The organism is Lysobacter sp. CFH 32150 (assembly GCF_022758295.1).
GTDB lineage: Bacteria > Pseudomonadota > Gammaproteobacteria > Xanthomonadales > Xanthomonadaceae > CFH-32150.
The window spans coordinates 1-107,787 of the sequence record NZ_JALDWJ010000011.1; the positions used below are offsets into that span (position 1 = coordinate 1).

The 107,787-nt window shown below is 64.3% G+C and carries 121 protein-coding genes and 1 pseudogene (1 of these 122 only partly in view); 77 read left to right on the forward strand and 45 right to left on the reverse strand.

Annotation, left to right across the window (positions count from 1 at the left end; genetic code table 11):
- From tuf to MO486_RS15055, 31 genes and pseudogenes are all read left to right on the forward strand, one after another.
- Positions 1-127 (forward strand): annotated as a pseudogene (tuf, locus tag MO486_RS14905) (elongation factor Tu); the annotation flags it as partial.
- A 465-nt stretch (positions 128-592) separates the two neighbouring features.
- Positions 593-904 (forward strand): 30S ribosomal protein S10, encoded by a 312-nt coding sequence (rpsJ, locus tag MO486_RS14910; protein ID WP_140908250.1) that lies wholly within the window; start codon positions 593-595, stop codon positions 902-904.
- An 11-nt stretch (positions 905-915) separates the two neighbouring features.
- Entirely contained in the window at positions 916-1,572 is a 657-nt protein-coding gene (rplC, locus tag MO486_RS14915; protein ID WP_242909528.1) for a 50S ribosomal protein L3, read from the forward strand.
- Positions 1,573-1,574: 2 nt separating this feature from the next.
- On the forward strand, positions 1,575-2,180 hold the full coding sequence (gene rplD, locus MO486_RS14920; RefSeq protein ID WP_242909537.1) for a 50S ribosomal protein L4: 606 nt from the start codon (positions 1,575-1,577) through the stop codon (positions 2,178-2,180).
- A complete protein-coding gene (gene rplW, locus MO486_RS14925) occupies positions 2,177-2,476 on the forward strand; it encodes a 50S ribosomal protein L23 (RefSeq protein ID WP_242909539.1) in 300 nt (99 codons plus the stop codon). The genes rplD and rplW overlap by 4 nt, the downstream gene beginning before the upstream one ends.
- An 11-nt stretch (positions 2,477-2,487) precedes the next feature.
- The gene (gene rplB / locus MO486_RS14930) at positions 2,488-3,315 is read left to right on the forward strand and encodes a 50S ribosomal protein L2 (protein ID WP_242909542.1); all 828 of its coding nucleotides are present in this window, start codon (positions 2,488-2,490) and stop codon (positions 3,313-3,315) included.
- 6 nt (positions 3,316-3,321) lie between these two features.
- Positions 3,322-3,591: a 30S ribosomal protein S19 gene (rpsS, locus tag MO486_RS14935; RefSeq protein WP_242909544.1), complete on the forward strand. Its 270-nt coding sequence runs from the start codon at positions 3,322-3,324 to the stop codon at positions 3,589-3,591.
- A gap of 10 nt (positions 3,592-3,601) precedes the next feature.
- Complete coding sequence (gene rplV, locus MO486_RS14940; protein ID WP_242909550.1) at positions 3,602-3,937, forward strand: 50S ribosomal protein L22; 336 nt, start codon at positions 3,602-3,604, stop codon at positions 3,935-3,937.
- A 12-nt stretch (positions 3,938-3,949) separates the two neighbouring features.
- Positions 3,950-4,684, forward strand: a complete 735-nt coding sequence (gene rpsC, locus MO486_RS14945; RefSeq protein ID WP_242909556.1) for a 30S ribosomal protein S3 — start codon at positions 3,950-3,952, stop codon at positions 4,682-4,684.
- A gap of 2 nt (positions 4,685-4,686) precedes the next feature.
- Complete coding sequence (rplP, locus tag MO486_RS14950) at positions 4,687-5,100, forward strand: 50S ribosomal protein L16 (protein WP_242909562.1); 414 nt, start codon at positions 4,687-4,689, stop codon at positions 5,098-5,100.
- On the forward strand, positions 5,100-5,285 hold the full coding sequence (gene rpmC / locus MO486_RS14955) for a 50S ribosomal protein L29 (RefSeq protein ID WP_242909564.1): 186 nt from the start codon (positions 5,100-5,102) through the stop codon (positions 5,283-5,285). The genes rplP and rpmC overlap by 1 nt, the downstream gene beginning before the upstream one ends.
- 11 nt (positions 5,286-5,296) lie before the next feature.
- A complete protein-coding gene (gene rpsQ / locus MO486_RS14960; protein ID WP_242909566.1) occupies positions 5,297-5,563 on the forward strand; it encodes a 30S ribosomal protein S17 in 267 nt (88 codons plus the stop codon).
- A 12-nt stretch (positions 5,564-5,575) separates the two neighbouring features.
- Positions 5,576-5,944, forward strand: coding sequence for a 50S ribosomal protein L14 (gene rplN / locus MO486_RS14965; RefSeq protein ID WP_036167737.1), 369 nt, complete (start codon positions 5,576-5,578; stop codon positions 5,942-5,944).
- A gap of 15 nt (positions 5,945-5,959) precedes the next feature.
- Entirely contained in the window at positions 5,960-6,274 is a 315-nt protein-coding gene (gene rplX / locus MO486_RS14970; protein WP_242909568.1) for a 50S ribosomal protein L24, read from the forward strand.
- A gap of 11 nt (positions 6,275-6,285) precedes the next feature.
- Positions 6,286-6,828: a 50S ribosomal protein L5 gene (rplE, locus tag MO486_RS14975; protein ID WP_242909570.1), complete on the forward strand. Its 543-nt coding sequence runs from the start codon at positions 6,286-6,288 to the stop codon at positions 6,826-6,828.
- 10 nt (positions 6,829-6,838) lie between these two features.
- Positions 6,839-7,144 (forward strand): 30S ribosomal protein S14, encoded by a 306-nt coding sequence (gene rpsN / locus MO486_RS14980; RefSeq protein WP_242909572.1) that lies wholly within the window; start codon positions 6,839-6,841, stop codon positions 7,142-7,144.
- Between the two features lie 87 nt (positions 7,145-7,231).
- Positions 7,232-7,627: a 30S ribosomal protein S8 gene (gene rpsH / locus MO486_RS14985; RefSeq protein ID WP_242909581.1), complete on the forward strand. Its 396-nt coding sequence runs from the start codon at positions 7,232-7,234 to the stop codon at positions 7,625-7,627.
- Positions 7,628-7,640: 13 nt separating this feature from the next.
- Positions 7,641-8,168, forward strand: coding sequence for a 50S ribosomal protein L6 (gene rplF, locus MO486_RS14990; RefSeq protein WP_242909583.1), 528 nt, complete (start codon positions 7,641-7,643; stop codon positions 8,166-8,168).
- A 46-nt stretch (positions 8,169-8,214) separates the two neighbouring features.
- Positions 8,215-8,574: a 50S ribosomal protein L18 gene (gene rplR, locus MO486_RS14995; RefSeq protein WP_242909585.1), complete on the forward strand. Its 360-nt coding sequence runs from the start codon at positions 8,215-8,217 to the stop codon at positions 8,572-8,574.
- Positions 8,575-8,809: 235 nt separating this feature from the next.
- Positions 8,810-9,352, forward strand: coding sequence for a 30S ribosomal protein S5 (rpsE, locus tag MO486_RS15000; protein WP_242909587.1), 543 nt, complete (start codon positions 8,810-8,812; stop codon positions 9,350-9,352).
- Positions 9,345-9,542, forward strand: a complete 198-nt coding sequence (rpmD, locus tag MO486_RS15005; protein WP_242909589.1) for a 50S ribosomal protein L30 — start codon at positions 9,345-9,347, stop codon at positions 9,540-9,542. The genes rpsE and rpmD overlap by 8 nt, the downstream gene beginning before the upstream one ends.
- A 3-nt stretch (positions 9,543-9,545) precedes the next feature.
- Positions 9,546-9,992: a 50S ribosomal protein L15 gene (rplO, locus tag MO486_RS15010; protein WP_242909591.1), complete on the forward strand. Its 447-nt coding sequence runs from the start codon at positions 9,546-9,548 to the stop codon at positions 9,990-9,992.
- A 6-nt stretch (positions 9,993-9,998) separates the two neighbouring features.
- On the forward strand, positions 9,999-11,351 hold the full coding sequence (secY, locus tag MO486_RS15015) for a preprotein translocase subunit SecY (RefSeq protein ID WP_242909594.1): 1,353 nt from the start codon (positions 9,999-10,001) through the stop codon (positions 11,349-11,351).
- Between the two features lie 268 nt (positions 11,352-11,619).
- Positions 11,620-11,976, forward strand: coding sequence for a 30S ribosomal protein S13 (gene rpsM, locus MO486_RS15020; protein WP_242909596.1), 357 nt, complete (start codon positions 11,620-11,622; stop codon positions 11,974-11,976).
- A 12-nt stretch (positions 11,977-11,988) separates the two neighbouring features.
- Complete coding sequence (gene rpsK, locus MO486_RS15025) at positions 11,989-12,384, forward strand: 30S ribosomal protein S11 (protein WP_137266174.1); 396 nt, start codon at positions 11,989-11,991, stop codon at positions 12,382-12,384.
- Between the two features lie 15 nt (positions 12,385-12,399).
- Positions 12,400-13,029 (forward strand): 30S ribosomal protein S4, encoded by a 630-nt coding sequence (gene rpsD / locus MO486_RS15030; RefSeq protein WP_242909625.1) that lies wholly within the window; start codon positions 12,400-12,402, stop codon positions 13,027-13,029.
- Positions 13,030-13,084: 55 nt separating this feature from the next.
- Complete coding sequence (rpoA, locus tag MO486_RS15035; RefSeq protein ID WP_242909630.1) at positions 13,085-14,083, forward strand: DNA-directed RNA polymerase subunit alpha; 999 nt, start codon at positions 13,085-13,087, stop codon at positions 14,081-14,083.
- 182 nt (positions 14,084-14,265) lie between these two features.
- Positions 14,266-14,649: a 50S ribosomal protein L17 gene (gene rplQ / locus MO486_RS15040; protein WP_242909633.1), complete on the forward strand. Its 384-nt coding sequence runs from the start codon at positions 14,266-14,268 to the stop codon at positions 14,647-14,649.
- A gap of 127 nt (positions 14,650-14,776) precedes the next feature.
- Positions 14,777-15,289 carry a disulfide bond formation protein B gene (locus tag MO486_RS15045; RefSeq protein WP_242909635.1) on the forward strand — a complete coding sequence of 171 codons (513 nt, stop codon included), beginning with the start codon at positions 14,777-14,779 and terminating at the stop codon, positions 15,287-15,289.
- A gap of 99 nt (positions 15,290-15,388) precedes the next feature.
- Positions 15,389-16,783, forward strand: a complete 1,395-nt coding sequence (locus MO486_RS15050) for a 3-deoxy-7-phosphoheptulonate synthase class II (RefSeq protein WP_242909637.1) — start codon at positions 15,389-15,391, stop codon at positions 16,781-16,783.
- Positions 16,784-16,851: 68 nt separating this feature from the next.
- On the forward strand, positions 16,852-17,886 hold the full coding sequence (locus MO486_RS15055) for a hypothetical protein (RefSeq protein ID WP_242909639.1): 1,035 nt from the start codon (positions 16,852-16,854) through the stop codon (positions 17,884-17,886).
- Here MO486_RS15055 and MO486_RS15060 read toward each other — a convergent pair whose 3' ends face one another.
- The 3 genes from MO486_RS15060 to typA form a co-directional block, all read right to left on the reverse strand.
- The gene (locus MO486_RS15060; protein WP_242909641.1) at positions 17,887-19,518 is read right to left on the reverse strand and encodes an amidase; all 1,632 of its coding nucleotides are present in this window, start codon (positions 19,516-19,518) and stop codon (positions 17,887-17,889) included.
- A gap of 80 nt (positions 19,519-19,598) precedes the next feature.
- On the reverse strand, positions 19,599-20,081 hold the full coding sequence (locus tag MO486_RS15065; RefSeq protein ID WP_242909643.1) for a DUF2127 domain-containing protein: 483 nt from the start codon (positions 20,079-20,081) through the stop codon (positions 19,599-19,601).
- Between the two features lie 16 nt (positions 20,082-20,097).
- Positions 20,098-21,927 carry a translational GTPase TypA gene (gene typA, locus MO486_RS15070; protein WP_242909646.1) on the reverse strand — a complete coding sequence of 610 codons (1,830 nt, stop codon included), beginning with the start codon at positions 21,925-21,927 and terminating at the stop codon, positions 20,098-20,100.
- A gap of 185 nt (positions 21,928-22,112) precedes the next feature.
- Between typA and MO486_RS15075 the strand changes: the two genes are divergently transcribed.
- The gene (locus MO486_RS15075) at positions 22,113-22,607 is read left to right on the forward strand and encodes a peptidylprolyl isomerase (protein ID WP_242909649.1); all 495 of its coding nucleotides are present in this window, start codon (positions 22,113-22,115) and stop codon (positions 22,605-22,607) included.
- A gap of 41 nt (positions 22,608-22,648) precedes the next feature.
- Here MO486_RS15075 and MO486_RS15080 read toward each other — a convergent pair whose 3' ends face one another.
- From MO486_RS15080 to MO486_RS15095, 4 genes are all read right to left on the reverse strand, one after another.
- Positions 22,649-23,011 (reverse strand): OsmC family protein, encoded by a 363-nt coding sequence (locus MO486_RS15080; protein ID WP_242909651.1) that lies wholly within the window; start codon positions 23,009-23,011, stop codon positions 22,649-22,651.
- A 64-nt stretch (positions 23,012-23,075) separates the two neighbouring features.
- Positions 23,076-23,654: a hypothetical protein gene (locus tag MO486_RS15085; RefSeq protein WP_242909653.1), complete on the reverse strand. Its 579-nt coding sequence runs from the start codon at positions 23,652-23,654 to the stop codon at positions 23,076-23,078.
- On the reverse strand, positions 23,651-24,814 hold the full coding sequence (locus MO486_RS15090) for a M48 family metallopeptidase (RefSeq protein ID WP_242909655.1): 1,164 nt from the start codon (positions 24,812-24,814) through the stop codon (positions 23,651-23,653). The genes MO486_RS15085 and MO486_RS15090 overlap by 4 nt, the downstream gene beginning before the upstream one ends.
- Positions 24,811-25,509, reverse strand: a complete 699-nt coding sequence (locus tag MO486_RS15095) for a hypothetical protein (protein ID WP_242909658.1) — start codon at positions 25,507-25,509, stop codon at positions 24,811-24,813. Before MO486_RS15095 ends, MO486_RS15090 begins: the two co-directional genes overlap by 4 nt.
- A gap of 101 nt (positions 25,510-25,610) precedes the next feature.
- Between MO486_RS15095 and MO486_RS15100 the strand changes: the two genes are divergently transcribed.
- The 4 genes from MO486_RS15100 to prpC all read left to right on the forward strand — a co-directional run bounded on the left by MO486_RS15100 (position 25,611) and on the right by prpC (position 30,014).
- On the forward strand, positions 25,611-26,816 hold the full coding sequence (locus MO486_RS15100) for an aminotransferase class I/II-fold pyridoxal phosphate-dependent enzyme (RefSeq protein ID WP_242909667.1): 1,206 nt from the start codon (positions 25,611-25,613) through the stop codon (positions 26,814-26,816).
- A 61-nt stretch (positions 26,817-26,877) separates the two neighbouring features.
- On the forward strand, positions 26,878-27,861 hold the full coding sequence (locus MO486_RS15105) for a malate dehydrogenase (protein WP_242909670.1): 984 nt from the start codon (positions 26,878-26,880) through the stop codon (positions 27,859-27,861).
- 107 nt (positions 27,862-27,968) lie between these two features.
- The gene (gene prpB, locus MO486_RS15110) at positions 27,969-28,850 is read left to right on the forward strand and encodes a methylisocitrate lyase (protein ID WP_242909672.1); all 882 of its coding nucleotides are present in this window, start codon (positions 27,969-27,971) and stop codon (positions 28,848-28,850) included.
- A gap of 12 nt (positions 28,851-28,862) precedes the next feature.
- Entirely contained in the window at positions 28,863-30,014 is a 1,152-nt protein-coding gene (gene prpC / locus MO486_RS15115; RefSeq protein WP_242909674.1) for a 2-methylcitrate synthase, read from the forward strand.
- Between the two features lie 208 nt (positions 30,015-30,222).
- On the opposite strand, the gene MO486_RS15120 is transcribed toward prpC, so the two are convergent.
- The 4 genes from MO486_RS15120 to MO486_RS15135 all read right to left on the reverse strand — a co-directional run bounded on the left by MO486_RS15120 (position 30,223) and on the right by MO486_RS15135 (position 34,594).
- A complete protein-coding gene (locus tag MO486_RS15120; RefSeq protein ID WP_242909676.1) occupies positions 30,223-30,834 on the reverse strand; it encodes a glutathione S-transferase N-terminal domain-containing protein in 612 nt (203 codons plus the stop codon).
- 108 nt (positions 30,835-30,942) lie between these two features.
- Positions 30,943-31,401: a cell wall hydrolase gene (locus MO486_RS15125; RefSeq protein WP_242909678.1), complete on the reverse strand. Its 459-nt coding sequence runs from the start codon at positions 31,399-31,401 to the stop codon at positions 30,943-30,945.
- Between the two features lie 284 nt (positions 31,402-31,685).
- Positions 31,686-33,710 (reverse strand): NADPH-dependent 2,4-dienoyl-CoA reductase, encoded by a 2,025-nt coding sequence (locus MO486_RS15130; RefSeq protein WP_242909680.1) that lies wholly within the window; start codon positions 33,708-33,710, stop codon positions 31,686-31,688.
- Positions 33,711-33,805: 95 nt separating this feature from the next.
- A complete protein-coding gene (locus MO486_RS15135; protein ID WP_242909682.1) occupies positions 33,806-34,594 on the reverse strand; it encodes a class III extradiol ring-cleavage dioxygenase in 789 nt (262 codons plus the stop codon).
- A gap of 127 nt (positions 34,595-34,721) precedes the next feature.
- Between MO486_RS15135 and MO486_RS15140 the strand changes: the two genes are divergently transcribed.
- The 4 genes from MO486_RS15140 (at position 34,722) to MO486_RS15155 (ending at position 39,007) form a co-directional block, all read left to right on the forward strand.
- Complete coding sequence (locus MO486_RS15140) at positions 34,722-36,191, forward strand: bifunctional 2-methylcitrate dehydratase/aconitate hydratase (protein ID WP_242909684.1); 1,470 nt, start codon at positions 34,722-34,724, stop codon at positions 36,189-36,191.
- Between the two features lie 170 nt (positions 36,192-36,361).
- Positions 36,362-37,471, forward strand: a complete 1,110-nt coding sequence (locus tag MO486_RS15145) for an OmpA family protein (RefSeq protein WP_242909685.1) — start codon at positions 36,362-36,364, stop codon at positions 37,469-37,471.
- A 145-nt stretch (positions 37,472-37,616) separates the two neighbouring features.
- Entirely contained in the window at positions 37,617-38,219 is a 603-nt protein-coding gene (locus MO486_RS15150) for a hypothetical protein (protein WP_242909687.1), read from the forward strand.
- A gap of 53 nt (positions 38,220-38,272) precedes the next feature.
- On the forward strand, positions 38,273-39,007 hold the full coding sequence (locus MO486_RS15155) for a pseudouridine synthase (RefSeq protein ID WP_242909689.1): 735 nt from the start codon (positions 38,273-38,275) through the stop codon (positions 39,005-39,007).
- A gap of 57 nt (positions 39,008-39,064) precedes the next feature.
- Here the strand turns inward: MO486_RS15155 and kbl are convergent, their stop codons facing one another.
- Together kbl and tdh are read right to left on the reverse strand one after the other, a co-directional pair.
- Positions 39,065-40,252 carry a glycine C-acetyltransferase gene (kbl, locus tag MO486_RS15160; RefSeq protein WP_242909691.1) on the reverse strand — a complete coding sequence of 396 codons (1,188 nt, stop codon included), beginning with the start codon at positions 40,250-40,252 and terminating at the stop codon, positions 39,065-39,067.
- A gap of 119 nt (positions 40,253-40,371) precedes the next feature.
- The gene (gene tdh / locus MO486_RS15165; RefSeq protein WP_242909693.1) at positions 40,372-41,406 is read right to left on the reverse strand and encodes an L-threonine 3-dehydrogenase; all 1,035 of its coding nucleotides are present in this window, start codon (positions 41,404-41,406) and stop codon (positions 40,372-40,374) included.
- A 183-nt stretch (positions 41,407-41,589) separates the two neighbouring features.
- Here tdh and MO486_RS15170 point away from each other — a divergent pair, with 183 nt between their 5' ends.
- Entirely contained in the window at positions 41,590-43,704 is a 2,115-nt protein-coding gene (locus MO486_RS15170; protein ID WP_242909695.1) for a S46 family peptidase, read from the forward strand.
- A gap of 57 nt (positions 43,705-43,761) precedes the next feature.
- Here MO486_RS15170 and MO486_RS15175 read toward each other — a convergent pair whose 3' ends face one another.
- Positions 43,762-44,166, reverse strand: coding sequence for a DUF3224 domain-containing protein (locus tag MO486_RS15175; RefSeq protein ID WP_242909697.1), 405 nt, complete (start codon positions 44,164-44,166; stop codon positions 43,762-43,764).
- Between the two features lie 235 nt (positions 44,167-44,401).
- Here MO486_RS15175 and serA point away from each other — a divergent pair, with 235 nt between their 5' ends.
- The 6 genes from serA (at position 44,402) to MO486_RS15205 (ending at position 51,339) form a co-directional block, all read left to right on the forward strand.
- Positions 44,402-45,964: a phosphoglycerate dehydrogenase gene (gene serA / locus MO486_RS15180; protein WP_242909699.1), complete on the forward strand. Its 1,563-nt coding sequence runs from the start codon at positions 44,402-44,404 to the stop codon at positions 45,962-45,964.
- 2 nt (positions 45,965-45,966) lie between these two features.
- Positions 45,967-46,611 carry a histidine phosphatase family protein gene (locus tag MO486_RS15185; protein ID WP_242909701.1) on the forward strand — a complete coding sequence of 215 codons (645 nt, stop codon included), beginning with the start codon at positions 45,967-45,969 and terminating at the stop codon, positions 46,609-46,611.
- 108 nt (positions 46,612-46,719) lie between these two features.
- Positions 46,720-47,991 carry a bifunctional tetrahydrofolate synthase/dihydrofolate synthase gene (gene folC / locus MO486_RS15190; protein ID WP_242910057.1) on the forward strand — a complete coding sequence of 424 codons (1,272 nt, stop codon included), beginning with the start codon at positions 46,720-46,722 and terminating at the stop codon, positions 47,989-47,991.
- A gap of 60 nt (positions 47,992-48,051) precedes the next feature.
- Positions 48,052-49,020, forward strand: coding sequence for an SPOR domain-containing protein (locus tag MO486_RS15195; protein WP_242909703.1), 969 nt, complete (start codon positions 48,052-48,054; stop codon positions 49,018-49,020).
- Positions 49,021-49,066: 46 nt separating this feature from the next.
- The gene (gene purF / locus MO486_RS15200; RefSeq protein WP_242909711.1) at positions 49,067-50,539 is read left to right on the forward strand and encodes an amidophosphoribosyltransferase; all 1,473 of its coding nucleotides are present in this window, start codon (positions 49,067-49,069) and stop codon (positions 50,537-50,539) included.
- A gap of 5 nt (positions 50,540-50,544) precedes the next feature.
- Complete coding sequence (locus MO486_RS15205) at positions 50,545-51,339, forward strand: ferritin-like domain-containing protein (protein ID WP_242909713.1); 795 nt, start codon at positions 50,545-50,547, stop codon at positions 51,337-51,339.
- Positions 51,340-51,425: 86 nt separating this feature from the next.
- Here MO486_RS15205 and lpxH read toward each other — a convergent pair whose 3' ends face one another.
- Complete coding sequence (gene lpxH, locus MO486_RS15210) at positions 51,426-52,145, reverse strand: UDP-2,3-diacylglucosamine diphosphatase (protein ID WP_242909715.1); 720 nt, start codon at positions 52,143-52,145, stop codon at positions 51,426-51,428.
- Positions 52,146-52,245: 100 nt separating this feature from the next.
- Between lpxH and gltX the strand changes: the two genes are divergently transcribed.
- Entirely contained in the window at positions 52,246-53,652 is a 1,407-nt protein-coding gene (gene gltX / locus MO486_RS15215) for a glutamate--tRNA ligase (protein ID WP_242909717.1), read from the forward strand.
- Between the two features lie 28 nt (positions 53,653-53,680).
- Positions 53,681-54,166: a transcriptional repressor gene (locus MO486_RS15220; protein WP_242909719.1), complete on the forward strand. Its 486-nt coding sequence runs from the start codon at positions 53,681-53,683 to the stop codon at positions 54,164-54,166.
- A 92-nt stretch (positions 54,167-54,258) separates the two neighbouring features.
- On the opposite strand, the gene MO486_RS15225 is transcribed toward MO486_RS15220, so the two are convergent.
- Positions 54,259-56,427, reverse strand: a complete 2,169-nt coding sequence (locus MO486_RS15225; protein ID WP_242909722.1) for a TonB-dependent receptor — start codon at positions 56,425-56,427, stop codon at positions 54,259-54,261.
- Between the two features lie 80 nt (positions 56,428-56,507).
- On the opposite strand from MO486_RS15225, the gene MO486_RS15230 reads away from it, so the two are divergent.
- The gene (locus tag MO486_RS15230; protein WP_242909726.1) at positions 56,508-56,921 is read left to right on the forward strand and encodes a MerC domain-containing protein; all 414 of its coding nucleotides are present in this window, start codon (positions 56,508-56,510) and stop codon (positions 56,919-56,921) included.
- Between the two features lie 302 nt (positions 56,922-57,223).
- Complete coding sequence (locus MO486_RS15235; RefSeq protein WP_242909729.1) at positions 57,224-57,415, forward strand: 30S ribosomal protein THX; 192 nt, start codon at positions 57,224-57,226, stop codon at positions 57,413-57,415.
- Positions 57,416-57,473: 58 nt separating this feature from the next.
- Here MO486_RS15235 and MO486_RS15240 read toward each other — a convergent pair whose 3' ends face one another.
- Both MO486_RS15240 and hutI read right to left on the reverse strand, forming a co-directional pair.
- A complete protein-coding gene (locus tag MO486_RS15240) occupies positions 57,474-58,670 on the reverse strand; it encodes a dipeptidase (RefSeq protein WP_242909730.1) in 1,197 nt (398 codons plus the stop codon).
- 19 nt (positions 58,671-58,689) lie between these two features.
- On the reverse strand, positions 58,690-59,910 hold the full coding sequence (hutI, locus tag MO486_RS15245; RefSeq protein WP_242909732.1) for an imidazolonepropionase: 1,221 nt from the start codon (positions 59,908-59,910) through the stop codon (positions 58,690-58,692).
- Between the two features lie 59 nt (positions 59,911-59,969).
- On the opposite strand from hutI, the gene MO486_RS15250 reads away from it, so the two are divergent.
- Positions 59,970-61,310: a formimidoylglutamate deiminase gene (locus MO486_RS15250; RefSeq protein WP_242909733.1), complete on the forward strand. Its 1,341-nt coding sequence runs from the start codon at positions 59,970-59,972 to the stop codon at positions 61,308-61,310.
- A 92-nt stretch (positions 61,311-61,402) separates the two neighbouring features.
- Here the strand turns inward: MO486_RS15250 and MO486_RS15255 are convergent, their stop codons facing one another.
- A complete protein-coding gene (locus tag MO486_RS15255) occupies positions 61,403-61,906 on the reverse strand; it encodes a methylated-DNA--[protein]-cysteine S-methyltransferase (protein ID WP_242909734.1) in 504 nt (167 codons plus the stop codon).
- Positions 61,854-63,419 carry a DNA-3-methyladenine glycosylase 2 gene (locus MO486_RS15260; RefSeq protein ID WP_242909735.1) on the reverse strand — a complete coding sequence of 522 codons (1,566 nt, stop codon included), beginning with the start codon at positions 63,417-63,419 and terminating at the stop codon, positions 61,854-61,856. The genes MO486_RS15255 and MO486_RS15260 overlap by 53 nt, the downstream gene beginning before the upstream one ends.
- A 120-nt stretch (positions 63,420-63,539) precedes the next feature.
- On the opposite strand from MO486_RS15260, the gene MO486_RS15265 reads away from it, so the two are divergent.
- Complete coding sequence (locus MO486_RS15265; protein ID WP_242909736.1) at positions 63,540-63,986, forward strand: protease inhibitor I42 family protein; 447 nt, start codon at positions 63,540-63,542, stop codon at positions 63,984-63,986.
- On the opposite strand, the gene MO486_RS15270 is transcribed toward MO486_RS15265, so the two are convergent.
- Positions 63,983-65,224, reverse strand: a complete 1,242-nt coding sequence (locus MO486_RS15270; RefSeq protein ID WP_242909737.1) for an ectonucleotide pyrophosphatase/phosphodiesterase — start codon at positions 65,222-65,224, stop codon at positions 63,983-63,985. The two genes, MO486_RS15265 and MO486_RS15270, sit on opposite strands and share 4 nt — an antisense overlap.
- Before the next feature lie 100 nt (positions 65,225-65,324).
- Between MO486_RS15270 and MO486_RS15275 the strand changes: the two genes are divergently transcribed.
- Positions 65,325-65,858 carry a nuclear transport factor 2 family protein gene (locus MO486_RS15275; RefSeq protein WP_242909739.1) on the forward strand — a complete coding sequence of 178 codons (534 nt, stop codon included), beginning with the start codon at positions 65,325-65,327 and terminating at the stop codon, positions 65,856-65,858.
- Here the strand turns inward: MO486_RS15275 and MO486_RS15280 are convergent, their stop codons facing one another.
- On the reverse strand, positions 65,859-66,440 hold the full coding sequence (locus MO486_RS15280) for a TetR/AcrR family transcriptional regulator (protein ID WP_242909742.1): 582 nt from the start codon (positions 66,438-66,440) through the stop codon (positions 65,859-65,861).
- 146 nt (positions 66,441-66,586) lie between these two features.
- On the opposite strand from MO486_RS15280, the gene hutU reads away from it, so the two are divergent.
- From hutU to MO486_RS15305, 5 genes are all read left to right on the forward strand, one after another.
- A complete protein-coding gene (gene hutU, locus MO486_RS15285) occupies positions 66,587-68,260 on the forward strand; it encodes a urocanate hydratase (RefSeq protein ID WP_242909744.1) in 1,674 nt (557 codons plus the stop codon).
- Between the two features lie 28 nt (positions 68,261-68,288).
- A complete protein-coding gene (locus MO486_RS15290) occupies positions 68,289-70,754 on the forward strand; it encodes a DUF4062 domain-containing protein (RefSeq protein ID WP_242909752.1) in 2,466 nt (821 codons plus the stop codon).
- A 179-nt stretch (positions 70,755-70,933) separates the two neighbouring features.
- Complete coding sequence (locus MO486_RS15295; RefSeq protein WP_242909754.1) at positions 70,934-71,152, forward strand: polyprenyl synthetase; 219 nt, start codon at positions 70,934-70,936, stop codon at positions 71,150-71,152.
- Between the two features lie 111 nt (positions 71,153-71,263).
- Complete coding sequence (locus MO486_RS15300) at positions 71,264-71,935, forward strand: DsbA family oxidoreductase (RefSeq protein ID WP_242909756.1); 672 nt, start codon at positions 71,264-71,266, stop codon at positions 71,933-71,935.
- Positions 71,936-72,060: 125 nt separating this feature from the next.
- On the forward strand, positions 72,061-72,531 hold the full coding sequence (locus MO486_RS15305; RefSeq protein WP_242909758.1) for an OsmC family protein: 471 nt from the start codon (positions 72,061-72,063) through the stop codon (positions 72,529-72,531).
- Between the two features lie 24 nt (positions 72,532-72,555).
- On the opposite strand, the gene MO486_RS15310 is transcribed toward MO486_RS15305, so the two are convergent.
- Entirely contained in the window at positions 72,556-72,999 is a 444-nt protein-coding gene (locus MO486_RS15310) for an SRPBCC family protein (protein ID WP_242909760.1), read from the reverse strand.
- Positions 73,000-73,232: 233 nt separating this feature from the next.
- On the opposite strand from MO486_RS15310, the gene MO486_RS15315 reads away from it, so the two are divergent.
- Positions 73,233-73,721 carry a hypothetical protein gene (locus MO486_RS15315; RefSeq protein WP_242909762.1) on the forward strand — a complete coding sequence of 163 codons (489 nt, stop codon included), beginning with the start codon at positions 73,233-73,235 and terminating at the stop codon, positions 73,719-73,721.
- Positions 73,722-73,810: 89 nt separating this feature from the next.
- Here the strand turns inward: MO486_RS15315 and MO486_RS15320 are convergent, their stop codons facing one another.
- Positions 73,811-74,023: a hypothetical protein gene (locus MO486_RS15320; RefSeq protein ID WP_242909764.1), complete on the reverse strand. Its 213-nt coding sequence runs from the start codon at positions 74,021-74,023 to the stop codon at positions 73,811-73,813.
- A gap of 629 nt (positions 74,024-74,652) precedes the next feature.
- Here MO486_RS15320 and MO486_RS15325 point away from each other — a divergent pair.
- Positions 74,653-75,522 carry a hypothetical protein gene (locus MO486_RS15325; protein WP_242909766.1) on the forward strand — a complete coding sequence of 290 codons (870 nt, stop codon included), beginning with the start codon at positions 74,653-74,655 and terminating at the stop codon, positions 75,520-75,522.
- Positions 75,467-76,360 (forward strand): hypothetical protein, encoded by an 894-nt coding sequence (locus tag MO486_RS15330; protein WP_242909767.1) that lies wholly within the window; start codon positions 75,467-75,469, stop codon positions 76,358-76,360. Before MO486_RS15325 ends, MO486_RS15330 begins: the two co-directional genes overlap by 56 nt.
- An 81-nt stretch (positions 76,361-76,441) precedes the next feature.
- Here MO486_RS15330 and MO486_RS15335 read toward each other — a convergent pair whose 3' ends face one another.
- Positions 76,442-76,747, reverse strand: coding sequence for a hypothetical protein (locus MO486_RS15335; RefSeq protein ID WP_242909769.1), 306 nt, complete (start codon positions 76,745-76,747; stop codon positions 76,442-76,444).
- 351 nt (positions 76,748-77,098) lie between these two features.
- Here MO486_RS15335 and MO486_RS15340 point away from each other — a divergent pair, with 351 nt between their 5' ends.
- The 4 genes from MO486_RS15340 (at position 77,099) to MO486_RS15355 (ending at position 80,187) form a co-directional block, all read left to right on the forward strand.
- On the forward strand, positions 77,099-77,983 hold the full coding sequence (locus MO486_RS15340) for a hypothetical protein (RefSeq protein WP_242909771.1): 885 nt from the start codon (positions 77,099-77,101) through the stop codon (positions 77,981-77,983).
- On the forward strand, positions 77,980-78,336 hold the full coding sequence (locus MO486_RS15345) for a hypothetical protein (protein WP_242909773.1): 357 nt from the start codon (positions 77,980-77,982) through the stop codon (positions 78,334-78,336). The genes MO486_RS15340 and MO486_RS15345 overlap by 4 nt, the downstream gene beginning before the upstream one ends.
- Before the next feature lie 117 nt (positions 78,337-78,453).
- The gene (locus tag MO486_RS15350) at positions 78,454-79,404 is read left to right on the forward strand and encodes a right-handed parallel beta-helix repeat-containing protein (protein WP_242909775.1); all 951 of its coding nucleotides are present in this window, start codon (positions 78,454-78,456) and stop codon (positions 79,402-79,404) included.
- A gap of 102 nt (positions 79,405-79,506) precedes the next feature.
- The gene (locus tag MO486_RS15355; protein WP_242909782.1) at positions 79,507-80,187 is read left to right on the forward strand and encodes a GNAT family N-acetyltransferase; all 681 of its coding nucleotides are present in this window, start codon (positions 79,507-79,509) and stop codon (positions 80,185-80,187) included.
- A 268-nt stretch (positions 80,188-80,455) separates the two neighbouring features.
- Here the strand turns inward: MO486_RS15355 and MO486_RS15360 are convergent, their stop codons facing one another.
- Together MO486_RS15360 and MO486_RS15365 are read right to left on the reverse strand one after the other, a co-directional pair.
- Positions 80,456-81,244, reverse strand: a complete 789-nt coding sequence (locus tag MO486_RS15360; RefSeq protein WP_242909840.1) for a hypothetical protein — start codon at positions 81,242-81,244, stop codon at positions 80,456-80,458.
- Between the two features lie 95 nt (positions 81,245-81,339).
- The gene (locus MO486_RS15365; protein WP_242909843.1) at positions 81,340-81,609 is read right to left on the reverse strand and encodes a GIY-YIG nuclease family protein; all 270 of its coding nucleotides are present in this window, start codon (positions 81,607-81,609) and stop codon (positions 81,340-81,342) included.
- Between the two features lie 126 nt (positions 81,610-81,735).
- Here MO486_RS15365 and MO486_RS15370 point away from each other — a divergent pair, with 126 nt between their 5' ends.
- The gene (locus tag MO486_RS15370) at positions 81,736-82,215 is read left to right on the forward strand and encodes a hypothetical protein (protein ID WP_242909845.1); all 480 of its coding nucleotides are present in this window, start codon (positions 81,736-81,738) and stop codon (positions 82,213-82,215) included.
- 31 nt (positions 82,216-82,246) lie between these two features.
- Here the strand turns inward: MO486_RS15370 and MO486_RS15375 are convergent, their stop codons facing one another.
- From MO486_RS15375 to MO486_RS15395, 5 genes are all read right to left on the reverse strand, one after another.
- Positions 82,247-82,570: a hypothetical protein gene (locus tag MO486_RS15375; RefSeq protein ID WP_242909847.1), complete on the reverse strand. Its 324-nt coding sequence runs from the start codon at positions 82,568-82,570 to the stop codon at positions 82,247-82,249.
- Between the two features lie 109 nt (positions 82,571-82,679).
- The gene (locus MO486_RS15380) at positions 82,680-83,063 is read right to left on the reverse strand and encodes a DUF1801 domain-containing protein (protein ID WP_242909849.1); all 384 of its coding nucleotides are present in this window, start codon (positions 83,061-83,063) and stop codon (positions 82,680-82,682) included.
- Positions 83,064-83,081: 18 nt separating this feature from the next.
- Complete coding sequence (locus tag MO486_RS15385) at positions 83,082-83,750, reverse strand: dihydrofolate reductase family protein (protein ID WP_242909851.1); 669 nt, start codon at positions 83,748-83,750, stop codon at positions 83,082-83,084.
- Between the two features lie 81 nt (positions 83,751-83,831).
- Positions 83,832-85,316, reverse strand: a complete 1,485-nt coding sequence (locus MO486_RS15390) for an amidohydrolase family protein (protein WP_242909860.1) — start codon at positions 85,314-85,316, stop codon at positions 83,832-83,834.
- A 118-nt stretch (positions 85,317-85,434) separates the two neighbouring features.
- Positions 85,435-85,797: a DUF1428 domain-containing protein gene (locus MO486_RS15395; RefSeq protein ID WP_242909862.1), complete on the reverse strand. Its 363-nt coding sequence runs from the start codon at positions 85,795-85,797 to the stop codon at positions 85,435-85,437.
- 181 nt (positions 85,798-85,978) lie between these two features.
- On the opposite strand from MO486_RS15395, the gene MO486_RS15400 reads away from it, so the two are divergent.
- On the forward strand, positions 85,979-87,415 hold the full coding sequence (locus tag MO486_RS15400) for a hypothetical protein (RefSeq protein WP_242909864.1): 1,437 nt from the start codon (positions 85,979-85,981) through the stop codon (positions 87,413-87,415).
- A 134-nt stretch (positions 87,416-87,549) separates the two neighbouring features.
- Entirely contained in the window at positions 87,550-87,993 is a 444-nt protein-coding gene (locus MO486_RS15405; protein WP_242909866.1) for a nuclear transport factor 2 family protein, read from the forward strand.
- Between the two features lies 1 nt (position 87,994).
- Here MO486_RS15405 and MO486_RS15410 read toward each other — a convergent pair whose 3' ends face one another.
- The gene (locus MO486_RS15410) at positions 87,995-89,731 is read right to left on the reverse strand and encodes a DUF2207 domain-containing protein (RefSeq protein WP_242909868.1); all 1,737 of its coding nucleotides are present in this window, start codon (positions 89,729-89,731) and stop codon (positions 87,995-87,997) included.
- Positions 89,728-90,291, reverse strand: coding sequence for a LemA family protein (locus MO486_RS15415; RefSeq protein WP_242909877.1), 564 nt, complete (start codon positions 90,289-90,291; stop codon positions 89,728-89,730). Before MO486_RS15415 ends, MO486_RS15410 begins: the two co-directional genes overlap by 4 nt.
- Before the next feature lie 52 nt (positions 90,292-90,343).
- Here MO486_RS15415 and MO486_RS15420 point away from each other — a divergent pair, with 52 nt between their 5' ends.
- A complete protein-coding gene (locus MO486_RS15420; RefSeq protein WP_242909878.1) occupies positions 90,344-91,039 on the forward strand; it encodes a glutathione binding-like protein in 696 nt (231 codons plus the stop codon).
- A gap of 6 nt (positions 91,040-91,045) precedes the next feature.
- Here the strand turns inward: MO486_RS15420 and MO486_RS15425 are convergent, their stop codons facing one another.
- A complete protein-coding gene (locus MO486_RS15425) occupies positions 91,046-91,996 on the reverse strand; it encodes a YafY family protein (protein ID WP_242909924.1) in 951 nt (316 codons plus the stop codon).
- Positions 91,997-92,078: 82 nt separating this feature from the next.
- Between MO486_RS15425 and MO486_RS15430 the strand changes: the two genes are divergently transcribed.
- Complete coding sequence (locus tag MO486_RS15430; protein ID WP_242909926.1) at positions 92,079-92,678, forward strand: hypothetical protein; 600 nt, start codon at positions 92,079-92,081, stop codon at positions 92,676-92,678.
- Positions 92,679-92,682: 4 nt separating this feature from the next.
- Positions 92,683-93,318 carry a LysE family translocator gene (locus MO486_RS15435; RefSeq protein ID WP_242909928.1) on the forward strand — a complete coding sequence of 212 codons (636 nt, stop codon included), beginning with the start codon at positions 92,683-92,685 and terminating at the stop codon, positions 93,316-93,318.
- On the opposite strand, the gene MO486_RS15440 is transcribed toward MO486_RS15435, so the two are convergent.
- Positions 93,319-93,723: a nuclear transport factor 2 family protein gene (locus MO486_RS15440; protein WP_242909930.1), complete on the reverse strand. Its 405-nt coding sequence runs from the start codon at positions 93,721-93,723 to the stop codon at positions 93,319-93,321.
- A 195-nt stretch (positions 93,724-93,918) separates the two neighbouring features.
- Between MO486_RS15440 and MO486_RS15445 the strand changes: the two genes are divergently transcribed.
- Positions 93,919-94,977, forward strand: coding sequence for a hypothetical protein (locus MO486_RS15445; protein ID WP_242909933.1), 1,059 nt, complete (start codon positions 93,919-93,921; stop codon positions 94,975-94,977).
- Here MO486_RS15445 and MO486_RS15450 read toward each other — a convergent pair.
- From MO486_RS15450 to MO486_RS15460, 3 genes are all read right to left on the reverse strand, one after another.
- Complete coding sequence (locus MO486_RS15450) at positions 94,974-95,192, reverse strand: RNA-binding S4 domain-containing protein (RefSeq protein WP_242909935.1); 219 nt, start codon at positions 95,190-95,192, stop codon at positions 94,974-94,976. The genes MO486_RS15445 and MO486_RS15450 overlap by 4 nt on opposite strands.
- 78 nt (positions 95,193-95,270) lie before the next feature.
- On the reverse strand, positions 95,271-95,939 hold the full coding sequence (locus MO486_RS15455; protein WP_242909942.1) for a serine/threonine protein kinase: 669 nt from the start codon (positions 95,937-95,939) through the stop codon (positions 95,271-95,273).
- 19 nt (positions 95,940-95,958) lie between these two features.
- Positions 95,959-96,471, reverse strand: coding sequence for a sigma-70 family RNA polymerase sigma factor (locus MO486_RS15460; RefSeq protein ID WP_242909944.1), 513 nt, complete (start codon positions 96,469-96,471; stop codon positions 95,959-95,961).
- 135 nt (positions 96,472-96,606) lie between these two features.
- On the opposite strand from MO486_RS15460, the gene MO486_RS15465 reads away from it, so the two are divergent.
- A complete protein-coding gene (locus tag MO486_RS15465) occupies positions 96,607-98,439 on the forward strand; it encodes a DEAD/DEAH box helicase (protein WP_345779220.1) in 1,833 nt (610 codons plus the stop codon).
- 120 nt (positions 98,440-98,559) lie between these two features.
- On the opposite strand, the gene MO486_RS15470 is transcribed toward MO486_RS15465, so the two are convergent.
- Together MO486_RS15470 and MO486_RS15475 are read right to left on the reverse strand one after the other, a co-directional pair.
- Entirely contained in the window at positions 98,560-99,531 is a 972-nt protein-coding gene (locus tag MO486_RS15470) for a hypothetical protein (RefSeq protein WP_242909946.1), read from the reverse strand.
- Complete coding sequence (locus MO486_RS15475; RefSeq protein WP_242909948.1) at positions 99,528-101,705, reverse strand: M1 family metallopeptidase; 2,178 nt, start codon at positions 101,703-101,705, stop codon at positions 99,528-99,530. The genes MO486_RS15470 and MO486_RS15475 overlap by 4 nt, the downstream gene beginning before the upstream one ends.
- Positions 101,706-101,933: 228 nt before the next feature.
- Here MO486_RS15475 and MO486_RS15480 point away from each other — a divergent pair, with 228 nt between their 5' ends.
- A complete protein-coding gene (locus MO486_RS15480; RefSeq protein ID WP_242909950.1) occupies positions 101,934-102,932 on the forward strand; it encodes a fatty acid desaturase in 999 nt (332 codons plus the stop codon).
- 61 nt (positions 102,933-102,993) lie between these two features.
- On the opposite strand, the gene MO486_RS15485 is transcribed toward MO486_RS15480, so the two are convergent.
- Positions 102,994-103,389: a DoxX family protein gene (locus MO486_RS15485; RefSeq protein ID WP_242909952.1), complete on the reverse strand. Its 396-nt coding sequence runs from the start codon at positions 103,387-103,389 to the stop codon at positions 102,994-102,996.
- Between the two features lie 112 nt (positions 103,390-103,501).
- On the opposite strand from MO486_RS15485, the gene MO486_RS15490 reads away from it, so the two are divergent.
- Positions 103,502-103,843: a cupin domain-containing protein gene (locus MO486_RS15490; RefSeq protein ID WP_242909955.1), complete on the forward strand. Its 342-nt coding sequence runs from the start codon at positions 103,502-103,504 to the stop codon at positions 103,841-103,843.
- Between the two features lie 7 nt (positions 103,844-103,850).
- Here MO486_RS15490 and MO486_RS15495 read toward each other — a convergent pair whose 3' ends face one another.
- Genes MO486_RS15495 through MO486_RS15505 form a run of 3 tightly spaced genes read right to left on the reverse strand, consistent with a single transcriptional unit; the run spans position 103,851 to position 107,176 of the window.
- Positions 103,851-104,573 carry a general secretion pathway protein GspB gene (locus MO486_RS15495; protein ID WP_242909957.1) on the reverse strand — a complete coding sequence of 241 codons (723 nt, stop codon included), beginning with the start codon at positions 104,571-104,573 and terminating at the stop codon, positions 103,851-103,853.
- Between the two features lie 4 nt (positions 104,574-104,577).
- The gene (locus tag MO486_RS15500) at positions 104,578-106,158 is read right to left on the reverse strand and encodes an AAA family ATPase (protein WP_242909958.1); all 1,581 of its coding nucleotides are present in this window, start codon (positions 106,156-106,158) and stop codon (positions 104,578-104,580) included.
- Positions 106,159-106,213: 55 nt separating this feature from the next.
- On the reverse strand, positions 106,214-107,176 hold the full coding sequence (locus MO486_RS15505) for a DMT family transporter (RefSeq protein WP_242909960.1): 963 nt from the start codon (positions 107,174-107,176) through the stop codon (positions 106,214-106,216).
- A 106-nt stretch (positions 107,177-107,282) separates the two neighbouring features.
- On the opposite strand from MO486_RS15505, the gene MO486_RS15510 reads away from it, so the two are divergent.
- Positions 107,283-107,787: the 5' portion of a Pr6Pr family membrane protein gene (locus MO486_RS15510; RefSeq protein ID WP_242909962.1), read on the forward strand. The gene runs 164 nt beyond the window's last position; the window shows 505 of its 669 coding nt (coding positions 1-505); it begins with the start codon at positions 107,283-107,285; its stop codon lies off the right edge, out of view.

Consider the following 107,787-nt stretch of genomic DNA (forward strand, 5'->3'; position numbering starts at 1 on the left):
GGGCGACAACATCAAGATGGTGGTGGACCTGATCAACCCGGTGGCGATGGACGATGGCCTGCGCTTCGCGATCCGCGAAGGCGGCCGGACCGTCGGCGCGGGCGTCGTCGCCAAGATCCTCAAGTAATTGCTAGCGCTGTTATTGCCGCGCGCTTCGCGCGCAGCACTAACTTCCGTCGTTCATCCGGCCTAGCGGCCGGATAACGCCGGAGAGGTCAAAAGAAAGTGGGGTTGCCGGGTTGCCAAGGGCAGTCCGGACCCTATAGAATGCAAGACCCTTGCGGCCAAGCCTTCTGGTTGGGTCGCGGGAACCAGCGAAAAGAGGTGCAGGACGCGCCTCGTATTCGCCAGACAGGGAGATGTCGCGCGGCAGGGCCTCGTCCGTTCCGAAAATCTTCGGAGCACCTTTGGCGGGGCCTTTCGGCGCGTTTGCAGTTTCTCAGTCTGGGCGGGCCGGGCAACCGGTCTGCCTTGATTTTTGAAGGATGTCCGGGCGCGGGTGTAGCCCCGGCAGAAGTCCCAGAAAGTGGTTCCAAGGGGTTCGGCACACCCAGAGGCCGGCCCGTCGCTCTTTTTAACGAGGAATTCCGTCATGGCGGACCAAAAGATCCGGATTCGGCTCAAAGCGTTCGATCATCGCCTGATCGACCGTTCGGCCAGCGAGATCGTTGAGACGGCCAAGCGGACCGGCGCGCAAGTGCGCGGCCCGATCCCGCTGCCGACCAAGATCGAGCGTTACACCGTTCTGACCTCGCCGCACGTCGACAAAGACGCGCGCGACCAGTACGAAACCCGCACGCACAAGCGCGTGCTCGACATCGTCGACCCCAACGACAAGACCGTGGACGCGCTGATGAAGCTCGAGCTCGCGGCTGGCGTCGACGTGCAAATCAAGTTGACCTGAGGCCCGCCACCATGACCGCGAAGAAATATTCGTTGGGCATCGTCGGCCGCAAGGCCGGCATGAGTCGGGTGTTCACCGAGGACGGCAAGTCCATCCCAGTGACCCTGATCGAAGCCACCCCGAACCGCATCACCCAGGTGAAGACGGTCGCCACCGATGGCTACAGCGCCGTGCAGGTCGCCGTCGGCACCAAGCGCGCCGTGCTGGTTACCAAGCCGGAAGCGGGACACCTCGCCAAGGCCAAGGTCGAAGCCGGCCGCGGCCTGTGGGAACTCCGCGTGGCCGACGACAAGATCGGCGACTTCCAGGTGGGCGGCGAAATCAAGGCCGACATCTTCGAAGTCGGACAGATCGTCGACGTCCAGGGCATCACCAAGGGCAAGGGCTTCCAGGGCACGATCAAGCGCTGGAACTTCCGCATGGGCGACGCCACCCACGGTAACTCGCTGTCGCATCGCTCGCCGGGTTCGATCGGCCAGCGCCAGACGCCGGGTCGCGTGTTCCCGGGCAAGAAGATGTCCGGCCACATGGGTTCCGAGCAGCAGACGACGCAGAACCTGCGCGTGGTCAAGGTCGACGCCGAGCGCGGCCTGATCGCCGTGCGCGGTGCCGTGCCGGGCGCTCCGGGCGGCGACGTGATCGTGCGTCCGACGAGCAAGGGAGTTTGACGATGGAACTTGCCATCAACAACAGCAAGAACACCGTGTCGGTTTCCGACGCCGTGTTCGGTCGCGAGTTCAGTGAAGACCTGGTCCACCAGGTCGTCGTTGCCTACCGCAACGCGGGTCGCGCCGGCACCAAGGCGCAGAAGACGCGTTCGGAAGTCAACGGCACGACCAAGAAGTCGAAGAAGCAGAAGGGCGGCGGTGCGCGTCACGGCGCGCTGACGGCTCCGATCTTTGTCGGCGGCGGCGTGACCTTCGCGGCCAAGCCGCGCAGCTTCGCGCAGAAGGTCAATCGCAAGATGTACCGCGCCGCGATGGCCGCGATCCTGTCGGAGCTCAACCGCCAGGGCCGCATCCTGGTCGTCGAGTCGTTCGACATCGACGCGCCGAAGACCAAGGGTTTGATCGCCAAGCTCAAGGGCCTCGAAGTCGGTCGGCGTCCGCTGATCGTCACCGAAGAGGCGTCCGAGTCCCTGTACCTGTCCGCGCGCAACCTGCCGTACGTCGAAGTGCGTGACGTGCAGGGTCTCGATCCGGTCGCCCTGGTCGGCGCCGACACGGTCGTGATGACGTCCGATGCGGTCAAGAAGATCGAGGAGTGGCTGGCATGAACACCGCCAAGCTCTATGAAGTGATCCGTGCGCCGCGCGTGTCTGAAAAGACCGCGCGCCTGCAGGAAGTTTCCAACCAATACGTCTTCGAAGTCGCGAAGGACGCCACCAAGGCGGACATCAAGATCGCGGTCGAGAAGATCTTCGACGTCAAGGTCGAGTCGGTCAACGTGCTGAACGTCAAGGGCAAGAACAAGTCCTTCAAGTTCCGCCAAGGCCGTCGCGGTGACTGGCGCAAGGCGTACGTGAAGCTGGCCGAAGGCCAGTCGATCGACGTGATGATGGCCAAGGCCTGAGGACTAGACCCATGGCATTGATGACTTTCAAACCCACCTCGCCCGGTCGCCGTTCGGCGGTCCGCGTCGTGACGCCGGACCTGCACAAGGGTGCGCCGCACGCTGCATTGGTCGAGTCGCAGAGCAAGACCGGCGGTCGTAACCACCACGGTCGCATCACCACCCGTCATATCGGTGGTGGTCACAAGCAGCATTACCGCATCATCGATTTCAAGCGCGACAAGGAAGGCATTCCGGCGCGCGTGGAACGGATCGAATATGACCCGAACCGCACCGCGCACATCGCGCTGCTGTGCTACGTCGATGGCGAACGCCGCTACATCATCGCGCCGAAGGGCCTGAAGGCCGGTGATCAGGTGATCGCTGGTAGCAGCGCTCCGATCAAGACCGGCAACACCCTGCCGCTGCGCAACATCCCGGTCGGTGCCACCGTGCACTGCATCGAGATGAAGCCGGGCAAGGGCGCGCAGATCGCGCGTGCCGCCGGTGCCGGCGTGCAGCTGGTCGCCCGCGAAGGCGTCTACGCCACGCTGCGTTTGCGTTCCGGCGAAATGCGTCGCGTGCCGGCCGAGTGCCGCGCCACGATCGGTGAAGTCGGTAACGTCGAGCACAACCTCGAGAAGCTCGGCAAGGCCGGTGCGCAGCGCTGGCGCGGCGTCAAGCCGACCGTCCGCGGCGCGGCCATGAACCCGGTCGACCACCCGCACGGCGGTGGTGAGGCCAAGGCGGGCCAGGGTAATCCGCATCCGGTCACCCCATGGGGCGTGCCGACCAAGGGTTACAAGACCCGCAAGAACAAGCGCACCTCGCAGTTCATCGTGCGCGATCGTAGGAGCTAATCGGCCATGGCACGTTCCCTGAAGAAAGGCCCGTTCGTCGACCACCACCTGATGAAGAAGGTGGAGACCGCGGGTAGCAACAAGAAGCCGATCAAGACCTGGTCGCGTCGTTCGATGATCCTGCCGGAAATGGTCGGCTTCACGCTGGCCATCCACAACGGCAAGAACCACATCCCGGTGTTGGTCAACGAGAACATGGTTGGCCACAAGCTCGGCGAGTTCGCCCTGACCCGTACGTTCAAGGGTCACGGCGGCGACAAGAAGTCCGGGAAGTAAGGAGATGACCATGGAAGCGAAAGCCATCCTGCGCAGCGCGCGCATCTCCGCCCAGAAAGCCCGCCTGGTCGCCGACCAGGTGCGTGGGCTGTCGGCCGAACGCGCCGTCAACCTGCTGAAGTTCTCGGACAAGAAAGCCGCCGCCATGATCCGCAAGGTCGTGGAGTCGGCGATCGCCAATGCCGAGAACAACCAGGGCGCCGACGTCGACGAACTCAAGGTCAAGACCATCACTGTCGACGAAGGTCCGTCGCTCAAGCGCTTCATGGCGCGGGCGAAAGGCCGCGGCACCCGCATCCTCAAGCGCACCAGCCACATCACTGTGGTTGTTGGTGCCGGCAAGTAAGGCGCACAGACTATGGGTCATAAAGTACATCCGACCGGTATCCGCCTTGGTATCTCCAAGGACTGGAACTCCAAGTGGTACGCCGGCAAGAAGCACTTCGCCGACTACCTGGCCGCCGACCTCAAGGTCCGCGAGATGCTGCGCAAGAAGCTCGCGCAGGCTGGTATCTCCAAGATCCTGATCGAGCGTCCGGCCAACAACGCACGCGTCACGATCCACACCGCCCGTCCGGGCGTGGTGATCGGCAAGCGCGGCGAGGACATCGAGAAGCTGCGTAAGGAAGTCAGCGACCTGATGGGCGTCCCGGCGCACATCAACGTCACCGAAGTCCGCAAGCCGGAACTCGACGCGCAGCTGGTCGCCGAATCGATCGCGCAGCAGCTCGAGCGCCGCATCATGTTCCGCCGCGCGATGAAGCGTGCGGTCGGCAACTCGATGCGCCTCGGCGCGCTGGGCATCAAGGTCAACGTCGCCGGCCGCTTGAACGGTGCGGAAATCGCGCGTTCGGAGTGGTACCGCGAAGGTCGCGTGCCGCTGCATACGCTGCGCGCCGACATCGACTACGGCTTTGCCGAGGCGAAGACCACCTACGGCATCATCGGCATCAAAGTGTGGGTCTACAAAGGCGAGATCTTCGATTTCAGCCAGGTCGGCCAGGAAAAGCAGGACGACACGCCGCGTAGCGATCGTGGTGATCGCGGCGACCGTCCGCGTCCGCCCCGTCCCCCACGTGAGGCGAGGGACTAATCATGTTGCAACCCAAGCGAACCAAATATCGCAAGATGCACAAGGGCCGTAACGACAGCCTGGCTTGGAGCGGCAACGCTGTGAGCTTCGGCGAGTTCGGCCTGAAGTCGACCGCGTTCGGTCAGCTGACCGCACGCCAGATCGAGGCCGCGCGTCGTTCCATCAGCCGCTACGTCAAACGCGGCGGCAAGATGTGGATCCGCGTGTTCCCCGACAAGCCGATCACCAAGAAGCCGATCGAAGTCCGCATGGGCTCCGGTAAGGGCAACGTCGAGTTCTGGGTCGCGCAGATCCAGCCCGGCCGGATGATCTACGAGATCGAGGGCGTCAGCGAAGACGTCGCACGCGAGGCGTTCCGCCTGGCCGCGGCCAAGCTGTCGGTGACCACCACTTTCGTGACCCGGACGGTGCGCTGATGGAACTCAAGCAACTACGTCAGAAGTCGGCGGACGAGCTGAAGAATCACCTGGTCGACCTGCAGAAGGAGCAATTCGCGCTCCGCATGCAGAAAGCGACCGGCCAGCTCGCCAAGACCCACGAGGCCCGCCGTGTGCGCCGCGAGATCGCTCGCGTCAACATGCTGCTCGGCGCGAAGAAGTAAGGAAGGCCGCCATGACCGACAACACAACCAAGAAGCTGCACACGGTCGAAGGCCGTGTCGTCAGCAACAAGATGGACAAGACCGTCACCGTGCTCGTCGAGCGCCAGGTCAAGCACGCGCTGTACGGCAAGTACATCCGTCGCTCGACCAAGCTCCACGCCCATGACGCCGACAACGCCTGCAACGAAGGCGACGTCGTGCGCGTGGCCGAGTGCGCGCCGATGTCCAAGACCAAGAACTGGCGGGTGGTGGAAATCCTCACCCGCGCGGCCGAGTAAGGAGAGACAGCCATGATCCAGATGCAGAGCTATCTCGACGCCGCCGACAACTCGGGCGCCAAGGAACTGATGTGCATCAAGGTGCTCGGCGGTTCCAAGCGCCGTTACGCGCACATCGGCGACATCATCAAGGTGACCGTCAAGGACGCGATCCCGCGTGGCAAGGTCAAGAAGGGCGACGTCTACGACGCCGTCGTGGTCCGCACCCGCAAGGGTGTGCGCCGCGCCGACGGTTCGCTGATCCGCTTCGACGGCAACGCCGCTGTGCTGCTCAACAACAAGCATGAGCCGATCGGCACCCGCATCTTCGGGCCAGTGACCCGCGAGCTGCGTTCCGAGAAGTTCATGAAGATCGTCTCGCTCGCGCCTGAAGTGCTCTGAGCGGAGGACATAGAAATGAATCGTATTAAAAAGGGCGACCAAGTCGTCGTCATCGCCGGCAAGGACAAGGGCAAGCGTGGTGATGTGGTGCGTGTGGCCGGCGACAAGGTCGTCGTGTCCAACATCAACATCATCAAGCGCCACACCAAGCCGAATCCGCAGGCCGGACAGCCGGGCGGCGTGATCGAGCGCGAAGCGCCGATCCATGTTTCGAACGTGATGCTGTTCAACCCTGCCTCGGGCAAGGGCGACCGCGTCGGTATCAAGGTGCTGGAGGATGGACGCAAACTGCGCGTGTTCCGCTCCAGCGGTGAGGCGATTGACGCCTGAGGAATGCTGAAATGACCACCCGGCTCGAAGAGTTCTACAAGAAAGAAGTGGTTCCGGCGCTGACTGCGAAGTTCGGCTACAAGAATCCGATGGAAGTGCCGCGCCTCGTCAAGATCACGCTGAACATGGGCGTGGGCGAAGCCGCCACCAACAAGAAGATCCTGGAAAATGCCGTTGCCGACATGACCAAGATCGCCGGCCAGAAGCCGATCGTGACCAAGAGCCGCGTGTCCGTGGCCTCGTTCAAGATCCGCGATGGTTGGCCGATCGGCGCCAAGGTGACGCTGCGCCGCGCCAAGATGTACGAGTTCTTCGATCGCCTGATCAACATCTCGCTGCCGCGCGTGCGTGACTTCCGCGGCGTGTCGGGTCGTTCGTTCGACGGTCGCGGCAACTACAACATGGGCGTGAAGGAACAGATCATCTTCCCGGAGATCGATTTCGACCAGGTCGACGCCATGCGCGGCATGGACATCGCCATCACCACCACCGCGAAGACCGACGCAGAGGCCAAGGCCCTGCTTGAAGCCTTCCGTTTCCCGTTCCGCAACTGAGTCTCGACACATGGCCAAGACCTCAATGGTGAACCGCGAGGTTAAGCGGACCAAGCTGGTGAAGCAGCACGGCGCCAAGCGCGACGCGCTGAAGAAGATCATCTCCAGCCAGACCGCTTCCTACGAAGAAAAGATGGAAGCCGTGGTCAAGCTGCAGAAGCTGCCGCGCGACTCGTCGCCGGCGCGCCAGCGCAACCGCTGCGTCCTGACCGGCCGCTCGCGCGGCGTGTACGCGAAGTTCGGCCTCGGCCGCAACAAGCTGCGCGAAGCGACCATGCGCGGCGACGTGCCGGGCCTGCGCAAGGCGAGCTGGTAATCAAGTTCCATCCGGCGCAGGCGACTGCGCCGGTCAATTCGAAATTCGCAATCCCGCGGATATCGGTGCACTCAAAGGTATTACTCAATGAGCATGACTGATCCCATCGCCGACATGCTGGTCCGCATCAAGAATGCGGCCGCGGTTGGCAAGCCGACGGTGAAGATGCCGTCGTCGAAGATCAAAGTGGCGATCGCCAAGGTCCTCCAGGACGAAGGCTACATCGCCGACGCGCGCGTGACCCCGAACGGCGCCAAGGCCGAGCTCGAGCTCGTGCTGAAGTATTTCGAAGGCAAGCCGGTGATCGAGAAGCTGCAGCGCGTCTCGCGCTCGGGTCTCCGTCAGTACCGCGGCAAGGATGCGATCCCGAAGGTCCTCGGCGGCCTCGGCATCGCGATCATTTCCACCTCGAAGGGCATCATGACCGACACGCAGGCGCGCCAGCAGGGCGTCGGCGGTGAAGTCCTGTGCATCGTGGCTTAAGGGAGAACCCGACATGTCCCGCGTAGCCAAGAAGCCAGTCGCCCTCGCCAAGGGCGTCGAACTGAACATCCAGGCAGACAGCATCAGCGCCAAGGGCCCGAAGGGCACCCTGTCGATCGCCAAGCCGGCCGGTATCGAGCTGAAGGTCGAAGACGGCCACGCCGTGTTCTCGACCGAGAATGCCGAACTGGTCCCGCTGACCGGCACCTTGCGCGCCATCCTCGCCAACATGGTGAAGGGCGTCTCCGAAGGTTTCGAGCGCAAGCTCGAGCTGGTCGGCGTCGGTTACCGTGCCGCGATGCAGGGCAAGGACCTGAACCTGTCGCTCGGGTTCTCGCACCCGGTGCTGTTCAAGACCCCGGAAGGCATCACCATCGCGACCCCGACCCAGACCGAGATCCTCGTGTCCGGTTCGGACAAGCAGCGCGTCGGTGAAGTCGCCGCCAAGATTCGCGGTTTCCGTCCGCCGGAGCCCTACAAGGGCAAGGGCGTGAAGTACGCCGGCGAAGTCATCATCCGCAAGGAAGCCAAGAAGGCGTGATCCTGAAAAGGAACTCACTGCGCTTTCAGCTTTCGGAGATCAGAACATGAGCATCGACAAAAACATTGCCCGCCTGCGTCGCGCCAAGTCGACCCGTGCACACATCCGCAACCTCGGTGTGCCGCGCCTGACCGTGCTCCGCACCGGCCAGCATCTGTACGCGCAGCTGTTCAGCGCCGACGGTTCCAAGGTGTTGGCTGCGGCTTCCACCGTGCAGGCCGACGTCAAGGAAGGCCTGAAGAACGGCAAGAACAGCGAAGCCGCCGCCAAGGTCGGTCGCGCCATCGCCGAGAAGGCCAAGGCTGCGGGCGTCGAGAAGGTCGCGTTCGACCGCTCGGGCTACCGCTACCACGGCCGCATCAAGGTGCTCGCCGACGCTGCCCGCGAAGGCGGCCTGCAGTTCTAAGTACGCGTTATCCGTGCGGTTTGCGCCGCCGGATAACTCCCGCCGTTGATCCCGCCCGTTGGGCGGGATAACGCCGGGGGAGTTGAATGCAGGAGGTCTCGGCCTCATGCAGTTTTACCTGCCGATGTGGGCTGCATCGGGCGCGTGGATGGATTGCCATTCCCGTGAAGCATCCGAAACACACCACAACTCTAAGCGGCCAAGCCGCAAATTCCTTAACCACCGAGATAGACAAATGGCTGAAGAACAACGGGCACCGCGGGGCCGCGATCGCGATCGCAACCGCGAAGAAATGGATGACGGGATGATCGAGAAGCTCATCGCGGTCAACCGCGTGAGCAAAACCGTCAAGGGCGGTCGTCAATTCACCTTCACCGCACTGACGGTGGTGGGCGACGGCGCCGGCAAGGTCGGCTTTGGCTACGGCAAGGCGCGCGAAGTGCCGGTCGCGATCCAGAAGTCGATGGAATACGCACGCAAGAAGATGGCCAATGTCGATCTGAACGGCGGCACCTTGTGGCACGCGGTCAAGTCCGGCCACGGCGCGGCGCATGTGTACATGCAGCCGGCGTCCGAAGGTACCGGCGTGATCGCCGGCGGCGCGATGCGCGCCGTGCTGGAAGCGGTCGGCGTCAAGAACGTGTTGGCCAAGGCCACCGGTTCACGCAATCCGATCAACCTGGTCCGCGCCACGCTGAAGGGCCTGAGCGAGATGCATTCGCCGGCCAAGATCGCGGCCAAGCGCGGCAAGAAGGTGGAGGACCTGCACCATGGCTAAGAAAGAAACCACTGGCGGCACCGTCAAGGTGCGCCTGGTCAAGGGCCTGCGCGGCACGCAGTCGCGTCACCGCCTGTCGGTGAAGGCGCTCGGCCTGAACAAGCTCAACTCCGTGCGTGAACTGAAGGACAGCCCGCAGGTCCGCGGCCTGATCAACCAGCTGCATTACCTCGTCAAAGTCGAGGAGTAATCCATGAAGCTCAATACACTCAAGCCCGCCGACGGCGCCCGCCAGGAGCGCAAGCGCGTCGGTCGTGGTATCGGTTCCGGCCTCGGCAAGACCGCCGGCCGCGGCCACAAGGGTTCGTTCGCGCGTAGCGGCAAGGGCAAGATCAAGGCCGGCTTCGAAGGCGGCCAGATGCCGATGCAGCGTCGCCTGCCGAAGATCGGCTTCCGTTCGAAGCTGCTCAAGGACACGGCCGAAGTGCTGCTGTACGCACTGGACAAGCTGGAAGCCGGTGAGATCGATCTGGCCGCCCTGAAGGCCGCCAAGCTCGTTCCGCCGAACACCAAGCAGGCCAAGATCGTGAAGAAGGGCGAGCTGACCAAGAAGTTCGTGCTGAAGGGCTTGCTGGCCACCGCTGGTGCCAAGACTGCGATCGAAGCAGCTGGTGGCCAACTCGTCGCAGCAGCGGAGTAACGACGCATGGCGCGAGGCGGCAACGCTGGCAATCTGGGTGGCGGACTCGGCAAGTTTACCGAGCTCCGTCAGCGCCTGATGTTCGTGCTCGGTGCGCTGATCGTCTATCGCATCGGCTGCTTCATCCCGGTGCCGGGCGTGAACCCGGAGGCGATGCTGCAGCTGATGCAGTCGCAGGAAGGCACCATCGTCGACATGTTCAACATGTTCTCCGGTGGTGCACTCTCGCGCTTCAGCCTGTTCGCGCTCAACGTTGTGCCTTACATCTCGGCGTCGATCATCGTCCAGTTGATGACGCAGATCCTGCCGAGCTGGAAAGCGATGTCGAAGGAAGGCGAGTCCGGTCGCCGCAAGATCACCCAGTACTCGCGCATGGGCGCGGTCGGGCTGGCGATCTTCCAGGCCGCCGGCATCGCGATCGCGCTGCAGGGTTCGGGTGCGCAGAACGGAATCCCGGTCGTCTATAACCCCGGTCCGGGCTTCGTCCTGACCGCAGTGGTTGCGCTGACCGCCGGCACCATGTTCCTGATGTGGCTGGGCGAGCAGGTGACCGAGCGCGGCATCGGCAACGGTGTGTCGCTGATCATCTTCGCCGGCATCGTCGCCGGTCTCCCGGGCGCGGTCCTGAGCACGCTGGAACAGGCGCGCAATGGCGACATGAGCCCGCTGACGGTGATCGCCATCCTGCTGATCGTGATCGCATTCACCTTCTTCGTGGTGTTTGTCGAGCGCGGCCAGCGCCGGGTCACGGTCAACTACGCGCGTCGCCAGGGCGGTCGCAGCGCGTACATGAACCAGACCTCGTTCCTGCCGCTCAAGCTCAACATGTCGGGCGTGATCCCGCCGATCTTCGCATCGAGCCTGATCATGTTCCCGGCGACGGCCTCGACCTGGTTCGGCCAGGGGAGTTCGGCCAACTGGCTGCAGAAGGCCGCGCAGGCACTGTCGCCGGGCGAGCCGCTGTACATGATTTTGTTCGCCGGGTTGATTATTGGTTTTGCGTTCTTCTACACCGCGCTGGTGTTCAATTCGCAGGAAACCGCCGACAACCTGAAGAAGTCGGGCGCGCTGATCCCGGGCATCCGTCCGGGCAAGGCCACCGCCGATTACATCGACGGCGTGCTGACGCGATTGACCGCGGCCGGCGCTGCCTACTTGGTGCTGGTCTGTCTGCTGCCGACATTCATGCAGACCGAGCTGGGTACTTCGTTCTATTTCGGCGGCACCTCGCTGCTGATCGTGGTCGTGGTGGTGATGGACTTCATTGCGCAGATCCAGGCGCACCTGATGTCGCACCAGTACGAAAGCCTGTTGAAGAAGGCAAATCTGAAGGGCGGTTCGCGGGGTCTTTCCCGCTAAGCCGACAAGAAGGGCGGCTCGCGCGGCGGTCTCGCGCGCGAGTGGGTCCAGGCCAGTTCCCGCGCCGGAGTAGCGCGGGGCGGCGGCAGGTCCGATCCGGGCCTCCGCCAGCCAGGTCCCGTCGCCGGAGCATGGGCACACTCCCCATGCCGTGGTTTCGGACGTTTCGGCGTCCGGGGCTTCTAAGTAACCCGAGACCCTGCTAGAATTTCGAGTTCACTCCGCCGGACTGATCCTCCGGCCGCCAAACAGTTTGGAGAATCGCGTTATGGCGCGTATCGCTGGCGTCAACCTGCCTGCCCAGAAGCACGTCTGGGTCGGGTTGCAAAGTATTTACGGCATCGGCCGTACCCGTTCGAAAAAGGTCTGCGAAACGGCCGGCGTCAAGCTGTCCACCAAGATTCGTGACCTGTCCGAGCCGGAAGTCGAGCGCCTGCGCGCTGAAGTCGGCAAGTTCGTGGTTGAGGGCGACCTCCGCCGTGAAGTCGGCATCGCCATCAAGCGCCTCATGGACCTGGCCTGCTATCGCGGCCTGCGTCACCGTCGCGGCTTGCCGCTGCGCGGCCAGCGGACGCGCACCAATGCGCGCACCCGTAAAGGCCCGCGCAAGGCCATCAAGAAGTAAGGAACCCACATCATGGCCAAGCCGGCAGCTGCCGCAAAAACGAAGAAGAAGATCAAGCGAGTCGTCACCGACGGCATCGCCCACGTCCACGCTTCGTTCAACAACACCATCGTCACCATCACCGACCGCCAGGGCAACGCGCTCTCGTGGGCGACTTCGGGCGGAGCGGGTTTCCGCGGTTCGCGCAAGTCGACCCCGTTCGCCGCGCAGGTCGCCGCCGAGAAGGCGGGCCGCGCCGCGCTGGATTACGGCGTGAAGTCGCTGGAAGTGCGCATCAAGGGCCCAGGCCCGGGACGCGAGTCGGCCGTGCGTTCGTTGAACAACGTCGGCTACAAGATCATCAACATCATCGACGTGACGCCCATCCCGCACAACGGATGCCGTCCGCCGAAGAAGCGTCGCGTCTAAGGGAGCTGACGAACAATGGCTCGTTATATCGGTCCCACCTGTAAGCTCGCCCGCCGCGAAGGCGCCGACCTGTCGCTCAAGTCGCCGGCGCGCGCGCTCGATTCGAAGTGCAAGCTGGAGCAGAAGCCCGGCCAGCACGGCGCCACTGCCCGCAAGGGCAAGCTGTCCGACTACGCCACCCAGCTGCGTGAAAAGCAGAAGGTCAAGCGCATCTACGGCCTGCTGGAGCGTCAGTTCCGCAATTACTACAAGAAGGCTTCGACCAAGAAGGGCAACACCGGCGAGAACCTACTGCAGCTCCTGGAGACGCGTCTCGACAACGTCGTCTACCGCATGGGCTTCGCGGTCACCCGTCCGGCGGCGCGCCAGCTGGTCTCGCACCGTGGCGTCACCGTCAACGGCAAGCCGGTCAACCTGCCGTCCTACGCCGTGAAGGCGGGCGATGCGATCGCGCTGTCCGAGCGCGCGCAGAAGCAGCTCCGTGTGCAGGAGTCGTTGAACGTCTCCTCGCAGATGGACCTGTCGCCGTCGTGGGTCGAAGTCGACTCGAAGAAGTTCGCAGGCGTCTTCAAGGCCGTGCCGGATCGCGCTGATCTGCCGGCCGACATCAACGAAGCCCTGATCGTCGAGTTGTACTCGAAGTAATCCATTTGTTCTTGAACCTCCGCCCCCGTGGAGGTTCGCAGGGAGACACCACGAAATGACGGTTACCGCCAACCAAGTACTGCGCCCGCGCGGTCCTCAGATCGAACGCCTCGCCGACAACCGCGCGAAGGTCGTGATCGAGCCGCTGGAGCGTGGCTACGGCCACACCCTCGGCAATGCGCTGCGTCGCGTGCTGCTGTCCTCGATCCCCGGCTTCGCGATCACGGAAGTCGAGATCGACGGTGTACTCCACGAGTACACCACGGTCGAAGGCCTGCAGGAAGACGTGCTCGAGGTGCTGTTGAACCTCAAGGACGTCGCCATCCGCATGCACACCGGTGATGCCTCTACCTTGAGCCTGTCCAAGCAGGGCCCGGGCGTGGTCACCGCCGGCGACATCAAGACCGACCACAACGTCGAGATCCTGAATCCGGAGCACGTGATCGCGCACCTGACCAAGGACACCGCGCTCAACATGCGTCTGAAGATCGAGCGTGGTTTCGGCTACCAGCCGGCCGCTGCGCGTCGTCGTCCGGATGAAGAAACCCGCGCGATCGGTCGCCTGATGCTGGATGCCTCGTTCTCGCCGGTCCGCCGCGTTGCCTACGCCGTGGAAGCCGCGCGCGTCGAACAGCGCACCGACCTCGACAAGCTTGTGCTCGATATCGAAACCAATGGCACGATCGACGCGGAGGAAGCCGTGCGCACCGCCGCCGACATCCTCAGCGACCAGCTGTCGGTGTTCGGCGATTTCACCCACCGCGACCGCGGTGCGGCGAAGCCGGCTGCCAGCGGCGTGGATCCGGTGCTGCTGCGCCCGATCGACGACCTCGAGCTGACCGTGCGTTCTGCCAACTGCCTCAAGGCCGAGAGCATCTATTACATCGGCGATCTGATCCAGAAGACCGAAGTCGAGTTGCTGAAGACGCCGAACCTCGGCAAGAAGTCGCTCACCGAGATTAAGGAAGTGCTGGCACAGCGCGGCCTGTCGCTCGGCATGAAGCTCGAAAACTGGCCGCCGGCGGGCATCGCCTCGCACGGGATGATGGGCTGACGAAACAAAGTCGATCCTGCCAATGCGGGATCGATGCAAGGCAACACGATGCCGACAGGCCCCAAGGCCTGCGGCACGCCGCCCAGGGAGGGTCGGCAAGGGCCAACCGCAGTCCGATGTTCCAACGCCAGGATGGCGACAGCGAAATCCAACAGTAAAAACATTCATCAGGAATCCAAGCCATGCGCCACCAGAAATCCGGACGCAAATTCAGCCGCACCAGCTCGCATCGCCAGGCGATGTTCGAGAACATGGCCGCATCGCTGATCAAACACGAACTGATCCGCACCACGTTGCCGAAGGCGAAAGAGCTGCGCCGCGTCGCGGAGCCGCTCATCACGCTGGCCAAGGTTGATGGCGTCGCCAATCGCCGCCTCGCCTTCGCGCGCCTGCGCGACAAGGAAGCCGTCGGCACGCTGTTCACCAAGCTCGGCCCGCGTTATGCCGCTCGCCCGGGCGGCTACCTGCGCATCCTCAAGTGCGGCTTCCGCGCCGGCGACAACGCACCGATGGCGTACGTCGAGCTGGTCGATCGCCCGGACGTCGAGGCAGTCGACGCCGAGTAATCGGCAGCGCCAGCAGTCAACGAGCAAGCAGCTAACGAAACCCCGGCCACGTGTCGGGGTTTTTGTTTGTGCGGCATTCGCCCAGTACGCACTTCCCAATGTGCGTCGCGCGATCTATCTTCTGGCCATGAACCTCAATCCTTTTCGATGGCCATTCCGCGCCCAGTTCCTGCTTGGCTTCGCACTCTGCGCGGCCATGATCGGTTTTGCGTACTACACGCAGTACCGCGACGTGAATCCGCTGAACCCGTGTCCGCTATGCATTTTCCAGCGCATCGCGTTTGCAGTACTTGCGGTCGTGTTTTTGATCGGCGGCCTGCATGCGCCGCGCGGTGTTGGGGGACGGCGCGCCTATGGCGTGTTGGCGTTGATCGCCGCCGCGGCCGGCATCGGAATCGCTGGTCGCCATGTCTGGCTGACGTATTTGCCTGCCGACCAGGTGCCGTCATGCGGGCCGCCACTCGAATTCATGATGGAAGCCAATCCATTCACCGACGTGATCCGCAAAGTACTGACCGGCTCTGGCGAATGCGCCAAGGTCGACTGGTATCTGCTGGGCTTGTCGATGCCGGAGTGGAGTCTGTTGTGGTTCTGCGCGCTGGCGTTGTGGGCGGGCTACACAGCGTTCCGTCAGCGCTGAATGGCGTGAATCACGGTTGCCGCTGCAACCGTTGCGGGGCGGGCTTTTCAGGCGGATGATGGCTTTCCGCAGTGCAACAAGTCCGTTCCGAGCAGTCTCATGTCCAGCTCTCCCAGTCCCGACCACCTCCGCGCCGTGAATCTTCCCGCCGAATGGGCTCCCGCCAGTTGGCGCCAGCGCACTGCGCTGCAGTTGCCGACTTATCCGGACGCGGCCGCACTCGAGTCGACGTTGCAGGAACTGCATGCGCTGCCGCCGCTGGTGACTTCGTGGGAAATCCTCGCGCTGAAGAAGCAGATCGCCGATGCGCAGGAAGGCAAGCGTTTCATCCTGCAGGGCGGTGATTGCGCGGAGACGTTCGATGGTTGCACGTCGGAAGTGATCTCGAACCGGCTCAAGGTGCTGCTGCAGATGAGCCTGGTGCTGGTGCATGGCTTGCGCTTGCCGGTGGTGCGCATCGGCCGCTTCGCCGGCCAGTACGCCAAGCCGCGTTCGGCCGACACCGAAACCAAGGGCGACGTGACCCTGCCGAGCTATCGCGGCGACATCGTCAACGGACCGGAGTTCACGGTCGAAGCACGCACGCCGGATCCGCGCCGGATGATCAAGGCGCACGCACGGTCGGCGATGACGATGAATTTCGTGCGTTCGTTGATCGATGGCGGTTTCGCCGACCTGCACCATCCCGAATACTGGAACCTCAGCTGGGTCGGCCACTCGCCATTGGCCGACGAATACCGGCACATGGTCGAAGGCATCGGCGATGCCGTGCGCTTCATGGAGACCTTGTCCGGCAGCGAAGTGCACAACCTCAACCGCGTCGACTTTTACACCTCGCACGAAGCACTGCTGCTGCCATACGAGGAAGGGCAGACCCGCGAAGTTCCGCGGCAGTGGGGTTGGTTCAACCTCAGCACGCATTTCCCGTGGATCGGCATGCGCACCGCGCAGTTGGACGGCGCGCACGTCGAATACTTCCGCGGCATCCGCAACCCGATCGGGCTGAAGGTCGGCCCGTCGGTGACGCCGGACCAGCTGTTGCGCGTGATCGACGTGCTCAATCCCGACGACGAACCCGGTCGCCTCACCCTGATCCACCGCATGAGCGCGACCGGCATCGCCGACAAGTTGCCGTCATTGCTCGACGCGGTGAAGCGGGAAGGCCGGCGCGTGCTGTGGATCTGCGATCCGATGCACGGCAACACCGAAAGCACCAGCAACGGTTACAAGACGCGCCGTTTCCGCAACATCCGCAGCGAACTCGAGCAGGCGTTCGACCTGCACGCCGCGGCCGGCACGCGCCTCGGTGGCGTGCACCTGGAGCTGACGGGCGAGGATGTCACCGAGTGCCTCGGCGGCGCGCGCGAACTGACCGAGAGCGATCTCGAACGAGCCTACCTTTCCACCGTCGACCCGCGCCTCAACTACGAGCAGGCGCTGGAGATCGCGATGCTCATCGTGCGCAAGCAATCGCAGATCGCGACGCCGGCCTGAGTCGGCGTTGCGATAGATCGGCGTTGCAGGCGTGCTAGGCTCCGGCGCGGTCCAGTCCGGAACGCGCCATGTCGATGACTCGTCTCTTTCTCGCTGCCGCGATGCTCGCCATCGCAGGCGCAGCGTCTGCTGAAGTCCGTATCACGCCGCAGGACAGCGGGGTCAAGGTGCGGCTGCGCGGAATTTCGGCGGTGAGTGCGGACGTCGCCTGGGCGAGTGGTCGCGAGGGCACAGTGCTGCGCACCGTCGATGGCGGCACGCATTGGCAGGTCATCAAAGTGCCCGATGCCGGTGGGCTCGATTTCCGCGATGTCGAAGGCTTCGATGCGATGACCGCGGTGGTTTTGAGCATCGGCCCGGGCGAGGCGTCGCGTGTCTATCGCACCGAGGATGGTGGCGGGACCTGGCAGCTGACGCTGCAGAACCGCGATCCGCGCGCGTTCTTCGACTGCATGGCGTTCGAGGGCGAGCGTGGGTGGATGCTGGGCGATCCGGTCGAATCGCGTTTCCAGGTCTACGCCACGAAAAACGGCGGGCGGGAATGGGAGCTGTTGGCGGATGGGCCGAAAGCGGAGGAGGGCGAGGCTGCATTCGCCGCGAGTGGTACGTGCCTGGCCCGAACGGGTGATGCAGTTGTCATCGGAAGTGGAGGGAGTGCCTCGCGCCTGCACGTTCTCCGCGACGGGTCTGCACAGTGGCAATCGTTCGATAGCAGCATGGGGCGACGTAAAGCCGAGGCAGGTGTGTTTTCGGTGGCGCCGGTCGGCAGCGACGCATTCGTCGTGGGTGGGGATTACAAGGCAGAACAAGCCCCGGGCAACGCAGCTGGATGGAACGCCGGCAACAAGCGCGGATCTGTGTTCCGCAGGATCGATCCACGCGGTTTTCGTTCCGGTGCTGCATGCATGGGCGACAAGACGTTCTTTTGTATCGCCGTCGGACCAGCCGGGGTCGACGCATGGAATGTCGCGAGCTGGAACCGGGTTTCCGACATCGGCTACGACGCCATCGACCTTGTAGGCAACATCGGCTGGGCCAGCGGCGATGCGGGCCGGATTGCCCGCATCGAGATTGCTGATCCCCCCGATAGGGTCAGCGACTGATTACTTCGCTTGCGCGACGGGCACCGCGAGTTCCAGCGTCGGCAGGAACTGCGGCGGCTTGCGCGACTTGGTCAGCTGCTCAAAGGCGTAACCAAGCTCGATCAAGCGCGGTTCACTCCATGCCGGCCCCATGAACACGATCCCCAGCGGCGTCCCATGGCTGTCGCCCATCGGCACGCTCAGGCTCGGGTAACCCGCAACTGCAGCAGCGCCATAACCTGCGCCGACGAAGTGATCGCCCAGCACCGGATCCGTCAGCCACGCCGGCGACATCGACGGTGCGATAAGGGCGTCGAGCTGCTGCGCTTGCAACGTCGCATCGATGCCCTGTTCGCCGGCGAGTCTGCGCGACAGGCTGCGTGCGTCGAGATAGGCGGGGTCGCCGAGCGGGCCCTTGGCTTCCGCTTTTTCGAACAGCTCCTGCGCGAAGTACGGCATTTCTTCTTTTGCATGCAACTTGTTCCAGGCGATCAACTGCGCAAGCGTGCGGACGGGTGCGTCATGGCTCGCGAGGTAGCGTTCCAGGCCGGCCTTGAACTCGTACAGCAGCACTTCGAGTTCAGGCGCGTCCCATTGCCCGGCAGTGGCGATCTCCGCATCGACCACGGTCGCGCCCGCGGCCTTCATCGCAACGATCGCTTTCTCCATCGCGGCATCGACATCGGGATGGAAGCCCATGCTCTTGCGCAACACGCCGATGCGCGCGCCCTTGAGGCCATCGGCCTTCAGGTGCATCGGATAGTCGAACACTGCACGGCCGACGCTGCTGCTGGTGACCGCATCGGCGTCGTCGCGACCGGCGATCGCCGCCAGCAGCACCGCGGCATCGGCGACGCTGCGCGTCATCGGGCCAGCGGTGTCCTGGCTGCTCGAGATCGGGATGATTCCGTCGCGACTGACCAGGCCAACGGTGGGTTTCAACCCGACCAGGCCAGCGACGGAAGCAGGGCAGATGATGCTGCCGTCGGTTTCGGTGCCGATGCCGACGGTGGCGAGGTCGGCGGCGATGGCGGTGCCGGTACCGGAACTGGAGCCGCAAGGATTGCGGTCGAGCACGTAGGGATTCTTCGTTTGCCCGCCACGTCCGCTCCACCCCGAGGTCGAACGCGTCGAACGGAAGTTCGCCCATTCGCTGAGATTGGTTTTACCGAGGATCACCGCACCGGCTTCGCGCAGGCGTGCGACCAGGAAGGCGTCGCGCTTCGGCCTGTTTGCGGCCAATGCCAGTGAGCCGGCGGAGTTCACCATCGGCGTGGCGTCGATGTTGTCCTTGAGCAGCACCGGAATGCCGTGCAACGGGCTGCGCACGCGACCGGCCTTGCGTTCGGCGTCGCGCGCGTCCGCGTCCTTGAGCGCATCGGGATTCAACTCGATCACCGAATTGAGCATCGGGCCAGCCTTGTCGATCGCGGCGATGCGGTCGAGGTAGGCCTGCGTCAGTTGATGGCTGCTCAATTCGCCGCGGGCCATCCGTGACTGCAGACCGGTGATATCGGCTTCGGCATAGGCGAAGCCATTGGCCTTGCGGCTGGTGGTCGATTCCGGAGCGGCCGGCGTGCCGGGTGCAGGCGCGGTAGTGCGGTCGCAGGCGCAGAGCGTGATCAGTGCGACGGCGAGCAAGGCGTGACGCATGGTGATGTCCCCTAAACCGCGGCTCTCCGCGACGGCGCAGCATTGCGCGACTGCGCGGGGCAGGCAAGCGCCGAACCGTCCTACCAGCGGCGCTTCAGCAGGTCGCGTGCCAATACCCAGACGACGAGCACATTGATCGCGAGCACAGCGATCGAGATCCAGCCTGGGTGGTGGTAGATCGCATAGAGGTCGACCGGCAGGTAGATCGCCGCGGCCAGGCAACCCAGCCATGAGGCCCAGGCCTTGTCGCGCCATAAACCCCAGGCTTCGATCAGATGCAGGATGGCGTATGCAGCCACCGCGCCTGCAGCAAAGTGCACCGAGCCCGGGCTGATCGCCTGCGCCAGCCATGCCATCGCCCCATGTTGGGGGTCGAGCTGGAAGGTGGCGATCAACTCATTCACCCAGCGCCGCAGCGGGACCGGGCCGATCAGCTCCAAACCGCTCGCGGCGAGCAGCGCGAGCAGACCTTTGGTCAACTCAAGGATGGCGATCGCCCGCAGGCCCGGATGGGCCCGCGGGTTGGGGTTGTAGTGCGGATGGTCGGCATCGCTGGGGCGCACGCCGCAGCCGATCCGATCAGGCAGCGCGCGAGGCGCGCTTGCGGTCGCTTTCGGTCAGGAACTTCTTGCGAAGGCGGATTTCCTTCGGCGTGACTTCGACCAGCTCATCGTCCTCGATGAAATCCAGGGCCTGTTCCAGCGTGTACTTGATCGCCGGCGTCAGCTTGATCGCGTCATCCTTGCCCGAGGCGCGCATGTTGGTCAGCGGCTTGGTCTTGATGGCGTTGACCGTCAGGTCGTTGTCCTTGGAGTGGATGCCGATCAGCTGGCCTTCGTACACGTTGTCGCCTTCGGCAGCGAACAGCCTGCCGCGCTCTTCCAACGGTCCCAGCGAGTAGGCCGGAGTGACTCCCGCCGCGTTGGCGATCATCACGCCGTTGATGCGCTTGGCAATGGCGCCCTGTTCCTTCGGGCCGTAATGGTCGAACACGTGGAACAGCAGCCCGGAACCCTGGGTCAGGGTACGGAATTCGTTCTGGAAGCCGATCAGGCCACGGGCCGGGATCATGTAATCCAGACGCACGCGACCCTTGCCGTCGGACTCCATATTCTTCAGCGCGGCCTTGCGGGTGCCGAGCTTCTCCATGACGCCGCCCTGGTGCACTTCTTCGATGTCGACCACCAGCTGCTCGACCGGCTCCATCAGCTGGCCGTCGATTTCCTTGATGATGACTTCCGGGCGCGACACGGCCAGTTCGAAACCTTCGCGGCGCATGTTTTCGATCAGCACCGACAGGTGCAGTTCGCCGCGGCCGGACACCAGGAACTTGTCCGGATCCGAGCCTTCCTCAACCTTCAGCGCGACGTTGTGCAGCGTTTCACGCTCCAGGCGCTCGCGGATCTGGCGGCTGGTGATGAACTTGCCGCCGCTGCGGTCCTTGTTGCCGGCGAACGGCGAGTTGTTGACCTGGAAGGTCATCGAGATCGTCGGTTCGTCGACAGTCAGAGCGTCCAGCGCTTCCGGGGTATCCAGTGCGCATACGGTGTCGGAGATGCTGAGGTCTGCGACGCCCGAGATGGCGACGATGTCGCCGGCTTCGGCTTCTTCGACTTCCACGCGCTCCAGGCCCATGAAGCCGAGCACCTGCAGGATCTTGCCCTGGCGCTTCTTGCCATGGCGGTCGACGACGCTGACCGGCATGTTGGTGCGGACCTTGCCGCGCTGGATGCGGCCGACGCCGATCAGGCCGACGAAATTGTTGTAGTCCAGCTGGCTGATGCGCATCTGGAACGGGCCGTCCGGATCGACCGTCGGCGCCGGGACGTACTTCATGATCGCTTCGTACAGCGGGGTCATGTCGCCGTCGCGCGCGGCGTCGTCCAGGCTGGCGTAGCCGTGCAGCGCCGAGGCATAGACGATCGGGAAGTCGAGCTGCTCGTTGGTGGCGCCGAGCTTGTCGAACAGGTCGAACACCTGGTCGATGACCCAATCCGGACGCGCGCCCGGGCGGTCGATCTTGTTGACCACGACGATCGGCTTGAAGCCCATCGCGAACGCCTTCTGGGTCACGAAGCGGGTCTGCGGCATCGGGCCGTCCATCGCATCAACCAGGATCAGTACCGAGTCGACCATCGACAGCACGCGCTCGACCTCGCCACCGAAGTCGGCGTGGCCCGGGGTGTCGACGATGTTGATGCGGTTGCCCTGCCAGGTGATGGCGGTGTTCTTAGAGAGGATCGTGATGCCACGTTCCTTTTCCTGGTCGTTGCTGTCCATCACGCGCTCGGCCAAGACCGTGCGCTCGGAGAACGTGCCCGACTGCTTGAGCAGGCAGTCGACGAGGGTGGTCTTGCCGTGGTCGACGTGGGCGACGATGGCGATATTGCGCAGGCGTTCGATGGACATACGGGGAGGGCGCCGGGTGCTCGCGAGAGGCTGGGCGCGGGGGCAGTGAAGGAAGCCGGCAAGTATAGCCGGTGCCGGTGACCAATGCCGGTTCGGCGGGCCGGCTGCGCTATCCTTGGTTGCTTCGTTCACGTCGCCGGCGGGCGGCCTGAGCTTCCTCCCTGAACGCATTTAAGGAGCCTCCCATGAGCCTGACCGCCATTTTCGATACCGACCGCGGCACGATCCGCGTCGAACTGGCTGCCGACAAGGCGCCGCTGACCGTCGCCAACTTCGTCAACCTGACCAAGCGCGGCTTCTACGACGGCCTCAATTTCCACCGCGTGATCCCCGACTTCATGATCCAGGGCGGCTGCCCGGAAGGCTCCGGTCGCGGCGGCCCCGGCTACCGCTTCGAGGACGAGGCCAACAACGGCCTTGGCCACCAGCGTGGCGTGTTGTCGATGGCCAACGCCGGCCCAAATACCAACGGCAGCCAGTTCTTCATCACCCACGTCGCCACCCCGTGGCTGGACGGCAAGCACACCGTGTTCGGCAAGGTCGTCGAAGGCCTCGACGTGGTCGATGCGGTAAAGCAGGGCGACAAGATCAATTCGGTGAAGATCGAAGGCGATGCCGACGCCGTGTTGGCTGCGAAGGCGGATCGCGTCGCCGAGTGGAACAAGTTCCTCGCGGCGTAAACAGACCGGTTGGCGGCCCGTCCCGGTGCAGCGGCGGGCCGTCATTCGCTCCAGGGCTGGAGCAATACCGGCGCGCCGGCACGCAGCGTGTTGTGGACTTCGGCCACTGCGTCGGTCTGGCGCAGGAGTTCGGCGATGCGCGATGCCTCCGCCGATGAAGACACCCGCGCCTGGTAGGTGATGTTCGTCGCCCCGAGGCCAATCGCGGCGAACTCGCCCTGTGCCACGACATCGATTTCGTCGATGGGGATTTCGAGCCTCGCGGCCTCGCGATGGAGATCGTTGCAGTAGCAAGTGGCCAGCGCCAGCATCAGCAATTCCCCGCCATTGACCGCTGAGCCAGGTCCGGAACCCTTGGCCGGGATGTCGATCGTTTGCGATGTGCCGGCGGTTGTGACGTTCACCGCGTGCGTTGAACGCGTGTTGCGGACGTGCGCGGATATTTTCATTGCCGGCCTGCAGTCGGTGTCATTTCCACCGGAGGGTATCGAGCATCTTCGACACCTTCTCCGCATCACGCGGGTAGTAGTACTCGCGCGGTGCCAGGAAGATCGCCAGCGCCAGGCCTTTCTCGTGTTCGAACGCGGCGGCCATGCCCTGGTAGGCGAGACCTTCTTCATTCGACAACGAAAAATCGAAACGCAGGCCTTCGCGACCGCCGAAATCGATGGGACGCAGGTTGGTCGAGACGACATTGACCGCACCCGACATGCGCAGGCCGTCGGCGACAAGGTCGCGCAATTCGTCGGCACGCATACCGCGCTTGTAGAACGGCCCGTCCGGGCGGCGCGTGGTCTGGCGATGGCCGAGGAAGATGTATTCGCCTTCGCGCACCGCAGGGACCAGGTACAGGCGGTTGAGCAATTCGCCGTCGATCGTCCACAGCTGGTAGCGCATGGTCGACATTCGCGTCCATTCCATTTCGCTGTCGATCGTCAGGCGACTACCGGCAGGATTCGCGCCGGGTTGCACCAGTCGTCCGCCGCTGCTCGCGCAACCGGCCAGCAGCAACAGCAGGACGCACATCCAGATCAGACGCTGCTTCATCGCGTGGCTCCCAGCTTGCCCAGTTCGCGCTGCACGAAGGCACGGTCTTCGGCCTGCGGTGCGTCGGTCAGATAGCGTTGCAGCGCCGCGCGTGCGTCAGCGTTGCGATTGGCATCGCGCAGGGCGAAGCCATGTTCGCGCCACGCCTGCGCCGGCACACCGGGCATGGCCACCGCGCGCGCATACAGCTCCGCGGCTTTGGCGCGATCGCCGGCGGCGTTGCGGCGACGGTGCGCTTCGCCAAGGTAGAAGGTCAGCACGCCGCGATCTTCGCTCGGCGCTTCGGCGAGCAGTTCGTTGATGATCAGCAGCGAACCGGCGTAGCGGCGTTGCGCCAGTTCCGACGCGAGCCAATGCTCGAGGTAGGGTCGCGTCGCGGCGCGGTATGCATCGGCGTGGCGTTCGCGCCGTGCATTCGGCGCGGCTGCGGCGGCCGCACGGATGTCGTTGAGGCGTTCCTGTGTCGCCGGATGCGTGGCGAACACCACGCCGCGGCGCTCGTAGCGACGCGTTTCCTCTTCGCGCAGCATGCGCGCCCACAAGGCGACGCCGGCTTGCGGGTCGTAGCCCTGTGCGACGACTGAAGCGAAGCCGAGGCGATCAGCCTCGCGCTCCATGTCGCGGGTGAACTTGAAGATCGTCGCGTAACCGGCGAGCGTGCCGAGCATGGCCGTGTTCGGCGCACCGTAGCCGTAAGCGAGGACCTGGAATGCGCTGAGCAGTGCGCTGGTGTCCTTCATCCGCCGCCATTGCCGCAGCGAGTGCTGGGCGCGGAAGTGGCCGGCCTCGTGGCCGAGCACGAACGCGAGTTCGGCTTCATCGCGCATCCGCAGCAGTGCGCCGGTCCACACCAGCATCATGCCGTTCGGCGCCATGCTGGCGTTGAACTGCGGCACGTCCATCACGTAAACGCGCAGGTCCTTGCAGTAGTCGCCGCCCGCCGTGCACGCGACCTTGCGCACGTAATCGGTCAGCGCCTGGTCGCGGACCCGCAACGGCGAGCGTTGCAGTTCGCGCTCGGCGCGTTCCATCGCGTACCAGAGTTCGTCCTCGTCGCTGCCGGCGACCGGTGTAGTACCGGGCCTGTGCTCGCGTAACGGCGCTTGTGAGGCGCAACCGGCGAGCACGGCGACGATTGCGAAGATCAACAAGCGCTTCATCGGCGGATGCCCTTCAGCAAGTCGCCAGCGGTCTCGCGTGCGCCGCCGGGATCGCGCATGTCGCCGGTCTGGTCGAGCAACAGGTTGTGCCAGACCACCTGGCCCGTGCGCAGGTCGACCAGCGAGGCCAACCCGACCTGCATGCCGCCGCCGATGTCGCCGCCGAGCAGCAGGAAGCCGATGACCCGCATCGCCGCCCGCCCGCCGCTGGTGTAGCTGTCGCGGACGTAGGTGAACAAGGCGTAATCGGCGCCGGTGGCCTGGCGCAGTTCGGCCACGCCGGGACCGAGGGTCCAGTCGAACTTGCCGTGCTTGTTGCGCAGCGGGCTCGACGGTCGGGCGTACTGCAGGATGCTGATGGACACCGCCTGGTTCAGCAGTTGCAGCTGCCGCAGGCGATTTTCGGGGCCCGCGTCGGCCGGCAGGATGAAGTCCGGGCGCAACGCGATGCCCTGTGCCTGGAGCAGGTCCCGGGCGGCCTGCGGATAGAGGCGGCGGGCGGTTTCGGTCCAGGCCTTGCGCGGCTCGGTCAGACCGCCGGCGCTGAGTTCGTACAGTTCGATGTCCGGCTCGACCAGGACCACGCTGCCGTCGATCCGCAACGGCTTGCCGGCGGGGTCTTCGGCGGTCCGGACCTGGGTCGATACACAACCGGAGAGCAGGCCCAGCACCAGTAGCGCCAGCACTGCGTACAAGCGCCCTGCGCGAGCGTTGGAGCCAGTCCGGACACATCGCTGTGTTAACATTTTCGTTCCCTCCCGGCCGTTTCGCGGCCGTCCCCGACGAGGTTTCTGCGATGCCCCAACTCGCCCGGCGCATCGGTCGCGCCAAGCCTAGCGCGATCATGCTTGTCGCCGAAAAAGCCAAGCGCCTCAAGGCCGAAGGCCGCGACATCATCAGTTTTTCGATAGGCGTACCGAATTTCCTGCCAGGCGAGCATGTTTATGCCGCGGCGCGTGAAGCGTTGGCGAAAGATTCCGGCCAGTACGGCAGCAACCGCGGCAGCGACGCGCTGTTGGATGCCTTCCTCAAGCACATCGAACAGATCGGCCTGACCGGCTACACGCGCGCCAACTGTGCCACCGGCATCGGCGCCAAGCACGTGATCTACAACCTCGCCGAAGCGCTGCTCGACGAAGGCGACGCGATCGCGTTCCCGACCCCATACTGGACCAGCTATCTCGACATCGCCGACATCGTCGGCGCCGAGATCGACCTGCTGCCGTGCCCGGCCGAGCAGAACTACAAGCTCACGCCCGCGCAACTCGACGCAGCGCTGGCGAAGAAGCCGAAGGTATTCCTGTTCAACAACCCGTCCAACCCGACCGGCATGGTCTACGGCAAGGACGAGATCAGCGCGCTGGCCGATGTCATCGCCAAGTATCCGGACACCTGGATCATCACCGACGACATCTACAACCGCATGGTGTTCGACGGCGTCGGCTACCACAACTTCGTGCATGCGCGTCCCGATTTGCGCGATCGCGTGATCTTCATCGATTCGTTGTCGAAGACCTACGGCATGCCGGGTTGGCGTGTCGGTTTCGTGGCCGGACCGGAAGCCATCGCGCAGGCGTTGGTGACGATGAATTCGAATCACATCACCAACATTCCCGAGGTCGTCACCGCCGCTGCCGTCGCCGCGCTGTCCGGTCCGCAGGATGTACCGACCGCGAAGAACGCCGAGTTCCAGGCCAAGCGCGACCAGGTGATGGCCGTGCTCGCGCAGATCCCGGGCGTGGTCTGTCCGAAACCGCAGGGCGCGTTCTACGTGTTCCCGGACATCAGCGTCGCGTTCGGCAAGACCCACGGTCCGACCGGCCTGAAGATCGACAACGACGTCGATTTATGCAACGCGCTGCTGGAAGCCAAGGGCGTGGCCTGCGTGCCGGGTTCGGCCTTTGGCGAGCCGCGCGCGCTGCGCATCAGCTACACCTGCCCGACGCCGCAGCTCGCACCGGGCATGCAGCGCGTCAAGGAATTCTTCGCGGAACTCGCGTAACGGTTTTGTCCAACCTTTGCGGCGCCGCGTGGCGCCGCATCGTCTTTTCAGGAGTCGCGCCATGAAACAACCCGTCCGTGTTGCCGTCACCGGCGCCGCCGGCCAGATCGGTTACGCCCTGCTGTTCCGCATCGCCTCCGGCGAAATGCTGGGCAAGGACCAGCCCGTCATCCTGCAGATGCTCGAACTGCCGCTGGAGAAGGCGCAGGCCGCGCTCAAGGGCGTGATGATGGAGCTCGAGGACTGCGCGTTCCCGCTGCTCGCCGGCATGGTCGGCACCGACGATCCGAACGTCGCGTTCAAGGACGCCGACATCGCCATGCTGGTCGGCGCGCGTCCGCGCGGCCCGGGCATGGAGCGCAAGGACCTGCTGCTCGAGAACGCCAAGATCTTCACCGAGCAGGGCAAGGCGTTGAACGCCGTCGCTTCGCGCAACGTCAAGGTGCTCGTCGTCGGTAACCCGGCCAACACCAACGCGTACATTGCGATGAAATCTGCACCGGACCTGCCGGCGAAGAACTTCACCGCGATGCTGCGCCTCGACCACAACCGCGCGTTGTCGCAGCTCGCCGCCAAGGCCGGCGTTGCCGTCGCCGACATCGATCGCCTGGTGGTGTGGGGCAACCATTCGCCGACGATGTATCCGGACTACCGCTTCGCCATCGCCGGCGGCAAGTCGCTGAAGGACAAGATCAACGACGCCGAGTGGAATGCGAATACCTTCATCCCGCAGGTCGGCAAGCGTGGCGCGGCGATCATCGAAGCGCGCGGCCTGTCGTCGGCAGCTTCAGCCGCGAACGCCGCCATCGACCACATCCGCGACTGGGTGCTCGGCGGCGGGACCAAGTGGGTGACGATGGGCGTGCCGTCAGACGGCAGCTACGGCATTCCGGAAGGCATCATCTACGGCGTGCCGGTGACCACCGCCAACGGCGAATACACCCGCGTCACCGACCTGCCGATCGACGACTTCAGCCGCGCGGCGATGGACAAGACCCTAGCTGAGCTTGAGGAAGAGCGCGCCGGCGTCGCGCATCTGCTGTAACGAACACGCAGGCGGCTTCGGTCGCCTTCGTCCTTTGTAGGGCGGGTCTTGACCCGCCGCTTGGAAGATCGTGATGGCGGGTCAAGACCCGCCCTACGAGGTACCCAATGTCGCAATTCTCCGCAGGCGCTCGTTTTCGCGCCGCCGTCGCCGAAGAACATCCGCTGCAGGTGATGGGTGCCATCACTGCCTATGCCGGACTGATGGCGAAACGCGTGGGCTACAAGGCGCTGTATCTGTCGGGCGGCGGTGTCGCGGCGAACTCGCTCGGCGTGCCCGATCTCGGCATCAGCACGATGGAAGACGTGCTCACCGATGCACGCCGTATCGTCGATGCCACGCAGATGCCGCTGCTCGTGGATATCGATACCGGCTGGGGCGGTGCGTTCAACATCGGTCGCACGATCAAATCCTTCATCAACGTCGGCGTCGCCGCGGTCCACATGGAAGACCAGGTCGGCCAGAAGCGTTGCGGACATCGTCCGGGCAAGGAAGTCGTGCCGTTGGACGAAATGGTCGATCGGGTCAAGGCCGCGGTCGATGCGCGCACAGACGCCGGGTTCGTGATCATGGCGCGCACCGACGCGGCCGCCGTGGAAGGTATCGATGCGGCAATCGAGCGCGCTGTGGCCTACGTGGATGCCGGCGCCGACATGATCTTCCCCGAAGCGATGAAGACGCTCGACGACTACCGCCGCTTCAAGCAGGCGGTGAAGGTGCCGATCCTGGCGAACCTCACCGAGTTCGGTTCGACGCCGTTCTTCACTACCGACGAACTGCGCGATGCGAATGTCGACATCGCGCTCTATTGCTGCGGCGCCTATCGCGCCATGAACAAGGCGGCGCTGCATTTCTACGAAACCGTGCGCCGCGAAGGCACGCAGAAGAACATCATCGACACGCTGCAGACGCGGACTGAGCTGTACGACTACCTTGGCTACCACGCGTATGAAGACAAGCTCGACGCATTGTTTACGCAAAAGAAATAAGAGGAATTGACGATGACCGACAACGCCCAGGTCCTGCCGAAAGCCAAGAAATCCGTCGCCTTGAGCGGCACCGCCGCCGGCAACACCGCGCTGTGCACGGTCGGGCGCAGCGGCAACGACCTGCACTACCGCGGTTACGACATCCACGACCTGGCGACGAAGTCGACGTTCGAGGAAGTCGCGCACCTGCTGGTGCACGGCGTGTTGCCGACCCAGGCGCAGCTCAACGCCTACAAGATCAAGCTCAAGCGCCTGCGCGGCCTGCCCGCCATCGTTACCGACGCGCTCGAACTGGTGCCGGCCAATGCCCATCCGATGGACGTGCTACGCACCGGCTGCTCGGTGCTCGGCACCGTGTTGCCGGAGCGCGAAGGACATTCCGCCACAGAGGCGCGCGACATCGCCGACAAGCTGATCGCCAGCTTCGGTTCGATGCTGCTGTACTGGTGGCACTTCACCCGCAATGGCCGCCGCATCGATTGCGAGACCGACGACGATTCGGTCGCCGCGCACTTCCTGCACCTGCTGCACGGCGAAGCGCCGAGCAAGCTGCACGCCGACTCGCTGGACAAGTCGCTGATCCTGTACGCCGAACACGAGTTCAACGCCTCGACGTTCGCGGCGCGCGTGATCGCCGGCACCGGCTCGGACCTGCATTCCTGCATCACCGGCGCCATCGGCGCGCTGCGCGGTCCAAAGCACGGTGGTGCCAACGAAGTCGCGATGGAGATCATCTCGCGCTACAACACCGCCGATGAAGCCGAAGCCGATATCCGCGCGCGCGTGGAGCGCAAGGAGATCGTGATCGGCTTCGGCCATCCGGTGTACACCATCGGTGACCCGCGCAACCCGATCATCAAGGAACTCTCACGCAAGCTGTGCAAGGACGGCGGCAACCAGACGCTGTTCGACGTCAGCGAGCGCATCGAGACGCTGATGATGGATCTCAAGAAGATGTTCCCGAACCTGGATTGGTACAGCGCGTCGGCCTACCACATGATGGGTATCCCGACTCCGATGTTTACGCCGCTGTTCGTGATCGCGCGCACCACCGGCTGGAGCGCGCACGTGATCGAACAGCGCGAGGATGGCAAGATCATCCGTCCGAGCGCGAACTACATCGGACCGGAGGATCGCGAGTACGTGCCGATCGAAAAGCGTTAACGTTTCCTTCTCCCTCTAGGAGAAGGTGCCCGGAGGGCGGATGAGGGTTCGGCGGAGCGGTGTTGTAGAAGATCGCGTAAACGTCCGACGTTATTGCGATGGATGAACTCTTTCCCTTCGTCGTACCCTCACCCCAGCCCTCTCCCGGCGGGAGGCAAAATGAAAGGCCGCGCATTGCGCGGCCTTTTCGTTGCATGCGACGCAGCGGTCACGCCAAGCCTTCCGCCTTCGTCGCCTTTTTCACGCCGGCATCGGCGCGCATGGCGCGCATGAAGCGATCCAGGTTGTCGAATCCCGACAGGTCCACTTCGCTGGCCCGCGCCCAACGCAGCACGACATACAGGTACGGATCGGCGATCGAGCGTGCGCCGGTGAGCCAGTCCTTGCCCGCGAGTTGTGCGTCGATCTTCGCGAACAGATCGCGTAGTTTGTTGCGGGCGTCGTCCCGGCTCTTTTCGATGGCCGCCGCGTCGTCGAGATAGGACGTCGAACCGAACAGCGGCTTGAACGCCGGATGGACGTCGGAATTGACGAAGGCCAGCCATTTGTTGATCTCGGCGCGGCTGCGCGGCGAACCGTCGCCGCCGAGCTTCGAGGCGGGGTACAGGTCGGCGAGGTAGTTCAGGATCGCGGCGTTCTGGGTGAGGATCCAGCCCCCATCGTCCAGTGCGGGAACGGCGCCGTTCGGATTGATGGCCAGATAGGCCGGGAGCTTGCGCTCTTCCTTCGAGACGATGACCGCCTCGTAAGGTTCTCCGATCCACTCCAGGGCGATATGGTCGGCCAGCGAACAGGCGCCGGGGGTGGTGTAGAGCTTCATGGGCGACTCCGACAGATGAAGTCGCCACTATGGGTGGCGCGGTGTCGAGCCTCAATCACCGCGCCTGCAACGTTGTGTCATACCCGATGGACAGCGGGCTCGGCGACGTCAGACCTTGCGCGGCTTCAACGACTGCACCTTATAGAAGGTGTGATCGCCGATCGTCGCCACCTGGTAGGCGGTGCGCCAGCTCGGGCTGGCGATGCTGAGCGCGGCGAAATGGCTGGCGCCCGGCACGACTTCCTTGCGCTGGCCGGCGGGTAGGGCCCAGTTGCGTTCGGCCTCGAGCGCGATGGTGACCGCCGCGGCCCAGGCCTCGCTGTTGCTGAGCTGGGTCTGCGATGACACCAGGGACGGGGCGAACTGCTTGCGCGCGGTGACCACCGAGCACAGGTTGTCACCCCACAGGCCGCTGTCGCGGCGGCGTAGGGCGACTTCGGCCACGGCCTGCTGGCCGCGGACGGATTGATCGCGCGCTTCCAGGTAGACGGTGGTGCTCAGGCACAGCGAATCGGCGGCCGGCTGCGGCAGAACCTGCGACAGCCAGAGAATCCAAGCCAACTTCATGGCAACTCCTTGCTCCGTTGCGCCAGCCCGCACTCTGGCGCCCATCCTTCTGTGAGGACGGGAGCCTGGGGTGCGAACTGGCATGGCGTACTGGGGAGGGCGGCGCACTCTATGGCGCGCTTGGCCCAGTCACCGAAATCGCGTCAGCGACGCGACCGGTGGGGCTCCCGCCAAGCCTGCGGCGGGAAAAGTGCGCGCACGGTAACGATTTGAAACCTAACGTCGGCTGAACGCCAAAATAGGAAATGACTGATTCGATTGGAGTTTTTGCTTTAGCGCTTTGATCAGAGAGCAGCCGCGAGGCGGCTGCCCTGCGCGATCGCGCGCTTGGCGTCGAGCTCGGCGGCGACGTCCGCACCACCTATTAAATGCACGCTGCGCATCGCGGCTTGCAAGGGGCCGAGCAGGTCCCGGCGCGGTTCCTGGCCGGCGCAGATCACCACGTGGTCCACTGCCAGCTGCTGTTCAATGCCATCGACCCGGATGTGCAGGCCGGCATCGTCGACGCCGAGGTATTCGACCCCGCCCAACATCTTCACGCCCTTGGCCTTGAGCGTCGCCCGGTGGATCCAGCCGGTGGTCTTGCCCAGCTTGGCGCCTGGCTTGCCGGGACTGCGCTGCAGCAGCCAGACCTGCCGGGCTGGCGGCTCGGGTTCGGCCTTGGCCAGGCCGCCGCGGGTACCGAAGGCCGGATCGACACCCCATTCCGCCATCCAGCGGGCCGGATCGAGCGTCGGGGATGGACCTTCATGGACCAGGTATTCGGCGACATCGAACCCGATGCCACCGGCGCCGACCAGCGCCACGCGTGGACCACACACCACGCGCCCGGTGATCACGTCGTAGTAGCTGACGACCTTGGCGTGGTCCGCGCCGGGGAAGTCGACCTGGCGCGGCGTGACGCCGGTGGCGAGCACGACGTCATCGAACCCGGCCAGGGCTTCCGACGTGGCGAGGGTCGACAGTTGCATCGCCACCCCGGTTTCCTCGAGACGATGGCGGAAGTAGCGCAAGGTCTCGTGGAATTCCTCCTTGCCGGGGATCCGCTTGGCGAGGTTGAACTGGCCACCGATCTCGGGCGCGGCGTCGAACAGGGTCACGCGATGCCCGCGCTCGGCCGCAACCGTTGCGCAAGCCAGGCCAGCGGGACCGGCGCCGACCACGGCGACGCGCCTGGGCGCAGTCGTCTTCGTGTAATTCAGTTCGGTTTCGGCGCAGGCGCGTGGATTGACCAGGCAACTCGCTTTCTTGGCGACGAAGACATGGTCGAGGCAGGCCTGGTTGCAGGCGATGCAGGTGTTGATCGCGTGCACCTTGCCGGTGCGCGCCTTGTTCACCCATTCCGGATCAGCCAGCAGCGGCCGCGCCATCGAGACGAGATCGGCGCCGCCGCTTGCGAGCACACGCTCGGCAACATCGGGCATGTTGATGCGGTTGGTGGCGACCAGCGGCAGCGCGACGTGCGGGCGCAGCTTCGCGGTGACGCCGGCGAACGCCGCGCGCGGCACCGACGTGGCGATGGTCGGCACGCGCGCCTCGTGCCAGCCGATGCCGGTGTTGAGGATGGTGGCGCCGGCGGCTTCGATCGCCTGCGCCTGCATCACGATCTCGTTCCAGTCCGAGCCGCCGTCGACCAGGTCGAGCAGGGACAGTCGATAGATGATGATGAAGTCGGGGCCGCAGGCTTCGCGCACGCGGCGCACGATTTCCACGGCGAAGCGCATGCGCTGTGTGGCATCGCCGCCCCAGCGGTCGTTGCGCTTGTTCGTTCGCGCAACCGTGAACTGGTTGATCAGATAGCCTTCCGAACCCATCAGTTCGACGCCGTCGTAACCGGCGTCGCGTGCGAGCTTCGCTGCATTCGCATAGGCCGCGATCTGGCGCTCCACGCCGCGCGCCGACAGACCGCGCGGCGTGAACGGATTGATCGGCGCCTTCAGCTTCGAAGGGGCGACCTGGAGCGGGTGGTAGGCATAGCGGCCCGCGTGCAGCAGCTGCAGGCAGATCTTCGCGCCATATGCGTGCACCGCCTGAGTGATCTGGCGATGCGGGCGGACTTCCCACGGCCATGACAGCTTGCTGGCGAAAGGCTTGAGCCACCCGACGATGTTCGGCGAGAAGCCGCCGGTGACGATCAGACCGACACCACCCGCCGCACGCTCGGCGAAGTAAGCCGCCAGCTGCGGGAAGTCGCGCGCGCGGTCCTCCAGCCCGGTATGCATCGAGCCCATCAGCACCCGATTGCGCAACGTGGTGAAGCCCAGGTCGAGTGGACTGAAAAGATGCGGGAACGCGGGAGCTGGCGTCATGCGTGCATACGGATGCGTACGGGATCGCGCACCATGCCCGGAACCGTGACTGATAACAAGCCGGTGCCTGATGACAAGGGCGTCAAGCGGTCTCGTCAGTCGAAGGCGAAGGCATCCAGCGCCAGCGAACCGAATTCGTGCGAGCGGTGAAGGGGGCGCACGTCGAAGCCTTCTCCGGCCGCGCCGAGGGCGACGAACAGCGGCATCAGGTGTTCGATCGTGGGATGGCTGCGGCGCGGGTTGGGGGCCAGTCGCTCCCAGTCGAGCAGGGCCGGGATGTCGCTGGCGTGGAGGCGGGCCCGCATCCACTCAGCGAAGGTGGCGGCCCAGTCCGGCATCGACGCATCCGGATGGCCCCAGTCGAGGTCACCCAGGTTGTGCACGAAGCCGCCCGACCCGATCACGAGTACGCCCTCGTCGCGTAGTGACGCCAGCGCGCGACCGACCCTGTAGTGATAGGCCGCATCGAGGTGCGGGTTGACCGAGAGTGGCACGACTGGAATCCCGGCCTCCGGGTACATCCGGCGCAGAGGTACCCAGACGCCATGATCGAGGCCGTGATGAGGTCGCTCATGCGGTTCAAGGCCGACGGCGGCCAGGCGTGCGGCGAGGGTGGCCGCAAGTTCGGGCGACCCCGGCGCCGGATACTGGATCTGGTACAGCGGCGCGGGGAAGCCGCCGAAGTCATGCACGGTCGCTGGCTGGCTTGCGCTGCCGACACTGGGATGTCCGGCCATGAAGTGGGCCGAAGCCACGACGATTGCCTGCGGGCGCGGCAGCTCCGCGCCCAGGCCGTCGAGGAAGCGACCGGCGGGGGAGTCCTGCACAGCCAGCATGGGCGAGCCATGGGACAGGAACAGAGTGGGGAGGCGATGGGCGTTCATGCCATGACGATGGCCTTGCGTTGCCGCAATGCCAAGGCCGTTGGTCGGTCCGCTGCGTTGCAGCCTGGCAACGCCGTCGCCCGTGTCTGGCAAAATGGTCGACTTCCCCTTCGCCGACCATGCCCGCATGAGCCACTACGACGCCCGTTCCGCCGTCCGCCCGCAACCTGACGCACCGATGGTCGACATCGCCGACTATGTGATCGATTACAGGATCGACTCGAAGGAGGCGTACGACACCGCGCGCTACATGCTGCTGGATTCGCTGGCCTGCGCAATGCTGGCAATGAAGTTCCCGGACTGCGTCAAGCACCTCGGCCCGCTGGTGCCGGGTGGCGAACTCCCGGGTGGCTCGCTCGTGCCGGGCACCAATTTCGAACTCGATCCGGTCCAGGCTGCGTTCAACATCGGCACGCTGGTGCGCTGGCTAGACTTCAACGACACCTGGCTCGCCGCCGAATGGGGTCATCCGTCCGACAACCTCGGCGCGATCCTCGCAGTCGCCGACTACCTCAGCCGCAAGGCACTGCGCGATGGCGACCAGAAACCGCTGACCGTGCGTGATGTACTGACCTGGGCGATCAAGGCGCACGAGATCCAGGGCGTGTACGCGCTGCAGAACTCGTTCAACCGCGTCGGCCTCGACCACGTGATCCTGGTGCGCCTGGCCTCGACAGCAGTCGCGACCGCGATGCTTGGGGGGGGCAAGGACGAAGTCGTCACCGCCGTGTCGCATTCCTGGATCGACAACGGCGTGCTGCGCACCTACCGCCACGCGCCGAACACCGGCCCGCGCAAGAGCTGGGCCGCGGGCGATGCCTGCCGCCGCGCCGTCACCCACGCGCTGAATGCGGCGCACAAGAAAGTCGTCGGCTACCCGAGTGCACTCAGCGCCAAGACCTGGGGCTTTTACGACATTGCCTTCAAGGGCAAGGAATTCCAGTTCGAGCGCCCGTTCGGCAGCTACGTGATGGAGAACGTGCTGTTCAAGATCAGCTTCCCGGCCGAATTCCATGCGCAGACCGCGGTCGAGTGCGCGATGCAGCTTCACCCGCAGGTGAAGGCCGCGCTTGAAAAGGGTGGGATCGACCAGATCGAGCGCATCGAGATCGAAACCCAGGAAGCCGGCGTCCGCATCATCGACAAGACCGGCCCGCTGTCCAACTACGCCGATCGCGACCACTGCATCCAGTACATGGTCGCCGTGCCGCTGATCTTCGGGCGCCTGACCGCCGATGACTACAACGACAGCATCGCCGCTGATCCGCGCATCGACGCCTTGCGCGAGAAGATGAAGGTCAAGGAGAACCCGCAGTTCACCAAGGACTACTTCGATGCGGACAAGCGCTACATCGGCAACTCGGTGCAGGTGTTCTTCAAGGACGGCAGTTCCACCGAGAAAGTGTCGATCGACTTCCCGATCGGCCACCGCAAGCGTCGTGGCGAGGGCATCCCGGTGTTAATGTCCAAGTTCGAGGCGGCGATTCGCGGGCACCTGCCTGCAGCCCAAGCCGATCGATTGATGGCGCTGGCCGGTGCTCCAGCGGAGCTGGAAGCCATGTCGATCACCGACTTCATCAACCTATACCGGGTGTGATGCGGAGCACCCATCGTGGGGTTGGAGTATTTGAACTGTTATGGTAGCGTTAACAAGGCCTTCACGCGGCCCGTCATACTCTGAACGAGATGGCGTGCGGACAACGGCCGTCTGAATCGAACACGCTTCAAGGCTTTACCGGTTTCTTTACCCTGATCAAGGAGCTGAACATGAACAAGAAACTCCTCTGTGCTGCGCTGTTGGGCGGCCTGAGCGTTGCGCAGGCCGTGTCCGCGCAGGACTTCGATGATCGCTGGTATGTCGCCGGTTCGACCGGTGTCAATTTCCAGGACAACGATCGCGGCACGGAAGACTCGATCTTCGGCACCCTCGGCTTCGGCAAGTTCCTGAACCCGAACTGGTCGGTCGACTTCGAGTTGAACTACCAGAATCCCGACAAGAGCTCCGACCCGAACCTCTGGTGGAGCCAGTACGGCGTCTCCGCCGATGCGCGCTATCACTTCCGTAATGCCGACCGTAACTGGTGGCCCTATGTGCGTGGTGGCATCGGCTTCCAGCGCCACGAAGAAGAGTTCGTGCGCGATCCCGCCTTCGGTACGCCGGATGACGGTTGGCCGGCCCAGCACGAAGACAACAACGTCGCGCTGAACCTCGGCGCCGGCTTGCAGTTCGACTTCGGCCGCGTTGATCTGCGTACGGAAGTCGGCACCCGCGTCGATTTCGACGAAGTGCAGGCTCGTCCGGCCCAGCAGCAGGAAGACTACTTCACCGATCTGCTCGCTTCGGTCGGCCTGACCGTGGCGCTTGGACCGGAGGCTGCTACACCGGTCGCTCCGGCCCCGGTTGCCCCGAACTGCGCGGACAGCGACAGCGATGGCGACGGCGTCAATGATTGCGACGACAAGTGCCCGGGTTCGCAGGCTGGCCAGACCATCGGTCCGGACGGCTGCCCGGTGCCGGTGTCGATCGACCTCAAGGGCGTGAACTTCGACTTCGACAAGTCGAACCTGCGTCCGGACGCCGTGGCGATCCTGAACGAGGCCATCGAGATCCTGAAGCGCTATCCCGACCTGAAGGTTGAAGTCGCCGGTCACACCGACGCGATCGGTACCGATGCCTACAACCAGGGCCTGTCCGAGCGTCGCGCCCGCGCCGTGTACGACTACCTGACCAGCAACGGCATCGACGCTGCTCGCCTGGTGGGCCCGAACGGTTACGGCGAGAGCCGTCCGATCGCGCCGAACACCAACGAAGATGGTTCGGACAATCCGGAAGGCCGTGCGCGCAACCGCCGCACCGAGCTGAACGTCCAGAACTAAGTTCGTCGGCAACACCGTTGTTCACGAAGCCCGGCCTCGCGCCGGGCTTCGTTTTTTGCGCAAGGATCACGCGAGATGTGATGCGCTGCAGTTGTTCGATCCGATGGTCACACCTACACTGCCCGCGTATCGGAGGAGAGTGGTCATGCATCGTGCGATCGTGGGTTTGACGCTGTTGTTCGCCGCGGGTATCGCGCAGGCCCAAAGCGCTGCCAACTGCGCGGCAGTAATGGCACCGAAGGCGTTGCCGATCCAGCCGACCATGCTCGCTCCGATCGCGTCGGAACTGACCGCGCTCAGCCATCAGCTTGGCGCGCCGACGGGTGTGCTGGCGCAGGCATTCGATGAAGCGCAATCAGTCGACAACGTACTGCTGCGTTTGCGCATCGAAGGTTGCCAGAGCGTCGCCAACGCATTGCCGGCGACATCGCCGGCCGGCGGCATCATCGATCCGGCCACGTACAAGCCACTGACAGAGTTCGACAACACGCCGTGGCGGTTCGACATGAACCAGAACGGCAAGCGCATGACTGCCGACGAGTTCAGCGCGTGGATGCAGGCACGCGGCGTGCGTGTGGCAAAGGGCGCGACCCCGGCGACTGCCCCAGCCGCGGCCCCGGCCGTTCCGGGCGATCCGCTGACGCAGCCAGTGGTTCCACCTGCGATTCCGACCACGCCACCTGCCGTGCCGCCTGCCGACCTGCTGCCGGACCCGCCGCCGGACCCGCAGCAACCGTCGAAGCCGTGAGCAAACCCGTGCTGGCGGCAGGCGCCAGCGAACCTGGGGGATAGCGGTAAGCGATGGCACCAGCGCCCCGCCATGGTCTCGCGCGCGTCTTGTCGAAGCGGGGCGTGTGTTCGCGCACCGAAGCGACCAGATGGATCGTCGACGGCCGCGTGAGCGTTGATGGTCGCATCATCCGCGATCCTGAATTTCCAACCGTGCGCGATCGTCATCGCATAGCAGTGGACGGCCGCGATCTCGACGTCACGCCGCGCCTGTACCTGATGCTCAACAAACCGCGGGGCCTGGTCACGAGTGCCAGCGATGAACGCGGCCGTGACACTGTGTATCGCTGCCTCGATGGCGCCCGGCTTGAAGGAACAAGCCTGCCTTGGCTCGCGCCGGTCGGCCGGCTCGACAAGGCCAGCGAAGGCCTGCTGCTGTTCTGCAACGATCCCGAATGGGCCGCGCGCATCACAGACCCCGAGCATGGCCCCGACAAGACATACCACGTGCAGGTCGACGCGATTCCAGACGTCGCGTTGCTCGCTGCGTTAATGGATGGAGCGGACGCGAGCGGCGAGCACCTGCGCGCCAAGTCGGCGCGGTTGTTGCGCGTCGGCGAAAAGAACGCATGGCTGGAGATCGTGCTCGACGAAGGCCGCAACCGACAAATCCGACGCCTGCTTGAGGCATTCGATATCAGGGTCTTGCGATTGGTGCGTGTCGCGATTGGCGACCTCGCACTCGGCGATTTGGCGAAAGGGGAGTGGCGCGTGCTGACCGACGAAGAGATGGCAAGCCTTTCGTAGGGTGGGCTTCAGCCCACCGCAACCACCTGGTATCGCGATGGTGGGCCAAGGCCCACCCTACACAACACCCAACTCACGCCCGATCTTCGTGAACGCTGCGATCGCGCGATCCAGATGTTCGCGCGTATGCGCGGCACTCAGCTGCGTGCGTATGCGCGCCTGGCCCTGCGGGACTACCGGGAAAAAGAAGCCGATCGCGTAGATGCCCTCTTCAAGCAGGCGCGTGGCGAACTTTTGCGCCAGCGGTGCGTCGTACAGCATCACCGGGCTGATCGGATGCACGCCTGGTTTGATGTCGAAACCGGCCTTGGTCATCTGCTCGCGGAAGTAGACGGTGTTGGCGGCGAGGCGCTCGCGCAACTCGCCTGCGCTGGACAGCATCTCGAAGGCCTTGATGCCCGCGGCGACCACGTGTGGCGGCAACGAGTTGGAGAACAGATACGGACGCGAACGCTGGCGCAGCAGTTCGATCACTTCCTTCTTCGCCGTGGTGAAGCCGCCGAGCGCTCCGCCCATCGCTTTGCCGAGCGTGCCGGTGAAGATGTCGATCCTGTCCATCACGCCTTTCACTTCGGCCGAGCCACGACCGGTGGCGCCGAGGAAGCCGGTGGCGTGGCATTCGTCGATATGGACGAGGGCGTTGTACTGCTTGGCCAATCGCGTGATTTCGTCGAGCGGTGCGATGAACCCGTCCATCGAGAACACCCCATCGGACGTGATCAGCTTGGTCTTGCAACCGGCTGCATCGGCGGCCTGCAACTGCTTTTCCAGATCGGCCATGTCGCAGTTGGCGTAGCGGAAGCGCTTAGCTTTGCACAGGCGCACGCCATCGATGATGGATGCGTGGTTGAGCGCGTCGGAGATGATCGCGTCATCCTCGCTCAGCAGCGGCTCGAACAAGCCGCCGTTGGCGTCGAAACAGGCGGCGTAGAGGATCGTGTCCTCGGTGCCGAAGAAGTCGGCGATCGTCTTCTCGAGTTGCTTGTGCAGGTCCTGCGTGCCGCAGATGAAACGCACCGAAGCCATGCCGAAACCATGCGTGTCGAGCGCATCCTTCGCCGCGGCGATCACATCCGGATGGTCGGCGAGCCCGAGGTAGTTGTTAGCGCAGAAATTCAGCACCGTGCGGCCATCGGCGAGGGTGATCTCGGCCGACTGCGGCGAGGTGATGATGCGCTCGGACTTGAACAGGCCTTGCGTGCGAATCGATTCGAGCTCTTCGGCGTAACGTTGCGTCAGCGACATGGCGTACCCATTGTGATTTTGATTCCGTAGGAGCGGCTTACAGCCGCGAGCTTTTCTGCTTCAGCCGCTTGCTAGGGGAAGAGCTCGCGGCTGTAAGCCGCTCCTACAAGGGTGGCGGCTCAGTTCCAGCTCAGCACGACCTTGCCTGCCTTCCCCGATTCCATCAGCTCGAAACCCTTCTGGAAGTCGTCAATCGGCAGCTGGTGCGTCAGCACCTTGCCGAGCGGGAAACCGGACAGCACCAACTGCGTCATCTTGTACCAGGTCTCGTACATCCGCCGGCCGTAGATGCCTTGCACGGTCAGGCCCTTGAAAATGATCTTGTCCCAGTCGGCGCCGGCACCCTTGGGCATGATGCCGAGCATCGCGATCTTGCCACCGTGATACATGCAGTCGAGCATGTCGTTGAACGCGCGCGGGTTGCCGCTCATCTCCAGGCCCACGTCGAAGCCTTCCATGTGCAGGTCGTTCATCACGTCCTTCAGCGACGTGTTCGCGACGTTGACCACGCGGGTGGCGCCCATGTCGGCGGCAAGCTTCAGGCGGTAGTCGTTGACGTCGGTGACGACGACGTTGCGTGCGCCGATGTGCTTGCAGATGCCGGCGGCGATGATGCCGATCGGGCCGGCGCCGGTGATCAGCACGTCCTCGCCGACGACGTCGAATTCCAGCGCGCAGTGTGCGGCGTTGCCATAAGGATCGAAGAACGCAGCCAATTCGGACGGGATCTGGTCGGGAATCGGCCACAGGTTGCTGGCCGGCATCACGATGTATTCGGCGAAGGCGCCATGGCGATTGACGCCGATACCGACGGTGTTCGGACACAGGTGCTGGCGACCGGCGCGGCAGTTGCGGCAATGGCCGCAGACGATGTGGCCTTCGGCCGACACGCGCTGGCCGACCTTGTAGCCGGATACGCCTGGTCCGAGTTCGACCACGCGGCCGACGAATTCGTGGCCGATCACGAGCCCGGGCTTGATCGTGCGCTGGCTCCACTCGTCCCACAGGTAGATGTGCAGGTCGGTACCGCAGATCGCGGTTTTCTCCAGCTTGATCAGAACTTCGTTGGCGCCGGGCGTCGGCACCGGCACCTGTTCCATCCAGATGCCCTTGCCGGCTTCGCGCTTGACCAGCGCTTTCATTGTTTGCGTCATGGGAGTGCCTTTGAAGCCGGCGCAGCTGCGGGAGAGGGGCGCAATTATACGCGCGGCCTCCTCTGACTTATGGCGTTTGCCGGCCCGTCCGGCATCGCCTATCGTCGCCGCTCCCATCGTTCGGTAACCACCATGCGCCAGCGTTTGCTTGCCCTGTCCCTGACCTTGTGTCCATGTCTGTTCATGGCCGCCACCGCCCATGCCGACGAAGGCATGTGGATGCCGTCGCAATTGCCCGATATTGCGACGCAGCTGCGCGCAGCCGGATTCCAGGCGGATCCCGCGGGCCTGGCCGAACTCGCCAAGCCGCCGATGAACGCGGTGGTGAAAGTCGGCGGCGCTAGTGGTGCGTTCGTGTCGAAAGATGGCCTGGTGCTGACCAACCACCACGTCGCGTTCGGCGTGATCCAGTACAACAGCAAGCCTGAGCATGACCTGATCGCGAACGGTTACATCGCCGCCGATCGCGCGACCGAACTGCCGGCCAATCCCGACTATCGTGTGCTGGTGACCACGGCATTCGACAAGGTCACCGACCGCGTCCTCGCCGACGCACGCGGCAAGCAGGGACGCGCGTACTACGACGCCGTCGACGCCGCGACCAAGGCCGTCGTCGCCGAGTGCGAAAAAGAAGCGGGCTACCGCTGCAGCGTTGCCAACATGTATTACGGCACCGATTTCTACCTGATCAAGCAGCTGGAACTGCGCGACATCCGTCTCGTCTATGCACCGCCGGATGCGATCGGAAACTACGGCGACGAGATTGACAATTTCATGTGGCCACGCCACAGCGGCGACTTCACCCTGTTGCGTGCCTATGTCGGCAAAGACGGCAAGCCTGCGGACTACGCCGTCGACAACGTGCCGTACGCGCCACCGGCCCATTTGCAGATCGCGACCGAGCACGTCAAGGCGGGCGATTTCGCAATGCTGGCCGGTTACCCGGGCGTGACATTCCGTCATCGCATGGCCGCGGAGTTCGCCAACCAGATCGATTGGCAGCTGCCGTCGCGCGTGGCCCTGTTCGACGGCATCATCAAGACCATCGAAAGCGCAACGGCCAACGATGCAGCCGCGAAGGTGCTCTACGCCTCGCAGGTACAGAGCCTCAAGAACGGCCTCAAGCGCGCTCAGGGCGAACTCGATGGCCTGCGCCGCAGCGATGCTGTGCGCGTGCGTGGCGAAGACGAGACGGCGATGATGGCGTGGCTGGCGAAGCAACCCGGTGCCGGCGCGATCCAGGCAGACATCAAGGCCACGCAGGTGCAACTCGACGCGGCGAAGGCGATGCGCGAACGCGATCAGTTGCTGGCCAATATCCGATCGCAGTCGCAATTGCTGCGCGCTGCACTGACCTTGCAACGACTCGCCCTGGAGCGCGGCAAACCCGACGCGCAGCGCGAGTCCGGCTACCAGCAGCGCGACGAGACGCTGATCACCGGGCAGCTCAAACAGGTGCAGCGCCGTTACGCAGCAGCGATCGAAACAGCATTGCTGCGCGACCTGCTGCGCCAATACCAGGCACTGCCAGCGGCGCAACACGTTGCGGAATTCGATGCGGTGTTCGGAACCACCCCCGAACAACTGAAGAACAAGCTCGATGCCCTGTACGCGGGCACCAAGCTCGGCGACGAGGCCGAGCGCCTGCGCGTGATGCAAGCCAGTGCGGACGAACTCGGCAAATCGAGCGATACGCTGCTGCAAGCCGCCGCCACGCTGATGCCGGCGATCCTGCGCATCGAAGAAGAGAGCAAGGCGCGCGACGGCGAATTGCTGCGCCTGCGTCCGGCCTACATGCGCGCATTGATTGCCTACCGCAAGTCGCAAGGACGCGCCGTGTATCCCGATGCCAATTCCACCTTGCGGGTGAGCTACGGCAAGGTCAGTGCGATGACGCCGCGCGACGGCATCGACTACCGGCCACTGACGACGGTTCAGGGGATTCTCGAGAAACACACCGGGCGGGCGCCGTTCGACGCACCCAAGCCGTTGCGCGACGCGATTGCGAAAGGCGATTTCGGCAGTACCGCCGATCCACAGTTGAAGACGCAAACCGTCGATCTCATGACCAACCTCGATACCACCGGCGGCAATTCCGGCTCACCGGTACTGGATGCACGCGGCAAGCTGATCGGGTTGAACTTCGACAGCAACTGGGAAGCGGTGAGCGCCAGCTGGATGTTCGACCCGCGCTACAAGCGCGCGATCCATGTCGACATGCGTTACCTGCGCTGGTTGCTGGCCAAGGTTTATCCGGCCCCGCACCTGCTCAAGGAACTGAACCTGCCGGCTGAGTGATCCGGCGAGTACGAGCAAAAACGCCAATCGGATTATCGATCGGCGTTTTGCTTTGTGTTATCCGGCGTCATCGAGCGCGTAATCGAAGGTGTAGTAATGCTTGCCTTCGGTGATGTCGATCTTCATCGAGCCACTCAGCCCCTTCAGCTCCCCGGTGCCGGAGTCCGGCACCACCGTAAGCGCCAGCGAAGGCGTTCCGCGATCCATGATGCCGTTGTGCTGCATGAAGAACGTGCCCGCACGGCCTCGCAATGCGCCGGAAAGCCGTTCTACAGCGACGTAACCGGCCGAACCCGGCACGTCCGTGCCGACGGCGAGCATGTGCACCACGCTGGTGGCGTCGAAATCGCCGTGGAAGCGTTTGTCGAAGCGGAAATGCCCGGCAACCGCGCCATCGCCCATGTCGCAGGGCGCTTCCGGGCTGCGTGTTACGTCGAATTCGCCCTTGACCTGCTGTTCCATGTCGCACTCCTCGGAAGGTGCGCCATGGTGGCGCAGGCGATGCTGGTTGCCAATGCAACCGTTGCACGCCCGGCGAGGTCTGCTACGCTTCACCCGTCGCGGATTCCCATGCCAGCCGGCCCCGTCTCCCGACCCGAGTTAGTTAGCGCCGCCCCGTGCGGCCCCGCTTTAAGCGGACGTACCCGTAGTGCCGGCTTGCAGGCTTTCCGCGCTCCCACCACCCCTGGAGCTTGCGATGAAAGTACTGGCCTGCGATGGCATCCATGAAGACGGTTTGGCCCTGTTCCGCGCTGCGGGCTGGGACGTCACCGTATCCGACCCGATCAAAGACCCCGCCACGCTCGCCGATGCGTTGGGCGATGTCGATGCCATCCTGGTGCGCTCGGCGACCCAGGTGCCGGCCGAGGCGCTGGCCAAAGCCAAGCACTTGCGCGTGATCGGTCGGGCGGGCGCCGGCGTCGATACGATCAATGTAGAAGCCGCCACCGAACGCGGCATCGCGGTGATGAACGCACCCGACGGCAACACGCTGGCCGCGGCCGAACACGCGATTTCGCTGCTGTTCGCCCTCGCGCGCCATATCCCACGCGCCGATGCCGGCATGAAGAAAGGCGAGTGGCCGAAAGCGGGCCTCACCGGCTTCGAACTCGAGGGCAAGAAGCTCGGCGTGATCGGACTTGGCCGCATCGGTGGCACCGTCGCCCGCAAGGCGCAGGGCATCGGCATGGAAGTCGCCGCCTACGATCCGTTCCTGCCCGCCGCTGCAGCTGGCAAGGGCAGCGTGCCGCTGAAAACGCTCGACGAATTGCTGGCGTGGGCCGACATCGTCACCTTGCACATCCCGCGCACCAAGGAAACGACGAACCTGCTGTCGGAAGAACGCATGCGTGCGATGAAGCCGGGCGCGTACCTGATCAACGCCGCGCGCGGTGGCCTGGTCGATGAAGCCGCGTTGATTCGCCTGCTCGACGAAGGCCACCTCGCCGGCGGCGCGCTCGACACGTTCGTCACCGAACCGCTGCAAGCCGACTCGCCGCTGCGCGCACATCCGAAATTGATCCTCACGCCGCATCTGGGCGCATCCACCAGCGAAGCGCAGCAGGCGGTCAGCACCATCCTGGCGCGACAGATCATCGATTTCGTCGCCACCGGTGCGGTTGCCGGCTGCGTCAACCTGCCGCCGCTCACGGCCGAAGCTGCGCGCGAAGTCGGGCCATGGATGCCGCTGATGTCGTCGCTCGGCCGCCTCGCCGCGCGCCTGGTGCCGGCTCCGACGCGCCTGACCATCACCTATGCGGGCCGCACCGAAGCGTTGGATACGCGGCCGCTGACTCGATTGCTGGTCGCAGCGTTGTTGGGCGCGCATTCGGGCCGTGTCACGCCGGTGAATGCCCTGCAGGAAGCCGCCGCGCGCGGCCTCACGGTGGCCGAAACCGTTGGCGGCGATGGCGACGGCTTCGATCGCCTGCTGCGGATCCGTGTCGAAGGCGAGGACCGCACGCGCGAAATCGAAGCCACCTTGCACCGCGGCCCGCGCGTGGTGCGACTGGACGGCGTCGAAATCGAATTCGATCCGCAGGCCAACGTGCTGCTGCTGCGCAACGAGGACCGCCCCGGCATGATCGGCACCGTCGGTTCGCAACTGGGTGCGGCCGGCATCAACATCGTCAACTTCGCCCTCGGCGCGGCGGGCGATGGCCAGGCGCGTGCGGCGATCACGGTCGATCAACCGCTGAGCGAAGCGCAACTCGACATCCTGCGCGCCACGCCCGGCGTGCTCTCGCTGCAGCAGGTCTGACCATGCGCATCCTGCTCGCTCGCCACGGCGAAACCCCATGGAACGCCGAGGGCCGCTACCAAGGCCAGGAAGACATCGCGCTGTCGCCGGTCGGCGAAGCGCAGGCGCGCGCCCTCGGCGAACGCCTGCGCGACGTACGCATCGACCGCGCCGTCGCCTCGCCGCTGGTGCGGTCCTTCCGCACGGCCCAGCTCGCGCTCGGTGCGGAGCGCGAGGGCATGCTCAGTGCCGACGATGGGCTGATGGAAATCGCCCACGGCACCTGGGAAGGCCTGCTCGCCAGCGAAATCCGCGAACGCGACCCCGACCGTCTGCACGCGTGGCGCCATACCCCGCACGAAGTGCTCATGCCCGAAGGCGAATCGCTGGAGCACGTGTTCGCGCGCGCCTGGCCCGCGCTTGCGCGCGCGTGTACGGGCCTAGGTGCCGACGACACGCTGCTGGTCGTCGCTCATGACGCCGTCAATCGCGTCCTGCTCTGCCGCATCCTCGGCATCCCGCTCGCGCGGCTGTGGAGCTTCCGCCAAGCGCCGACGACGTTGAACCTGCTCGAAGGCCCGGACGTCGAGACCCTGGAAGTGGTGCGGCTCAACGATTGCACGCACCATACGGCATTGTTCGGAGAAGCCGTCCACCGCGCGCTGTAATGCGTGTTGTTGGTGTTGTCGTTGTTGTTGTGGGAGCGACGTAAGTCGCGATGCTTGCCCGTCGCTCCCACAGTGCCTACCGCGGATAATGGCGAATCCGCTTATTGCATCGACACCATGCCCCGCACGCTTCCCGAGTGGCTCGCCCACATCGAGCAACAACATCCCAAGTCGATCGACATGGGCCTGGAGCGCGTCCGCGAAGTCGCCGCGCGCATGGGCCTGAAACGTCCGGCGAAGAAAGTCATCACCGTCGCCGGCACCAACGGCAAGGGGTCGACGGTCGCCTTCATCGAGGCGATCGCGCGCGCTGCGGGGTGGAAAGTCGGCGCCTACACCTCGCCGCATCTGCTCGACTACAACGAGCGGGTGCGGATCCAGGGGCACGACGCCGCAGATGATGAGCTCGTCGCTGGTTTCGAAGTCGTGGAAGCCGTGCGCAGTGATGTACCACTGACATATTTCGAATACGGCACCCTCTGCGCGCTGTGGCTGTTCCAGCGCAGCAAGCTCGACCTTGCCGTACTCGAAGTCGGCCTCGGTGGCCGCCTCGATGCGACGAACCTGATCGATCCCGATGTCGCGGTGATCACGACGGTCGACCTCGATCACCAGGATTGGCTCGGTGGCGACCGTGAGCTGATCGGTTTCGAGAAAGCCGGCATTGCCCGCGCATGGAAGCCGTTGATCCTGGGCGACGACGACCCGCCATCAAGCGTGCTCGGCCACGCCTATGCGATCGGTGCGTCCGCGATCCGGGCGAACTGCGATTTCTTCTTCGACGGGATCGACGCCGGGCATTGGCGCTGGCGCGAAGTGGGTTACGCGATCGATCTGCCGCTGCCCCAGTTGGTCGCGCCGGTGCAGCTGCGCAACGCGTCGATCGCGATCGCGGCCTTGCGCGCGCTCGGCAAGCCACTGCCCCGTGCGGCGATTGTGCAGGGTGTCGCCGCCGCGCATGTGCCCGGGCGGTTGCAGCATTTCGAGCGCGATGGGGTCGAGATCGTGGTCGATGTCGGCCACAACCCGCAGGCGGCACGGCAACTGGCGGCCTGGTTGCAGGCGTCGCCGGCGACGGGACACACGCATGCGGTGTTCGCCGCGTTGGGCGACAAGGACGTGACCGGCGTGGTGGGGGCGCTCGCCGGACACGTCGATCACTGGCATCTCGCCGGCCTGGTCGAAAGCGGCCCGCGCGGGCTCGATGTCGACGCGTTTGCGCAGCGCCTCGTAGGTACGGCCGCCAGTACGGGTGCCCGTCATGGGGACATGGCGCAAGCGCTCGCCGCCGCGCGCACTGGCGCGCAGGCGGGCGATCGCATCCTCGTGTTCGGCTCGTTCCACACCGCGGCAGCGGCTCTGAAGGTATTGGGTTCATAAGCGGCAGTGGGGCGGCGGGTATAATTCACGCGGCACTGTCGCCGGTCGCCCCGAGCCCCGATGGAAACTCCCCTGAAACAGCGATTGATCGGCGCGGCCGTGCTGGTCGCGCTGGCGGTGATCTTCCTGCCGATGCTGATCCAGGGTCCGGCGCCGGAAAGCGGCGTGTCCGACGTCCCGCTGACGCCCCCAGACGCCCCGGCCGGGCAGTACGAAACCCGCGACCTGCCGCTGGTCGCCCCCGGCGTCGCACCGGATAGCGGCGTAGTCGGCATGGATGCGAGTGCACCGGCGCCAGAGGGCGACAATCCCGATGCCGCGGACCTCGCTACGCCGGTCGCACCGCTGGACAACGCCGAGACCACCGCCTCCCCGATTGTCGAGGAACCAACCCGCAGCGACACCATGTTCCCGGCGCCTACCGCCGGCGGCAATTTCGCGGTGAATTTCGGCGCGTTCTCCACCGCGGTCGCCGCGGACAAACTCATCGCTTCGCTGCGGGCTTCGCAATTGCCCGGCTATCGCGAAGCGGCAACCGTCAACGGCAAGACCGTTCAACGCGTGCGCATCGGCCCCTATGCGACCCGTGCCGAAGCCGAAGCCGCGCGCCTGCGCGCCGTGCACGTACGCGACGACGTGGGTGCCAAGGTCGTGGCGCTTGATGCCGAGGTCGAGACTGCGGCGGCGAAACCCGCTGCGGTCGCAACGACGACGACCAAGCCTGCCGAAACCGCCAAGCCGGCCGCGCCTGCCGCCGCCAAACCGGCCGCTCCCAAACCGGTGGCCGCCAGCAACGTCGGCTTCGCGCTGCAGCTTGCCGCCTTCAGCAAGGCCGCCGACGCCACCGCGCTGCGCGACAAATTGCGCGCTGCCGGCTTCAGCGCTTTCACCGAGTCGGTCAGCACCGACAAGGGCACGTTGACGCGCGTGCGCGTCGGACCGGTCTTGAACCGCGCCGACGCGGACCAATTGAAGGCGCAGGTCAAATCCAAACTCGGGATGGACGGCATCGTCCGTCCGCATCCGTAACAAGCACCACGCTCACTCGCAGTCGTATCAACAGGAACTCAGCATCATGTGCGGCATCGTAGGGATCGTCGGAACCACAGAAGTCGCAGCCGCGTTGTACGACGGCCTGGCCATGCTGCAGCACCGCGGCCAGGACGCGGCCGGCATCGCCACCGCCGACGGCTCGCATCTGCGCGTGCACAAAGGCAACGGCCTGGTGCGCGACGTGTTCGACGCCAAGGCGATGCGCCTGCTCGAAGGCCGCGTCGGCATCGCCCACTGCCGCTATCCGACCGCGGGCAGCGAAGGTTCCGACGAAGCGCAGCCGTTCTACGTCAACTCGCCCTATGGCATCGCGCTGGCGCACAACGGCAACCTGATCAACACCGACGCGCTGCGCCGCGAGGTATTCGAGCAGGACCGTCGCAACGTCAACACCGAATCCGATTCGGAAGTGCTACTCAACGTGTTCGCGCACGAGCTCGACACCCAGCATGCACTGACCCCGGAATCCGCATTCCGCGCCGTCGAAGGCGTCAACCGCCGCGCGAAAGGCGGCTACGCGGTGGTGGCGACGGTGCTCGGCCTCGGCCTGGTCGCGTTCCGCGATCCGCACGGCATCCGCCCGCTGGTGCTCGGCAAACGCAGCACCCCCAGTGGCGATGAGTACGCAGTGGCATCGGAATCGGTGGCGCTCGACGTACTCGGCTTCGAGCGCGTGCGTGACGTCGCGCCGGGCGAGGCGATCGTGGTCACCGCGCGCGGCGAATTGTTCGCCCGCATCTGCGCCGAGCCGCAGCAGCACGCGCCGTGCATTTTCGAATACGTGTACTTCGCCCGTCCCGACTCGATGATCGAGGACATCTCGGTGCACAAGGCGCGCATGCGCATGGGCGTCACCCTGGGCGAGAAGATCCAGCGCGAACGCCCCGACCACGGCATCGACGTGGTGATCCCGATTCCCGACACCTCGCGCGATTCCGCGCTGGAAATCGCCAACGTGCTCGGCGTGAAATACCGCGAGGGTTTCATCAAGAACCGCTACATCGGCCGCACCTTCATCATGCCGGGGCAGGGCGAGCGGGTGAAATCGGTCAAGCGCAAGCTCAATCCGATCCCGCTGGAGTTCCGCGACCGCGTCGTGCTGCTGGTCGACGACTCGATCGTGCGCGGCACCACGTCGAAGCAGATCGTGCAGATGGCGCGCGAGGCCGGCGCCAAGAAGGTCTACCTCGCTTCCGCCGCGCCGCCAGTGCGTTACCCCAACATCTACGGCATCGACATGCCGTCGAGCGACGAACTGGTCGCCCACGGCCGCACCGAGAAGGAAATCGAGGAGTTGCTGGGCTGCGACTGGCTGATCTACCAGGACCTCGCCGATCTCGAAACCGCCGTCGCCGGACCGAAATTCCCGGGCCGCAAGTTCGACAGCTCCTGCTTCAACGGCGAATACGTCACCGGCATCGAGGCGGGCTATTTCGAGCGCATCCAGCAGTTGCGTTCGGACGAGGCGAAGAAGAAGCGGCGCGTGGCGTCGTAATCGCGATGACGGCGTTGTTCGATGCGGCGCGCGATTGCCTCAACGCCGCGACGCCGGAAGACAAAGTCGCACGGACCTTCGTCGCAGCTGAAGCCTTCGCCCGCGGCGAACTGAGCATCCCCGACGACGCGCCGCCGCCCGAGCCGATCGGAATGCCCGGCCGGCCGCCGACGCCAAGACTGGTCCATCCGCGTGAGTTGCCAAAACGTGGCTTCGGCACGTACGCAGGCCGCGCGGGGTTCATCCACGCCATCGCCCATATCGAATTCAACGCCATCGACCTGGCCTGGGACGCCGTCTACCGCTTCCGCGGCCTGCCGCGCGAGTACTACGCCGATTGGGTGGGCGTGGCGAACGACGAGGCGCGGCATTTCGTGATGCTGCGCGAGCGCCTGCGCGAATTCGGCCACGATTACGGCGATTTTGACGCCCACAACGGGTTGTGGGAGATGGCCGAGAAGACCGCGCTCGACGGCCTCGCACGCATGGCGCTGGTGCCGCGCGTGCTCGAAGCGCGCGGGCTCGATGTCACGCCGGGGATGATCGTCAAACTGCGTGCGCTCGGCGACGATGCCACCGCCGATATCCTGGAGGTCATCCTGCGCGAGGAAGTGGCGCATGTCGCCGCTGGTTCGAACTGGTTCCGCTGGTATTGCGAGCGCGACGGCATCGAACCGAAAGCGCGTTTCCGCGAATTGCTGGGCGAAGTGCGTGCCAGCGTGCACGGGCCGTTCAACCTGGAGGCGCGTAGTGCGGCAGGCTTCGACGCGGACGAGTTGGCAGCGCTGCAACAGCCCTAAGCGCAGCCTTTTTCGTAGGAGCGGCTTATAGCCGCGAGCTCCTATCGATCCGGGCGAACACAAGAGCTCGCGGCTATAAGCCGCTCCTACAGCTGAGACAGCTTCGCGCTGTCGGGATCGACCCTCAACACCGAGCCCTGCTCATACCAGTCGCCCAGCACGATCCGCGTACCGCCCGCGTGCTTGTGCACCGCCGGGCGATGCGTATGGCCGTGGATCAACGTGTCGATCCCATAACGCGCCAGCGTGGCTTCGACCGTGGCCGGGGCGACATCGGTGATCGTTTCCATCTTGCCCTGCGACTGCAGGCCCGACTGGTGCGCCTTGCTCGCGGCACGCGCCTGTTGCGCGAACGCCAGTCGCGCCGGCAGCGGTTGCGAGAGGAATTGTTGCTGCCATTGCGGATTGCGCGTCTGCGCGCGGAACGCCTGGTAGGCGATATCGTCGGTGCACAGCAAGTCGCCGTGCATCAGCAACGTCGGTTTGCCATACAGCATCACCACGGCCGGGTCGGGCAGGATGGTCATGCCGGCGCGGCGCGCGTAGTCGTCGTACAGCAGGAAATCGCGGTTGCCGCGGATGAAGAACACCGGCACGCCGGCGTCGCGCAATCCGCGCAACTTGTCGGCAACGAACTGGCCGGTTTCGGACGGATCATCGTCGCCCACCCAGGCCTCGAATAGGTCGCCGAGGATGTACAGCGCATCGGCCGTGCGCGCCTCGCCGTCGATGAAGTCGCCGAACAGGCGGGTGATTTCGGGACGCTCGGCGTCGAGGTGCAGGTCGGAAATGAACAACGTCGTCATTGCGCCATTGTAAAGCGGAGCCTGCTTCGCTCGCCCGGGACAAAAGCCTTGGCCGCCGCGCTCCGGTAAAATTGCCGGATTCCGTATTCCAGGCCTCCGCATGACCTGCCGCACCCGCTTCGCCCCCAGTCCCACCGGCTACCTGCACATCGGCGGCGCGCGCACCGCGCTGTATTGCTGGCTGGAGGCGCGTCGCCGCGGCGGCCAGTTCATCCTGCGCATCGAGGACACCGACCGCGAGCGCAGCACGCAGGCGGCGATCGACGCGATCCTGCAGGCGATGGGCTGGCTCGGGCTGGACTACGACGAAGGCCCGATCTACCAAACCCACCGGCTCGATCGCTACCGCGAAGTGGCTGAGCAGATGGTCGCTGCCGGCACGGCGTATTACGCCTATGAGACCAAAGAAGAACTCGAGGCGATGCGCGAGGCGGCCACTGCCGCGAACGAGAAACCGCGCTACAACGGCGCCTATCGCGAACAGAACGCTGGCTATCGCGATGATCCCAATCGCGTGATCCGTTTCAAGAATCCGCTCGAAGGCGTGGTGGCATGGGAGGACAAGGTCAAAGGTCGCATCGAGATCAGCAACAGCGAGCTCGACGACCTGGTGATCTTCCGTTCCGATGGCCACCCGACCTACAACTTCGCCGTCGTCGTCGACGATCTCGACATGCAGATCACCGATGTCGTGCGTGGCGACGACCACGTCAACAACACGCCCCGCCAGATCAACATCTATGCAGCGCTGGGCGCACCGGTGCCGCATTTCGCGCACCTGCCAATGATTCTCGATCCCGAAGGCGCCAAGCTGTCCAAGCGCACCGGTGCGGCCGACGTGATGCAGTATCGCGACGAGGGTTACCTGCCGCATGCGCTGCTGAATTACCTGGTGCGGCTGGGCTGGTCGCACGGCGACCAGGAAATCTTCTCGATCGCGGAGATGACTTCGCTGTTCGACCTGAAGGACGTCAACGCCAAGGCTTCGCGTCTCGATCCGGCGAAACTTGGCTGGCTCAACCAGCAGTACCTCAAGAGCGACGATCCCGGTGATGTCGCCAAGCACCTCGAATGGCATCTGCTGAACAACGGCTACGACCTTGCGAGCGGCCCGAAGCCAGCCGACGTCGTGGTCGCGTTGCGCGATCGCGTGCAGACGCTGAAGGACATGGCCGAGCGCGCAGCGGTCTGGTACCAGCCGCTGACGCAGTACGACGACGCGGCCGTCGCCAAGCACCTGAATGCCGCCGCACAGGCGCCGCTCGTGGACGCGCGCGAACGTTTGGCCCAACTCGCAACGTGGACGGCCGACAACGTCAGCGCCGCACTGCACGCCACTGCCGAAGCGCTGGGCATCGGCATGGGCAAGGTCGCGCAGCCGCTGCGCGTGGCGATCACCGGTACCCAGGTCAGCCCGGATATCTCGCACACCGTGTACCTGGCAGGGCAGGGCGAAGCCTTGAAGCGGATCGATGCGGCCCTTGCAAAACTGCCGGTTGGGGCCTAAATCAGGCTTACGACTAGCCGGACCCGCGATGGCACACGATCACGCCTGCACCGACCCGAAACACCACGTCCACGATGGCGACGCCTTCGTGCACGAGGTGGAGCGCGCTTGCGAGCAGCGTGGCCTGCGCCTTACGCCGATCCGCGCCAATGCGCTGCGCCTGATCGCCAGCGCTGGACGCCCGATCAAGGCCTACGACCTGCTCGACCAGATGAAAACCACGCACGATGCGACTGCTCCGCCGACGGTGTACCGCGCGCTCGACTTCCTGCTCGAACACGGCTTCATCCACAAACTCGCTTCGATCAACGCTTATGTCGGCTGCCACCATCCTGGTGGCGAGACGCACGCCGTGCCATTCCTGATCTGTGATCGTTGCCAGTCGGCGACCGAGCTCGAAGACGAAAGCATCGTCGGAGCGCTGGATGCGCGTGCGCGAGCGCTCGGCTTCGCGCCACAGGCGCAGACGCTGGAAGTGCACGGCTTGTGCGCGGACTGCGCCAGCCAGAAATAAAAAACCACCCGCCATGACGGCGGGTGGTCGGGGGATTCCGATCAGCTCAGGGGTGGACTGACCGGATCACCATGCTTTGAAGCGACACTCCCTCAGAAGAACGTGCGCACGCCGAAGGTCAGGCCACGGCCCGGCAGCGGTGCCAGTTCCTTGAGGAACGAGGTGTGCGCGCGCGCTTCTTCATCCAGCAGGTTGCTGCCGTCGAGGAACACTTCCCAAGCGTTGCCGCCTGCAGTATCGATGTGCCACGCGACATGCGCGTCGACCAGCGTGTAGCCAGCGGTTTCGGTTTCGTTCGCGGCGACGCGATCCTGGCGGGCATAACGCACGGCACCGAGCGAAGCGCGCCATTGCTCGCGTTCCCAGCGCAATTCGCCGCCGAAGCGCGACGGCGCCATGCGCGGCAGGTTGCCGGAGAGCGGCAGTTCAGCGTTGAATGTTTCGACTTCGCCTTCGTGTTCCAGCGTGAACGCAACGGGCCGCGTGCCGCTGCCCGTGAGCTTGCCGCGGACGACGTCGCCGAACACGCGCAGGTCCCACGCACCACTGCTGTTCTCGGCGATCGACCAGTTGACTTCGGCCTCGGCGCCGTCGAAGCGCGCGTCGCCCTGCGTCCACATGCGGATCGGGCCGCCGTGCTCGTCGATGCCGGCATCGGCGAGATAGATGAAGTCGTCGTAGCGCACGTGATAGACCGAAGCGCCAACCTGGAACGAGCCGCTGTGCCAATGCAAGCCGAGTTCGGCGCGGTTTGCGGTCTCGACATCCAGTGTCGGCGTGCCGAGTTCGATGCTCGCCGTCGCGACGTGCAAGCCGTTGGAATACAACTCTTCGGCAGTCGGCGAACGCTGCGCACGGTCGAGACCGAACGTCAGGTGGAACGCGTCGCTGGCTTCCCACTTCAACGCGGCCGAGGCGCTGGTGGTGCTGAAGTCGCGGTCGGGGCCGATCGCAATCGCGTCGTCGGCGTCGACCTTGTTGCGATCGTGGCGCGCGCCGAGTTCAAGCTTCAACGGCCCGAACGCATGTTCGCCGAACCAGAACAAACCGGCATCGCGCGATTTCGTCCCGGGGACGAAGGCCTCATCGCCAATCGCGACGAAATCGCGCTGCGCCCATTGCAGGCCGAACGCGCCGTCCCATCCGGCCCAAGGCTTGTGCACCAGTTCGACGCGGCCCTCGGTGCTGTCGTTGTCGAATACAGTGCCGACTTCATTGCCTTCGAATTCGGTGTGCGTGTACTCGGTGCGTGCGAGTTTGGCGCGGATTGACTTGAACGCTCCGAACCCGTCGAAACCGCCGCGGAGCTCGTGACGACGTTGGTCCAGCACGATGTGCACGCCACCTTCCTCGCCACCTTCTTCCAGCGCGGGCTCCTCTTCGCCTTCGTGTTCGTGCGCGTGGCCGGGAATGCCGTAACGGGTGTTGAACAGGCTGCTGCCAAAGCCGAAATAGCCGCGTTCGCCGATCCAGGACAACCCCAGCGCCGCGCTGTCGGTGCGCAATGCGCTGTTGGGTAGCACGCCGCGCTCGGCCGGGTCCGGTTCTTCGCCTTCGGAGGCGAGTTGCGCGGCGCTTTCGGCAAAACCCGGGATCTCGTAATCGCCGGTTTCGCGATGCAGTGCGTCGAAATGGAAGGCGAAGTTGCTGGTGCTGCCGTCCAGCCGCAGCATGCCGGTGCCTTCGTCGTTGACGGTGCCACCGCGCAGTTCGGCGCGGCCCTGGAAGGGTTGATCGGTCAGGCCTTCCGGTATGCGGCCGTCGACCACATTGACCGCGCCACCAATCGCGCCACTGCCGTAGAGCAGGGTGGCCGGGCCTTTCAGCACTTCGATCTGGTCTGCGAGGAAGGGCTCGATGCTGACGGCGTGGTCGACGCTGACCGTCGACACATCGCCGGAGCTGAGTCCGTCGCTCAGCACCTGCACCCGCGCCCCGTCGAAGCCGCGCACGATCGGCCGGCCCACGCCGGGGCCGAAATAGGACGACTGCACGCCGGGCAACTTGCTGACCGTCTCGCCCAGGGAATTGGCCTTGGCCTCGTCGAGTTTCTCGCCCGCCAGTACCTCGACCGGGCGCGCCAGGTCTTCGGCAGTGCCGGCCAGCGGCGAGGCTTTGACGATGACTTTGTCGAGTTCGGCAGGTTCGCGGTGACGCTGGTCGTCCTGGCCGGACGTGGCGGCCAGCAAGGCGGGTGAGGCAAGGATCAGCCCCACGGCGACGACCAGGGGGAGACGGGCAGGACGCTGATTCGAGGGCATGAGAGGGTTAAGATGTGGATGACGAAGCAATGTTATACTATAACAACAGCAACGCTACCCGTTACGGAAGTCACGCCCCAATGCCCCCCAGCCTCCATCCCCGCAGTCTGATCGATCGTTTTGGTGCAGTCGGTTCGCTGATCTGTGCCGTCCACTGCGCCGTGCTGCCACTGCTGATCGCAGCGTTGCCGTCGCTGGGCGTGGCCGCGTGGCTGGGCGACGGGTTCGAGCAGGGCTTTGTGGTGTTCGCGACACTGCTGGGTCTTTTCAGCGTGATCTGGGGTTATCGGCGCCACGGTGCGATCCGCGCGCTGGGACTGTTACTGCTGGGGTTGGCCGCACTGTGGAGCGGGGTGATGTATGCGCCTCTGCACCACGCGCTGGTGCCGCACGCGATTGCGATGACCTTTGGCGGCACCCTGGTCGGCTTGGCGCACATCGCCAACCTGCGTCTCAACCACGGGCACGTGCACGACGCTACCTGCGTGCATTGATTCAATGCTGCGCATTTGAATCAATCCCAAAATTTGCTGCGCAAATTTTGGGCCCCGCTATGCGCTTCCAATCCCCGCCCCTTCGGGGCGCCCCCTTACTAAGGGGGACGCATTTCATGCTGCGCATGAAATCCCAAGATTCGCTGCGCAAATCTTGGGCCCCGCTACGTGCTTCCAATCCCCGCCCCTTCGGGGCGCCCCCTTACTAAGGGGGCTTTCCTCCGTGTGGGTCCCTCACCTGCGTGCTAGAATCTGCGCCCTCGCGCTGGGCGCGTTATCAACGAATATTGGAGCAGACGACGATGGGCAAGGGCGACCGCAAGACTGCCAAGGGCAAGCGCTATAACAGCAGCTACGGCAACGCGCGTCCGCAGGTCTCGGCCAAGGCGACTGGCACGGCCACGGCGCCGGTGGTGAAGAAGGCTGCAGCGACCAAGACCGTGGCCAAGGCCCCGGCGAAGAAGGTTGTGGCCAAGAAGGCTCCCGCCAAGTAAGACGCGTCATTGCATGACGTAAAAAAGCCCCGCCGATGCGGGGCTTCTTATTTGCAGGTCATTTCCGCGCAGCGGCTTCCACGGCGCGCCACACCCGCAGCAGGTTGCCGCCGAGGATCTTGCGGATGTCGTCGTCCTTGTAGCCGCGCGCCTGCAGGCCGGCGACGAAGTTCGGATAGTCGGCCACCGTACGCAGCTCGACCGGCAGGTTGCCGCTGACGCCGTCGAAGTCGGAGCCGATGCCGACATGGTCGACGCCGATCAGCTTCACGGCGTAGTCGATCTGGTCGAGCACCGCCTCGATGTGCGTCGTCGGGATCGGGTGCGACGCCTTCCATTCCTTTTCGAAATCGTCTTCGGAACGCTCCGGCTTGCCCGCGGCCTTGGCTTCCCGGTTTGCACGCCGGAACTCCGCTTGCGCGCGGAACTCCGCCTGCAGGTCGGCCGCCGCCTTGGGATCGATGAACGCGGTACCGAACGGAATCTGCACCACGCCGCCCTCGGCCGCGACGGCCTTGGCGAGCTCGTCGCTGATGTTGCGCTCGAACCCCGGCGTGAAATGGCGCATCGCCGAATGGCTGGCGATCACCGGCACGTCGGTGACGCGCAACACATCGAGGATGGCATCGTCGGACACGTGCGAGACATCGACCATGATGCCGAGGCGATTCATCTCCGCCACGACCTGCTCGCCGAACGGGCTCAGTCCGTTCCACTTCTTCTCGAGCGCATAGGAAGAATCGCTGATGCGGTTGTTGCCGCTGTGGGCGAGGGTGATGTAGCGCACGCCGCGGGCGTGGAATTTCGCCAGGTTGCCAAGGTCGTCGACGATCGGCGCGCCGTTCTCCATGCCGAATGCGAGCAACACCTTGTCGCCTACCCGCAGGCGTTCGACATCATCCGGCGAGCGCAGCAGCGCGAACTTGTCCGGATTACGGCCGACCAATGCCTCGATCGCATCGATCTGCGTATTCGCGGTCTGCCATGCGGTGCCGGCAATGTCCTGCTCGGCCGAGGTGTAGATCGACATGAACGCGACATCCAGCCCACCCAGGCGTGCCCGCGGATAGTCGAACTCCACTTCGTCGGAAGCCACGCCGAGATCGTGCCAGTGATCGAGCAGTTGCGACGGCGCATCGATATGGGTATCGACGATGATCGCGTCCTGCGCGAGCTGCCTCGCAGCGACGGGAGCATCTGCAGCCGATGCCGATGATGCGATCAGCAGCAGTCCGGCGAAGTAAGAAACGCGCATGTGCACTCCTTGGTGATTGTCAGGCGAGATGTTTGCCAGTGGCGTACACGCCAGCAGCCAGCTTCCCGCCCAGCCAGTAGCAGAGTTCCGATGGATGATTCACGCGCCAATGCACGAAGTCCGCGCGCATGCCGATCCGCAGCACGCCGCGGTCATGCAACCCGAGCGCGCGCGCTGCATGCACGGTTGCGCCGCGCAAGGCTTCTTCCGGCGTCAGCTTGAAATGCGTGCACGCCAGCTGCATCGCCTGCCGCAGCGACTGCAGCGGCGAGGTGCCGGGATTGCAGTCGGTGGCGATCGCCATGGAGACGCCGTGTTCGCGGAATGCATCCAGCGGCGGCAGTTTTGTTTCGCGCAATACGTGGAAGGCGCCCGGCAGCAGCACGGCGACGGTGCCGGGCGTGGCCATCGCGCGCACGCTGTCGAGACTGCTGTATTCGACGTGGTCGGCGGACAGGCCGTCGAATTCCGCAGCGAGTGCGGCGCCACCGAGATCGCTGAGCTGGTCGGCGTGCAGTTTTACCGGCAATCCGAGTGCACGAGCGGCATCGAACACGCGCCGCGTCTGTGCGGGTGTGAAGCCGATGCCTTCGCAGAAGGCATCGACGGCATCGACCAGCCCCTCGGCGCGTAGGCGCGGCAGCCATTCGATCACCATGTCGATATAGCCATCGGCATTGCCGGCGAACTCCGCCGGCAGCGCATGCGCTGCGAGATAAGTGGTGCGCACCGTGATGCCGAGGCTTTCACCAAGTTGACGGGCGACACGGAGCATCTTGCGCTCGTTGTCGAAGTCGAGGCCGTAACCCGACTTGATCTCGAGCGTGGTCGCGCCATCGGCGAGCAGCGCCTGCGCGCGGGGTAGCGATTGCCTGAGCAGTTCGGCTTCGTCCGCCGCGCGTGTCGCACGCACTGTCGAAAGGATGCCGCCACCGGCACGCGCGATCTCCTCGTAACTCGCACCCTGCAGGCGCAGTTCGAATTCACGCGCACGATCGCCGGCGAACACCAGGTGTGTGTGGCAATCGACCAGCCCGGGCGTGATCCAACCATCGGCCTCGATCACTTCGCGCGCGAGATGCGTCGGTTCGCCCGGCAACCTGGCGCGCGACCCCACGTACGTAAGCACCCCGTCGCGCCAGGCGAGCGCGCCGTCCTGGACTTCGCCATAGCCGTTGGTCCCGTCCAGCGTCGCCAGCGAAGCGCCGAGGATCAGTCCGTCGTAGAGGAAAGAGGTCATCGCCGCGATTCTAACGGGCCATTCCTTCGGCAAGCTCAAGATGCGCGAGAATACGCCGCATGACGACCATCGACGCCGCAATGCTGTGGACCCCTGCAGGCTGGCGCGCCGATGCCGGCTTCACGGCGGATGTCTCCGGCCGCCTGCGTGCCACGGCATCGAGCGCGAGCAAGCATTGGGCCGTGCCCGGGATCCCCAACCTGCATTCGCACGCGTTCCAGCGCGCGATGGCGGGACTGGCCGAGCGACAGACCAATCCGGAAGACTCCTTCTGGACCTGGCGCGAGACCATGTACCGGTTCGCCTCGCGGATGACGCCGGACAGCGTGCACGCGGTCGCCGCGCAGCTGTACGCGGAGATGCTCGAAGCCGGCTACACCACGGTCTGCGAATTCCATTATCTGCACCACGCGCCCGATGGCCGGCCGTATGCCGATCCGGCGGCGATGTCGCACGCGTTGATCGCCGCAGCGCAGGAAACCGGTATCCGTTTGACCCTGTTGCCGGTGCTGTACATGAGCGGTGGTTTCGATGGTCGCGCGCTGAGCGAGCGGCAGCGCCGCTTCGGTCACGATACCGAGGCCTTCCTGCGCCTGCTCGACGGCCTGCGCCGTGAAGAGAGTGACATGCTGCGTGTCGGCTGCGCCTTCCACAGCCTGCGCGCGGTGCCGGCAGAAGCGATGCATGCGGTGTTGGCTGCATTGCCCGCGGATGCGCCGATCCACATCCATATCGCCGAGCAGATCGGCGAGGTACAGGACTGCATCGCATTGCGCGGCGCGCGCCCGGTCGAATGGTTGCTGGGCCATGCGGAAGTCGATCCGCGCTGGATCCTCGTGCATGCCACCCACCTGACGCCCGCTGAAGTGCAGGGCATCGCCACCAGCGGCGCGACGGTCGCCATCTGCACCACCACCGAAGGCAATCTCGGCGACGGCCTGTTCCCGCTACGCGATTACCTCGATGCGGGCGGTGCCTGGGGCGTGGGTTCGGACTCCCACATCTCGGTGTCGCCGGTCGAAGAACTACGCTGGCTTGAATACGGACAGCGCCTGATGACCCGGCATCGCAACATCGCAGTGCAACCGGAGTCGAGCAGTGTCGGCGAAACCCTGCTGCGCGGGACCCTCGCCAGCGGCGAGAACGCTACCGGGCACGCAGTCGGCGTGCTGCGCGAAGGCGCCTGCGCCGACTGGATCACCCTCGATGACGAAGCCCCGCAATTCGCCGGCGTGCATACCGATGATGCGATCGATCGCTGGATCTTCAGCGGCAATCGCAACCTGGTGCGCGAAGTCCATGTCGCAGGACGCCGCGTCGTCGCCGATGGCCGGCATCACGTTCGCGACGCGATTGCCACGCGTTATCGGGACACCCTGAAGACCTTGTTGTCCGATTGAGGTCACTGCGCTGGCATTACATGTAGGAGCGGCTTACAGCCGCGAGCTTTAACGTTCAAGCGCAGGCAAGAGCTCGCGGCTGTAAGCCGCTCCTACGAAGTGAACAGGTCGGCGTTCGCCGCCGGCAGCGCGCCTTCCAGATTCAACAGGAACTCCTTGGTCGGCAACCCGCCGCCGAAGCCGGTGAGGCTGCCATCGGCGCCGATCACGCGATGGCAGGGCAGCACGATCGGCAACGGGTTGCGGCCGTTGGCGGCGCCGACGGCGCGCATCGCGGTGGGTTTGCCGACGCGCGTGGCGAGTTGCGCATAGCTGATCGTCTCGCCGTACGGAATCGTCGCCAGCGTTTGCCAGACGCTGCGCTGGAACTCGGTGCCGCGCGGTGCCAGCGGCAAGTCGAAGTCGCGGCGCTTGCCGGCAAAATATTCATCGAGCTGCGCCCGGGTCATGCGCAATGTCGCATCGTCGCCCTCGCGCCAGTCCGCATCGCGCCGCATCGCATACCGTGGCGTGTGGAATTCGATCAGGCGCAGCCCGTCGTTGTCAGAGGCCAGCAGCAGCGGGCCGACTGGGCTGTCGATGTGCGTGTAGAGCATGGCTCGTCTTCTTCTCGTTGACTGGCTTCGGCGCGTTCATGGAATCGCGCCACAACTGGATCACCGCATAAGCACGCCACGGCCGCCAGGCTTCGGCCTGCGCATTCAATGTTTTCGCGCTCATCCGCGTGCCGTCGTTGGGCACGGCGCGTTGCAACACCAGGTCGTCGGCGGGGAAGGCATCCGGATGGCCCAGCGCACGCAGCGCAATGTACTGCGCGGTCCATGGGCCGATCCCGGGCAATGCGACCCAGCGCGAGACGAAGTCGTCGAGCATGCGCTCGGGTTTGAAATCGACGCGGCCGTCGAGCAACGCACGCGCCACCGTGCGCACAGTGTCGGCGCGCGCGCGGGTAAGACCGATGCTGGTGAGGTCGGCTTCGGCCAGCGCTTCCGGTGTCGGGAACAGATGTTCGAGCCCGGGCGCGAAGGGAACAGGCAGCGTCTGGCCGAAACGTTGCGCCAATCGTGCCGTCACTGTGCGCGCCGCCGCCACGCTGACCTGTTGGCCGACGATCGCGCGGATCGCGATCTCGAAACCGTCCCAGCCGCTCGGCACGCGCAGGCCCGGATTTTGCTGCAACAGCGGGCGCAGGCGCGGGCATGCCGACAACGCTTCGACGATCGTCTGCGGATCCGAATCGAGATCGAACATGCGGCGCAGGCGGTTGATGATCTGCAGCATCCGCGACGGCTGTGCGCCGTGCAGTTCGAGCTTCAGCGCGTTCTCGCCGTCCGGCCATGCGGAAATCCGCAACCATCCGGGCGTGGCATTCGGGCCGGCGTCGATCGGCGCGAAGACGCGCGCATAACTAGTGTCATCGACGACCTCCACGCCCGGCAATGCACGTCCGCGCAGGAAGTGCAGCATCGCGGCGAAATCGTAAGGTGGGCGATAACCGAGTCGCAGCGTCAGCGTTTCGTCCGCCTGCACCACGGGACGCTTGCGCAGGTCGCGCGGTGCCATCCGGTAAGCCTCGCGGAAGGCGGCGTTGAAGCGGCGCAGGCTGCCGAAACCCGCGGCCAGTGCGATTTCGGTGATCGGCAGTGCGGTCTCGGTAAGTAGTTGCTTCGCGAACAACAGGCGGCGCGTCCCGTGCACGCCGATCGGCGCAGCGCCGAGGCGTTCGACGAACAGGCGACGCAACTGCCGTTCACCAATGTCGACGCGTTCGGCCAGGGCCGACAGCGGTTGTTCGTCGAGTGCGCCTTGGTCGATCAGTTTCAACGCGCGCGCCAACACCGCATCACCGCGTCGCCAGGCGCCGTCGCCGGGCGATAGTTCCGGGCGGCAGCGCAGGCACGGCCGGAAACCGGCGGCTTCCGCAGCGGCGGCAGTCGCGTAGTACACGACCTTCTTCGCCCACGGCGCCGGGCACACCGGCCGGCAATAGATGCGGGTGCTGAGGACCGCGGTGAAGAACAGCCCGTCAAAACGCGGGTCGCGGCTCAGCCGCGCCTGTTCGCAGACCTGCGGCGAGGGGAGGACGGCGATGGCGGCGAGGTTCGACATGGGGCACAGGCTAGCACCGCCACGCAGCGGCGACTCGCCGGATTCGGACATCGATACAGGCGCCTGGAAATGGCCGATGGCGGCCTATACTCGCCGCGGATCCACCCCGGGGAATTCACCATGCTGCACCGTTACGCCATGCTCGCCTGGCTATCGATCGCCATGACTTCCGGTTGCGCCACCGCGCAGACGCCATTACCCGTGATCGACCTGGACACGATCGATCTGAGCAAGGTCGATGGCGCTGCGCCCGTGCAGGCGCAAGTCGGGCAGATGCTGAGCATCTCGCTCACGGGCAATGCGAGCACCGGTTACAGCTGGGAATGGGATGAAGCGGCAGCGGCCGGCGTGCTGGTACGGGAACGCGACGTCGCGAAGGCCGATCCCGTGAAATCAGATCCCGTGAAATCCGATGCGCCACCGCTGGTCGGCAGTCCCAGCACCCAGGTCTGGCTGTTCCGTGCAGCCGCACCGGGCAAGGCCGAACTGCGCCTCGACTATCGTCGGCCGTGGGAGCAGGGCGTCGTGCCGGTGCAGACGGTGCGGCTGCAGATCGTCGTGCATTAACGCGCGGCGTTGCGCAACGCGGGACGCAGCGACGTGATGTCGCCGTCGTTCGGCAACGGTTCGATCCGCAACAACCGCGCCAGCAACGGATAGACATCGACGTTGTCGAACGCATCGATGCGTACGCCATCGCCGAAGTCCGGTCCGTCGGCGACGAAGACCGCACGCATTTCCGGCGTTTCCGGGGCATAGCCATGCGCGCCGTGCGGGGCTTCGCGCTCTCTCTCGTCCGCGCGGGTGACCAGCTCCCAGCCCGGATCGGCCTGGCACACGATGGGTGGAACGCGTGGATGGCTGCCGTAATGCCACTGCACGGGCAGTTCGTGCTTGCGCCAGCAGGTTGAATGTGGATGACGGCCGAGCAGCGCACGTTCGAGCGCCGCACTGCGTTCGGGGCGCGGCGAGACGCCCACCACTTCGCCGATGGCGACGATTTCAGCGCCGTCGATGCGGAGTCCGGCCGCCTGTAGGTAGTCGTCCAGGTATTCGCGTCCACTGGTGTCGACCATGCCATGGTCGGACACCACGACCATGTCGATGCGGTCTCGCAGCCCGCGCGAGTCGAATCCTGCCAGCAGGCGGGCGAGCGCATCATCGACTTCGCGCATGGCAGCGGCGGCTTCCTGCGAGTGCGTGCCATGTGCGTGTGACGCGCTGTCGACGTGGTTGAAATACAGCGTGATGAATCCGGGTCGTTCCGCAGCCGGGCGCTCCATCCACGCCAGCACCTGATCCACGCGCTGCTCCGCCGTGACGTCGTAGCTGAACTTGTGCCAGTCGCGTGGATGCTGCCCCGCGATGGGTGCTTCCGATCCCGGCCAGAACATCGTCGCCGCGCGTCCGCCACGTTTCTGCAGCGTGACCCAGATGGGTTCGCCGCCCCACCAGCGTGGGTCCTCCACCGCTCCACGTGCGCGCAGTGCAAATGTCCCGAGCACCGGATCGAGCATCGTGTTGTGGACGATGCCGTGATGGTCCGGTCGCAATCCGGTCACCAGTGTGTAGTGGTTCGGGAACGTGAGCGTCGGATACGACGGATTCATCCATTCCGCCTGCACGCCATCGCGGGCGAGGGCATCCAGCGTCGGCATGCGTCCGCTGCCGATGAGGTCGGCACGCAGGCCGTCGATCGAGATGAGTACGACCGTCGGCGTGCGGGCGGTCAGTGGCGGCGAGCTCGCGCAGGCAGCGAGCCCCAGGGCCAGCAGGAGCGTGGAGAGCAATCGGAACAGGCGCATGTCGCGATGATAAAGCCGCACCGTGGCGGGATGACTTCAGTCCGTTGTCACCGACCCAGCGCGGTGGGATAGTCGGGCCGGTTCAAAGCGGAGTCCGCACATGCACCGCACCGCCATCCTGCTTGCAGGCCTGATCGCTGCGAGCGCCGCCGTCAGCGCAACCGAGCAACCCGCACCGAAGTTGAGCGCCGCCGAATGCGAAGTCTGGGCGCGTGAAGCAAGCTTCGCGCAATCGGTCGCCGACCACGACGCAGCGAAGTTCGTAGAGCACCTGCATGCCGACGCCTCATTCATCGATGGCGGCGGTAACGTCGCTCGCGGACGCGACGGGGTGGCGAAGGAATGGGCGCCGCTCATCGCAGGGAAGGGCATCGCACTGCACTGGTATCCCGACGCGGTCACCATCGCCGGTGATACTGGCATCGCGCTGTCGCGCGGCCCGTACTGGATCGAAAATCTCGCGCCGGATGCGAAACAGCGCTATGTGGCGGGTCGCTTCATCTCGACCTGGGTGCGCAACGATGCCGGCCAATGGCACGTGCTGTACGACGGCGGCGGTGGGGCGCCAACACCCGCGAGCGAAGCCGAGATCGAAACGCTGAAGGCGAGTCGCAAGACTTGCCCGGGCAGCTGATCAGCTTTTCAAACCATCCAGCACGCGCTGCAGCGAGCGCCGATAGAACACACGGAACTCGTCCGGTTCGTAACTGAAGCGGCCGGCGCGGTACAGCGTCACCAGGCCATGCGAATGCGCCCAGACCGTCATCGCGGCTTCCAGCACGTCGTCCTTGCGGAACAGGCCCTCGCCCATGCCTTCGCGCAACAGTTCGATCATCAGGTTGAACGTCGGCGACCCGGGCGCGCGGAACCCTTCCGGGAAACGGCGCATTCCCTTGCGGGTTTCGGCGAACACGTAATCGAACACGTGCGGATGTGCCAGCGCGTATTCCAGGTAGGCCTGCTGCGTGCCGAGCAACCGCGCTTCCACATCGCCGTCGCGGGTGTATTCGGACCAGTAGTCCAGCAGCTGCAGGAAGCCGCGGTCGGAGATGCTCTTCAGCAGGGCTTCGCGATTGGGGAAGTGGCGATAGATCGCCATCGCCGACAGTCCCACCGCGTCGGCGACGCGGCGCATGCTGACCGCGCCGGCGCCTTCGTTCTCGAGGATCGACAAGGCCGCGTCGGCAATGCGTTCGGATGTGTTGGACTGCGTCATGTGTACACCGTATACGAAAACACTTAAACTACGCGGCGGGCCACGCCGGATAGCGGATTGTAGGCAGCCTTTCATTCTCGCGCCCGACGGCCCAGTATGCGGGCCCTGAATTCCGGCCCTCGATTACCTCTCCAGCGGAGTTTTTCATGTCCACCCGCATCGATCGCAACCGCGTCATCCGCGCCCCGCGCGGCACCGAGATCTCCTGCAAATCGTGGCTCAGCGAAGCCGCGTACCGGATGATCCAGAACAACCTCGACCCGGACGTGGCAGAAAACCCGACCGAACTGGTCGTCTACGGCGGCATCGGCCGCGCCGCGCGCGATTGGGAATCCTTCGACGCCATCCTCAAGTCGCTGCGCGAACTCGACGACAACGAGACGCTGCTGATCCAGTCCGGCAAGCCCGTCGGCATCTTCCCCACGCACGCGGATGCACCGCGCGTGCTGCTCGCCAATTCCAACCTGGTCCCGCACTGGGCCACGTGGGAACACTTCAATGAGCTCGATAAGAAGGGCCTGATGATGTACGGCCAGATGACGGCCGGTTCGTGGATCTACATCGGCTCGCAGGGCATCGTGCAGGGCACGTACGAAACCTTCGTCGAGATGGGCCGCCAACACTACAACGGCGACCTCAAGGGCAAATGGATCCTCACCGCCGGTCTCGGCGGCATGGGCGGCGCGCAGCCTCTCGCCGCGACGCTCGCCGGTGCGTGCTCGCTCAACATCGAATGCCAGCAGAAGAGCATCGACATGCGCCTGCGCACGCGTTACGTCGACGAGCAGGCCACCGATCTCGACGACGCGCTTGCGCGCATCGAGAAGTACACCGAAGCAGGACAGGCCAAGTCGATCGCGTTGCTCGGCAACGCCGCCGAACTCCTGCCCGAACTCGTGCGACGCGGCGTGCGCCCCGATGCCGTCACCGACCAGACCTCCGCGCACGATCCCGTGCACGGCTACCTGCCGATCGGTTGGACCGTCGAGCAGTGGCTGACCCTGCAGAAGCAGGACCCCGAACGCGTGCGTGACGCGGCGAAGAAATCGATGCGTGTGCACGTCGAAGCGATGCTCGCATTCGAGGACATGGGCATCCCCGTGTTCGACTACGGCAACAACATCCGCCAGATGGCGTTCGACGAAGGCTGCAAGAACGCGTTCGACTTCCCCGGCTTCGTTCCCGCCTACGTGCGCCCGCTGTTCTGCCGCGGCATCGGCCCGTTCCGCTGGGTCGCGCTCAGCGGCGATCCCGAGGACATCTACAAGACCGACGCCAAGGTCAAGGAACTGATCCCCGACGACGCGCACCTGCACCGCTGGCTCGACATGGCGCGCGAACGCATCAGCTTCCAGGGCCTCCCCGCCCGCATCTGCTGGGTCGGCCTCGGCCTGCGCCACAAGCTCGGCCTCGCGTTCAACGAGATGGTGCGCAATGGCGAGTTGAAGGCGCCGGTCGTGATCGGTCGCGATCATCTCGACAGCGGCTCGGTGGCATCACCGAATCGCGAGACCGAAGCGATGAAGGATGGCAGTGATGCCGTGTCTGACTGGCCGTTGCTCAACGCGATGTTGAATGTTGCTGGTGGCGCGACTTGGGTGTCGCTGCATCATGGTGGTGGGGTGGGGATGGGGTATTCGCAGCACTCGGGTGTGGTCATCGTCTGCGATGGCAGCGAGGCCGCTGACCGACGGATTGCACGTGTTCTATGGAATGACCCGGGTACCGGTGTCATGCGGCATGCGGATGCGGGGTATGAGATTGCGAAGGCGTGTGCGCGGGAGCAGGGACTGAAGCTGCCGATGATGTCAGCGTCCTGACGGATAACAATCGCTTGAGTAAGCACTCATGACCGATACACGAAGGTTCGTTAAGGTTTTTCTGGCATCTCCAGGAGATCTAGGGGAGGAACGAAAAGCTGCAAAGTCTGCAGTTGATGAATTCAATGCTCTACTCGCAGAAACCTATGGATGCCAAGTCGAGTTGGTCGGATGGGAGGACACGGTATCGGTCTTCGGAAGACCTCAAGAGACGATAAATCGCGAGCTCGAAAGATGCGAGCTATTCATTGGAATGATGTGGCGAAAATGGGGGAGTCCGCCCGATAGCTCGGGCAAATTCTCCTCTGGTTTTGAAGAGGAGTTCCGAACTTCGGTTGAGCGTCGAAAGTCATTGGGCCGCCCTGAAATAAGTATGTTCTTCAAGGAAGTTGGCGAAGAGTTTACAAAGGATCCTGGAGATCAACTAAAACGAGTGCTTGAGTTCAAGGCAGAACTCATCGATGGAAAGGCGCTTCTATTTGAGGGATTCTTGGATGCGAAAGATTTCGAGCGGAAATTCTTTCGCTGTATTACAAACTACGTAAGACGCCTTGCTGAAGACGAAGCAGAGAAGTCCGCGGAGGAGAGCCAAGCCCCACGGTCGACTGCAGGCGGAGTGGATGCCGCCGACGTAGACCAGGCTGAATTTGAAGGCCCTTTTTCGATTGAGGGCGCGAAGTTCATCCGTGAATTTGTTTCCAAAACAGAACGGCCAAATAAGGGCCAGATCACGGATGTTGATATAGCGAGATTCCGCCTTCTAGGGTCGTTGCTAAAAGAGCCAGCCAACGACGCTAATACACTCGGCGTTCATGATGCCAACCTGCTGTATCGTGCAGCGCACAGCCGCCAGTTTGGCCATGCCGAGTACCGAGGCCTCCTATCTGCAGGTTTTCGAAATGTGCGGCATGAAAATGCGCCTCTTTGGACATGGCTCACCAAGGTGCAGTCGTGGTCACCGAACGCGATCATTTGGGCAACTTTAGGAAGCGATGCGGAAGAGCGCGCTGGTGCACTTTCGATCATGCGCCTTGCTGAAGAACCAATCCATGAGGGGGCCGCATTTGACAGACAAACATGGATTGAAAGTTGGCTTTCAGAAGATACGACGTCTGCAGTAAAAGTTGCTGCGTTATCGTACTTGGCTGTATGCGGCAACTCAGCCGATGTCCCTAGGATCAGACAGGAGTTTGACAGGAGCGATAGCACGACAGTCAGTGTTGCTGCAGATGCCATCATTCGCATACACATTAAAGACGGTCGCAACAAAGCACTTGCTTCCCTATACGAATTGCGACCGGCTTCGGTAAATAAAGGTGTTCTTCGAAAGATCTTCTATGAGCATGGCTCTGAGATTTCAGCCGAGGCGCTGCTGGAAGGGGTAACTCAGCCGTGTGCGGAAGTCAGGAGGATAGCCGCCGAGCTGACTTACAAACGTGGAATTCTGACGCTTGAGTTGGCCGATGTTCTTATTTCAGATAGCGACGCAAGGGTTCGGCTGTTTGCCCTGAAGGCGCTCACGGATGCTGGAAGAACAATTTCTAATGATCAGGCTAGGCAGATTCTGTTAAAGCCTAATCAGAAGAACGCTTTTACTCTCAGCGGTGGTTTCAACTTCGCAGGTGATGCTGCTTATTCTGAATTTAAGCGCGAGCGCCTAATGTCGCTTCCGATGAGTGCACTCAGTGAAATTGTTTCCACAGAAAGCGTATTCGCCCGAGAAGGCATGATTGCCTTGTCTGAACGCAAGTTTCGGAGCATGGGCGCTGACTTACGGCGGTCAGTCGATGACCAATTTGAGAAGGCAGTCGTAGAGGGAATTTCAGATCTAGTGCGCAAGTACGGCGAGGGAAGCCAACTGGTTGCCGATGCGCGTCGCCTTGAAAATCACCTGCGCAAGGATTACACAAGATTGGCGCTTAGCGTGCTATGTCAAAAATCGGACCCTTCTGACCTGTCAAGAATTAGGGCTTCATTGGGAAGCCGCTTTGTTGAGTACTCGGCTTGTGATGTCGAGTACATGCGTAAGTTTGGTGAATGGGCGGATATTCCGTTGCTGATTGATTCTCTGGACCGCGTCAGTGGACTGGGCGGTCTCCTCATTGGGGGCGATGATGATCATTTTCGCGCTGTAGCCCGCGCTATGTATGAACTCGGACGAGAGAGACTGCCAGACTTGTTCTTAATTCCGGCGCCCGACCGTTTGAGGGCTTATGTGTTGCTGGAAGTGGCCGATAAGCTGATGCGCGATTTGCCTAATTCATTTTTCCTTTCACTATTGAAGGCGGAATCTGACTTTTTGCGTAAGGTTGTCGTATTGAAATGTGTTCGCGCCTTGCCAAAAGCGCGGCTTGAGGAAATTCTATCTACATATTTATCGGCTGAAGAATATCGCTACTACAATGTGATTCATTGGTTAGATATGGCAGTGTCTCTGCCAAAGTCTCGCTCTGCAGGTATAGCTGCGAAAGTATTGATGGAGAATTGGGGCTGAGCCGCGAGCCGCAGATCGCAGAAGCATGGGTCAGAGTGCAGCACGCGTAGGGCGCAATAACCGAAGAGTGGGGTCAGAGAACATTTCCGTTTCAAACGACATTATTCCCTGATGTCGTTCGTAGGCCATTCGTTACGCACAGCCCACAATGCAACCCCTAGAGATCAACTGGATGTGTCATGGACGTTGAAGCGCTAATCAGCGCAGCCTTGCGCGAAGCCGGCTACGGGCCTGACGCCATAGGCTCGGCGTTGCCCAGGATCATGCGCATTCTGCAAGCAGAGGACGTTCGCATCGCCGTGGGCCGCAGCTTGTCCCGCAAGGAACGCGAGTACGTGCGCCTGCAACTCGAACTCGGGCTCAACGTGTCGGAGATCGTTGCCGGCTTGCAGGCTTAAGCGGGAAATCACGAGAAACAGGGGCAGAGTGCAACGCTCCATTCCGCGGGCATCGCCGCTTCAAAGCATCGCAGCGCGTAGGCTTTGCAGACATTCCTAGCGGTAGCTGCCATGCCCGATTCAGCCCAAACGCCCACCCGCCTGCGCATTGATTTCGTCTCCGACGTGGTCTGCCCGTGGTGCGCCATCGGCCTGGCATCGCTGGAGCAGGCGCTGGAACGCACGCGCGGCGAGGTCGAGGCGGAGATCCACTTCCAGCCGTTCGAGCTGAACCCGCCGCTCGGCGCGGAGGGCGAGGACGTGGCCGAGCACCTGCTGAAAAAGTACGGCATGCCCGCCGAGCAACTGGCCGCCAACCAGGAGGCGATCCGCCAGCGCGGTGCGGCACTCGGTTTCACGTTCGACATGGCACGCCGCCGGCGCATCCACAACACCTTCGACGCACACCGGTTGCTGCACTGGGCGGAGCTGGAAGGCAAGCAGCGTGAGCTCAAGCACGCGCTGCTGCGCGCCTATTTCACCGAGGGACGCGACGTGTCCGACCACGCCACGCTGGTCGACATCGCCAACAGCGCGGGCCTGCCGGCGGACCGCGCGCGGGAGATCCTCACCTCGGACGCCTTCGCCGAAGACGTGCGCGCGGTCGAGCAGTTCTTCCTGCAGCAGGGCATCCACGCGGTGCCGGCGGTGATCATCGACCGCAAACACCTGATCTCCGGCGGGCAGCCGGTCGAGGTGTTCGAGCGCGCGTTGCGCGAGATCGCGGCGGCGAAACGGGACTGAGCGCAGGTATTTGCCCCTCGGCAGAGATCGGCTCAAGACACGCCCAGAGCGGGTCGGCCCCGTCCTGCAAGAACGACGCCGCGAATGGGGCGTAGCATCCAGTCCATTCGCATCGGAGCGTTCCCATGTCCAAGGCCAACGCAGTTCCGGATCTGCAGTCCGCGCTGGGGGAAGGCGAGGCATTCGCCCATTCGGACAACAGCGGCTTCCGCACGGACCTCAACATCGCCGGACATGCGCTGGTTGCCGACGAGCCGGTCGCTGTCGGCGGGACCGACCAGGGGCCGTCGCCATACGGGCTGATCTCGGCGGCGCTCGCCTCCTGCACGGCGATGACGCTTCACGGCTACGCCAAGATGAAGCAGTTGCAAGTGCGCGACATCCGCGTCCTGGTACAGCACCGCAAGGCCCACGAAGTCGATTGCGAGCATTGCGAGGACGACGCGGGCGCGAAGATCGACCACCTCGAACGCACGATCTGGATCGAGGGCGACATACCCGACGGGGCGCGCGAACGGTTGATGCAGATCGCCGACCGCTGCCCGGTGCACCGCACGTTGCACGGTAGCGTGCGGATCGTCACGCGCGCGGGGTGACGGCGTGAAAATCGGTGGGGCGCATCACTCGGGAATGTCGGCTTCCACCAGCTTCGCCAGCAGCACCAGCGATTCCTGCCAGCCGAGGTAGCAGGCTTCGACCGGGATCGCGTCCGGGATGCCTTCCTGGACGATATGCACGTCGGTGCCGACGGAAACCGCCTTCAGCTCGATGGTCGTGATCATCGTCCCCGGCAGGTTGGGATCTTCGAACTGGTCGTCGTGGCGGATGCGTTCGTTGGGCACGAGCTCGAGGTACTTGCCGCCGAAGCTGTGGCCGTTGCCGGTGCTGAAGTTGGTGAAGGTCGCGCGGTAGGTGCCGCCGACGCGGGCGTCGAGCTGGTGCACCTTGCAGGTGAAGCCATTCGGCGGCAGCCATTTGGCGTACGCATCGGCATCGAGGAAGGCGCGGTACACCCGCTCGGGCGGCGCACGCAGGACGCGGTGCAGGCGGACGGTGTTGGGCATGCGGATTCTCCTTGGGGTTGTGGAAGGGGGCTCCCCGAATGCGACGCCCCTACGGACTCTCACGGTAGCGACCCCGGGTTCGACTCTTCGTGATGAGGCCAGTTAAAACAATTACTTAGGGCTCTGTAGAAGGGCGCTTATGGAGATTTGATACCCGCTCACGCCATTATCCGCACTGTTAAGGACATGCTGATATCGACGGCCCTTCGTGCTGCAGCGCTCCAGGAGGTCTCATGAACGACTTCTTACAGGGGATGCAACGCTACAAGGAATTCAGTGAGGCGTTTCGCCTGGAATCGGATCGTGCTTGCGCCGTGTTGGCGATGTGCGTGATCGAAGAAACGCTGCGCGCAATGTTCCTGGCGCTTGCTGTGCCCGGCAAAGATATCGGCTCACTTTTCCCGCCAGGGAACACGCAAATTTCGGCGGAGAATGCCCTTGCGTTAGGCCTGCTGACCGAAGCCGAAGCACGCAGCTATCGGGCCTTGGCAAAGGTTCGCAACGAGTTTGCCCATAAAGCGCTCGAGAACCTGACGTTCGATTCCCTAGTCGTCACCAGCAAGCTGCAACACGTGCCATTGGCGATGTCTCTGCCGGAGGGCCTGCTCGCGAATCAAACACCACGCAACCATTATTTGATCGCGGCATCCTTGTTGGAGATGTCGATGTTGATGAAGATGGGCTCGATCGCCAGGTTGAGTCCGATCAAGGTAGGTGGTTAGCCAGCGGAGTCTGGTAAGGCCGCACCGGGGGCTTTCGCATTTGCTTTCCTGGCTACGCGAATTGCCGCGCCCAACGCGGAACGACTGCGCTAACAGCCCAGGCGATCGCACGACTTGCGCACGTTGTCTGCGACTTGCTCCCACGCAAGCCCTTCGTCCCCGTGCATCCGCGCCCAGGTTGCCGCCAGAGCCGGCTCGACATCGTCCCAATGACTGTCCACACATATCTCGCGGACGATCGCCGCGAAGGCCAGGACCAGATCGCGCTCCCTGGCGGGCAGGCCTGTTAGATGGGTCCCCATGCGCCAACCATACTACAGTCGGCGACAGGCAATAAATCCCCGACCGCCTCCCCCAAGCGGGTGAATCCGGTGGTCTTGGTGCGGCGACGCCCAGCCGCTGGAATGTGAGTTTCGCCCTGTCGAAGCTGCATCATGTTGCAGCCGCCGTAGCCCGGGTAAGGCCGCAGGCCGCACCCTGGGCCTTTCGCATCGAGTGCATTCGGCGCACGCCGGAAAAAAGACGTCAGGCCCCGTAGGGTGGGCTTTAGCCCACCTTAGCACTGGGCACTGGGCACTGGGCAATGCGCAGATGCTCAGCGGAATAACATGTATGTGCTTGAAGAGAGCGGTGGGCAGGATGCGAACCCCGCCAGCCTTAACACTCCGCTCTTGTGCTGGCGATGTGGACGCAGCACGTCAGCCAGCGTAGCCCGGGTAGGGTCATAGGCTGCACTCGGTTACGCGCTGAGCGATCAGCCCGTGCGCACTGACTCGCGACGTGGTTGTAGGATCTGCTTCGAGTGCATCGGCACCAGGGGGGCGGAATGTCCAACGCAATGTCTGTCGCGCTGCTCGTCATGCTTGTCGCTTTTTCTCCGACCATGGCGGCTGAACCCGAAACGCAGCCTGATGCTGCGCAGAAAAAGGAAATGCCCTTCCTCGGAGGCTTCCTACGCGAAACACGCATCGTGTATCCGTTGACAGTGGGTGAATGGAAAGCGGTCGGCGAGCACCGTTACGAGCAGCAGGAAGCAGGCGTGTCGGTGCGTTACGCGCATGGCGACGACAGCGACCGCTGGATCGACATGTATTTCTATCCGGTGGGCACGCTCTCGGACGAGCAGGTCGCCACGCTGGCCGGGCAGGAGCGGAACGCGCTGCACCGGGCGTGGGTGCAGGGCCCGGATGCGAAGGAAGACGACCTCTCCGAACTCCACACACTCTCCTTGCCCCCGCGGGTCGCCGGTGACAAGGCCGAACGTGTCGCGGCGTATTCGGTAGACCTGACCTATACGCATGAGGGCAGCCGCCGTAATTCGGCGATGGTCGTGCTGTTCGACCGGCTGTACATGGTCAAGGCCCGCTTCAGCGTCAAGGATGCGGCGCTCTCGCGGCGCAAGGCGCGCAAGATGCTGGAAGCGTTCACGTCGGAGCTGGCATCGAAACTGATGTTCACCAGCAGCGGTGGTTGCTGGATGCCGTTGCCGATCGAGCCACTGGTCGCGGACAAGCCGGTGCCGGAAGGCTCGCTGCTATCGATGCAGACCAACGGTCAACCAACCGAGTACGTGTACCCGGACCGCGTGCTCGCACGCGATCCGGAAAGCACCAGCGCGAAGACGGCGATGATGCTGGGCATGGCCATGCAGCACCGGATGTTTCCCGGATGCGACGGCAGCGACACACTCAATCCCGAAGTCCCCAAGGGCATGCGCGAGATCCGGATCGAATACCGTGCGTCCGATGAAAGTCCGACGCCTGCAAAGCCAGCTCATGCCGCGCGTAGCGGTGTTGGTTGACAGGCCTCAGCGCCGCCAGTCCATCGAAATCGAGATTCCTATGATCCGTCCCTTGTTGTCTTTGATCCTCGCCATGGGCTGCCTGGTGGCCTGGGCCGACGAACCGTTACCAGCCGAACTGCCACCGGAACAAGAGGCTGCCGCGCTTAGGGCGGCAGAAGCTGCCGGAGCGGCCATCTACCGTCACGATCGTGCCGCTGCCATTGCCACCGACGCAGCGCTTGAAATTCGCGCGTTCAAGAAAGACAAACGTGTGCGGGGCTGGATCACCGAGGAGCGAGGGGGCGAGATCCTCGTCACGTTCATCGATCAGTCCCCAGCAGCGCTGTACCGGGTAACGGTGTCAGCCGCTGGAGTGCTTGCAGGAAACGTCACGGTGCTCGAATCGCCGCTCCCGCTGACTCCGTTCGAGTCAGGCGCCGCCGCGGCCCGCGTGGCAGCGCTCACTTCCGGATTCGAGCCGTGCTCGGAGAAATACAACACAGTGGTGTTGCCGGCGAATGAGGGCGCGGCAACAAAATGGATCGTGTATCTGCTGCCGGCGACAACCAGGAACGATGTCATTCCGATCGGCGGCACGTACCGCGTGGAATCTGACGGGGGCGCTGTCGTTTCACGTCGCGGCTTCACCCGTACGTGCATTGCCCTGCCGAACGACCCGCGGACAGTGGCGCTGATGATCACCCACCTGCTCGATTCGACGCCAACCGAAGCACACATGTTCTGGAGCCTCTGGGGCGGGAAGCCCATGTATGTCTCCACACCGCCACGCGGAACGCTTTGGGCAATCGAGGGCGGGAAAATCAAGCTTCATAAACGCGGCGTGGCGAAGGACTAACGCCCGGATCAAGGGGGGGCCGCGAACCGGCTGCCCTTGAACGAATCGTCAGGCCGCAAAACCGCAAGCGCAGCCACGGGCCTATTTTCGACGGGTCACACGGAGGATATAGCCGTTGGCTTTCCCGAACTCACCAGGGTCAACCGTGTATTCCACTTCAACGATGGTGTCGGAATTAAAGCAATCGCGTAGCACGTCAAGCATGCCCTGGTGAGCAAAGCGGCTGTCATCGTTCCGCAACGAGAAGCCGAAACCGCCCTCCACCTGCTTGATGCCGATGACGACTTCCACGTCGATGAAGTCCGAGTGAGGTCCGAACCCGCTGCCCAACCTGTGCACGCGCAGGTATGCGAGTTGTCCGATAGCGGTCCTGATTTGCTCAGCCATTATTTGAGGTCCTTTTCGATTGGATATTCAGCTATCCAGTCTCGACAACGACGCTTACCTTCGTAGGCGGACACCTGGTAACGAAAGTCTCCATCTGACCACTGCTCACCGTCGTGTTGAATGTTGTTATCAGCGCGACTCACATTGCGGCATCTTCTCCAGCGCACATCACACTCTCCAGCAGCAACGACAAAATCGGCCCGACATGCGCGGGCCGTTTTTGTTTCTGTTCCCCGTAGCTTGGATTGAGCCGCGGAATCGCGTTACGACATCGAACTCAGTCGCGGCCATTTTTGGATATCCACGCGTTGATCGTCTCCAACCACGGGACGACACCAGGAGGGTGAAGCAATGGCACTGCGTATTACATTCGACATGTTCAGCGGCAGACCGAATCCATCGGTGATCATCGAAGGGCACGAAGCCAAGGAAGTGCTGGCGCGCCTGAAGCCAGGCAAGCGCCTCGAAGGCAAGGAGGCCGCGCCGCCACCCGAATCGATCCTCGGCTATCGCGGATTGCGGATCGAACAACTCGGGCGTCCCGTCAAAGGTTTGCCTTCGACATTCCGCGTCGTCGGCGGCCGGCTCCATGGTGCCAAACTCGCGCATCGGCCAGCCGATGCCTTCGTCGAGGATTTCGTGTGCGGAAGCACCGGGCCGATCCGACTCGCCCAACTGGGCCGCGAACCCATTGACCTGTTGCAGAAGGACATCGAACGCCTGCGGGAGTGGCCATGGACGAAATGGCCGCCTGTGCGTTGGCCCATTCGACCGAAGTGCACCTGCGCTCCGCTGTACGAGCCCGACTGGTGGAACGATGCCGCTGCAGGTGGCGCGCGGCAGTACAGCAACAACTGCTACAACTACGGTACGAACTACCGCACCGACACGTTCGCCCAACCCGGCTATGGCTCAGGGCAGATGTACGGTGCGATCACCTGCGCCGAGGTGTTGGCGGCAGCGATACGCGATGACCTGATCAACAGCCCCAAGGCCAACAACCATTGTCCAAAGGAAGGACACTTGGTGGCGCTGGTGGTGGGGCCCGGCTGGGATTTCCACTGGTACCGGAAAGGCCGCAACGGCTACTGGACGCACAAGCCGGGCGGAACCGCCGTCACCAACCTGGACAACAGCGGACAACTGATCAGCGATCCGCGCACGGCGGATCGTGGCAACTACACCGACTTCTGCAGTTTCATGGTCGTCATGCACGGACACACCAAGATCCGATGAAGCAAGCCGGGACATGGCACGCCGGCATCGGCATGTATTCGGGTCGTCCCGACCCGATCTGGGGTGTGTCTGCGCAAGCGGTACAGACGTTCGAGGCGATATGGGACAGCCTCGAACCATCAAGCGAACGAGCACGCGTGCTGCCCGCGCCGTTGGGTTATCGGGGATGCTTCGTCAAGGCCGACGATGTCCAGTGGGAGTGTTACCGCGGCGTGGGGAAACTGGTCCGGCCTGGAGTGCCGGACCAGTTTCGTCTCGATCCCGAGCGGCAGCTGGAATGGTGGATTGTCCGTTCGGCGCCGCAGGGCGTATTGCCGGACAATGTGGCCGTCGTGCTCGGGCTCGAGACGTAGGACGATCGGGAAGCTACGATGTTCGCGGATGCTTGCGGCGGGGATGCCCAAGCATCTGCATCAGGGGACGTGGCGCGAAAATCGCCACCACTAGCGTTTCATCACAGGGGAAAACCAATGTTGAAGAATGGAAGCACCAAATGGTGGGTATTGGCCGCGTTTTTTTTGATGTCCGTGCACGGTGTCGCTTCAGCACAGGCGACGCGCACATGGGTTTCCGGCGTCGGCGATGACGCCAATCCATGCAGCCGCACGGCGCCATGCAAGACGTTTGCCGGCGCGATTTCTAAGACGGCGGCAGGTGGCGAAATCAGCGTGCTGGACCCGGGTGGTTTTGGCGCGGTCACGATCACCAAGGCCATCACGATCGACGGCGCCGGAACGCTGGCTTCGACCCTGAACTCGAGTACCAATGGCTTCGTCATCAATGCCGGTGTTGCCGACAAGGTCGTGCTGCGCAATCTGACCATCAATGGCGCGGGAAGCGGCCTGAATGGCATCAAGTTCCTGGCGGGCGAAAGCCTGCTGGTTGACAACGTGCGGATCACGGGTAACAACGCAGCCAGTCCCAATGGCGTCGGGATTCTGTTCCTTCCTGCCGGCGCGAGCCGCCTGATCGTCACCAACAGCGTGATTGCCAACAACATCACGGGTGGAATCCTGGTGGCGCCCAGCGGAACCGGAACCGCGCAGGTCACGGTGACCGGCACTCAGCTTTCTGGCGGTGCCTTCGGCTTGCGTACGCAGGACCGCACCATGGCCGTTGTGAGCGATTGCGTGGTGACGGGCAACCCCAACCAAGGTGTGGTGGCGGTCAGCACGTCGCAATATGTGGACATCACCGTCACCGGCAGCACGCTCAACGACAATGGCTTCGGTGCGGCGAATGCCGGGGCGATCCAGTCAACCGGTCCCGCGGCCATCATCCGCATCGCCGGCAATAACATCACCAACAACCAATACGGTCTCTGGGCGACCGGCGGCGGACAGATCCTGTCCTTTGGCAGCAACGAAGTGACCGATAACGATACTGACGGAAATCCGACCGGGACGTTGACGACGCGGTAAGCCGATAAGAGTCGATTACGAGAACGGCCCGGCACGCCCGGGCCGTTTTCGTTTCCGGGGGCGCTTCCTGCGCGTGAGCGGCAGGCTAGGTAACATTCCGCAATGAGCTCGTCGGCACTCGACAATCCATTCTGGTCCTCGCTGCGCAGCCGTCATCGCGACATCGCGCTGGTCGCCGGCGATGTGGCGCGTTATCCCGCGGAGTTCGCACCGTTCCTCGGCATGGCGCGTGCCGACGTGGACGCGACCGACGCGCTCGCTTCGCTGGTCGCCCCCGGCGAAAGCGTCTACCTGCTCGGGATCGCACCGGCCGTCGTACCGGATGGATGGCAGCTCGAAGCATTTGCCGACCTGGCGCAGATGATCTGCACTGCGCCGATCGAGATCACCGATGGTCCGGAGATCATCGCGTTGACCGAGGCGCATCGCGCGGATGTGCTGGCGCTGACGGCGCTGGTGTATCCGCACTATTTCCGTCCGCGCACGATGGACATGGGCCGTTACTTCGGCATCTACCAGAACGGCCGACTGGCGGCGATGATCGGCGAGCGACTGGGGACGGACACACACCAGGAGATGAGTGCGATCTGCACACATCCCGACTTCAATGGTCGCGGTTACGCACGCCGCTTGACGGCGATGCTGACGAACGACACGTTCTCGCGCGGTCGCATTCCGTTCCTGCACGTGAGCCACGAGAACCTGCGGGCCAAGCAGTTGTACGAGCAGCTCGGCTACGTGCATCGCCGCGACATCGGGTTCTGGTCGCTGCGTCGGGGCTGATAGCGCCACTCATCGACTTTTGAGCTCGGCGTGCCGGGCAAGGAGCCTCGCGATCCGAACTCTCAACTCGGATTGTCGAACCCAAGACCCGGCGCTCTGAGCTCCAGACTCGGCATGCCGAGCTGAAAAGCCCAGGTCCCGAGCTCCGAGCTCGGCATGTCGAGAGGAAATCTCCGCTGATGATGCGCTGGGCTTGGCGCGCCAGGTAAAAACCCGGTGCTGCGAGCTCCGGACTCGGTACCTGCGTTGCCCGGGGTTACCCGAGACTTCAGCCCTGCCTGGCGCGCCGCCTCCGCGACGCAGAGAGCTGCCGGTAGAAGTCGCGCATCACGACCAGCGCGAGCAGCACCATCAGGATCATCAGGACGCGCTCGGGCGCGATCGGGATGCCGAGTTTGTTGAGCACCGGCCTCAGCAGCGTGACGCCGAAATTTTCGACCTGCTTGAAGCCCGGGACCACATAACTTTTCGCCAGCTCTCCCGATGCAGCCACGGGTTGCAACGCGGCCTCTGGCGCCACCAGCGCCCACACGCCGGAGGCAAGGATCAGCAGGGCAAAGAGGCTGAGGAACACCGTCGTCCTGCTCTTGCGAGGCGGCGTCGTCGGCGTGGCGACCTGGGCGGACTCGGTCGCCTGCCGCGTCCGCAGCGAAGCCATCGCAAGCTTCGTTTCCCCGGCGTCGCCGGCATCACCCTTGAGTTGCCCCAGTGCTGCGATCAGGTCCTGGTTCTCCTTCTGCCGCGCGAGCCGCTCCGCTTCCATCAGCTTGGCGATCTCCGCGGAGGCGTCGCGGCTACCCTGGCGACGGTCGTGCAGGCGCATCTGCGGGTCGTTCGGTAGCGAGCTTTCGAACATCCACAGCGCCACCAGCGCGATCGGGAACCCAAGCAGGATCACCACCACCAGCAGCCGGATCGCCCAGCTGGGAATGTCGAAGTACGGGAACACCGTGGTGGCGACCTGCACGATCACCCAGCCGGCCACGATGTACATCACCCCGCCACGATAGATCTGGCGGCGCTTGAGCTCGGCAAAAAACGAAGAAGGCGTGGCCATGGGGGTTCCAGATCCGAGGACACAGGGTCAAACGCCAATCGGTCGGGGCAGGGGCCACGCGGGCACGCGGGGGCCAGCGGATCGGAGCCACCCGATCAGGGGATTGGGCGGACGGTGGGATCGCCGGCGCACAGCGCCCGCTTGCGGGCCGGCGTCAGTTGCTTGATCGCATATTCGGCGCGGCTCGCGGTGGCGCGGTCGGGATATTCGAAGCGGGCGAGCAGGCGCAGCGGCGGCCGCGAGCGGGTATAGCGGGCACCCTTGCCGGCGACGTGCTCGGCATAGCGGCGGTCGACGTCGGTGGCGATGCCGGTGTAGAGGCTGCCGTCGCGGCATTCGATCAGGTAGACGTACCAGCGGCGCATGCAACGAGTGTAGAGGGCAGCGACCTAGGTGTGTTCCAGCGGTGTAGCGCTGACACGGATCCGTCATGAAGCAGTCACATACTGATTTTCGGTGCACGGCACCGGACCTGCTGATGGAGAGTGACCATGCCCGCAAAGTTCGCCCTCGCTTTGGCCCTGCTGCTGTCCGCGTCACTCACCGCGATTGCGCAGCAGGCGTACGTCAACATCGAACAGCGCCTGACAACGGAGCAGCTGCGTGCCACCGGCCTGGATACGCTGTCGCCCGCACAACTGGAGCTGTTGAACCGGTTGCTGCGCGATGACCTGGTGGAAGTGGCGAAGGCCGACGCATCGCACCGGGAAGACAAGCGCAGTCCGGCGTCGTACATCGGCCTCGAGGATGGGCCGATCAAGAGCCGTCTGAAAGGTTCGGTGAACGGGTGGGAGCCCGGCACCGTGTTCGAGTTGGAGAACGGCCAGCAGTGGAAGGTGCTCAAGGGCAGCATGAAACTGCGCAAGCCCATGGATGCGCCCGAGATCGTGGTCGTGCCGGGCGTTGCAGGGCGCTGGTTCCTGCAGGTCGATGAGGATCTGCCGAAGGCGCGGGTGTATCGAATCGATTGAGGGCGGGTTTCGGGGTGGTCACCGAGGGGCGCTAGCGCCGTGGCTTTCCCTTTGCCTCGGGTTCGGCATCGTCCAGGTGATCCCGCCCTTCATTCCCAGTCGTGTTGTCTTCCCTGAATTGATCCACCGATTCGGAGACGTTGTCGACGAGGTCGGAATACGCGGTTGCTTCCGTATCGCGCTTGGACTGCGGGACCACGATCCGCGGTGCCTGCAAGACTTTCGGCGTGGGCTTTACCGTCGGACCGGCTGCAGGAATTTTCGGCTTGGCCGACACGGGTTTGGCTATCTGCGCATCGGCAGCCCCGGACAGGAGCAGCATCGAGATGGCAATGGCGGCCAGCATCATCCGCATGGGGCAACCTCCTGAGTATCGCAAGCCACCATATCGCAGCGGTCGGTGACCAGCATCGGATATTGGAATGCCGAAGACCAGCCCACGGGAGGCAGGATCGCCATGCGGGCTATTGCTTCTTCTTTCGGGCGTCTGCCCGTTCCCGGTTCTCCCGCACTCGCGTTTTCACGAGCTTGCTGATCAAGGCGTAAGGAATGGGCTTGTCGAGTGGGAACCTCAAATTGCCCTTTTCTCCGGCATAGGCCGATGTCTCGGCCCTGAGCTTCTCGTCCCTGACCGGTGGATAGAAGCCGATGTGATTCTTGAAGGCGGCGAAGTAAACCAGGGCGCCATCCAGGGCGAAGGCGGGCATCTGGTAGCTGATCTTCTCCTCCGCGGCAGGCGCCGCCTGCCTGATGGTGTCCCGGATCCTCTCCAGGATCGGCTGGACTTCCGGCCGGGCCGCTGCGATGTAGTCGTCGATGCTCGCAAGGGTGGTGCGATTCGCTTCCATGTTGCCTCCTTCCGATGGTTACGGGCCCGCGATTCCGCCGATGCGCTGGCGCCGTGCGATCTCCTCCGCGGGAGGATCTTCGAGTTGGAACGAACCGTACTCGGGCCTGCCCGCGCATTCGTAGGTGTGGATCAGCACGCCGGTGCTGGATGTCTTCGTGTCCGTCAGTTTCAGCGCGGCCGGGACGGTGCCTTCGGCGAACAGGCGTTTGCCCTTGCCCAACAGCACGGGGAAGGTCCACAGGCGGAATTCGTCGACGAGATTGTGCTGCAGCAACGTCTGGATCAGGTTGCCGCTGCCGGTGACCTGGAGTTCGCGGCCGGGTTCGCGTTTGAGCTTCGCTACCGCTTCGGCGACGTCGCCCTTGAGCAGGCTCGAGTTCTGCCAGTCCAACGATTGCAGCGTGCGTGAGGCGACGTACTTGTGCACGCGGTTGAGCTTCGCCGCGATCGGATCCTCGTCGCCGATGTGCGGCCAGTGCGCGGCGAAGATCTCGTAGGTCCTGCGGCCCAGCAATAGACCATCCGCTGCTTCGGTCCAGCCGGTGATGAGCTCGCCCATCATGTCGTCGAAATACGGGACCAGCCAGCCGCCGTGCTCGAAGTCGCCGCTGCGGTCTTCCTCGGGCCCGCCCGGGCCCTGGATGACGCCATCCAGCGTGACGAACGTGCCGACAACTACTTTCATGGCTGACTCCTTTTCGATTCGTTCTGCTACTACGACGAACGAAGCGGGGACGGATCGACACGAGGCGATTCTTCGCGAAGGTCAGGCGTTCCCGCCGCCCCAGCGCCGCAGATTCAGGAATTCGCGCCGCGTCCTCGGGCCATAACTGAGGAATCGGGGATCGGGTGCGTTGCGATAGTCGTCGCGCAGCCGTGTGACCGCGTCGCGGTTGAGGTGCTTGTCGAGCACGTCCTTCGGCACCGGGTAGAGCTTAAGCGCATTCAGTCCGAATACCTTCGCGCGAATGCCGGGCGTGATCTCGGGATAGCCATGGCGTTCGCGGAATTCCGGTGAAATCTGGAAGGCGCGGAACGCCTGGATCTGGTCCTGCGGGCTGCCATACCAGATCGAGTCGGTGCCCCAGAGCACGTTGTCTTCGCCGAGGTGGGTGAGCAGCTTGCCGAGCGCATGCCCTGCCGAATCCGGATCGCGCATCAGGAACCGCCAGGTCGAGCCGAGTTCGGCGTACACGTTGCTGCCATGTCCCAGGCCCGCCTTGCGCAGTGACGTGATCAACGCATCGATGCCGTCGCTGCGTTTGGCGTCATAGGCGCTTTCGGCTTTGCCGGTGACGAAGCCGGAGTGGTAGATGAGGAAGTTGACGTCCGGATAACGCTTCGCAACGCGGCCGATGTCCACGCACGTGCTGTGTTCGTAACTGCGCGGGCCGAACGGCAGGCCCTTGTGGATGGCGATGTTGCGGACGTCGAGCCGGCGTGCTTCTTCGATCATCCGCAAGCCCGGTGCATCGTCCATGAAGAAGCCACGGCCTTCCGGTCCCCATTGCGTGTAGGTCTTCCACGCCGCGATGTGGAATTGTTTCGCGAGGCGCTCCATGTCTTCGACATCGCCGGGCTGGTTGGGATTGACGCGGCCATGCAGGTACAGGCGATGCGTGCCGTCGAGTTTTTCCACCAGCGCGGCCGTGGCGGTGGCTTCCTCGATGGTGAGCGGTTCGGCATTCCGTGCCGAGGGCACGAAGCTCAACACGGTGAGGTCGGTGTCGGAGTCGAGGAAGATGTCCTTGATGAACTCGTCGGGCCCCACGCATTTCAGGTAGCCGAGCCCGGGCTCCTCTGCGGCGGCGCAACCCGCGGTGTCGACGAAGCCGAGTGGCCGCGCGCCATCCGGCAAGCCGCGCGTCCAGGCGCCGGTCGGATTCACGAAATGGCCCTGTACGTCGAAGATGAATTCGTCGCCGGCGAGCACCGACGCCGCGGCCGCGGGTTCGAGTGCGGCTTCTGCGGGGAGTTCATAGCGGCCACCGCGTTTGCAGGCCGCAGTGAACGTAGCGGTCATCGCCAGCAGCGTAGTGGCCGCTCCGCACAGGGACACCATGAAGTCGCGCCGCGACTGACCAAGGCGGCGCGCGTTCCTCGTGGCGGCTTCGAAGGCCTGCTGGTTGGCGACGCGATGGACCGCATCGAGGGGTACCGGTGCAAATTCGCCGTTGCTGGCACTGTCGAGCTTGATCGGAAGCCGCAGGCCATCGGGGTCGTGCCTATTGGAGCCGTGACCGGAGCGCATGGCGTTCTCCCAAGCAACCGATTCGGGCCGACCATAGCGCCGGAGGTCCGTAGCGCAATGTGCCGGAAGGCGGGTTCAAGGGCGTGCCTGGTCCACCCCCGGGCATTTGCGGCGCCGGTTACGGGTTCTCGACGATCTTCTTGAACCCACCCCAGAACATGCGCTTGCCGTCGAAGGGCAGTTTCTTCGGATCCATCATCTCGGCGAGGCGGGGATCGGTCATCACCAGCTTGTTGATGCGGTCCCGGTCCCGGCGCGATTTGTAGACGATCCACGAGAACACCACGACCTCGCCCGGCTTGAGCTTCACCGCCTGCGGGAATGAAGTGAGCTTGCCTGGCTGCACGTCGTCGGCGACGCACTCCACATATTCGAGCGCGCCGTGCTCGCGCCAGACTTTGCCCGCTTTACGGGCCATGCGTTTGTAGGTCGCCAGGTTCTTGGTTGGAACGGCCAGAACGAATCCATCTACGTAGCTCATGGTGTCTCCTTGTGATGGGGGCAGGCTGCGCCTGCAGGCTGGGCAGCGCCAATTCATACCCGATGGCACTGCTGTCCTTTGTGACGACGAACCAGAGGAATCGAAATCGACAAACCAGCGTCCGGTGCCTTGGCGAGAAGGGTGTGCTAGCGTTCCCAGCAGCTCTTGGGGGGAGCGTTTTATGAATCGCAAAGTGGCGTCCGGGAAGGGGACGAGCAAGTCCTTCAAGGTCATTCTTGGGCTGGTGCTGATGATCGGTGGAACGGGGTTCCTGTTCCTGCAGCAGGTCAATTTCCTGGTTGGCCGCAGCCTGCTGATCGCGCTCGGAGACGCCGAAAGCACGTACCGCAGCGCGTGGTTCGAGTGGGACGGCGACGTGGTGGCGAAGGACGTCGTGGTCTACCCCTACGGGCAGGAACAGAAGGATGTGATGGTGCGTTTCAGCACCTTCCACCTGGAAACGCCGGGCTGGTTCTGGTTCCTGCGCAACGCCTTCAACCGCAAGGTGATCGTGGGCGACCTGGATCGCCTGCACGTGACGCTTGCGGGCGTGACGTCGAATGACGGCATCGAACCGTCGCTTGGCGACCTCGGCCCGATCGGCGCCGCCAGCGCTTCGCCGCTCGAGGCCGCAGGCTGCCTCAATGATGACCTGTGGATCCACAGCGAATTGAATGAAATGGGCCTCGGTCCAAGCCAGACCACGCTTGAATTCGACTATCGGATCGAAGGCACCCAGGTGCTGACGTCGGTGGTGCTCGATACCCCGGGTGTTTCGACGACGCGAATGGAGCGCCGCGAGCAATTGCCAAAGGAAATCAGCGCGCTGCTGCTGGACCAGGCCCCGTCGATGGTCAAGTCGGAACGGTGGCACGTGCGCGATCAGGGCTTCGTCAAGGCCCGCAACGCGCACTGTGCGAAGAAGGACGGCACCGACGCGCAAACCTTCGTCGCGCGCCATGTCGACACGGTGGTGCGCTTGCTGGAAAGCGGCGGACTTGCGCCGGACCCGGCCAGCATCGAGGCCTATCGCAGCTTCGCCAGCGAGGGCGGCGAACTGTCATTCGGAGGGGACTTCACCCAGCCCATACACAGTGCCGAGTTGTACGAAGCGCACGATAGTGGCGCCGCGTTGCTGCGCATGAACGGCATCCTCGAACGCAAGGGCCGGCGCTTGGCGGTGCAGTGGCGTCAGTTCGATCCGCGTCCGCTCAAGGGTCTGGATGCGTTGACGCCGTTCGCGGCGTTGCAGCGCGAACGTGGCATCGATCCGTCGGTCGCGACTGCAACACCTCAGCCGGGCGCAGTGGGCACGAGCGCGAGCGTTCCCGCAGCCGTCATGCCGGTAGCCCCGCCCACTGGCAAGCCAGTGTATGCAAGCTCCTTGCCCACATCCGCGCCGGCTTTACTCCCCCCAGGCAGCCAGCTGGCATGGAACGACCTGCCACACTACCGCGGGCATCTTCTTTTCATATGGACGGAACACAATCCGCCGCGGCAGATGACCTTGGTGGATGCGAACGGACAGGAGTTGAACGTGAGCGCACATCTGGGCGGCGGCCATGCGAGTTACCGCATTGGCAGGGGTGCGTTCATACGAGCCACGCTGATCCAGTAATTGCCGGGCGATGCGGCCGCTGACGCGTGGTATCGCAATGGCCCTGCCTGCATGTAGTTCCGTGTCGGATTGGCCCTGTTCGCAGGCAGCCTCGGCGATTACGCTCACGGCCTGAAACGCCGAGGATGATGACGATGCCTATCCAGTGGTTGCTCGCCGTAATGCTTGCCGTCGCCACGACGCCTGCGATGGCGCGCGACGCCGCGCAGGACGAACGTGAAATCCTGAGCGTGGAGAAAGCGCTCTGCCATGCCTTCGAGACCGGCGACGCCGATTATCTTCGTCGATCACTGGACGAACATTTCATCCTCACCAGTTCGAACGGCGTGGTCACCGATCGTGCGCAGAACATCGCGGAAGTCGAAAAGCGCGATCCGTCCTACGAAGTGTTCCGCAACCACGACCAGAAGCTGCGCCTGTATGGCGATGCCGCCATCGTCACCGGCATCACTACTGTGAAAGGCCAGTCGGGTGGCGAGGCGTTCGAAGCCGATTTCCAGTTCACCGATACCTGGGTGTATCGCGATGGGCAATGGAAACTCGCTGCAAGCCACGCCAGCCGGTTGGCGAAGAAATGAACTAGCGGCCGCCACCACCGCCGCCACCGCCGCCACCACCGGACGAGCCGCCGCCACCCGAGCCCGATGAGCTTCCGGGCGGCGTCGACGACGACGCGATCTGCGAACTCAAGGCGCTGCCGATCGAGTTGGTGAAACTACCGAGGTCGGACATCTGTCCGCCGCGATACCAGCTGATCGCCGCCGTGGTTGCTGCAGCGGCTGCGGCACCTACGGCCAGCGTGAATTTCTTCGTCCACGCGTCCTCGACATCCAGGGCCACCGCGTAGGGCAGCAGGTGTTCGTAGCGCTTGGCATCGAGAACGGGCGGTGCGTCCGGGCCGGGCATGCGCGCGAGTTCTTCGCGCTCGGCCACGCTGAGGTAAAGCTTCAGGCCTTCGATCTCGTCAAGCAGTTTGCGTCCCGCGGGTGTCGGTGCCTTCACCAGGATGGCGAAGGCCACCAGGATCAGGACCATCAGCACCGCAGTCGCCACGAGGGCGGGAACGCCGGTGCCCATGCCGATGAGGAAGCCGAGCCCGATGCTGCCCGCGGCGATCGCAAAGGCGACGGCGATGCTCTTGCCGTGACGGTTGAACAGGTCGGGCTGGAAGCGCTGGTCGAGCACCTTGGTGTGCGCCTGTTGCGCGCCCTGCATGGTGGATGCGTTGGTGTTCTTCAGTTCCAGCATCGGGCCACTGGCGAACAGGCGTTCGAGCAGGGCGCGCTGGGTGTCGGTAGCGCCCGCCATCTTGACGCCCTCCAAGCGCTCAAGCCGCCACTTGTCCTTGAGGAAGCCATCGTCGCGATGGATGCGCACCTGGCCATCGACGGCCAGTGCGAGCAGGTCGGAGGAGAAGCAGCGGTTGTCGTAACGCATCCGCCGCATGTAGCGCAGGCCGGCAGGGGAGTGGCCGGAGGGCGGGTCGTAGCGCGCAATGATGATGCCGGGACGGGGATCGCGACCGACGTCTTTCCAGCGACGTACGCAATACACCAGGAGCCCGATCAGGCCGAGCCATGCGACCAGGACGCCACGGTTGTCCTTGAGGAACCAGAGGATGCGTTGTGCGCGGGTGGGTGCGGTGACCAACCCTTTTGGAAATGTCAGGACAACGGTGAAGCCCTGCTGCGGCGACAACGGCTGGGTCAGTTGCCAGCGGGCCACGCCCGGCGCGGGTATTTCAGCGCGATATCCCTGTTCCTGCGCGCCCTGGTAGCCGGTATAGCCTTCGGCATGCAGTTGATCGACCGGCACCGCCTGCGGCAGGCGGGCCTCGACGCTGGCGCTTTCGATCGGGAAGTCCCAGCCGGTCCCGATCGCATTCCAATAGAGCTCGTCGTGGTCGCCGAAGAAGCCGAGCTGGCGCGTGGTGCGATAGCGCAGGGTATAGGTGTAATCGGCCGGCACCGGCAGGAAATCGTCGTTGCCGGTGTTGATGCGCACACCGTTGGACTGGCGCTCGGTGAACCACGGCTCGGTGCGGCCGTTGCGTTTTACGTCAAGTACTTCGAAATCGACCACGACGCGGTTGCCGTAGCGATCCTTGTAGCGGGTAGGGAAATCACGATAGATGCCGCGCCGGATCGAACTGCCTTCGGCGTGGACGGTGATGCGTTCGGTGACGTCGATGCTGCCGTCGGTACGGACGTCGATCTCGCTGTCGTAGGACGTGATGCGTTCCTGCGCCAGCAGTGGTGTGGCCAGCAGCAACGACAGCAGTGCCAGTCCGATGCGGCTCTTGAAAACGATGCTCATGGCGTCAGCTCCACGCCGACAGCCGCGCGTTCTTCTTCGCCGGTCTGGAAGAACTCCGCTTCGCGGAATGCGAAACTGCGCGCGACGACGACGTCAGGCACGCGCTGGATCGCGGTGTTGTAGTCGCGCACAGCGCCGTTGTAGAAGCGGCGTGCGTATTGCAGTTGGTTCTCGACTTCGACCAGGTCGCGCTGCAGTTGCGTGAAGTTCTCGTTGGCCTTGAGGTCGGGATAGGCTTCCTTCAGTGCGAACAGGCGACCGAGCGCCTGTTCCAGCGCCGATTCGACTTCGCCCAGTTTCGCCGGACTCTTCAGCGCCACCGCCTGTGAGCGCAAGGCAGTGACCGCTTCCAGGGTCGCGCGCTCATGGCCGGCATAGGCGCCCACGGCAGTGACCAGTTGCGGCACCAGGTCGTGGCGACGCATCAGCTGCACATCGATATCGGCCCAGGCGGTTCGCGCCTGGTTGCGCAGGCGTACCAGGCGGTTGAAGGCGAATACCGCCCACGCGGTCACGGCTGCAACGATGAGTAACGCCAGTAGTGTTGTCACTGTCGCCATCCCCATACGAAAGTTTTGCCATATTACCCGTCGCCCCCGACCCGAGCGCCCCATGATCGATCTCTACTACGCCGGCACACCGAACGGTCTGAAACTCCGCTTGTTCATGGAAGAAACAGGGCTCCCGCACCGGGTCGTGCGCGTGAACATCGGCAAGGGCGAACAGTTCAAACCGGAATACCTCGCGATCTCTCCCAACAACAAGATCCCGGCGATCGTCGACCACGCGCCGGCCGATGGCGGTGCGCCGCTGTCGATGTTCGAATCCGGCGCGATCCTGCTCTACCTCGCCGAGAAGACGGGGCTCTTCCTGCCTGCCGACCTGCGCGGTCGTGCGGAAGTCGTGCAATGGCTGTTCTGGCAGATGTCGGGGCTGGGGCCGATGGCCGGGCAGATCGGCCACTTCAACGTCTACGCGCCTGCCGTGGTGCCATACGCGATCGAGCGCTACACCAAGGAAACGAATCGGCTGTACGGGGTACTCGACAAACGCTTGGCCGATCGCGATTTCATCGCCGGCGAATATTCGATCGCCGACATCGCCTGCTATCCGTGGATCGTGCCGCATGCCGCGCACGGCCAGGATCTCGACGATTTCCCGCATCTGCGCCGTTGGTTCGAGGCCATCGCGGTGCGGCCGGCCACGATCCGCGCGTATGAAGGCGTGACCGACACCTATCGGCGCGGCGCGCAGATCTCGGACGAGCAGCGCCGGGTGTTGTTCGGACAGGCCGCGGCGACGCGCTGAAGCGGTTCAAGCCTTCGCGTTTTCCAGCAGGCGCTGCGCGCGCGCCTTGAGCGCCGTACGCAGCGCAGTCGGTTGGCGGATCGAAAACGCAAACGGCAATCGCGCCAGTTCGCGCGCGAACCAGTCGAGGTCGTCGGTCCGTCCATGCAGCAACACGCCGGCATCGGTCTGTTCGAAGGTGCCGATCGCCTCGAACAGCGCGCTGCGCGCGCTGGCGAGGTCGGTATCGAGCAACACTTCGACTGCGTGCGTGCGTGGCAGCGTCGCGACGGAGAAGGTGAGGTGGCCGAGCGCGTCGAATCCTTCCGGCCGCGCGAAGCTCGCCGGCAACGGCTGCACGGATGTCACGCGATCGAGCCGGAACGAACGCAGCCCAAGTCGCAAGTGGCAATGCCCGACCACGTACCAGCGGCCGCCACGATAGGCCAGGCCATAGGGATCGAATGCGCGTTCGCTGTCCTCGCCCTGCGCCGAGCGATAGCGCAGGTGCACGCGTTGCTGCGCCTGTGCGGTAGCGCTCAACGCGACCAGCGCGGTGTTGTCGCCGGCAGGTGCGGCGCGGGTGAGATCCAGCGTCACCGTTTCGTCGACCGCGCGCACGCGCCGTTTCAACGTCGCCGGCATTACCCGTTCCAGCTTGGCCTGTGCACTGGCCACCGCCGGTTGCGCTTCGGCGAGGCCGAGGCTGCGCGCCGCGAGCAGGCCCACCGACAACGCGAGCGCCTCATCGTCGGTGAACATCATCGGCGGCAGCTTGAAGCCGGCGACGAGCGAGTAGGCGCCATGGCGGCCGCGGTCGGCGGTGATCGGCACGCCGATGTCTTCGAGCCGCGCGATGTAGCGGCGCAACGTGCGCCCGTCCACCTGCAACCGCCGCGCCAGTTCCGCACCACTCATGCGGCCGTGGGTCTGCAGCAGTTCCAGCACCGTGAGGACGCGGGTGGTCGGGTGGTACATGGCCGCAGTCTAAATCCGAAACAGGGCGATTACTGACCTATTTATGCCCCAGCCTGCGCGCAACGCCACCCGAGGATGCGCCATGTACCGATCGCGGACATTGATGTCCCTCTGCCTGCTGTGCGGACTGACCCTGGCCACGCTGCCGCTGACGACCGCCTTCGCCATGACCCCAACCGGAACCACGACCATGCGCGCCAGCCAACCTCGCGACGGACACCACGACTTTGATTTCCTGGTCGGCCGCTGGTACGCGCACAGTCGGCGCCTGGCGAAACCGTTGTCGGGCTCGGATGAATGGGTGGAATTCGATTCGGTCCACGACGGGGTGCTGCTGCCCAGCGGGTTCGGCGTCGCCGACGATTACTGGATCGAAGGGCGCCCCGATTTCCTCGGCCTCGCGCTCCAGGTCTATGACCCGGCGACGGGGCAGTGGCGGGCGTACTGGTACCGCCTCGGTGCGATGACACCGCCGCTGCTGGGAATCTTCAAGGATGGCGTCGGCGTGTTCGAAGGCCCGGACCAGCACGAAGGCAAGCCGATCATCACGCGCTACACCTGGTCGCACATCACCGCGACTGCAGCACGCTGGGAACAGGCGTTTTCCGCGGATGGCGGCAAGACCTGGGAGATCAACTGGATCATGGATTACAGCCGCACGCGCTCGGCGTCGAAGGAGTAACCAGATGGACTATGCGGCACAACTCTGGCTGTTCTTCGCGCTGGTGTTCGCCGTGGTGATCCTGCCCGGGCTGGACATGGCCTTCGTGCTGGCCAGCTCGATGGTCAGTGGGCGCAGTCACGGCCTGGTCGCAGTTGCCGGACTGGTCGCTGCAGGGATCTGCCATGTCATTGCCGGCGCACTCGGCATCGGCGTGTTGCTCAAGGTGGTGCCATCGGCATTCAACGCGGTGTTGCTGCTCGGTGCGCTGTACGTGGCGTGGATCGGCTGGTCGCTGCTGCACAGCCGGGAAGGCTTCGGCGCGGTGCAGGACACCGCGCGGCGCACGCACTGGGCGACGTTCCGGCAGGCGGCGCTCACCAACCTGCTCAATCCCAAGGCCTACATGTTCATGCTCGCCGTGTTCCCGCAGTTCCTGCGCGTGGAATACGGGCCACTGTGGAAGCAGGCGACGGTGCTGGGCCTGATCATCGCAGCGACGCAGATCGGCGTGTACGGCACGCTGGCGTTGCTTGCGGGGCAGGCGCGTGGCTGGTTGCAGTCGCGGCCGGCTGCGGGCCTTGCACTCAATCGCGGCGTCGGCGCAGTGCTGGTCGCGGCCGCGGTGGTCACGGCCTTCCAGGGCTGGCGCATGCTGTGATCACGACCCGGATGCGACCGCAGTGATCTGCGCAGTGAGCGTCTGCCAGCGGCCGTCGCGCCCGACCCAGACATCGGTATAGCGACTCTGCCCGCTGCTGCCGTCACGCCGGGTATAGACCGTGCGTGCCTGGACGATGGCGGTGTCGCCTTCGAACTGGACGCTTACGTCTTCCACGGTGAAGGTCGCCATCGCGACCGGTTGCGCCGAGCTGGCCAGGAACGCGGCGCGGTCGATGATCTCGCCGCTTGGCAGGATGCAGCGGAAATCGGTCGCGAGATGACGGTCGAACCAGTCGGTGTCCGATGTCAGGAAAGCGTCGACATACTCGGCGTTGAGCCGGTAGAGCTTGACCTCGGAATGGTGCGAGGGATTCGGGACGATGGACGACAGGGAAGCGGGCATGTGCGGGCTCCAGAGGGACACGAGTCGAACTGCGAGCGGAGGCTAGGTCCCATCCGTGACCGGCTCGCCATTTTCGGACAGGGTCAGGTCAGGCAAGCCCCATGCCGGCGTATTCACCTGCCATTGCGTCGGTCCCGGCAAGTTTTGCCTAGACTAGGCAGCGCGCCATCGATGAGGCGCGGAGTCCAGGGTCTGATGCACGCGTTGCGAGTTTTTCTATTTACGTTGTTTCTGGTCGCCTGCAATGCGCAGGAACCTGCCGAAAAGCCAGCGGCCGTGGTGCAGACCAGTGCCAGCGAGGGCGATTTCGGCGCGGTGTCGGCGCCGACGCCACCGCCGAAACGCAAAGTCGACATCCGCAAGACGACGTATTGGCCGTCGGCAGAGGTGACGTCGGGTTCGGCCACGATCAGTTGCGATATCGAGCCGCCGGTTGATAGGACCATCGACGACGGGGGCGTGGCGCTGACCGATCTCGAATACTTCAACGTCTCCGATGCGATGTTCCCGTGCCGCGAGAACGGAGTGATACGCCTGCGCTACAAAGGCCGCATCGCCGGTGACCTCACCACCCTGATCGAGCGCGTCGCCAATATGTCCACGCGCATGGGCATCCCCAGGCGCATCCTCGACATCGATTCCAGTGGTGGCCAGGTCGAAGACGCGATCCGTGCCGGCGATGTCATCGCCGAATCGAACTGGACGATCCGCGTGCGTGCGAACGCGGCCTGTCACAGTGCCTGCGTGCTGATTCTCGCAGCCGGCGACGATCGACAGATCGAAGGCCGCGTCGGTATCCACCGCATCATCCGCATCCAGTCCGCCGCCACATCGCGCGCGGAACTGAGCCGCGAGTTGCGCGACGTGCACACGCAGATGGAGGACTACCTCCAGCGCAACGGCGCGGCTGTCGCGGTCGCCGATCTGATGATGACGGTGCCAAACCGCGGTCTGCGGTTGCTCACTGAGGTCGAACTCGATGCCTATGGCCTGAATGGCGCGAATGCCGTGCAGGATGACCTGGAACGGATCCGGCTGGCGCGCAAGTGCGGCGAGGATTTTGTCCGCCGCAAGGATGCGTTTGCGCGCGCGTTCGACCGCGAATGCACGCAACGGGATGAGGCAGGGGACGCTTGCGGCTTCGCGTTGCTGCCGCGCTTTGGATTCCCGGACAAGAAGTGCAAGGCGGAAAGCCCACTTGCGGATTACCAGGTGGCGGCTGCCGTGCCGGCGAAGGACAGTAGCAAGCGTTAAGCCGCCACCACGCGAACTTCGACGTCATCCAACGAAACGACCTGCCCCGCGCGGATCTTGCAGGTCTTGCGCAACTCGACGAGGCCATCGACTCGTACCGCACCGCTGGCAACCAACGCCTTGCCCGCGCCGCCGCTGTCGCACAGGCCGACCAGCTTCAGCAGTTGGTTGAGTTCGACGAACTCACGGTCGAGTTCGAATTCGAGTCGTTGCATGGTGGTTGCGCATGGAAAAAGTCGCGCCAGCCTCGCAGTGGCGCGACTTTAATACAAGCACTCGGTGCAAGCGCGATGTCATTCCCGCTCGAAGCTTTGCACTTCGTCGAGCAGCGCTTGCGCCTTGCGCAGGCTGGCGCCGATGGCCGCATCCCGCATGCGCTTGGCCAGTTCTGGCCGGCGGGGGTTCTGCGCCCAGAGATAGAAGCCCCAGGTCGCCAACAGTCCGGCCGCGCCGATGCCCACGCTTAGCCAGATCCACAACGGCGTGACGACTTGCGGCGGATGGTTGCCAAGTCCGGCGAAAGCCACGACGACGAGCACCCACATGATCCACCACGGCAGACCGCAGACGATGCCGTTGAGCGTGTAGAACTGCTTCAGCAGGGCGAACTGCTTCTGGATTTTCAGCACCGGCGCGGAGTAATCGATCGTCGCCATCAGACCAAGCGTGATCCCGGCCGCCGTGGCGGTGATCACGCCGAAGGCATGGACGAGGATGCCCGACGCCAGCAGTCCGGGAATGCCGGTGTTGCGCGTCCAGCAGGCGACGCCGAGCGCGATCAGTCCGACTCCCAGCAGCACTTGCAGCACCTGGCCCCAGAACAGCGGGCGCAGGCTGGAGCGTGCCTTCTCGAGCTTTTTGTCCTTGAACAGCAGCAGGTTGAGCGCGTTCTGTTGTTCAAGCCGCTTGTCCAGCGTCTGCCAGGCTTGTTTCAGGTCGTCGAGTTCCATGATGGTGTCCATGTGGGTTCCGGGTGTGCCGTCAGGCGATGTCGTTACGGATGCGTTGTTTGAGGCGGCCGATCTTGGTGGTCACGTTGCTTTCGCTGATGCCGAGGATGTCGCCGATCTCGCGCGCGCTGCGTTCTTCGAGATAGAGCAGCAGCAGGGCGCGGTTGAGCGGGTCGAGTTGTCTGATGAAGCGGTTCAGCGCGCGGATCTGCTGGTCTGCCTCGTGCTCGGGCCCTGCGCCGGCGATATCGTGCAGGTCCTCGTCCAGCGGCACGGCATGCTGTTGCCGTTGACTGTCGCTGCGCATGAACGAAATCGCCACGTTCAGTGCAACGCGATACATCCAGGTCGAGAACGACCGCGACGGGTCATAGCCGTGGAACGCCCGCCACAGTTGCGCGGCGATTTCCTGCGCAAGGTCGGCGCGATCGTCGGGATGCCGTGCATAGGTATTGGCAACCTTGAACACGATCTTGCGATGGCGTTCCAGCAGTTCGCCGAACTGTTGCCGAGCGTCCGTGGTCATTGTGGTGGCGTGTTCCATCCTGGTCCCCTGCGCGATTGTTGCGCCTCGGAACCATGATTCGCACGAGGGCGGAAATCCTCACGCCATGGGCCTTGTCGGCAGCAAAACGGCGGAAAGCGCACAATATGCGGCCCCTGCGAGGCCGGAGCGCCCATGACCACCCCCACTGGCGAGTCCGCCCCATCCCTTCGTTTCGCCGATCTCGGCCTGTCCGCGCAGGTCATGGCCGCCGTGACCGAGGTCGGGTACGAGTCGCCATCGCCGATCCAGGCCGCGACCATCCCCGCGCTGCTGGCCGGCCGCGACGTGCTCGGCCAGGCGCAGACCGGCACCGGCAAGACCGCAGCGTTCGCACTGCCGATCCTGTCCAATATCGATGTCGGCAAGACCAAACCGCAGGCGTTGGTGCTGGCGCCGACCCGCGAACTGGCGATCCAGGTCGCTGAGGCGTTCCAGCGCTACGCCGCGAAGGTCCCCGGCTTCCACGTACTGCCAATCTACGGTGGCCAGAGCTATCAGCCGCAGCTGAGCGCGTTGAAGCGCGGTGTGCACGTCGTGGTCGGCACGCCGGGACGAGTCATCGATCATCTCGAACGCGGTTCGCTCGACCTGTCGCAGCTGACCTGGATGGTCCTCGACGAAGCCGACGAGATGCTGCGCATGGGCTTCATCGACGACGTCGAAGCGGTGCTGAAGAAGACCCCTGAATCGCGTCGCGTCGCGTTGTTCTCGGCGACGATGCCGTCGCAGATCAAGCGTATCGCGCAGACCTACCTGCGCAATCCGGTGGAAGTCGCGATCGCGTCCAAGACCACCACGGCGACCAACATCCGCCAGCGCTACTGGTTCGTCAGCGGGCTGCACAAGCTCGATGCGTTGACCCGCATCCTCGAGGCCGAACCGTACGAAGCGATGATCGTGTTCACGCGCACCAAGGCGTCGACCGATGAACTGGCTGAGAAACTGCGCGCGCGCGGGCTCGCCGCCGGCGCGATCAACGGCGACATCGAGCAAAAGCAACGCGAGCGCATGATCCAGCAGCTCAAGGACGGCCAGCTCGACGTGCTGGTTGCCACCGATGTCGCCGCGCGCGGCCTCGACGTGGAGCGCATCAGCCACGTGCTGAACTACGACATTCCCTACGACACCGAAAGCTACGTGCATCGCATTGGACGCACTGGTCGCGCCGGGCGCAGTGGCGAAGCGATCCTGTTCGTGACCCCGCGCGAGAAAGGCATGTTGCGCGCGATCGAACGTGCCACAAGGCAGCCGATCGAGGAAATGAAACTGCCGAGCGTCGAGGCGGTCAACGATGTGCGCGTATCGAAATTCCTCAGCCGCATCAGTGACACGCTAGCCGCGGACGACGGCGAGTCCGGCGATTTCGGCCTGTATCGCGACCTGATCCAGCGCTACCAGCAGGAACACGACGTGCCGGCGACTGACATCGCCGCGGCGCTGGCAAAAATGCTGCAAGGCAGGACGCCGCTGCTACTGGCGCCGGATCGCAAGCCGGAACCACGCGAAACTTTCGAGCGTCCCGCGCGCACGGAACGTGCGCCGCGTCCGACGCATGACGAACGCCCCGAACGGGCGCCGCGCCCGGAACGTGCACCACGCAAGGACATCGGTCCGCGTGGCGCGCCCGAGACGGGCATGGAGACCTACCGCATCGAGGTCGGTCACATGCATGGGGTCAAGCCCGGCAACATCGTCGGCGCGATCGCCAACGAAGCCGACCTCGAAAGCAAGTACATCGGCCGCATCGACATCCATGACGACCACTCGATCCTCGACCTGCCAGAAGGCATGCCGCGCGAGTTGCTGATGCACCTGAAGAAGGTGAGGGTGGCCGGCCAACCGTTGCGGTTGCACAAACTCGGCGAGGAAGGCGAAGCGCCGGAGCCGGGCTTCCGCCCGGGTCCTAGACCGCATCGCAAAGGTTCGAACGCGGCCAAGCCGCGGCCATCGAAACCCAAGTACTGAGCCGTTCTTTGATGTGATGGGGATCTTGTGGGAGCGACGTGAGTCGCGAGCTTGCGTTGCAAGTACTAAAAGCTCGCGACTCACGTCGCTCCCACAAGTGCAATAGCAACAACCGCGGTGTCAGCCCGCTGCAGCGTTCGCGAGATCAGGCGTGTGCACCGCATGCACATGCCGCGCATTCGCTGCGTGCGCATGCCGTGCATCGCGACGCAGCTGCTCGTGGCGCGCCAGGTCCGCCATCGCATACAGCCTTGCATTGCGGCCCCAGGCGATCGCCGCAACTACCAACTGCGTGAGCACGAACGCCCCGAGGAAGCCAAGCCAGCCCGCAGCGTTCACCTGCGTGCGCAACACGCCCAGCACCAGCGCCAGCCCATAACCGACCAGCGCAGTGCCGAGATACACGATCAGTGTCGCCAGCGGCCGTCGTAGCAACAGCTTGTTGCCGCGCCACCACGCACGCAACACCGAACGCAGTGCGGGGTCGGCCGCGAGTACGCCGCGTCCCGCTTCGACGCCGGCATGCGCGAGCACGAACAGCACTATAAGCGCGACGAGCGCGATGCGATTCGCGTTGTCCACCGCTGCTTCGAGGATGGCGTGCTCGGTCGTGCTGTCGGCAAGTGCCATCGCGCCGCTGCCAATGGCCAGGGCGATGCCCAGCGGCAATATCGCCCAGATCGACATGCGCAGCATGCGACCGTATTCGCGCAGGCCACCCTGTAGCAGCTCGCCGAAACCGAGTCGGTGGCCGGCGCGGATCGAAGCCACCGCCATGCCGCTTAGCCATGGCGCGAGCAGCAATGCGAGCAACGTGCCGGCGATACTGGCGCCGGTGATCAGTTCGCCACTGCCCTTCATCAGCGTCGAGAGCACTTCGAGCATCATGGACATGTCCAGGCGCGCAGCGATTTCATTGACGTGCACGGAAAAGTCGAACTGCCCGGTGAGCGCACGCCAGACCGGCAGGGCCACGATTGCAGTCGGCAGCAACAGGCCGATCGCCCACAACAGCAACAGACGCCATTGCGCCGCTGCGCCCAAGCCGGCCATCACGGCCCGCAGGCCACCACGTTTCCTGGGAGCGTTCATAGGGTCACCAGCAGCGAATAGAGGGACTGCAGCAGCGCAGCGAAGTCGCTGCCCCAGCGGCGCGAGGCGGCGCCGTTCGATTCCACGGTGCGGCTGTTATCGACCTTGTCACGGTCGAGGAACACACGACGCTCCGGGTCGATTTCCGCAGAAACCGCCTTGCTGCGCGTGGTGAACGCAAAGCGCGCCCAGCGGCGCTGGTCGTCCCAGCGTAGGGTCTGGCTAGTGCCGTCGGCGAACTTCACCCGCAGCGTCTGCGGCAGCGCAACGCCGCTGCGACGCACGGTGACATGTGTGCGATACGGGAACGCACCTTCCTCCGGCTTCGCCTTCGGATGCGCCTTCTTCCAGCGCTCGCGCACATTCTCGATTGCCTTGTCGAGCAACGTGCTGGTCAGCTCGACACGCTTGCCCTTGAACTCCACGCTGCCAGGCTGCGGCAGGATCTCCGTGCTCTTGATTTCGACGATGCGGTCGTCGACCTTGTTCACGCCATAAACCTGCTGCGCGAACACGCGTTCGACCACCTCGCGCCGGCCGCTGGCCTCGATCAGCGCCTCGCGCAGATCGGCAATGCTGGGATGGCGGAATTTCCACCGCGCGTAGTAGAGCTTGAACGCACGCTCGATCGCTTCCTTGCCCAGTTGCGCTTCGAGGTCGTGCATGGTGCTCGCGGTGCGCGAGTAGACGGTGAAATAGCTGGTGCTCGAGAGCCGGTGCCAGGAATTCTCGCCGAGCGGATCGGCGGGCTCTCCGAGCATGGCGCCCATGCGTTCGGATTCGAAGCTGTTCATCCCGACGTGGATGCCGAGCTTGCGCATCCACCAAGTGCTCGCGTCGATGTCCTGCTTGCGCTCGCGCAGCATGCGCTGGTTCCAATACTGATTCATGCCCTCGTCCAGCATTGGCTCCTCGAACTCGTTGGAAGCGAGCAGGCCGTAGAAGTAACCGTGGCCGAACTCATGGATGGTCACGAAGTCGAGGGAGTAGCGGTCCAGCGTGCCCGGCGTGACGTCCTTGTAGCTGGCAGCGGTGAAGAAGGTCGGGTACTCCATGCCCCCGGCTTCGTCAGCGCGGAATGGCGGGATTACCGCGGTCACCGTCCGGTAGGGGTAGGCGCCGAGCGTCTCGGAGAAGTACTTCAGCGAATCGAGCGTAGCCTGCAATACCGGCTGCGCGTTCGATGCGTATTCGGCTGGGTACAACACGCGCACTTTCACCGGACCGTTGGCGCCGTGATAGACGCCATCGAGCGGCTTGGCGTAGCGCTTGTCGGCCGTCCAGGCGAAGTCGTGCACGTCGCCCTGCACGAAACGGTGGCTGACCATGCCGTTCTTTTCGGCCGGAGCGCCTTGTTCCTCACCCGTGGCGCCGACGGTGTAGCCCTTCGGAACGGTCAGCGTGACGTCGTATTCGCCGAAGTCGGCATAGAACTCACTGTGCAGATGGAACTCGTGCACGTTCCATCGCGGCGCAGTGGCACCGCGCTCGCCTGGCAATTCGAGCACGCCGATCTTCGGGAACCACTGCGCAATCAGATGGAAGGTGCCGAAGTAACCAGTACGCGCACTCACGCGCGGCAACTGGTCGAAGAAATCGATGTCGAGCGTGGTGCTGGCGCCGGGTGCAACGGATTGCGGCAGATCCAGCCGTACCACGGTGCGGTCGGTGGCCGGGCCGCCATCGGGATGCACATAGCGCCACTTCACCGTCGCGCCGCCTTGTTCGACGCGCTGCAGCCGGGTGTAACCCCATTCGCCCTCTTTTGTCTTCACTTCACTGCGGAAACCGAACTTCAGTTCGCGCTGCTCGGTGTTGAAAGTGCTGCCCGGGCCTTCGAAGGCATTGAGATAGAGATGCAGGTAGACCACGCTGACCGGGCGATCACTGCGATTGCGCCAGGTCAGCTGCTGCTTGCCGGTCACCGTGTGCTTGACCGGATCGAGCGTGGCATGGATGCGATAAGCGACGACACGGTCGGACAATGTCGCTTCGCTGCCGGTGCGCGCACCGCCCCAGGCATTCGGCGCACTGGGGACGCTGACTGCAGCCGCTTGCGGCGAAGCGAAGGGAATTCCATCAGGCGGCGTCGCCGCCGTCGCGGCCATGGCGCAGGCGCCAAGTACGCAAGCCAGGCCCCACTGGACCAGTCTTCCTTGAGCAATCGTAGTCATGCGTGACAAGTTCTCCCCCTGAACGAATCCGCAGCCTGCCTTGGCCGTCACGAGACCGCAATGTGCCGGAGGTTTGCCCCAGCAGCGACCAGATCGCCGTCACGCTTCGCACACGTCACCTCATGACGCGGCGCATTCACATGAACGAGACGCCCCCATACGCCCACGCACGTCATTGCCCTGACGTGATGCGACCCCGACAATGCAGGTTCCTGTGGGGAGATCGCCTTGAGTCCAGTCACCAACTTGCGCCAACTGTGCGCGCAGTTCACCAAACCGCACCTCGGCCGCGCCGTGTGGCAACTCATCAACACCTTGGTGCCGTTCGTCGCGTTGTGGGCATTGATGGCGTGGAGCGTGGTCGCTGACTGGAACTTCGGCTGGACCCTGCTGCTGGCATTGCCGACCGCGGGCCTGTACGTACGCATCTTCATCATCCAGCACGACTGCGGACACGGCTCGTACTTCGCCGATTCGCGCTTGAACGACACCGTCGGCCGCTGCCTCGGCCTGGTCACGCTGTTCCCGTACGGCTACTGGAAGAAGACCCACGCGATCCACCACGGCACTTCGGGCAACCTCGATCGCCGCGAGATGGGCGACATCGAGACGCTGACCGTCGCCGAATACCAGGCCAAGTCGTGGCTCGGTCGCCTGGGTTATCGCCTGTACCGCAGCACGCCGGTGCTGCTCGGCATCGGCCCGCTGTACCAGTTCGTGATCAAGCATCGCTTCCCGTTCGACTTGCCGTTCACCTGGAAGAAGGAATGGGCGAGCGTGCTGCTCAACAACCTGATGCTGCTGATCGCCGGCGGCGCGCTGGCGTTCGCGATCGGCTGGCATACGGTGCTGCTGGTGCACCTGCCGGTCGTGCTGATCGCCGGCGCCGTCGGCGTGTGGCTGTTCTATGTGCAGCACACCTTCGAGACCGCGTACTGGACGCGCAAGACCGAGTGGGATTCGAACCAGGCAGCGATCGCCGGCAGTTCCTACTACGACCTGCCGCGCGTGATCCACTGGTTCACCGGCAACATCGGTTACCACCACATCCACCACCTGGCCAGCCGTATTCCCAACTACCGCCTGCGCGAGGCCTACGAATCCAGCCCGCTGCTCCAGGCCGCTCCCCGCCTGACGTTGTGGTCCAGCCTGAAGTGCGCGAGCTTGAAGCTGTGGGACGAGCAGCAGCAGCGGATGGTCGGATTCCCGAAGCGCGCTACAGCCTGATTTTCCTGCACCCATAAAAAAACGCCGCGGCCTGACCGCGGCGTTTTTGTTTGTGGCGCGGTCAGCGGCCGTTGACGCTGTAGCGACCCGGTCCCAAAAGCGCGAGCGCCAGCGCGCTGGCGAGGAACATGCCCTGCAGTTCCAACGCCCAGCCGCCCTGGTCGTTGAGTTGGCCGAGTTGGCCCATGTGCACCAATGCGATCGCGGCCAGCATGTTGATGGCGATCAGCGCAGCGCCGAGGCGCGCGTAGAAGCCGGCGATCAGCATCAGCGGTGCTAGCACCTCACCAATCAGTACGGCGTAGCCGAGAAAGCCGGGTAGGCCCTGCGCTTCGACCATGCCGACGATGCCAGCGGTTCCACCTTTCAGCTTGGCGACGCCGTGCAGCAGGATCAGTACGCCGAGCGTCAGGCGCAGGATCAACTTTCCGAGATCGTTCTGGGTGTTCTGGTTCATTGCGTTCCCCTGTGGTTGTGGCCCCGGTGGAGGATAGTGCAGGGCCGCACCTCGTGCATGCCGTCTTGACGCTGCTCGAGGCAGGCTGTGACGCCGCCCACAGGAGTCGGCCATGCGCAGCAAGACATTGAAGTTCATCGAAGGCTTCCGCGTCGCCTTCGATGTGCGCAAGGCTCAGGCGGCGGAAATGGTGATTGCACCTGGCGACAGCGAGGGCGATGAGTGCAATCGCCACCGGGGTGCGGACCAGTGGCTGTACGTGTTGTCGGGCCGTGGCGTCGCTATCGTCGAAGACCGGCGTGTACCGCTGAAGGCCGGCACCTTGCTGGTGATCGAAAAGGGCGAACGGCACGAAGTACGCAACAACGGGCGCACGCTGCTGAAGACGCTGAATTTCTACTACCCGCCCGCGTTCGACCAGGACGGCAATGCCATCGGTCCCGGTCGCGACTGACGTCGCGTCAGCGTATCGGCAGTTTGAAGCGCCTTCCGTTCCAGTCCAGCACCACGCCGTCGGTCCTGATCGCTTCGAGCACCATGTTGCCGATGCGGTCGCCTTCGGCCAGGCGGTGACCGTCAATGATGACGAAGCGCTGCGCCGGCGCGTCATTCCACATGTGCATGCTCAGCTTCAGCGGCGGCAGTTGCTTGCGTTCTTCGGCGGAGAGGTCGGCGAGCTGCAGCAGGTCGTCGTTGCTCGCGACGGGTGCGGGCGGCGGCGGTGCCGGCAGCGGTTCAGGCGCGGCGGTGGGCGGCGGCGCGATCGCAGCAGCATCCGGCGTGGCGGCAGGCGCTGGCGGGGGCGCAACCACGGGCGATGGCGGCGTGGCGACGTCCGGTGTGGGGTTGCGCGTGGGCTGGACGGTGCGAACCGGTGGTGTGTAGGCCGTGGATGGATTGACCCGTGGCGCATCTGCATTCGACGCAGCGGTATGGCCAATATCACCAGCCGCGACATCACTGGCTGTAGTTCCGATGGCAGCGGGCGCCAGTGGCGGTCGCAGGCTGTACAACAGCCACAGGACCATGGCGAATGCGGCCACGCCGATCACCAGCCACAGCCAGATCGGCATGGGCTGGCGTTGCATGCGCGCGACCGGCGGCAGTTCCGCGTACAAGTCGGGCGACTGGCCGCGGCGGCGCTCGGCCTCGGATTTGCGCAGGGCTTCCAGGATCAGCGACATCGGTTTACTCCAGCACCCGCTGCAAGCGCGGGCCCTCGTCGCTGGCCGAAAGCGCAAGCATGGTTTCCGGACCGACCACCCCATCGCTGAGGAGTCCGCGCACAGCCTGGAACTGGCGCACGTCCTCGAGCGTGGCGACATTCGCTTCAGTAATGCCGAGGCGCGTGCGCAGCCATTCGCCTGAGGCGTCCGTGGCATCGATGGATAGCGGCGCGACCAGGCCGTCAGGGCCGCGCCACAAAGCGGCATATTCGCCGGCCCACATTTGTTCCAGCGAGATTCGATCGGTATCGAAGCGCGTGCCGTCCAGCCACAAGCGCACGTCGACTGCATCCGCGCCCAGCAGCAGTGCCCAGGCATCGTTGTCTTCGTTGGCGAGGTGCAGCAGCACCGGCCGCCCGAGGCTCGCCAGCTTGTCGAGGCGCGCGCGGCCGTGCAGGCAATACACGCCCGGCGAGATGCTGGGCGTGCATGCTGCCGCGGTGGCAGCCGCGGGACCTTCGGCAGGCAACTTCCACAGTGTCAGCAACTGCCGCCATGCGGGGAGCGATGCCGCATCCGCCGTCGACACGCGTTGTGCAAATTCCGCCCCATGCAAATGCGGTGTGTCGACTTTCGGCACAGGCTTGGCCGCGGCCGGTTTGGTGGCCGTTGTCGAGGCTTTCGCCGCAGCAGGCGGCGATTGCGGTCGCCACCACAATGCAGCGAGCACCAATGCCGCGCCGACAGCGGCAGCGATCGCCAGGCGTTTTGGCGGGAAGCGCCGCGCCGTGGGCGCCAAAGCTTCCTGCGCGGCCTGGTTGACCGTGAATTCGTCGACCATGGCGTCGTCGCGGGCATAACCGCCGAGCAGCGCACGTTCGGCGATGACGTTGATCAACCGTGGCACGCCGCCGGAATGCACATGGATGCGCTTGATTGCGCCGGGCGTGAACGGCAGGTGCTGGCCACCCGCGACGCGATAGCGGTGGCGCAGGTACGCCGCGGTTTCGTTGGCATCCAACGGCGTCAGGTGGAAGCGTGCGGTGATGCGCTGCGAAAGCTGGCGCATGTCGGGACGCGCGAGCATGTCGCGCAGTTCCGGCTGGCCGAGCAAGATGATCTGCAGCAGTTTCTGCGTGTCGGTTTCGAGGTTGGTCAGCAACCGAACCTGCTCCAGCGCGTCGAGCGAGAGGTTCTGTGCCTCGTCGATGATCAGCACCACGCGCAGACCCTTCGCGTAGGCGTCGAGCAGATAGCTGTTGAGCGCATCGACCAGCGCCTTGACGCTACCCCGTTTGCCGGTGAGGTCGAGGTGCAATTCCTCGCCGATCGTTTCCAGCAGTTCGATCGAGGTCAGCCGCGGGTTCAACACCAGGGCGACACGGGTGTTCTCCGGTAGTTGCTCCAGCAGCAGCCGGCACAGCGTGGTCTTTCCAGTGCCGACTTCGCCGGTGAGCTGCACGAAGCCGCCACCACCACCCTGGCCAATACCGAACAGCAGGTGCGCGAGCGCATCCCGGTGGCGCTCGCTGAGGAACACGAAGCGCGGATCGGGCGTGATCGAGAACGGCGGCTCCTTCAGACCGTAGTGCTCGAGGTACATGCGCGTCCCGGTGGCGATGGGGTGCTTAGCCTGACATGAAACGGGAATTCCGACGCTACTCGGCCGCACCCTTGGCTTCGGCCGTCCCCAGCACCTCCGGGTGCCGCATCCGCTGCGGCTTGCCCAGCAACGGATGGATGAACACCGCGGCGAGGATGATCGCCACGCCGAGGTAGAACTGCGGCGTCAGTTCACGCTGTTCGCCCAGCAGCAGGATCGCCAGCACGATCGCGTACACGGGTTCGAGATTGAGGGCGAGCTGCTGCGCGAATGCGCTCATGTGCCGCAGCGCGAACAGCGACAGGGTGAACGGCAGCAGCGTGCAAGCCACGGCGAGCGCGAGCAGCAGCAGGGTGTCGCGCAGGTTGGGTGGTACCAGCAAATCGCCGGCGAAGGCGCCGCTATCCGACAACACGGGCAACAGCGGCAGCAACGGCGCGAGCACGGTCAGCGTGAGCGCACCGGCGCCGAGTTCCAGCGCGGTCACGGCCAGCGGATCGCCGTGTTCGACCAGGCGCTTGTTGAGCGAGCCGAAGATCGCCACCAGGAGCGCCGACACCGCCCCCACCGCAATGCCGAGCCGCATGCCCTGCGGCACGCCGCCGACGACCAGCACCACGCCCGGCAACACCAGCAGTCCCAGGGCGAGTTCGCGTTTGGAGAAACGCGTGTGCGCCAGCCATGGTTCGATCAGGGCGATGAACACCGTGCCCAGCGCCATGCAGGTCGCGGCCACCGATGCGTTCGACAACTTGATCGCGCCGTAGAAGGTGAGCCAGTGCAGCGCCACCAGGGCGCCAATGCCGGCGTAGGACAGCATCAGTCGCGGTGGCATCGCGCGCAGCCCGCGCCACACGCGCGGCATCAGCGCGAGCAATACGACCACGATCAGCATCCGCCACCAAGTCAGTGGCAGCGCCGGCAACGAGATCAGCTTGCCGAGGATGGCGGTGAAACCCCACAACAGCACGCAGAAATGAATCTGCAGGAAGGCCTTGCGGGTGTCGGTCATCGCCATGCGGGCATTATCGCCTTTCAACAGCTGCCTCTCGACGCTCGATGGCCGGCCATGCGCGCGGTGGTCGGGTATGCAAAGCTTAGGTCGGTGACTACGGGGCCCGGACATGACCGAAGCGACGAGGATGGGATCGGGCAGCACGCGGTTCGCAATGCTCGTAGCGGCCGTTTCGTTCTCTGCACTGGTACTGCAGTACATCCTGCTCATCGGTCTCACGCTCGACACGATCGGGCCGGCGTTCGCGACGGTGAGGTTCTTCAGTTACTTCACCATCCTCAGCAACATCCTGGTGACTTGCGTGGCCGGCAGTGCGGCCTTCGGAACGGACGGACGCTGGGTGCGGTGGTTCGCGCGCCCTGGCGTGCGTGGCGGCGTCGCGGTGTACATCGCGGTGACCGGCGCGGTTTATTTCCTGATCCTGCGCCACCTGTGGCAGCCGCAGGGCGCGCAGTGGTGGGCCGATAGTGGGCTGCACTACGCCACACCCGTGCTGTATCTGGCCTGGTGGGTTACCTGCCTGCCGCATGGCCGGTTGGGTTGGGGTGTATTGCCGCTTTGGCTGCAGTTTCCGCTGGGCTACCTGCTCTGGAGCTTGGCGCGCGGCGCAGTGG

What these genes read in the sequence shown, in the direction of transcription:
- rpsJ (WP_140908250.1), top strand. Translation starts at nt 593, where the DNA reads ATGGCGGACCAAAAGATCCGGATTCGGCTCAAAGCGTTCGATCATCGC.
- rplC (WP_242909528.1), top strand. Translation starts at nt 916, where the DNA reads ATGACCGCGAAGAAATATTCGTTGGGCATCGTCGGCCGCAAGGCCGGC.
- rplD (WP_242909537.1), top strand. Translation starts at nt 1,575, where the DNA reads ATGGAACTTGCCATCAACAACAGCAAGAACACCGTGTCGGTTTCCGAC.
- rplW (WP_242909539.1), top strand. Translation starts at nt 2,177, where the DNA reads ATGAACACCGCCAAGCTCTATGAAGTGATCCGTGCGCCGCGCGTGTCT.
- rplB (WP_242909542.1), top strand. Translation starts at nt 2,488, where the DNA reads ATGGCATTGATGACTTTCAAACCCACCTCGCCCGGTCGCCGTTCGGCG.
- rpsS (WP_242909544.1), top strand. Translation starts at nt 3,322, where the DNA reads ATGGCACGTTCCCTGAAGAAAGGCCCGTTCGTCGACCACCACCTGATG.
- rplV (WP_242909550.1), top strand. Translation starts at nt 3,602, where the DNA reads ATGGAAGCGAAAGCCATCCTGCGCAGCGCGCGCATCTCCGCCCAGAAA.
- rpsC (WP_242909556.1), top strand. Translation starts at nt 3,950, where the DNA reads ATGGGTCATAAAGTACATCCGACCGGTATCCGCCTTGGTATCTCCAAG.
- rplP (WP_242909562.1), top strand. Translation starts at nt 4,687, where the DNA reads ATGTTGCAACCCAAGCGAACCAAATATCGCAAGATGCACAAGGGCCGT.
- rpmC (WP_242909564.1), top strand. Translation starts at nt 5,100, where the DNA reads ATGGAACTCAAGCAACTACGTCAGAAGTCGGCGGACGAGCTGAAGAAT.
- rpsQ (WP_242909566.1), top strand. Translation starts at nt 5,297, where the DNA reads ATGACCGACAACACAACCAAGAAGCTGCACACGGTCGAAGGCCGTGTC.
- rplN (WP_036167737.1), top strand. Translation starts at nt 5,576, where the DNA reads ATGATCCAGATGCAGAGCTATCTCGACGCCGCCGACAACTCGGGCGCC.
- rplX (WP_242909568.1), top strand. Translation starts at nt 5,960, where the DNA reads ATGAATCGTATTAAAAAGGGCGACCAAGTCGTCGTCATCGCCGGCAAG.
- rplE (WP_242909570.1), top strand. Translation starts at nt 6,286, where the DNA reads ATGACCACCCGGCTCGAAGAGTTCTACAAGAAAGAAGTGGTTCCGGCG.
- rpsN (WP_242909572.1), top strand. Translation starts at nt 6,839, where the DNA reads ATGGCCAAGACCTCAATGGTGAACCGCGAGGTTAAGCGGACCAAGCTG.
- rpsH (WP_242909581.1), top strand. Translation starts at nt 7,232, where the DNA reads ATGAGCATGACTGATCCCATCGCCGACATGCTGGTCCGCATCAAGAAT.
- rplF (WP_242909583.1), top strand. Translation starts at nt 7,641, where the DNA reads ATGTCCCGCGTAGCCAAGAAGCCAGTCGCCCTCGCCAAGGGCGTCGAA.
- rplR (WP_242909585.1), top strand. Translation starts at nt 8,215, where the DNA reads ATGAGCATCGACAAAAACATTGCCCGCCTGCGTCGCGCCAAGTCGACC.
- rpsE (WP_242909587.1), top strand. Translation starts at nt 8,810, where the DNA reads ATGGCTGAAGAACAACGGGCACCGCGGGGCCGCGATCGCGATCGCAAC.
- rpmD (WP_242909589.1), top strand. Translation starts at nt 9,345, where the DNA reads ATGGCTAAGAAAGAAACCACTGGCGGCACCGTCAAGGTGCGCCTGGTC.
- rplO (WP_242909591.1), top strand. Translation starts at nt 9,546, where the DNA reads ATGAAGCTCAATACACTCAAGCCCGCCGACGGCGCCCGCCAGGAGCGC.
- secY (WP_242909594.1), top strand. Translation starts at nt 9,999, where the DNA reads ATGGCGCGAGGCGGCAACGCTGGCAATCTGGGTGGCGGACTCGGCAAG.
- rpsM (WP_242909596.1), top strand. Translation starts at nt 11,620, where the DNA reads ATGGCGCGTATCGCTGGCGTCAACCTGCCTGCCCAGAAGCACGTCTGG.
- rpsK (WP_137266174.1), top strand. Translation starts at nt 11,989, where the DNA reads ATGGCCAAGCCGGCAGCTGCCGCAAAAACGAAGAAGAAGATCAAGCGA.
- rpsD (WP_242909625.1), top strand. Translation starts at nt 12,400, where the DNA reads ATGGCTCGTTATATCGGTCCCACCTGTAAGCTCGCCCGCCGCGAAGGC.
- rpoA (WP_242909630.1), top strand. Translation starts at nt 13,085, where the DNA reads ATGACGGTTACCGCCAACCAAGTACTGCGCCCGCGCGGTCCTCAGATC.
- rplQ (WP_242909633.1), top strand. Translation starts at nt 14,266, where the DNA reads ATGCGCCACCAGAAATCCGGACGCAAATTCAGCCGCACCAGCTCGCAT.
- MO486_RS15045 (WP_242909635.1), top strand. Translation starts at nt 14,777, where the DNA reads ATGAACCTCAATCCTTTTCGATGGCCATTCCGCGCCCAGTTCCTGCTT.
- MO486_RS15050 (WP_242909637.1), top strand. Translation starts at nt 15,389, where the DNA reads ATGTCCAGCTCTCCCAGTCCCGACCACCTCCGCGCCGTGAATCTTCCC.
- MO486_RS15055 (WP_242909639.1), top strand. Translation starts at nt 16,852, where the DNA reads ATGTCGATGACTCGTCTCTTTCTCGCTGCCGCGATGCTCGCCATCGCA.
- MO486_RS15060 (WP_242909641.1), bottom strand. Translation starts at nt 19,518, where the DNA reads ATGCGTCACGCCTTGCTCGCCGTCGCACTGATCACGCTCTGCGCCTGC.
- typA (WP_242909646.1), bottom strand. Translation starts at nt 21,927, where the DNA reads ATGTCCATCGAACGCCTGCGCAATATCGCCATCGTCGCCCACGTCGAC.
- MO486_RS15075 (WP_242909649.1), top strand. Translation starts at nt 22,113, where the DNA reads ATGAGCCTGACCGCCATTTTCGATACCGACCGCGGCACGATCCGCGTC.
- MO486_RS15085 (WP_242909653.1), bottom strand. Translation starts at nt 23,654, where the DNA reads ATGAAGCAGCGTCTGATCTGGATGTGCGTCCTGCTGTTGCTGCTGGCC.
- MO486_RS15090 (WP_242909655.1), bottom strand. Translation starts at nt 24,814, where the DNA reads ATGAAGCGCTTGTTGATCTTCGCAATCGTCGCCGTGCTCGCCGGTTGC.
- MO486_RS15100 (WP_242909667.1), top strand. Translation starts at nt 25,611, where the DNA reads ATGCCCCAACTCGCCCGGCGCATCGGTCGCGCCAAGCCTAGCGCGATC.
- MO486_RS15105 (WP_242909670.1), top strand. Translation starts at nt 26,878, where the DNA reads ATGAAACAACCCGTCCGTGTTGCCGTCACCGGCGCCGCCGGCCAGATC.
- prpB (WP_242909672.1), top strand. Translation starts at nt 27,969, where the DNA reads ATGTCGCAATTCTCCGCAGGCGCTCGTTTTCGCGCCGCCGTCGCCGAA.
- prpC (WP_242909674.1), top strand. Translation starts at nt 28,863, where the DNA reads ATGACCGACAACGCCCAGGTCCTGCCGAAAGCCAAGAAATCCGTCGCC.
- MO486_RS15120 (WP_242909676.1), bottom strand. Translation starts at nt 30,834, where the DNA reads ATGAAGCTCTACACCACCCCCGGCGCCTGTTCGCTGGCCGACCATATC.
- MO486_RS15125 (WP_242909678.1), bottom strand. Translation starts at nt 31,401, where the DNA reads ATGAAGTTGGCTTGGATTCTCTGGCTGTCGCAGGTTCTGCCGCAGCCG.
- MO486_RS15130 (WP_242909680.1), bottom strand. Translation starts at nt 33,710, where the DNA reads ATGACGCCAGCTCCCGCGTTCCCGCATCTTTTCAGTCCACTCGACCTG.
- MO486_RS15135 (WP_242909682.1), bottom strand. Translation starts at nt 34,594, where the DNA reads ATGAACGCCCATCGCCTCCCCACTCTGTTCCTGTCCCATGGCTCGCCC.
- MO486_RS15140 (WP_242909684.1), top strand. Translation starts at nt 34,722, where the DNA reads ATGAGCCACTACGACGCCCGTTCCGCCGTCCGCCCGCAACCTGACGCA.
- MO486_RS15145 (WP_242909685.1), top strand. Translation starts at nt 36,362, where the DNA reads ATGAACAAGAAACTCCTCTGTGCTGCGCTGTTGGGCGGCCTGAGCGTT.
- MO486_RS15150 (WP_242909687.1), top strand. Translation starts at nt 37,617, where the DNA reads ATGCATCGTGCGATCGTGGGTTTGACGCTGTTGTTCGCCGCGGGTATC.
- MO486_RS15155 (WP_242909689.1), top strand. Translation starts at nt 38,273, where the DNA reads ATGGCACCAGCGCCCCGCCATGGTCTCGCGCGCGTCTTGTCGAAGCGG.
- kbl (WP_242909691.1), bottom strand. Translation starts at nt 40,252, where the DNA reads ATGTCGCTGACGCAACGTTACGCCGAAGAGCTCGAATCGATTCGCACG.
- tdh (WP_242909693.1), bottom strand. Translation starts at nt 41,406, where the DNA reads ATGACGCAAACAATGAAAGCGCTGGTCAAGCGCGAAGCCGGCAAGGGC.
- MO486_RS15170 (WP_242909695.1), top strand. Translation starts at nt 41,590, where the DNA reads ATGGCCGCCACCGCCCATGCCGACGAAGGCATGTGGATGCCGTCGCAA.
- MO486_RS15175 (WP_242909697.1), bottom strand. Translation starts at nt 44,166, where the DNA reads ATGGAACAGCAGGTCAAGGGCGAATTCGACGTAACACGCAGCCCGGAA.
- serA (WP_242909699.1), top strand. Translation starts at nt 44,402, where the DNA reads ATGAAAGTACTGGCCTGCGATGGCATCCATGAAGACGGTTTGGCCCTG.
- MO486_RS15185 (WP_242909701.1), top strand. Translation starts at nt 45,967, where the DNA reads ATGCGCATCCTGCTCGCTCGCCACGGCGAAACCCCATGGAACGCCGAG.
- MO486_RS15195 (WP_242909703.1), top strand. Translation starts at nt 48,052, where the DNA reads ATGGAAACTCCCCTGAAACAGCGATTGATCGGCGCGGCCGTGCTGGTC.
- purF (WP_242909711.1), top strand. Translation starts at nt 49,067, where the DNA reads ATGTGCGGCATCGTAGGGATCGTCGGAACCACAGAAGTCGCAGCCGCG.
- MO486_RS15205 (WP_242909713.1), top strand. Translation starts at nt 50,545, where the DNA reads ATGACGGCGTTGTTCGATGCGGCGCGCGATTGCCTCAACGCCGCGACG.
- lpxH (WP_242909715.1), bottom strand. Translation starts at nt 52,145, where the DNA reads ATGACGACGTTGTTCATTTCCGACCTGCACCTCGACGCCGAGCGTCCC.
- gltX (WP_242909717.1), top strand. Translation starts at nt 52,246, where the DNA reads ATGACCTGCCGCACCCGCTTCGCCCCCAGTCCCACCGGCTACCTGCAC.
- MO486_RS15220 (WP_242909719.1), top strand. Translation starts at nt 53,681, where the DNA reads ATGGCACACGATCACGCCTGCACCGACCCGAAACACCACGTCCACGAT.
- MO486_RS15225 (WP_242909722.1), bottom strand. Translation starts at nt 56,427, where the DNA reads ATGCCCTCGAATCAGCGTCCTGCCCGTCTCCCCCTGGTCGTCGCCGTG.
- MO486_RS15230 (WP_242909726.1), top strand. Translation starts at nt 56,508, where the DNA reads ATGCCCCCCAGCCTCCATCCCCGCAGTCTGATCGATCGTTTTGGTGCA.
- MO486_RS15235 (WP_242909729.1), top strand. Translation starts at nt 57,224, where the DNA reads ATGGGCAAGGGCGACCGCAAGACTGCCAAGGGCAAGCGCTATAACAGC.
- MO486_RS15240 (WP_242909730.1), bottom strand. Translation starts at nt 58,670, where the DNA reads ATGCGCGTTTCTTACTTCGCCGGACTGCTGCTGATCGCATCATCGGCA.
- hutI (WP_242909732.1), bottom strand. Translation starts at nt 59,910, where the DNA reads ATGACCTCTTTCCTCTACGACGGACTGATCCTCGGCGCTTCGCTGGCG.
- MO486_RS15250 (WP_242909733.1), top strand. Translation starts at nt 59,970, where the DNA reads ATGACGACCATCGACGCCGCAATGCTGTGGACCCCTGCAGGCTGGCGC.
- MO486_RS15255 (WP_242909734.1), bottom strand. Translation starts at nt 61,906, where the DNA reads ATGCTCTACACGCACATCGACAGCCCAGTCGGCCCGCTGCTGCTGGCC.
- MO486_RS15260 (WP_242909735.1), bottom strand. Translation starts at nt 63,419, where the DNA reads ATGTCGAACCTCGCCGCCATCGCCGTCCTCCCCTCGCCGCAGGTCTGC.
- MO486_RS15265 (WP_242909736.1), top strand. Translation starts at nt 63,540, where the DNA reads ATGCTGCACCGTTACGCCATGCTCGCCTGGCTATCGATCGCCATGACT.
- MO486_RS15270 (WP_242909737.1), bottom strand. Translation starts at nt 65,224, where the DNA reads ATGCGCCTGTTCCGATTGCTCTCCACGCTCCTGCTGGCCCTGGGGCTC.
- MO486_RS15275 (WP_242909739.1), top strand. Translation starts at nt 65,325, where the DNA reads ATGCACCGCACCGCCATCCTGCTTGCAGGCCTGATCGCTGCGAGCGCC.
- MO486_RS15280 (WP_242909742.1), bottom strand. Translation starts at nt 66,440, where the DNA reads ATGACGCAGTCCAACACATCCGAACGCATTGCCGACGCGGCCTTGTCG.
- hutU (WP_242909744.1), top strand. Translation starts at nt 66,587, where the DNA reads ATGTCCACCCGCATCGATCGCAACCGCGTCATCCGCGCCCCGCGCGGC.
- MO486_RS15290 (WP_242909752.1), top strand. Translation starts at nt 68,289, where the DNA reads ATGACCGATACACGAAGGTTCGTTAAGGTTTTTCTGGCATCTCCAGGA.
- MO486_RS15295 (WP_242909754.1), top strand. Translation starts at nt 70,934, where the DNA reads ATGGACGTTGAAGCGCTAATCAGCGCAGCCTTGCGCGAAGCCGGCTAC.
- MO486_RS15300 (WP_242909756.1), top strand. Translation starts at nt 71,264, where the DNA reads ATGCCCGATTCAGCCCAAACGCCCACCCGCCTGCGCATTGATTTCGTC.
- MO486_RS15305 (WP_242909758.1), top strand. Translation starts at nt 72,061, where the DNA reads ATGTCCAAGGCCAACGCAGTTCCGGATCTGCAGTCCGCGCTGGGGGAA.
- MO486_RS15310 (WP_242909760.1), bottom strand. Translation starts at nt 72,999, where the DNA reads ATGCCCAACACCGTCCGCCTGCACCGCGTCCTGCGTGCGCCGCCCGAG.
- MO486_RS15315 (WP_242909762.1), top strand. Translation starts at nt 73,233, where the DNA reads ATGAACGACTTCTTACAGGGGATGCAACGCTACAAGGAATTCAGTGAG.
- MO486_RS15320 (WP_242909764.1), bottom strand. Translation starts at nt 74,023, where the DNA reads ATGGGGACCCATCTAACAGGCCTGCCCGCCAGGGAGCGCGATCTGGTC.
- MO486_RS15325 (WP_242909766.1), top strand. Translation starts at nt 74,653, where the DNA reads ATGCCCTTCCTCGGAGGCTTCCTACGCGAAACACGCATCGTGTATCCG.
- MO486_RS15330 (WP_242909767.1), top strand. Translation starts at nt 75,467, where the DNA reads ATGAAAGTCCGACGCCTGCAAAGCCAGCTCATGCCGCGCGTAGCGGTG.
- MO486_RS15335 (WP_242909769.1), bottom strand. Translation starts at nt 76,747, where the DNA reads ATGGCTGAGCAAATCAGGACCGCTATCGGACAACTCGCATACCTGCGC.
- MO486_RS15340 (WP_242909771.1), top strand. Translation starts at nt 77,099, where the DNA reads ATGGCACTGCGTATTACATTCGACATGTTCAGCGGCAGACCGAATCCA.
- MO486_RS15345 (WP_242909773.1), top strand. Translation starts at nt 77,980, where the DNA reads ATGAAGCAAGCCGGGACATGGCACGCCGGCATCGGCATGTATTCGGGT.
- MO486_RS15350 (WP_242909775.1), top strand. Translation starts at nt 78,454, where the DNA reads ATGTTGAAGAATGGAAGCACCAAATGGTGGGTATTGGCCGCGTTTTTT.
- MO486_RS15355 (WP_242909782.1), top strand. Translation starts at nt 79,507, where the DNA reads ATGAGCTCGTCGGCACTCGACAATCCATTCTGGTCCTCGCTGCGCAGC.
- MO486_RS15360 (WP_242909840.1), bottom strand. Translation starts at nt 81,244, where the DNA reads ATGGCCACGCCTTCTTCGTTTTTTGCCGAGCTCAAGCGCCGCCAGATC.
- MO486_RS15365 (WP_242909843.1), bottom strand. Translation starts at nt 81,609, where the DNA reads ATGCGCCGCTGGTACGTCTACCTGATCGAATGCCGCGACGGCAGCCTC.
- MO486_RS15370 (WP_242909845.1), top strand. Translation starts at nt 81,736, where the DNA reads ATGCCCGCAAAGTTCGCCCTCGCTTTGGCCCTGCTGCTGTCCGCGTCA.
- MO486_RS15375 (WP_242909847.1), bottom strand. Translation starts at nt 82,570, where the DNA reads ATGCGGATGATGCTGGCCGCCATTGCCATCTCGATGCTGCTCCTGTCC.
- MO486_RS15380 (WP_242909849.1), bottom strand. Translation starts at nt 83,063, where the DNA reads ATGGAAGCGAATCGCACCACCCTTGCGAGCATCGACGACTACATCGCA.
- MO486_RS15385 (WP_242909851.1), bottom strand. Translation starts at nt 83,750, where the DNA reads ATGAAAGTAGTTGTCGGCACGTTCGTCACGCTGGATGGCGTCATCCAG.
- MO486_RS15390 (WP_242909860.1), bottom strand. Translation starts at nt 85,316, where the DNA reads ATGCGCTCCGGTCACGGCTCCAATAGGCACGACCCCGATGGCCTGCGG.
- MO486_RS15395 (WP_242909862.1), bottom strand. Translation starts at nt 85,797, where the DNA reads ATGAGCTACGTAGATGGATTCGTTCTGGCCGTTCCAACCAAGAACCTG.
- MO486_RS15400 (WP_242909864.1), top strand. Translation starts at nt 85,979, where the DNA reads ATGAATCGCAAAGTGGCGTCCGGGAAGGGGACGAGCAAGTCCTTCAAG.
- MO486_RS15405 (WP_242909866.1), top strand. Translation starts at nt 87,550, where the DNA reads ATGCCTATCCAGTGGTTGCTCGCCGTAATGCTTGCCGTCGCCACGACG.
- MO486_RS15410 (WP_242909868.1), bottom strand. Translation starts at nt 89,731, where the DNA reads ATGAGCATCGTTTTCAAGAGCCGCATCGGACTGGCACTGCTGTCGTTG.
- MO486_RS15415 (WP_242909877.1), bottom strand. Translation starts at nt 90,291, where the DNA reads ATGGCGACAGTGACAACACTACTGGCGTTACTCATCGTTGCAGCCGTG.
- MO486_RS15420 (WP_242909878.1), top strand. Translation starts at nt 90,344, where the DNA reads ATGATCGATCTCTACTACGCCGGCACACCGAACGGTCTGAAACTCCGC.
- MO486_RS15425 (WP_242909924.1), bottom strand. Translation starts at nt 91,996, where the DNA reads ATGTACCACCCGACCACCCGCGTCCTCACGGTGCTGGAACTGCTGCAG.
- MO486_RS15430 (WP_242909926.1), top strand. Translation starts at nt 92,079, where the DNA reads ATGTACCGATCGCGGACATTGATGTCCCTCTGCCTGCTGTGCGGACTG.
- MO486_RS15435 (WP_242909928.1), top strand. Translation starts at nt 92,683, where the DNA reads ATGGACTATGCGGCACAACTCTGGCTGTTCTTCGCGCTGGTGTTCGCC.
- MO486_RS15440 (WP_242909930.1), bottom strand. Translation starts at nt 93,723, where the DNA reads ATGCCCGCTTCCCTGTCGTCCATCGTCCCGAATCCCTCGCACCATTCC.
- MO486_RS15445 (WP_242909933.1), top strand. Translation starts at nt 93,919, where the DNA reads ATGCACGCGTTGCGAGTTTTTCTATTTACGTTGTTTCTGGTCGCCTGC.
- MO486_RS15450 (WP_242909935.1), bottom strand. Translation starts at nt 95,192, where the DNA reads ATGCAACGACTCGAATTCGAACTCGACCGTGAGTTCGTCGAACTCAAC.
- MO486_RS15455 (WP_242909942.1), bottom strand. Translation starts at nt 95,939, where the DNA reads ATGGACACCATCATGGAACTCGACGACCTGAAACAAGCCTGGCAGACG.
- MO486_RS15460 (WP_242909944.1), bottom strand. Translation starts at nt 96,471, where the DNA reads ATGGAACACGCCACCACAATGACCACGGACGCTCGGCAACAGTTCGGC.
- MO486_RS15465 (WP_345779220.1), top strand. Translation starts at nt 96,607, where the DNA reads ATGACCACCCCCACTGGCGAGTCCGCCCCATCCCTTCGTTTCGCCGAT.
- MO486_RS15470 (WP_242909946.1), bottom strand. Translation starts at nt 99,531, where the DNA reads ATGAACGCTCCCAGGAAACGTGGTGGCCTGCGGGCCGTGATGGCCGGC.
- MO486_RS15475 (WP_242909948.1), bottom strand. Translation starts at nt 101,705, where the DNA reads ATGACTACGATTGCTCAAGGAAGACTGGTCCAGTGGGGCCTGGCTTGC.
- MO486_RS15485 (WP_242909952.1), bottom strand. Translation starts at nt 103,389, where the DNA reads ATGAACCAGAACACCCAGAACGATCTCGGAAAGTTGATCCTGCGCCTG.
- MO486_RS15490 (WP_242909955.1), top strand. Translation starts at nt 103,502, where the DNA reads ATGCGCAGCAAGACATTGAAGTTCATCGAAGGCTTCCGCGTCGCCTTC.
- MO486_RS15495 (WP_242909957.1), bottom strand. Translation starts at nt 104,573, where the DNA reads ATGTCGCTGATCCTGGAAGCCCTGCGCAAATCCGAGGCCGAGCGCCGC.
- MO486_RS15500 (WP_242909958.1), bottom strand. Translation starts at nt 106,158, where the DNA reads ATGTACCTCGAGCACTACGGTCTGAAGGAGCCGCCGTTCTCGATCACG.
- MO486_RS15505 (WP_242909960.1), bottom strand. Translation starts at nt 107,176, where the DNA reads ATGGCGATGACCGACACCCGCAAGGCCTTCCTGCAGATTCATTTCTGC.